The sequence below is a fragment of the Vibrio sp. B4-6 genome (assembly GCF_963888245.1).
Classification (GTDB): Bacteria; Pseudomonadota; Gammaproteobacteria; order Enterobacterales; family Vibrionaceae; genus Vibrio; species Vibrio anguillarum.
On the sequence record NZ_CAWPIM010000068.1, the window covers coordinates 1 to 115,343 of the forward strand.

The 115,343-nt window shown below is 45.0% G+C and carries 91 protein-coding genes, 1 tRNA gene and 1 riboswitch (1 of these 93 running past the window's edge); of the genes, 49 read left to right on the top strand and 43 right to left on the bottom strand.

The features are described 5' to 3' along the window. The first annotated feature begins 228 nt into the window (after positions 1-228). On the top strand, positions 229-834 hold the full coding sequence (gene cobO, locus AACV20_RS16240) for a cob(I)yrinic acid a,c-diamide adenosyltransferase (RefSeq protein ID WP_088728742.1): 606 nt from the start codon (positions 229-231) through the stop codon (positions 832-834). Positions 835-895: 61 nt separating this feature from the next. Here cobO and AACV20_RS16245 read toward each other — a convergent pair whose 3' ends face one another. The 3 genes from AACV20_RS16245 to apbC form a co-directional block, all read right to left on the bottom strand. Next, positions 896-3,022, bottom strand: coding sequence for an AsmA family protein (locus AACV20_RS16245; RefSeq protein WP_170907639.1), 2,127 nt, complete (start codon positions 3,020-3,022; stop codon positions 896-898). An 81-nt stretch (positions 3,023-3,103) separates the two neighbouring features. Then, on the bottom strand, positions 3,104-3,745 hold the full coding sequence (udk, locus tag AACV20_RS16250) for a uridine kinase (RefSeq protein WP_010320672.1): 642 nt from the start codon (positions 3,743-3,745) through the stop codon (positions 3,104-3,106). 192 nt (positions 3,746-3,937) lie between these two features. Continuing rightward, entirely contained in the window at positions 3,938-5,014 is a 1,077-nt protein-coding gene (gene apbC / locus AACV20_RS16255) for an iron-sulfur cluster carrier protein ApbC (protein ID WP_094165723.1), read from the bottom strand. A gap of 155 nt (positions 5,015-5,169) precedes the next feature. Between apbC and metG the strand changes: the two genes are divergently transcribed. Both metG and AACV20_RS16265 read left to right on the top strand, forming a co-directional pair. Next, positions 5,170-7,236: a methionine--tRNA ligase gene (gene metG, locus AACV20_RS16260; RefSeq protein WP_170907640.1), complete on the top strand. Its 2,067-nt coding sequence runs from the start codon at positions 5,170-5,172 to the stop codon at positions 7,234-7,236. A gap of 216 nt (positions 7,237-7,452) precedes the next feature. Next, positions 7,453-8,265, top strand: a complete 813-nt coding sequence (locus AACV20_RS16265) for a hypothetical protein (protein WP_013857254.1) — start codon at positions 7,453-7,455, stop codon at positions 8,263-8,265. 127 nt (positions 8,266-8,392) lie between these two features. Here AACV20_RS16265 and udp read toward each other — a convergent pair whose 3' ends face one another. The 3 genes from udp to AACV20_RS16280 form a co-directional block, all read right to left on the bottom strand. Then, on the bottom strand, positions 8,393-9,151 hold the full coding sequence (udp, locus tag AACV20_RS16270; RefSeq protein WP_010320675.1) for a uridine phosphorylase: 759 nt from the start codon (positions 9,149-9,151) through the stop codon (positions 8,393-8,395). A gap of 334 nt (positions 9,152-9,485) precedes the next feature. Beyond that, positions 9,486-11,780 carry a zinc/cadmium/mercury/lead-transporting ATPase gene (locus AACV20_RS16275; protein WP_170907641.1) on the bottom strand — a complete coding sequence of 765 codons (2,295 nt, stop codon included), beginning with the start codon at positions 11,778-11,780 and terminating at the stop codon, positions 9,486-9,488. Between the two features lie 286 nt (positions 11,781-12,066). Further along, the gene (locus AACV20_RS16280; protein ID WP_013857256.1) at positions 12,067-12,483 is read right to left on the bottom strand and encodes a CBS domain-containing protein; all 417 of its coding nucleotides are present in this window, start codon (positions 12,481-12,483) and stop codon (positions 12,067-12,069) included. 274 nt (positions 12,484-12,757) lie between these two features. Here AACV20_RS16280 and AACV20_RS16285 point away from each other — a divergent pair, with 274 nt between their 5' ends. Then, a complete protein-coding gene (locus AACV20_RS16285) occupies positions 12,758-13,723 on the top strand; it encodes a sensor domain-containing diguanylate cyclase (protein WP_170907642.1) in 966 nt (321 codons plus the stop codon). Here AACV20_RS16285 and moaE read toward each other — a convergent pair. The 5 genes from moaE to moaA all read right to left on the bottom strand — a co-directional run bounded on the left by moaE (position 13,720) and on the right by moaA (position 16,511). Continuing rightward, the gene (gene moaE, locus AACV20_RS16290; RefSeq protein WP_038148363.1) at positions 13,720-14,190 is read right to left on the bottom strand and encodes a molybdopterin synthase catalytic subunit MoaE; all 471 of its coding nucleotides are present in this window, start codon (positions 14,188-14,190) and stop codon (positions 13,720-13,722) included. The genes AACV20_RS16285 and moaE overlap by 4 nt on opposite strands. A 2-nt stretch (positions 14,191-14,192) precedes the next feature. Beyond that, positions 14,193-14,438 carry a molybdopterin synthase sulfur carrier subunit gene (gene moaD / locus AACV20_RS16295; protein ID WP_170907643.1) on the bottom strand — a complete coding sequence of 82 codons (246 nt, stop codon included), beginning with the start codon at positions 14,436-14,438 and terminating at the stop codon, positions 14,193-14,195. Further along, positions 14,431-14,931, bottom strand: a complete 501-nt coding sequence (gene moaC, locus AACV20_RS16300; protein WP_094144958.1) for a cyclic pyranopterin monophosphate synthase MoaC — start codon at positions 14,929-14,931, stop codon at positions 14,431-14,433. Before moaC ends, moaD begins: the two co-directional genes overlap by 8 nt. A gap of 10 nt (positions 14,932-14,941) precedes the next feature. Beyond that, the gene (gene moaB, locus AACV20_RS16305; protein ID WP_010320682.1) at positions 14,942-15,454 is read right to left on the bottom strand and encodes a molybdenum cofactor biosynthesis protein B; all 513 of its coding nucleotides are present in this window, start codon (positions 15,452-15,454) and stop codon (positions 14,942-14,944) included. Between the two features lie 67 nt (positions 15,455-15,521). Next, positions 15,522-16,511: a GTP 3',8-cyclase MoaA gene (moaA, locus tag AACV20_RS16310; protein ID WP_170907644.1), complete on the bottom strand. Its 990-nt coding sequence runs from the start codon at positions 16,509-16,511 to the stop codon at positions 15,522-15,524. Beyond that, a riboswitch (molybdenum cofactor riboswitch) is annotated at positions 16,500-16,643 on the bottom strand. It overlaps the preceding gene by 12 nt. A 179-nt stretch (positions 16,644-16,822) precedes the next feature. Between moaA and AACV20_RS16315 the strand changes: the two genes are divergently transcribed. Then, a complete protein-coding gene (locus AACV20_RS16315) occupies positions 16,823-17,713 on the top strand; it encodes a YvcK family protein (RefSeq protein ID WP_019280830.1) in 891 nt (296 codons plus the stop codon). Here AACV20_RS16315 and luxU read toward each other — a convergent pair. The 3 genes from luxU to uvrB all read right to left on the bottom strand — a co-directional run bounded on the left by luxU (position 17,710) and on the right by uvrB (position 21,731). Beyond that, positions 17,710-18,048 carry a quorum-sensing phosphorelay protein LuxU gene (luxU, locus tag AACV20_RS16320; protein WP_013857261.1) on the bottom strand — a complete coding sequence of 113 codons (339 nt, stop codon included), beginning with the start codon at positions 18,046-18,048 and terminating at the stop codon, positions 17,710-17,712. The two genes, AACV20_RS16315 and luxU, sit on opposite strands and share 4 nt — an antisense overlap. A gap of 4 nt (positions 18,049-18,052) precedes the next feature. Next, positions 18,053-19,459: a quorum-sensing sigma-54 dependent transcriptional regulator LuxO gene (gene luxO / locus AACV20_RS16325; protein WP_170907645.1), complete on the bottom strand. Its 1,407-nt coding sequence runs from the start codon at positions 19,457-19,459 to the stop codon at positions 18,053-18,055. A gap of 241 nt (positions 19,460-19,700) precedes the next feature. After that, complete coding sequence (gene uvrB / locus AACV20_RS16330) at positions 19,701-21,731, bottom strand: excinuclease ABC subunit UvrB (protein WP_170907646.1); 2,031 nt, start codon at positions 21,729-21,731, stop codon at positions 19,701-19,703. Between the two features lie 546 nt (positions 21,732-22,277). Here uvrB and AACV20_RS16335 point away from each other — a divergent pair. Beyond that, positions 22,278-22,353 (top strand) — tRNA-Asn (locus AACV20_RS16335). Positions 22,354-22,509: 156 nt separating this feature from the next. Here the strand turns inward: AACV20_RS16335 and AACV20_RS16340 are convergent. Then, on the bottom strand, positions 22,510-24,795 hold the full coding sequence (locus AACV20_RS16340; protein WP_170907647.1) for a glycoside hydrolase family 9 protein: 2,286 nt from the start codon (positions 24,793-24,795) through the stop codon (positions 22,510-22,512). A gap of 585 nt (positions 24,796-25,380) precedes the next feature. Here AACV20_RS16340 and AACV20_RS16345 point away from each other — a divergent pair. Next, complete coding sequence (locus AACV20_RS16345; protein WP_017048411.1) at positions 25,381-26,454, top strand: 3-deoxy-7-phosphoheptulonate synthase; 1,074 nt, start codon at positions 25,381-25,383, stop codon at positions 26,452-26,454. 59 nt (positions 26,455-26,513) lie between these two features. Here the strand turns inward: AACV20_RS16345 and AACV20_RS16350 are convergent, their stop codons facing one another. Then, the gene (locus AACV20_RS16350) at positions 26,514-27,290 is read right to left on the bottom strand and encodes a 2,3-dihydro-2,3-dihydroxybenzoate dehydrogenase (RefSeq protein ID WP_017048410.1); all 777 of its coding nucleotides are present in this window, start codon (positions 27,288-27,290) and stop codon (positions 26,514-26,516) included. A gap of 176 nt (positions 27,291-27,466) precedes the next feature. On the opposite strand from AACV20_RS16350, the gene AACV20_RS16355 reads away from it, so the two are divergent. Both AACV20_RS16355 and vabE read left to right on the top strand, forming a co-directional pair. Continuing rightward, positions 27,467-28,654, top strand: a complete 1,188-nt coding sequence (locus AACV20_RS16355; RefSeq protein WP_013857268.1) for an isochorismate synthase — start codon at positions 27,467-27,469, stop codon at positions 28,652-28,654. 3 nt (positions 28,655-28,657) lie between these two features. Then, complete coding sequence (gene vabE / locus AACV20_RS16360; RefSeq protein WP_170907648.1) at positions 28,658-30,289, top strand: 2,3-dihydroxybenzoate-AMP ligase VabE; 1,632 nt, start codon at positions 28,658-28,660, stop codon at positions 30,287-30,289. A gap of 111 nt (positions 30,290-30,400) precedes the next feature. Here vabE and AACV20_RS16365 read toward each other — a convergent pair whose 3' ends face one another. From AACV20_RS16365 to vabH, 5 genes are all read right to left on the bottom strand, one after another. After that, the gene (locus tag AACV20_RS16365) at positions 30,401-31,324 is read right to left on the bottom strand and encodes an isochorismatase family protein (protein ID WP_094124597.1); all 924 of its coding nucleotides are present in this window, start codon (positions 31,322-31,324) and stop codon (positions 30,401-30,403) included. 247 nt (positions 31,325-31,571) lie between these two features. Further along, positions 31,572-32,885: a vanchrobactin export MFS transporter VabS gene (vabS, locus tag AACV20_RS16370; RefSeq protein WP_017048406.1), complete on the bottom strand. Its 1,314-nt coding sequence runs from the start codon at positions 32,883-32,885 to the stop codon at positions 31,572-31,574. A 102-nt stretch (positions 32,886-32,987) separates the two neighbouring features. After that, entirely contained in the window at positions 32,988-41,474 is an 8,487-nt protein-coding gene (vabF, locus tag AACV20_RS16375; RefSeq protein WP_170907675.1) for a vanchrobactin non-ribosomal peptide synthetase VabF, read from the bottom strand. Positions 41,475-41,579: 105 nt separating this feature from the next. Beyond that, a complete protein-coding gene (locus AACV20_RS16380; protein WP_013857274.1) occupies positions 41,580-41,774 on the bottom strand; it encodes an MbtH family protein in 195 nt (64 codons plus the stop codon). Positions 41,775-41,795: 21 nt separating this feature from the next. Next, a complete protein-coding gene (vabH, locus tag AACV20_RS16385; protein ID WP_047690679.1) occupies positions 41,796-43,136 on the bottom strand; it encodes a vanchrobactin esterase VabH in 1,341 nt (446 codons plus the stop codon). Positions 43,137-43,300: 164 nt separating this feature from the next. Here vabH and fvtA point away from each other — a divergent pair, with 164 nt between their 5' ends. From fvtA to gloA, 10 genes are all read left to right on the top strand, one after another. After that, entirely contained in the window at positions 43,301-45,382 is a 2,082-nt protein-coding gene (gene fvtA / locus AACV20_RS16390; protein WP_013857277.1) for a TonB-dependent siderophore vanchrobactin receptor FvtA, read from the top strand. Positions 45,383-45,521: 139 nt separating this feature from the next. Then, positions 45,522-46,229, top strand: a complete 708-nt coding sequence (locus AACV20_RS16395) for a 4'-phosphopantetheinyl transferase family protein (protein ID WP_170894808.1) — start codon at positions 45,522-45,524, stop codon at positions 46,227-46,229. Between the two features lie 157 nt (positions 46,230-46,386). Next, the gene (rsxA, locus tag AACV20_RS16400) at positions 46,387-46,968 is read left to right on the top strand and encodes an electron transport complex subunit RsxA (RefSeq protein ID WP_010318463.1); all 582 of its coding nucleotides are present in this window, start codon (positions 46,387-46,389) and stop codon (positions 46,966-46,968) included. A 1-nt stretch (position 46,969) separates the two neighbouring features. Beyond that, on the top strand, positions 46,970-47,557 hold the full coding sequence (gene rsxB, locus AACV20_RS16405) for an electron transport complex subunit RsxB (protein WP_013857280.1): 588 nt from the start codon (positions 46,970-46,972) through the stop codon (positions 47,555-47,557). 8 nt (positions 47,558-47,565) lie between these two features. Next, positions 47,566-49,896: an electron transport complex subunit RsxC gene (rsxC, locus tag AACV20_RS16410; protein ID WP_170907649.1), complete on the top strand. Its 2,331-nt coding sequence runs from the start codon at positions 47,566-47,568 to the stop codon at positions 49,894-49,896. Next, positions 49,896-50,942: an electron transport complex subunit RsxD gene (gene rsxD, locus AACV20_RS16415; protein WP_170894810.1), complete on the top strand. Its 1,047-nt coding sequence runs from the start codon at positions 49,896-49,898 to the stop codon at positions 50,940-50,942. The genes rsxC and rsxD overlap by 1 nt, the downstream gene beginning before the upstream one ends. Before the next feature lie 8 nt (positions 50,943-50,950). After that, positions 50,951-51,589, top strand: a complete 639-nt coding sequence (rsxG, locus tag AACV20_RS16420) for an electron transport complex subunit RsxG (RefSeq protein WP_170894811.1) — start codon at positions 50,951-50,953, stop codon at positions 51,587-51,589. Further along, positions 51,582-52,274, top strand: coding sequence for an electron transport complex subunit E (locus tag AACV20_RS16425; protein ID WP_010318468.1), 693 nt, complete (start codon positions 51,582-51,584; stop codon positions 52,272-52,274). Before rsxG ends, AACV20_RS16425 begins: the two co-directional genes overlap by 8 nt. 27 nt (positions 52,275-52,301) lie before the next feature. After that, positions 52,302-52,937, top strand: coding sequence for an endonuclease III (gene nth, locus AACV20_RS16430; RefSeq protein WP_010318469.1), 636 nt, complete (start codon positions 52,302-52,304; stop codon positions 52,935-52,937). Between the two features lie 168 nt (positions 52,938-53,105). Continuing rightward, positions 53,106-53,522: a lactoylglutathione lyase gene (gloA, locus tag AACV20_RS16435; RefSeq protein ID WP_013857285.1), complete on the top strand. Its 417-nt coding sequence runs from the start codon at positions 53,106-53,108 to the stop codon at positions 53,520-53,522. A gap of 107 nt (positions 53,523-53,629) precedes the next feature. Here the strand turns inward: gloA and motY are convergent, their stop codons facing one another. Next, positions 53,630-54,511, bottom strand: a complete 882-nt coding sequence (gene motY / locus AACV20_RS16440; RefSeq protein WP_013857286.1) for a flagellar protein MotY — start codon at positions 54,509-54,511, stop codon at positions 53,630-53,632. A 202-nt stretch (positions 54,512-54,713) separates the two neighbouring features. Here motY and rnt point away from each other — a divergent pair, with 202 nt between their 5' ends. Continuing rightward, positions 54,714-55,373 carry a ribonuclease T gene (rnt, locus tag AACV20_RS16445; protein ID WP_010318472.1) on the top strand — a complete coding sequence of 220 codons (660 nt, stop codon included), beginning with the start codon at positions 54,714-54,716 and terminating at the stop codon, positions 55,371-55,373. Between the two features lie 21 nt (positions 55,374-55,394). Then, complete coding sequence (locus tag AACV20_RS16450; RefSeq protein WP_170907650.1) at positions 55,395-56,720, top strand: Na+/H+ antiporter family protein; 1,326 nt, start codon at positions 55,395-55,397, stop codon at positions 56,718-56,720. Positions 56,721-56,802: 82 nt separating this feature from the next. Here the strand turns inward: AACV20_RS16450 and purF are convergent, their stop codons facing one another. The 9 genes from purF to nagE all read right to left on the bottom strand — a co-directional run bounded on the left by purF (position 56,803) and on the right by nagE (position 71,304). After that, the gene (gene purF / locus AACV20_RS16455; protein WP_013857289.1) at positions 56,803-58,317 is read right to left on the bottom strand and encodes an amidophosphoribosyltransferase; all 1,515 of its coding nucleotides are present in this window, start codon (positions 58,315-58,317) and stop codon (positions 56,803-56,805) included. Between the two features lie 33 nt (positions 58,318-58,350). Then, complete coding sequence (locus tag AACV20_RS16460; RefSeq protein ID WP_170907651.1) at positions 58,351-58,842, bottom strand: CvpA family protein; 492 nt, start codon at positions 58,840-58,842, stop codon at positions 58,351-58,353. Between the two features lie 61 nt (positions 58,843-58,903). Continuing rightward, positions 58,904-59,449 (bottom strand): SPOR domain-containing protein, encoded by a 546-nt coding sequence (locus AACV20_RS16465; RefSeq protein ID WP_013857291.1) that lies wholly within the window; start codon positions 59,447-59,449, stop codon positions 58,904-58,906. Continuing rightward, positions 59,450-60,715, bottom strand: a complete 1,266-nt coding sequence (folC, locus tag AACV20_RS16470) for a bifunctional tetrahydrofolate synthase/dihydrofolate synthase (RefSeq protein WP_170907652.1) — start codon at positions 60,713-60,715, stop codon at positions 59,450-59,452. It lies immediately after the preceding gene. Positions 60,716-60,759: 44 nt separating this feature from the next. Beyond that, on the bottom strand, positions 60,760-61,686 hold the full coding sequence (gene accD / locus AACV20_RS16475; RefSeq protein WP_017043471.1) for an acetyl-CoA carboxylase, carboxyltransferase subunit beta: 927 nt from the start codon (positions 61,684-61,686) through the stop codon (positions 60,760-60,762). A gap of 175 nt (positions 61,687-61,861) precedes the next feature. After that, on the bottom strand, positions 61,862-62,656 hold the full coding sequence (gene truA, locus AACV20_RS16480; protein WP_026027499.1) for a tRNA pseudouridine(38-40) synthase TruA: 795 nt from the start codon (positions 62,654-62,656) through the stop codon (positions 61,862-61,864). A gap of 171 nt (positions 62,657-62,827) precedes the next feature. Beyond that, complete coding sequence (locus AACV20_RS16485) at positions 62,828-67,591, bottom strand: FimV/HubP family polar landmark protein (protein ID WP_170907653.1); 4,764 nt, start codon at positions 67,589-67,591, stop codon at positions 62,828-62,830. A 226-nt stretch (positions 67,592-67,817) separates the two neighbouring features. Further along, complete coding sequence (gene glnS, locus AACV20_RS16490; RefSeq protein WP_017045502.1) at positions 67,818-69,488, bottom strand: glutamine--tRNA ligase; 1,671 nt, start codon at positions 69,486-69,488, stop codon at positions 67,818-67,820. Between the two features lie 328 nt (positions 69,489-69,816). Continuing rightward, positions 69,817-71,304, bottom strand: coding sequence for an N-acetylglucosamine-specific PTS transporter subunit IIBC (gene nagE, locus AACV20_RS16495; protein WP_013857296.1), 1,488 nt, complete (start codon positions 71,302-71,304; stop codon positions 69,817-69,819). 489 nt (positions 71,305-71,793) lie between these two features. Here nagE and nagA point away from each other — a divergent pair, with 489 nt between their 5' ends. The 4 genes from nagA to asnB all read left to right on the top strand — a co-directional run bounded on the left by nagA (position 71,794) and on the right by asnB (position 77,770). Continuing rightward, on the top strand, positions 71,794-72,930 hold the full coding sequence (gene nagA / locus AACV20_RS16500; protein WP_170907654.1) for an N-acetylglucosamine-6-phosphate deacetylase: 1,137 nt from the start codon (positions 71,794-71,796) through the stop codon (positions 72,928-72,930). 2 nt (positions 72,931-72,932) lie between these two features. After that, the gene (gene nagC, locus AACV20_RS16505) at positions 72,933-74,147 is read left to right on the top strand and encodes a DNA-binding transcriptional regulator NagC (protein WP_026028126.1); all 1,215 of its coding nucleotides are present in this window, start codon (positions 72,933-72,935) and stop codon (positions 74,145-74,147) included. A gap of 99 nt (positions 74,148-74,246) precedes the next feature. Beyond that, positions 74,247-75,833: a cation:proton antiporter family protein gene (locus tag AACV20_RS16510; protein ID WP_094147457.1), complete on the top strand. Its 1,587-nt coding sequence runs from the start codon at positions 74,247-74,249 to the stop codon at positions 75,831-75,833. Positions 75,834-76,105: 272 nt separating this feature from the next. Beyond that, positions 76,106-77,770 (top strand): asparagine synthase B, encoded by a 1,665-nt coding sequence (gene asnB / locus AACV20_RS16515; protein ID WP_017045499.1) that lies wholly within the window; start codon positions 76,106-76,108, stop codon positions 77,768-77,770. Positions 77,771-77,851: 81 nt separating this feature from the next. On the opposite strand, the gene rfaH is transcribed toward asnB, so the two are convergent. Continuing rightward, positions 77,852-78,352: a transcription/translation regulatory transformer protein RfaH gene (gene rfaH / locus AACV20_RS16520; RefSeq protein ID WP_013857303.1), complete on the bottom strand. Its 501-nt coding sequence runs from the start codon at positions 78,350-78,352 to the stop codon at positions 77,852-77,854. 307 nt (positions 78,353-78,659) lie between these two features. On the opposite strand from rfaH, the gene AACV20_RS16525 reads away from it, so the two are divergent. Continuing rightward, positions 78,660-80,048: a peptide MFS transporter gene (locus tag AACV20_RS16525; protein ID WP_026028956.1), complete on the top strand. Its 1,389-nt coding sequence runs from the start codon at positions 78,660-78,662 to the stop codon at positions 80,046-80,048. Between the two features lie 91 nt (positions 80,049-80,139). Here the strand turns inward: AACV20_RS16525 and hemH are convergent, their stop codons facing one another. The 3 genes from hemH to htpG all read right to left on the bottom strand — a co-directional run bounded on the left by hemH (position 80,140) and on the right by htpG (position 84,091). Beyond that, on the bottom strand, positions 80,140-81,105 hold the full coding sequence (gene hemH / locus AACV20_RS16530; protein WP_019280865.1) for a ferrochelatase: 966 nt from the start codon (positions 81,103-81,105) through the stop codon (positions 80,140-80,142). Positions 81,106-81,220: 115 nt separating this feature from the next. Beyond that, entirely contained in the window at positions 81,221-81,865 is a 645-nt protein-coding gene (gene adk / locus AACV20_RS16535; RefSeq protein WP_013857306.1) for an adenylate kinase, read from the bottom strand. A gap of 318 nt (positions 81,866-82,183) precedes the next feature. Continuing rightward, positions 82,184-84,091: a molecular chaperone HtpG gene (htpG, locus tag AACV20_RS16540; protein WP_170907655.1), complete on the bottom strand. Its 1,908-nt coding sequence runs from the start codon at positions 84,089-84,091 to the stop codon at positions 82,184-82,186. 258 nt (positions 84,092-84,349) lie between these two features. Here htpG and AACV20_RS16545 point away from each other — a divergent pair, with 258 nt between their 5' ends. From AACV20_RS16545 to AACV20_RS16555, 3 genes are all read left to right on the top strand, one after another. Continuing rightward, on the top strand, positions 84,350-85,216 hold the full coding sequence (locus AACV20_RS16545) for a winged helix-turn-helix domain-containing protein (protein ID WP_017045495.1): 867 nt from the start codon (positions 84,350-84,352) through the stop codon (positions 85,214-85,216). 10 nt (positions 85,217-85,226) lie between these two features. Continuing rightward, complete coding sequence (locus AACV20_RS16550) at positions 85,227-85,742, top strand: regulatory protein ToxS (RefSeq protein ID WP_026027495.1); 516 nt, start codon at positions 85,227-85,229, stop codon at positions 85,740-85,742. An 84-nt stretch (positions 85,743-85,826) separates the two neighbouring features. Beyond that, a complete protein-coding gene (locus AACV20_RS16555) occupies positions 85,827-86,105 on the top strand; it encodes a SelT/SelW/SelH family protein (protein ID WP_017045494.1) in 279 nt (92 codons plus the stop codon). 17 nt (positions 86,106-86,122) lie between these two features. On the opposite strand, the gene yfcE is transcribed toward AACV20_RS16555, so the two are convergent. Then, positions 86,123-86,680: a phosphodiesterase gene (gene yfcE / locus AACV20_RS16560; RefSeq protein ID WP_026028124.1), complete on the bottom strand. Its 558-nt coding sequence runs from the start codon at positions 86,678-86,680 to the stop codon at positions 86,123-86,125. Positions 86,681-86,908: 228 nt separating this feature from the next. On the opposite strand from yfcE, the gene AACV20_RS16565 reads away from it, so the two are divergent. From AACV20_RS16565 to AACV20_RS16580, 4 genes are all read left to right on the top strand, one after another. Beyond that, positions 86,909-87,823: a TIGR01777 family oxidoreductase gene (locus AACV20_RS16565; RefSeq protein ID WP_013857312.1), complete on the top strand. Its 915-nt coding sequence runs from the start codon at positions 86,909-86,911 to the stop codon at positions 87,821-87,823. Between the two features lie 399 nt (positions 87,824-88,222). Then, positions 88,223-89,077, top strand: a complete 855-nt coding sequence (locus AACV20_RS16570; protein ID WP_170907656.1) for a thioredoxin family protein — start codon at positions 88,223-88,225, stop codon at positions 89,075-89,077. Between the two features lie 308 nt (positions 89,078-89,385). Beyond that, positions 89,386-90,309 carry an SPFH domain-containing protein gene (locus AACV20_RS16575; protein WP_013857314.1) on the top strand — a complete coding sequence of 308 codons (924 nt, stop codon included), beginning with the start codon at positions 89,386-89,388 and terminating at the stop codon, positions 90,307-90,309. Between the two features lie 7 nt (positions 90,310-90,316). Continuing rightward, positions 90,317-90,784 (top strand): NfeD family protein, encoded by a 468-nt coding sequence (locus AACV20_RS16580; protein WP_013857315.1) that lies wholly within the window; start codon positions 90,317-90,319, stop codon positions 90,782-90,784. Positions 90,785-90,905: 121 nt separating this feature from the next. On the opposite strand, the gene cueR is transcribed toward AACV20_RS16580, so the two are convergent. The 5 genes from cueR to zipA form a co-directional block, all read right to left on the bottom strand. Further along, positions 90,906-91,325, bottom strand: coding sequence for a Cu(I)-responsive transcriptional regulator (gene cueR / locus AACV20_RS16585; protein WP_170907657.1), 420 nt, complete (start codon positions 91,323-91,325; stop codon positions 90,906-90,908). 66 nt (positions 91,326-91,391) lie between these two features. Continuing rightward, entirely contained in the window at positions 91,392-92,195 is an 804-nt protein-coding gene (locus AACV20_RS16590; RefSeq protein ID WP_026028476.1) for a hypothetical protein, read from the bottom strand. Between the two features lie 75 nt (positions 92,196-92,270). Beyond that, the gene (gene chiP / locus AACV20_RS16595; RefSeq protein WP_017045465.1) at positions 92,271-93,314 is read right to left on the bottom strand and encodes a chitoporin; all 1,044 of its coding nucleotides are present in this window, start codon (positions 93,312-93,314) and stop codon (positions 92,271-92,273) included. 504 nt (positions 93,315-93,818) lie between these two features. After that, positions 93,819-95,834, bottom strand: coding sequence for an NAD-dependent DNA ligase LigA (ligA, locus tag AACV20_RS16600; protein ID WP_017049490.1), 2,016 nt, complete (start codon positions 95,832-95,834; stop codon positions 93,819-93,821). Between the two features lie 60 nt (positions 95,835-95,894). Then, positions 95,895-96,719, bottom strand: a complete 825-nt coding sequence (gene zipA, locus AACV20_RS16605) for a cell division protein ZipA (RefSeq protein WP_013857321.1) — start codon at positions 96,717-96,719, stop codon at positions 95,895-95,897. Between the two features lie 230 nt (positions 96,720-96,949). On the opposite strand from zipA, the gene cysZ reads away from it, so the two are divergent. The 5 genes from cysZ to crr all read left to right on the top strand — a co-directional run bounded on the left by cysZ (position 96,950) and on the right by crr (position 101,863). Beyond that, positions 96,950-97,702, top strand: a complete 753-nt coding sequence (gene cysZ / locus AACV20_RS16610) for a sulfate transporter CysZ (protein ID WP_170907658.1) — start codon at positions 96,950-96,952, stop codon at positions 97,700-97,702. Positions 97,703-97,859: 157 nt separating this feature from the next. Then, positions 97,860-98,828 (top strand): cysteine synthase A, encoded by a 969-nt coding sequence (cysK, locus tag AACV20_RS16615; protein ID WP_170907659.1) that lies wholly within the window; start codon positions 97,860-97,862, stop codon positions 98,826-98,828. A 298-nt stretch (positions 98,829-99,126) separates the two neighbouring features. Further along, a complete protein-coding gene (locus tag AACV20_RS16620) occupies positions 99,127-99,384 on the top strand; it encodes an HPr family phosphocarrier protein (protein ID WP_026027491.1) in 258 nt (85 codons plus the stop codon). 138 nt (positions 99,385-99,522) lie between these two features. Beyond that, the gene (ptsI, locus tag AACV20_RS16625; protein WP_170907660.1) at positions 99,523-101,247 is read left to right on the top strand and encodes a phosphoenolpyruvate-protein phosphotransferase PtsI; all 1,725 of its coding nucleotides are present in this window, start codon (positions 99,523-99,525) and stop codon (positions 101,245-101,247) included. 106 nt (positions 101,248-101,353) lie between these two features. Continuing rightward, positions 101,354-101,863: a PTS glucose transporter subunit IIA gene (crr, locus tag AACV20_RS16630; RefSeq protein WP_010317358.1), complete on the top strand. Its 510-nt coding sequence runs from the start codon at positions 101,354-101,356 to the stop codon at positions 101,861-101,863. 80 nt (positions 101,864-101,943) lie between these two features. Here crr and AACV20_RS16635 read toward each other — a convergent pair whose 3' ends face one another. Next, entirely contained in the window at positions 101,944-103,095 is a 1,152-nt protein-coding gene (locus tag AACV20_RS16635) for a 2-octaprenyl-3-methyl-6-methoxy-1,4-benzoquinol hydroxylase (protein WP_170907661.1), read from the bottom strand. 257 nt (positions 103,096-103,352) lie between these two features. Here AACV20_RS16635 and miaB point away from each other — a divergent pair, with 257 nt between their 5' ends. From miaB to lnt, 5 genes are all read left to right on the top strand, one after another. Next, a complete protein-coding gene (gene miaB, locus AACV20_RS16640) occupies positions 103,353-104,777 on the top strand; it encodes a tRNA (N6-isopentenyl adenosine(37)-C2)-methylthiotransferase MiaB (RefSeq protein ID WP_013857327.1) in 1,425 nt (474 codons plus the stop codon). A gap of 70 nt (positions 104,778-104,847) precedes the next feature. Then, positions 104,848-105,948, top strand: coding sequence for a PhoH family protein (locus tag AACV20_RS16645; protein WP_170907662.1), 1,101 nt, complete (start codon positions 104,848-104,850; stop codon positions 105,946-105,948). Next, positions 105,948-106,412, top strand: a complete 465-nt coding sequence (gene ybeY / locus AACV20_RS16650) for an rRNA maturation RNase YbeY (protein WP_013857329.1) — start codon at positions 105,948-105,950, stop codon at positions 106,410-106,412. Before AACV20_RS16645 ends, ybeY begins: the two co-directional genes overlap by 1 nt. 85 nt (positions 106,413-106,497) lie before the next feature. After that, positions 106,498-107,373, top strand: a complete 876-nt coding sequence (corC, locus tag AACV20_RS16655; protein WP_010317353.1) for a CNNM family magnesium/cobalt transport protein CorC — start codon at positions 106,498-106,500, stop codon at positions 107,371-107,373. A gap of 33 nt (positions 107,374-107,406) precedes the next feature. Then, positions 107,407-108,927: an apolipoprotein N-acyltransferase gene (gene lnt, locus AACV20_RS16660; protein WP_170907663.1), complete on the top strand. Its 1,521-nt coding sequence runs from the start codon at positions 107,407-107,409 to the stop codon at positions 108,925-108,927. A 51-nt stretch (positions 108,928-108,978) separates the two neighbouring features. Here the strand turns inward: lnt and AACV20_RS16665 are convergent, their stop codons facing one another. After that, entirely contained in the window at positions 108,979-109,449 is a 471-nt protein-coding gene (locus AACV20_RS16665; protein ID WP_029388304.1) for a zinc ribbon-containing protein, read from the bottom strand. Between the two features lie 122 nt (positions 109,450-109,571). On the opposite strand from AACV20_RS16665, the gene leuS reads away from it, so the two are divergent. The 6 genes from leuS to mrdA all read left to right on the top strand — a co-directional run. Further along, positions 109,572-112,145, top strand: a complete 2,574-nt coding sequence (gene leuS / locus AACV20_RS16670) for a leucine--tRNA ligase (protein ID WP_026028474.1) — start codon at positions 109,572-109,574, stop codon at positions 112,143-112,145. A gap of 136 nt (positions 112,146-112,281) precedes the next feature. Further along, positions 112,282-112,908, top strand: a complete 627-nt coding sequence (locus AACV20_RS16675) for an LPS-assembly lipoprotein LptE (RefSeq protein WP_094165697.1) — start codon at positions 112,282-112,284, stop codon at positions 112,906-112,908. Between the two features lie 9 nt (positions 112,909-112,917). Beyond that, entirely contained in the window at positions 112,918-113,943 is a 1,026-nt protein-coding gene (gene holA, locus AACV20_RS16680) for a DNA polymerase III subunit delta (protein ID WP_170907664.1), read from the top strand. 62 nt (positions 113,944-114,005) lie between these two features. Beyond that, complete coding sequence (rsfS, locus tag AACV20_RS16685; RefSeq protein ID WP_094132789.1) at positions 114,006-114,323, top strand: ribosome silencing factor; 318 nt, start codon at positions 114,006-114,008, stop codon at positions 114,321-114,323. A gap of 3 nt (positions 114,324-114,326) precedes the next feature. Then, complete coding sequence (rlmH, locus tag AACV20_RS16690; protein ID WP_013857336.1) at positions 114,327-114,797, top strand: 23S rRNA (pseudouridine(1915)-N(3))-methyltransferase RlmH; 471 nt, start codon at positions 114,327-114,329, stop codon at positions 114,795-114,797. A 6-nt stretch (positions 114,798-114,803) separates the two neighbouring features. Next, positions 114,804-115,343, top strand: the 5' end (the start) of a protein-coding gene (gene mrdA, locus AACV20_RS16695) for a penicillin-binding protein 2 (RefSeq protein WP_013857337.1). The gene runs 1,341 nt beyond the window's last position; only the first 540 of its 1,881 coding nucleotides appear in the window; its start codon is at positions 114,804-114,806; its stop codon lies off the right edge, out of view.

The window sequence follows — 115,343 nt, forward strand, 5'->3', positions numbered from 1 at the left end:
TATGCAATGAGTGGGAGCTTAATACTTGAGCCAAGGCGAGAAAGAGCCTTCCCTAGAGTCGTGAAGAAAAAGCCAAGCCGATACCCTAGAAAATACAATGCCGCTCACCTTAAGTGAACGGCATTAGAGCACTGCTCTGGCTTTTTTATTCCTTGTAATTTCGATGGTTTTTGCTACCGAGTAGTTGAGCTATGATAGCGGCAACGCTATTAATGAACAGGATTGAGCATGTCGACTGAAGAAATTAAAAATGAACGCCATAAAGCGAGACAACAGAAAGTAAAAGAGCAAGTCGATGCACGAATTGCCGCGGCCCAGCAAGAGAAAGGGTTGTTATTGATCATTACCGGAAATGGCAAAGGGAAATCTACCTCAGGTTTTGGCACCATTGCGCGCGCTGTTGGCCACGGTTTGAAATGTTCGGTAGCTCAGTTCATTAAAGGAACCTGGGAAAATGGTGAACGTAATCTGCTTGAAAAACTGGGCGTCGAATTTCAAGTCATGGCGACGGGCTTTACTTGGGAAACACAAAATAAAGAAGCCGATACCGCAGCGGCGCAAGGGGTTTGGCAAGAGTGCAAACGCATGCTTAAAGATGAGTCGATTGATGTGGTGTTGTTTGATGAGCTGACCTACATGGTGAGCTATGGCTATATCGAATTAGACGAAGTGATTGAAGCCTTAGCAACACGGCCAGCAATGCAGTCGGTGGTGATCACGGGCCGAGGAGCACACCGCAGCTTGATTGAAATCGCCGATACGGTGTCGGAAGTCAAAAATGTGAAACACGCCTTTGAGTCGGGCATCAAAGCACGAAAAGGCATCGACTGGTGATAAAAAAGCCTCCTCTAAATTGAGGAGGCTTGATCAATCATAATGAAATCAACCCAGTAAATTACTTAAAAAGACTTTTTAATAAACCATCAACCGCTTTCTTGGTTTTCTCGTCTTTTATCTCAACGCCGAGCTTTTCCAAGCCACGGTCAATCTCTTTTTCCGCTTTTTGTCTTAACACATCATCAAAAACCAATTTGAATTTAGGATCGCTCCATTGCCCTGAGATGTTGATAGGAATCGTGACATCTCGCAACTCATCGATGTCTTTGCCACCTTGCCCCTCTAGCGTTCCCACCACAGAAGTGCTCACCAAAAAATCAACCGTTTGTTGCAGATAATTCGCTTTACCCTCACCACGAATACGCAACAGTGGTGATTGCATGGCGAGGTTATTGGTGGTGACTTCCCCTTTGTTCAATTTCAGCGTAGCGGTCATGGCGCTAAAATCGGTTTTCTTCACTGGGTCGTCATCAACTTTCTTACCTTTAATTTTGGCGTAATTGCTACGGATAAGGTGAGCAACGTTAATACCATTGACTGCACCATCGGCAAAGTTGATGTTCACGGTTCCGACAAGGTTTTGTTGAATGCCCGTTGGCGTCAAACTGCGCCCTTTTACGTCCACATCGATGTTACCCGTGCCTTGTAGCATCTCATTATTGAGTACATCTTTTAATAGCGGCAGTACCTGTACTCCCTTAACGCTTTTTTTAGCGCTATAAGTGGCAGGTACGTTGGTTGCATCCAGTTGAGCGGTCGCCTGAATCGTACCTTGGTAAAGGTTGGCACTGAATGAGGTTAAATTCACAATTCCACGATCGACGCTAAAATTGGTTTGCACATTCTGTAATCGAGCATTATTAGCTTTGAACTTGTCTATGGTGACCTTGCCTTGCACATCCAACGTTTTTAATGCACTGAGATCCGGTTCCACTTCAGCGCTCACCGTAGCAGACGCTGCTGACGTTGAGCCTGACGATGCCTTACTTTCACTCACGGCACTGCTTGCCGTTGCTGGATTCGCAAGCCCTAAAAATTCATCCAAATCGATATTTGGGCTATGCATATTGAAGCGGATTTTAGGGATCTCAGCCAACGTCACTTTGACATCACCATCAAATTCTAATGCATTTGCGGTTAATTTACTGAGTAAGACATCCAGTTGGTTTTTAGAGAGATCAAAACGAATGTTCGAAGTTAAACCGATCTGCATTGGGCTTTGTGGCAAACTGGTTCCTTCTAGATTGGTATCCAGCACCAGCGTATCAATCTTCACCAAGCTCATGGCTTTATCGAGAGTCAGTTGCGCACTCCCCTTCGCATCAAGTTTTAAATCCGCTACCTTTCCTTTCACGCTGAATGACAGCGCATTCTTCTTATCAAACTCGAACGTGGCTAATTCAATCTTCGCAGAATCAATCTGGTTTGATGGGTCACTAAAGCTCGCATCAAGCACAACGTTCTTCACCGCATAATCCTTGAAACCAGCGGCTAATTTGAATTCAGCTCGCCCTTCTGCGGCAAAGTTTTGTTGGTTATTTTTACCTTTGGCGGCAAAAGTTGCTGACGTCCATTTGTCCACCGCAAACTCTGAAAGATTTACCGCCACGTCATACAGCTTGGTATGTGTACCGGCTTTACGGTCTTGTATTTCCAGTAATGCGTTTTCGACGCTAACGCCCGCTAAGTTAATCGTCCACTCTTGAACAGGGTTGCTCGCATTGACGCTGCTTGTCTCTTCTTGTGCTGGTTTTGTTTCGTTTACGGCGGAAGAGGCGGCTGGTTGAGGCGCGGCTTGAGTTAAGCTATCTAAGTTTGAACGGCCATCTTTAAGGGTTTCAAGATGGAACTCAGCACCATTTAGGCGGATGTTGCCAATTTCCAGTTGCTCATCCAGCAATGGCATCACCGAAATTTCAATACCAACTTGATCGACTTTAAACAGGTTTGGAGCGCTGAAACCTTGTGGGTTTCTGAGTTCAGTTTTGCCCAACTCAAAGCCAAGCGAAGGGAAGAAACTCCAACTGATCTCTCCTTCAATGACTAAGTCCAACCCCGTTTTCTGTTTGGCTTGTTCTACAATCAAGGGCTTAAATTGGTTAGGATTGACCAACAGGACAAGTGCGAGCGCGGCAGCGATTAACGCACCGATAATAATGGCAATGAAAAGAAACAGTTTTTTCATCAGCTTTTTCCTTGCTTAATTAGAAAAAGAAAGTGGCACCTAAAGTGCCACTTGTCTGCTTAAAAATAAAGACCACAAAAGTTAAGATTTCAACAATTTCGCGATGTGGGCTTTTAATACATCAATGGCGATACGGTTTTTACCGCCACGAGGAACGATAATGTCTGCGTACTGTTTTGACGGTTCGATAAACTGCATAAACATAGGGCGAACCGTTTTTTGGTATTGCTTCAATACCGAATCCATGGTGCGGCCACGCTCTTCTACATCACGCTTCACTCGGCGTAATAAACAGATATCAAGCGGAGTGTCCATAAATACGGTCGCATGCATTAAGTCACGTAAACGTGGGTCTGTCAGCAGTAAAATACCTTCTAAAATAATCACTTTCTTGGGTGTTAATAGCGTTGTATTCGCGGTGCGAGTATGCTCAGTGTAGCTGTACTCTGGCACTTCAACCGCTTCGCCACGGGTTAATTGTTCTAAATGTTGGCAAAGTAGATCATGGTCAAGTGCATTCGGGTGGTCGTAGTTTGTCTTAACGCGCTCTTCCATACTGAGATGGCTTTGGTCGTTGTAATAGCAATCTTCCGTAATCACACCAATTTGGTGGTCGCCTACTTTGGCACGAAGTTCGTTATAAATCGTGCTCGCAATCAGGCTTTTTCCAGAAGCTGAAGCGCCAGCAATACCTACGATGACGCATTGATTATTCTCAGACATTATTTTTGCACCCGGTGATGGTTTGGTGATGAAAATAGATAAACTGCCCGATTATAGGGACTTCAACCACCTGATACCAGTCTCGATTTAGACTTTGGAAGAGGTTTGAATAACAAACTACCAAGCAAACGTTTTCGTCATATTTCAGAAGAGATCACCACAGTGCTACTTTCACAGCACTGTGAATCAACGCTAGTCTACTAATGTAAAACTGATTGCATCTGGCTTAGGCTTTCCTTGCCAATATAGGCTTGAACAGACTCGTTCCGCCAGTTGAAGATAACGCTGTGTATGCTCACTTTCTGGTTGAGCAACCACGGTAGGACGACCTTGGTCGATGTCTTCACGCAGGGCAATGTGCAGAGGAATTTGTGCAAGCAGCGCCAACCCATATTCACTGGCCAGTTTCTGCGCGCCACCGACACCAAAGATATGCTCTTTCTCTCCACAATGACTGCAGATGTGATAGCTCATATTTTCAATAAGCCCGATAACCGGAACGTCGACTTTTTCGAACATGGCCGCCCCTTTGCGCGCATCCGCTAGCGCCAGATCTTGCGGAGTGGTGACGATCACCGCGCCCGTTACCGGAATTTGTTGTGACAAGGTGAGTTGAATATCACCAGTCCCCGGTGGCATGTCGATGACCAGATAATCCACATCTGGCCACTCGGTTTCATTGAGCAGTTGCGCCAGTGCTTTCGATGCCATCGGCCCGCGCCAAATCGCCGCTTCAGATTTATCAACCAGATAGCCAATCGAATGACTGAAAATGCCAAATGCCTCAACTGGCTGCATCCACTTATTATCACGCACATCTGGCTTTGCTTCTTGCTTGCCAAGCATCATCGGCACTGAAGGGCCATAAATATCCGCATCCAACAAGCCAACTTTCGCCCCAGATTGAGCAATGGCTAGAGCAAGATTGACGGCGGTGGTTGATTTGCCGACGCCCCCTTTGGCTGAAGTCACCGCAATAATATTTTTAACACCATTAACACTATGAGCGACCGTCGTCGCTAGCGCTTTCGGCGCAATAATTATCTCAACACTGAATGGAGCAAGCGCATCGGTTTGCTGCTTGGAGACGACCCATTCGGAAAGCTCATCCAGCAGATTTTTAGCGGCAAATGGAATATGAACCGTCAAACGTCCCGCTGTTGTAACCGAAACCCAATGAGGTTGGTTTGCCCACCCCGCAATAAGATGAGGGTGTTCAAATTGGTTTAACCAATCGCAAAAATCTTGTTTAGATGTGAACGGCTGCATAGCTTCTCCTTTTTGCTCATGCTATCACTCTCTATTGTCAGACTGAACCCCAAAAAAGTTGCGGGATTCCTTAGGCTCACGCCTTGGAGTCGCTCGCTGCATAAGGTAGTATTGGTCTCTATTTTTCATACCTATCAAAAAAGCGAATATTAAGTATGGCGACTGACCCAAGAAACGTTTCTTCAAGGAAACTGCTGGTAACTTGTGCCCTTCCGTACGCTAACGGTTCGATCCACCTTGGTCATATGCTTGAGCATATCCAAGCTGACATTTGGGTTCGTTACCAACGCCTACGCGGCAACACTGTAAACTTCATCTGTGCAGACGATGCTCACGGCACGCCAATTATGCTTAAAGCACAACAGATGGGTATTACACCTGAAGAGATGATCGCCGCAGTAAGTGAAGAGCACCAAAAAGATTTTGCAGGTTTTGATATCAGCTTTGACAATTATCACAGCACTCACAGCGAAGAGAATCGCGAACTGGCTTCTCACATTTATCTTGAGCTGAAAAAAAATGGCTTCATTTCAAGCCGCACCATTTCTCAGCTGTTTGACCCAGAAAAAGAGATGTTCTTGCCTGATCGCTTCGTGAAAGGCACTTGCCCAAAATGTAAGTCAGAAGATCAATACGGTGATAACTGCGATGCGTGTGGCGAAACCTATAGCCCAACAGAGCTTATCAACCCGAAATCGGCCGTTTCTGGCGCGACACCAGTAATGAAGGATTCCGAGCATTTCTTCTTTGACCTTCCTCAATTTGAAAGCATGCTCAAAGAGTGGACTCGCTCTGGCTCGCTACAAACAGAAACCGCCAATAAAATGCAAGAGTGGTTCGAAGGCGGCCTGCAACAGTGGGATATTTCACGTGATGCGCCATACTTTGGCTTTGAAATCCCCGGCGAAAAGAACAAATTCTTCTACGTGTGGTTAGACGCGCCTATCGGCTACATGGGTTCATTTAAAAACCTATGTAACAAACGCGATGACTTAGACTTTGACGAATACTGGAATAAAGAAAGTAAAACCGAACTGTACCATTTCATCGGTAAAGATATTGTTTACTTCCACAGCCTATTCTGGCCAGCGATGCTTGATGGCAGTGGTTTCCGTAAGCCTAATAACGTCTTCGTACACGGTTATGTCACAGTCAATGGCGCGAAGATGTCGAAGTCTAAAGGAACGTTTGTCAAAGCAAGCACTTACTTAAACCACCTAGACCCAGAATGCTTACGCTATTACTACGCCGCAAAACTCAATAGCCGCATCGACGATCTTGATCTGAACCTTGAAGATTTCACCCAACGTGTGAACGCCGATGTGGTCAATAAAATCGTCAACCTGGCATCGCGTAATGCAGGCTTCATCACCAAACGTTTTGAAAATCAGTTGTCTGCAACCTTTGCCGAACCAGAGCTGTACGCAGAATTTGCCGCAGCAGCGGATCGCATTGCTGATCTTTACGAAAACCGTGAATTTAACCGTGCCATTCGTGAAATCACCGCATTGGCGGACAAAGCGAACCAATACGTGGATGAAAAAGCGCCTTGGGTTGTGGCTAAACAAGAGGGTCAAGAGCAAGAGCTACAAGACATTTGCTCAGTGGGTATCAACCTATTCCGCGTGTTAATGACTTACTTAAAACCTGTAATGCCAGCACTAGCGGCGCGCACCGAAGCATTCTTAAACCAAGAACTCACTTGGGAAGGCGTACAAACACCATTAACAAGCCATACGCTCACGCCATTCAAAGCGCTGTTTAATCGCATTGATCCGAAACACGTTGAAGCGATGATTGAAGCGTCTAAAGAAGAAGCGGCAGCAGAAAAAGCTGCGATTGAGAGCGCGCAACCAACCACAGTTGAAACTGAGCTAAGTAAAGACCCTATTGCAGCTGAAATCGAATTTGATGATTTTGCTAAAGTGGACTTACGCGTCGCTAAGATCATCGCTTGCGAAGCGGTGCCAAAAGCAGATAAATTGCTTAAATTCCAATTAGATATTGGTGGCGAAACTCGCCAAGTGTTTTCAGGTATTAAAGCCGCTTATTCACCCGAAGAGTTAGTAGGCAAGTACACTGTCATGGTAGCGAACCTCAAACCGCGTAAAATGAAGTTTGGTATGTCAGAAGGCATGATCTTAGCCGCAGGCCCTGGTGGCAGCGAGCTATGGATTCTTGAGCCACATGAAGGTGCTCAAGCTGGCATGCGCATCCTGTAATACATCAATCTTCACGATAGCATCCCCAACACGCTCTGTGTTGGGGATTTTTTATCACCATACTGCTCAAAATCGATCCAGCTCACACTTTTAGTTCAAAATGCACCAATAAGATGCATCACTTCAACGCAAAAATACATAAGCAATTGAATTTAAACAAATAAAAAACTGGCATTAACCCTGCTAACTCTAGATTGGTATAACCTTAACAAGGAGTTGGTTATGTTTGTTTTTATCTCAATGCTTATCTCTATCGGTATATTGTGGCTGATGTTTTATCTGGCAAAACAGCGTGAATCCACATTACAACGTAAATATCAACTGCTGATCGACCTTCGCCAGCTGCTGTTTTTATGCCGTCAGCACCGTAACATTACCCATCAAACACTAGCCTCTGGTCAAAGACGCGACACTGAGTTGAATGAATTGCAAGATACGCTATACGAAAAAAGTAATCACTTAATTGCTATCGCACACTTTGACAACAAACCAATGTACCGTGTGCTGCAAATTAAGCTTAAAGCACTCATGAAGGAGTGGCCAGAGCGCTCTGTGGCTCGTAACCAAATGATGCATGGTAAAATAATTCGTCACTGTATGTTCTTAATGGATGAGGTGATACTGGCTTGGTTGGTGGAATCCAACCGCGAAGATCTCAGCGATGAATACCATATTAATTGGCAACAGGTCATTGATGCGATGGACGCGCTAACTCAGTTACGCATCAGCATTGATGAAATGGATACTCAAGATGGCCGCATACGCTTGCAGCATTATAGTGAGGTTGTCAGGCGTAGGATGAATCAACTCGCCTTAATCAGCCCTTTAACGGTAGCTTCGCCAAGCTGCTCAGCCGCGCTGCATAGCCTGAGCGAACTGCATGATCATCCTGCCTTTCAAATAGAAGCTGGCGCGATGTACCAAATCACTTCGGATATTTCACTCAGCATCTCTCACGTTTACGACCAGATGCTCAGCGACTTAACCGAGAGCTTGTACATTCCGTTGCCTAAATTGGCGATTGCTTAGTGAGTAATTGTTTAGCTGGTGACTGTTTGACTGGTGATTATTTAGAAAGTAAAAAGGCCACTTTATTCAAAAGTGGCCTAATCACTCACCGTGTACATAGATACATCAGTGTAAATTCAGAACTCAATTACAGCATTTTACGCGCAGCTTCGACAACCACTTTGATTGAACGAGCCTCGGTCTCTTTGAGTGTCGCGTGATCTGGGATCTCTTTTTGAGTACGGTTGATGATCACACCCGCCACACAACCTGCTTTCAAACCTGAGCTCGCACACATGGTTAGCAAAGTGGCGGATTCCATCTCAAAGTTCAATACGCCCATGTCTTGCCACTCTTTCATCGAGCCTTGGAAACGACGCACAACACGACCCGTGAAGGTGTCATAACGCTCTTGGCCTGGGTAGAAAGTATCACTTGATGCGGTAACGCCCATGTGCACGGTTGCACCACTTTCAACTACAGCCGCTTTCATTGCAGTGGCGACATCGAAATCAGCCACAGCAGGGAATTCCATTGGTGCAAAGTGCAAACTTGCACCGTCAAGGCGAACCGAACCTGTGCTGACAATCATATCACCCACATTGACATGAGGTTGGATTGCACCAGTAGTACCTACGCGTAGGAAAGTACGCACGCCAAGTTGAGCAAGCTCTTCAACCGCAATAGACGTAGAAGGACCACCGATACCAGTAGAACAAACAACGACTGGCTTACCGTCTAACTCTGCGCGGTACACAGTGTATTCACGGTGGCTAGCAAGAAAGACTGGATTTTCCATCTCTTCAGCGATTTTTTGTACGCGGGCTGGATCCCCAGGGATAATGGCCAAAGTAGCACCATTCAGATCGGCTTCGGTAACACCTAGATGGAAAACGGCTTGAGACATAAGTGACTCCTTATTGCGGCTTGTTCAGCTCATAGATATACATCGGGTATGCAGCTACTCTAGCGGACCACGCACCAACAAAGAGTGATCAAATTCACAATGAATGACGCAATGTAACGAACACATTCTCATAAAAACGGTTTGCATCACAAAAAACAGCAAGATTGATGAAATAACACCCAACCCTAAAAGATGATTTCCAACACTGCATAACAAAATACAAGCGCAATATCGACGCATTTCACACTATTACCACAATAGGGTGCAAACCCAACAGGCATGAGAGATAACGACCCGCCATGCCTTGCTGAGCTTTTTGGTTTTTAGTCTCGGACTATTTTTTAAATTTCAATAGACGCAACGCATTGAGCGTCACTAACGCGGTAGCTCCACTATCAGCCAGCACCGCCACCCATAAGCCCGTAATACCGAGTAAACTCGTGACTAAAAAGATACTTTTTAAGCCTAGCGCTAGCGTGACATTCTGGCGAATATTGGCGAGGGTAGCTTGTGATAGCTCGATCATGGTGGCGAGCTCGACCAATCGATTATGAGTAATTGCCGCATCGGCCGTTTCCAACGCAACATCGGTACCACCCCCCATCGCAATACCAATGCTGGCCGCTTTCATTGCTGGTGCATCATTAATGCCATCCCCGACCATCGCCACTTGTTTTTGTTGCGCCAACTGTTGAATGTATTCCACTTTATCTTGCGGTAATAAACTGGCTTTGAAATCTATCCCTAATTGAGCACTCATCGTCGCAGCGCTTCTAGGGTTATCGCCAGTGAGCATAATAGTGTCGATCCCCAAACGGCGCAGAGCTTCAATGGCGGCTTTGGCATCTTCACGCAAGGTATCTTGCCATGCGATTAAACCGACAATGTTCTCTTGCTCAAAAACCACCACCACTGTTTTGCCTTGCATCTCTAGCGCTTCCACTTGCGCGCTAAATACATCAGAAAACGGAACATTCGCTTTGCTTGGCGCTAATACGCGCAGTGATTTCCCTTCCACGACCCCCGAAACCCCACTGCCAACTAACGCTCGCTTGTCTATCGCTTCTGGAATGGGCAAAGCCATCGCTTGCACTTTTTTCACTAAAGAGGTTGCCAGAGGATGGCTCGAGCCCATTTCAACCGCTGCGACATAGCGCAACAATTGCTCTTCATCCCAGCCATTGAGCGCAACCACATCCGTAACTTCCGGTTTACCTTTGGTCAAAGTGCCCGTTTTATCAAAAGCAATACTCTCTATTTTCCCAAGTTGTTCGAGCGCCGCGCCCCCTTTGATCAGTGCACCACGACGCGCCGCTGCGGCAAGACCAGAAGTAATGGCCGCCGGAGTTGAGATAACCAACGCACATGGACAAGCAATCAGCAGTAAGGCTAAGCCACGGTAAACCCATGTTTCCCATGGCTGCGCAAACAGTGTCGGCGGTATCACAACCACGGCCAATGAAACCAACATCATTAATGGGGTATACCAACGACTAAATTTATCAAGAAAACGTTCTAACGGCGCTTTGCGAGATTCCGCTTCTTCAATCAGATGCAAAATGCGGTCAATCGCGTTTTCACCCTGTTTGGAGGTGATGGTGAAACGCACCACCTGATCCGCGACCACAGCACCCGCCATGACACGGTCACCTTGATAGCGTTCGACAGGCAGTGATTCGCCCGTTAACGCGCTCTCATCAAAACTGGCCGACGCTTCGTGCAATTGACCATCCGCGGGTAGCCGAGAGCCGGGAGAAACTTCCACTACATCCCCCGGTTTTAGCTCATGTGCCGCCACCGTGATGCGTTCTCCTGCCACAATTTTTGTTGCCGTTTCAGGCACCAGTGCCATTAAAGCTTGTACACCGCTACGCGCTTTAGAAGCGGCAAAAGCTTCTAGCCGCTCTCCGATGAGGAAGAGTAATAGCACCATCGCTGCTTCAACCGTTTCACCAAGATAGAGCGCTCCGAGCGCCGCAACGCTCATTAAGGTTTCAATCGCAAAAGGTGTGCCTGAGCGTGCCAGTTGAATCGCTTTTTTACCGATAGGATACAAACCAGCAAGGCAGGTCAAAATGAACATCCCATCGCTGATTTGAGGGAAATAAGGCTGCACAATAGCGGCGAGTATCATAGCGCCAGCAATGGAGAGGATCTGCACGTTCTGTTTTATGACCGACTTCCAGTCACTATGAATGGGGGCAGAAACTGGATTAGCCGCATCAATGCGGTGAGCCGTAAAACCTGCGTTACGAACCGCTTGCTCTATTTCAAGCGCTGCCTCTTCGGTATTAAACTTGACCACCAATTTTTCAGTGGCAAACAGCACTTTGGCGTCGATCACATTACCCACTTTTTTAAGCGCCGTTTCAACCTTACGTGCGCAAGATGGGCAATCCATCCCTTCAATTTTCCAGCTTTGGTTAAACTGTGTTTTAACGGATGTGAGCTGTGCGGGTTCATCATCAGGATCATTGCTTGCGCACTCTTGTGACCCGCAGCACCCCTCTTCATTTGAATCAACGCCCGCAGCCCTAATCGCGGTAATTTTAAGACTAGAGCATGACACCGCCTGCGGGTTTGCCATGCTATTTTTTGTAGTACTGCAAGCTTCATGTTTTGTGCACATAGGATTCTCCTTCTCTGATGCACAAATCTTAAACCCTAGAGTTAACTCCAAGGTCAAGCGTATTTTTATCAAACCTGCACTTAACGCACATTCACCTTGATTAGATGGAAAAGAGGTGCACTGCACCTCTAGAATTTTATTTATTACTGCTGATATACCCAAACAACTTGGAGTTGCAGGTAGGCGGCAAGTGAGTGAGTCCCCATGAGCATAGGCAAACTATGTGATTGGGGTGAACGAACGTAGCCAACACTGCTGCAGCTTCAAGTAGGAAGGGTATAGTTTGCTATGTTGGTTTTTTAAAACAATGCGTTAAGTTTTTCCCTAATGCTCTCAGTACATCTCTGCGCGTAATAATGCCAACCAATTTACCTTGATCGATCACGGGATAAACTTTCGGTTTTCCTACTTTCATCATGTCAGCAAGCTCAATAATAGAAGTGTCTGATGAAACGGACAGCACTTCAGGGTGCATGCAGTCACGGACTAAATGGGTGTCTTCGCAGAAATAGCTCACCTTCACCAATTTATCGAGCAAATCCTGCTCTGATAGAAAGCCAATCACTTGCTCTTGGTCGTTAATAACAGGACCACCAAGATGCTCCGAACGCATCACTTTTTCTAAAGCCGCTGTCATCGGCATGTCCGGTTTGAAGGTGATGGCTTGTAATGTCATATAATCTTTAACTATTAGCGATTGCATATCTGTCTCCTTAGTTGCAACGGTATGCTGCCTTAAGTTAAGTGTTGACTAATTTCACCGTTTTACTAAATGGAAAAAATCGATTTTGCTCATCGGCACAAACTATCGATATTACAAATAGTTAATTTTTATCAAGGGTAAATGGCAAAATCTTTTATCAAAACGTCTCATTTTTGAATCAAACAACACGTTAAGAACACGATGTCTCGCAAGATTTTACAGTTAATATCATTTATATCTTAAACATTGACCGTTGTATTAATAAGGACTGGGCATGGTGAATTCGCCACTGTTTTCCGAGATTATAGAAAACCCAGCACTGATGCGCAGCTTGTTGGAGTCATTACCTGAACCCACTTTTCTGATTAACCGCGATGGCGTATATGTGGAGGCCTTAGGAGGAACGGATCGCAGCCGACACCACGACCCAAGGGTTCTCATTGGTCTCAATCTATACCAGGTATTACCCGAAAAAAAAGCCGCTTGGTTTCATCAAATTATCCAAGAAGTCATTGATAACGGACAAATACGAGAGTTTGAATACGATCTCGACCTAAGGGTAATTGCTCAATTTAAAGGCAGCTCTGGCCCTATCGATATTCAGTTTTTTAACGCATTGGTCATCCCGCTGAAAAATACTGAGTACGTGCTATGGATTGTGAGAAATATTACCGCTTATAAGCGCACGTTAGAGCGGCTTTCTATACACCAACTTGAGTTAGAAAAACTGACCAATGTGGATCATTTAACTCAGGTCTATAACCGTTATGCGATGGACTCATTGCTGCCCAAAGCGTTAGATAAGATCAAGCGTGAGCAAAATAGTGCTGCAATTTTCATGATCGACTTAGATTGCTTCAAAGAATATAACGACCACTATGGCCATGTGAATGGCGATACTGTGCTACGCAAGATAGCGAGCACTCTGCAGCATTGGAAACGTAAAGATGACCTCTGCTTTCGCTATGGAGGAGATGAATTTCTACTATTTATTGCGGATATTGATATTAAACAGTGCGAGCAAAAAGCATTACAACTACTTAGTGAAGTGAGAGAGCTGCAAATCCCTCACCGCTATTCTCGTGTCTCATTGTATGTATCGATTACTATCGGCATCCAATATTGCGAACAAATACCGATAGGCATGACGCCAGAACAGTTTGTATCAACGGCCGATAAAGCGCTGTTTCACGCGAAGAATCAACAGCGCGGAACTATTCATATACTACACAAGGCTTAGTCGATGGTGTGATGATTAGCCCAACGCTGCGCGGCTTGGGCATCTGAATCTCGAGACTCCACCCAGCGTGTTTGTTCGGTGGTGCGCTCTTTCTTCCAAAACGGTGCTTTGGCTTTAAGGTAATCCATAACAAATTCGCACGCCTCAAAAGCCGCACCACGATGTGAGCTCGAAACACCTACAAACACGATTTGATCGCCAATATCTAAATCACCGATTCGGTGGATCACACGGATTTTTTGCACCGGCCAACGTGCCTGAGCCTGATCACAAATATCACTCAAAGCTTTTTCTGTCATTCCCGGATAGTGCTCAAGCGTTAAGCCAATAACATTATCACCTAAATTCATATCACGAACTTTGCCAATAAAGGTAACCACAGCGCCAGCGGAAGTACCTTGCGACAAATCACGGTATTCTGCGTCTACCGAGAAATCTGATATTTGAACGGAAATACGGCTATCCATCACTAGCCTCCGGTTACTGGAGGAAAAAAAGCCACTTCATCACCATCACTTAACGGGTGATCAAAGGCAACGATGGTTTGATTGACTGCCACCAGCAGTTTTCCCGGTTGCAAGGCTAAATCCCATTTCCCAGGCTGCGAGGCTAAGTGGCTACGCAGCGCTTCAACCGTAGCAAACTGTGCCTTGAGTTGAATGCTGTCTTGGCCGATCAACTCACGAGTTTGAGCAAAAAAGAGGACATTAATCATGCGTGACCTTTTGTTGTGGCTGAGCGCTAAAGTAACCAGATTTCCCGCCGCTTTTTTCAAGTAAGCGTACTTGTTCAATCACGATATCTTTTTGTACTGCTTTACACATGTCGTAAATGGTTAACGCCGCCACCGATGCCGCGGTTAAGGCTTCCATTTCAACCCCTGTTTTACCGGTTAATTTACACAATGATTCAATTCGAACTTTGCTTTGTTCTTCGATGGCTTCAAGCTGCACTTCTACTTTAGTAAGCAGCAATGGGTGGCACAGTGGGATTAAATCCCACGTTTTCTTCGCCGCTTGAATGCCCGCAATTCTTGCGGTGGCAAACACATCACCTTTGTGGTGTTGCCCAGAAAGGATCAGTTGCAGCGTTTGTGGTGACATCTTCACAAAGGCTTCCGCACGTGCTTCACGTACGGTTTCAGCCTTGGCAGAGACATCGACCATATTGGCTTCGCCTGAGGCATTAATATGAGTAAATTCGCTCATTGAAACCCCGTTAAACCGAAAGATGTGGCATAAAGTTGCATGGGCGATGGCTGGCATCTAACTGCTGTTTGATGATTTTTGTCCAACCGGTTTTGCACGCTCCTGTTGAACCTGGCATGGCAAAAATAACCGTATGGTTGGCAAAACCTGCAATGGCGCGAGACTGAATGGTTGAAGTGCCAATTTCATCGTAAGAGACCAATCGGAACAGCTCACCAAAACCTTCAACTTCTTTATCAAACAAGGGCTTTAATGCCTCTGGTGTGCTGTCGCGTGAGGTAAAACCCGTTCCGCCCGTGATCAGCACGGCTTGCACGTTTTCATCCGCGATCCACTGAGAAACAATCGCGCGAATTTTATACTGATCATCAATAACAATCTGCTTATCGGCCAGAATGTGTCCCGCTTGTTGAAGTTGCTCAGCTAAGTAACCGCCTGAAGTATCGTTTTCTTCAGTACGAGTATCGGAAACCGTCAGTACGGCAATATGTGCTGGTTGAAATGCGCTTTCTGCGTGACCCATGTGTTCACCTACTGTTCAAATGTGTACCAACATCACCCGCTAAACAATAGCCAGTGACAAAAAGAATTTAGCCGCCAATGGAGGCGAGATTAGGCGTCATACCCGTATTGCCATCTTGTAAAAAATGGCTGACCGACTTGGTCTGTAATTGCGCTTGAATGCGCTCAATTAAGGCTTGCTGTTGATTATCTTGGGCAAGCAGATCGCGCAATTCAACGCCTTGCTCACCGAAAAGGCACAGGTGTAACTTCCCCTTTGCCGAAACACGTAAGCGGTTGCAGCTATGGCAAAAGTTTTTCTCATACGGCATGATAAGGCCGATTTCACCTTGGTAATCGGCATGAACAAATACTTGCGCTGGCCCATCATTGTGAGCTCGGGTTTTCAGTACCCAACCATTGGCAATCAGTTGATTACGAATGGCAACACCTGAAATATGGTGACGCTCAAACAGCGAGTCCATTTCACCAGTTTGCATTAGTTCAATAAAACGAAGTTGAATAGGGCGATGTTTAATCCAATCTAAAAAAGCAGGTAACTGCTGATGATTAAGGTCTTTTAGCAGCACAACGTTGACTTTAACTTGCTGGTAACCGACTTCAAAAGCGCGATCAATCCCCGCCATCACTTGCGTAAATTTGTTTTCACCCGTGATTTGGTGGAACATTCTTGGATCAAGACTATCGACACTGACATTGATATGCGTTAACCCGGCCGATTGCCAACCTTCTACTTGTTTGGCCATACGGTAACCGTTGGTGGTGGCCGCCACTTTCTCTATACCAGCGGTATTCGCCACACAAGCAATAATGTCGTTAAAGTCTTTACGCAAAGTCGGCTCCCCCCCTGTGATGCGTACTTTCGACGTACCACAGTCGGCAAAGGCTCGCACGACGCGTTGTATTTCAGGAAGGGTTAAAAAAGACGAGTTTTTCTGCCCCGAAGGTTGATAACCATCAGGCAGGCAATATGTGCATTTAAAGTTACAGACATCTGTAACAGATAAACGTAAATAATAAAATTTACGTTGGAATCTATCTTCGAACTGTTGCGCCACGGAACACCTTTCCAAATACGGGAGGCATAATCATTTCCAATTATGCCCTTGTGGTATTAGACCACTGGCTTAACCACCCTATCTCACAAAAATGAGACTTAGCCAGTTAAGCTCGGAGCTATGGCAGCCGTTGAGGTAGTATAATTAACTATCTCTACAGCAGCTGATAAGTAAAATACTTAATATTAGTAAGTGATTCTACCCTTATCGTAAAAAAAAAGAGTCCATTACCCAATTTACCTCCTAATGAGTATGGGTTGTGAACAAGCTGATTTAAATTGTAGTTAATTATTAAAAAATAAGAAGAACAGATGACTCTATACACTTCAAAGAAAGTCGTCGCCATTGGCGGAGGACATGGGCTTGGACGCATGCTAGCGGCGTTAAAAGATTTTGGCTCCAATGCGACAGGGATTGTAACCACCACAGATAACGGCGGTTCCACTGGGCGCATTCGCCACTGCCAAGGTGGCATTGCATGGGGCGATACACGTAACTGTATCAACCAGTTGATCACTGAGCCTTCAATCAGTTCGATGATGTTTGAATATCGCTTTAAAGGTGCGGGAGAACTCAATGGTCATAATCTCGGTAATTTGATGCTGACTGCATTAGATAACCTATCTGTGCGCCCTTTGGACGCGATCAACTTGATCCGCAACATGCTCAAAGTCGATGTTAATATTTTACCTATGTCAGAGCATCCTTCTGATCTTAGTGCACTTTCTATGGACGGTCATTGGGTCACGGGTGAAACGAACGTGGACGAGATGACGGAAGATTTAAGGCGCTTAGATTTATCACCTGAAGTGCCAGCAACCAAAGAAGCCATACTCGCCATCAGTGCAGCAGACTGCATCATCCTTGGCCCAGGAAGCTTTCTCACCAGTGTGATGCCACCACTACTGCTGCCCGAAATTGGCAATGCCATTGAGCAAAACGTAAAAGCAAAGCTGATTTTTGTTGAGAACTTGTCTCCCGAGCAAGGACCTGCTGGTCGCATGTCGCTACGGCAGAAATTGGAATGGTGTGAGCGCGCCTGCCACGGGCGAAAAATCGATGTGGTGATCGGCGATACACCACATCCGGAGCTGGCTGAACACTGGCATTGTGTCACTACAGAGCTAGCATCATCCAATCGTGACTGGCGGCACGACCGAGTTAAACTTCAAAAAGCCATTGAGAATCAACTCACAAGCTAATCCATCAAGTGGCAGTAGCAACGATGCGTCTCTTCGATAAGAGCGCGCATCGCCGCCACTTCTTCAGCCTCATCAAAAATGCAGTTTGCCTTTCCTTTGCTATCGATATCCACCGCTTTAGCGCACAGTTTATCCGCACCAAAGCTGGCGGCACTGCTTTTTAGAGCATGGCTGATGTCTTTTAAATATTCGATTTTATCCGGCAGATTTTGATCAGCTAGCTTCTGTGTATAGGCGCTCAGCTCGCTGAGAAAAATATCGAGCAATATTGGCACATTCTCTTCTCCAATTTCTTGGGCCAAATGCGCAATTTTGTTTTTATTGATCAGTTCCATATCTCTATGAGTTCTCTCTACTGTTCCACGCTTGAAGCTTGCGGTAGATCGTTGAAGGGCTAACGTCTAAATAACTGGCTGCTTTAGGAATATTACCATCACACGCTTCTATCGCTTGTTCGATGGCTTGCTTTTCCGTCATCCATAAAGGAAAAATATCGTGCACGGTTATATTTTCCTTGCGCGTTTCCGTCGTTAGGTTTGCTAATCGGATCTTGTTATCCACGACTTGATTTAGCGGTGGCGGTAACATGCTCAGTTCGATCTCGTTGCCGTGGTTCAATACCACCACATTCCGCAACACGTTTTGCAGTTGACGCACATTACCCGGCCATTCATAGCGCGTAAAACGCTCCACAACCTCTGGCGCTAAGCGGACAAAACCTTTGCCTTCTTCTTTAGACATAAAGCCGAGTAAAGAGTAAGCAATTTCAATAACATCATCGCCTCGCTCGCGTAGCGGTGGTAAATGCAATGGGATCACATAAAGACGATAGTACAAATCTTCACGAAAACGACCCTCTTGTACCTCTTTCCATGGATCGCGGTTGGTAGCGCAGACAAAACGAACATCGACACTTTTCATCTTCGATGAGCCCACTTTCTGGAATGTGCCCGTTTGGATAAAGCGCAACAGCTTGGTCTGCAAATCCAAATCCATTTCACACAGTTCATCCAAAAACAGTGTGCCGCCATCAGCCAACTCGGCTGCGCCTTGGCGATCGGTCGCTGCGCCAGTAAATGCGCCTTTCACGTGACCAAAGAGTTCACTCTCTATCAAGTCTTTAGGAATGGCGGCGCAGTTAATCGCAATGAAGGGTTTATCGCCACGTTTACTGGCCGCATGAATCGCTTCTGCGCACACCTCTTTACCCGTGCCACTTTCGCCAGTAATAAAAATACTGGCTTTACTGGAGGCCGCAGAGTCAATGGTTCGATAGACTGATTGCATGGTTTGACTGCTGCCAATAAAACCTTGGTAGTTCTGATTACCCGGGTTACCAGCCTCATTTTTTAGTTTGCTAGCTTTACGTATGGCGTTGTTAACCGTGACGCGCAAACGGTCTGCTTCACAAGGTTTGATCAAGAAATCTTGGGCACCGTGACGCATCGCTTCCACGGCGGTATCGATCGAACCATGAGCGGTCATGAATATCACTGGCACATTGGGGTAGTGACTTTTCACAGCATGTAAAACGTCCATGCCCGTCATATCGGGTAATCGAAGATCCAGCAATATGAGGTCCGGCTCTCGGTAAGCTAAACTCTCTATCGCATCACGACCTGTACCAACAATATTGATATCGATTTCAAGGGGAGTGAGGTATGAACGATACAGCGCCGCAACGGAAGCCGTATCTTCCACCATCAAAAGATATTTAGCCTTTTGTAGAGAAAAATCAGGTTGCATATTCTAGCCATTATTATTTTGCACTTTGCCTTAACTATTGCATTAAGGTTCGCATTTTGCAAAATAAAATAACAAAAAGGCACTAATTCATTAGTTAATAGCCCTTTTTGTATAAAATTAATTGGCACGATATGTGCTCTATTCAATATGACCCTTAGGGGTCACCTAGCCAACTGACGTTGTTAGTGAATAAAGTGTTCACAAATAACAGCCAATAGACCTTTTTCTATTGGCTATTTTTTTAACTGTTGGTAATGAACTGCTGACGCAGTTTTTCAATTTGGTCACGCTTTTCGGCAGCCAATTCAAATTCTAGGTTTTGTGCGTGTTTGTACATTAACCCTTCTAGTTTGGCGATCTCTTTTTCCAGTTGTAGCGGCGTGAATATTTCATAAGTTTGCGAGCTTTCTGCCACCTTCGACAAAGGTACTTGTTTGTTCATCCTCTGCTGCTTGGACTTAGTAATATCACCTAATTCCATAATATCTTTGACATTACGTTTCAGCGCCTGAGGTGTTATCCCTTGTTCTTCATTATGTGCTTGCTGCTTTTCACGGCGACGATCGGTCTCATCCATCGCTTTCTTCATTGAGTTAGTAATGCGATCAGCATAGAGAATCGCTTTACCTTCAATGTTACGTGCCGCACGGCCAATGGTCTGAATTAATGAACGTTCTGAACGTAGAAAGCCTTCTTTATCCGCATCAAGAATTGCGACGAGAGAGACTTCAGGCATATCCAAACCTTCACGCAGTAAGTTAATACCCACTAACACATCAAATTCGCCTAGGCGAAGGTCGCGAATAATCTCAACCCGCTCAACAGTATCAATATCTGAGTGCAGATATCTGACCTTAACCCCATGTTCATGAAGATACTCAGTTAAGTCTTCAGCCATGCGTTTAGTCAATGTCGTGATCAGCACACGTTCATCTTTCGCTGAGCGAATGCGGATCTCTGACAACACATCATCCACTTGTGTTGCAACTGGTCGAACTTCCAGCACGGGGTCCAGTAATCCGGTTGGGCGCACCACTTGATCCACAATTTGTCCGGCTGATTTTTCTAGCTCATAGTTGCCCGGGGTAGCAGAAACAAAAATCGTCTGCGGCGCAAGTGATTCGAACTCTTCAAACTTTAATGGACGGTTATCTAAAGCGGAAGGCAACCGGAAACCAAACTCCACTAACGTTTCTTTGCGTGAACGATCGCCTTTGAACATCGCGCCAATTTGCGGCACGGTTACGTGTGATTCGTCGATAATCAATAAACCGTCATGCGGTAGATAGTCAAACAGGGTCGGAGGCGGCTCTCCCTCTTTTCGCCCACTAAGATAACGTGAATAGTTTTCAATACCTGAACAAAAACCGAGCTCATTCATCATTTCAATATCAAATTGAGTACGCTGCGATATGCGCTGCTCTTCGAGTAGTTTATTGTTTTCCAACAGGTAGGCTTGGCGAGTTCGCAGCTCCTCTTTGATGTGCTCTATCGCATCGACAATGCGCTCTCTTGGCGTAACATAGTGCGTTTTAGGATAGATGGTATAGCGAGGAAGATCTCGCTGAATCATTGAGCCCGTCAATGGGTCAAACAAACTGATGCAATCTACCTCATCATCAAACATTTCAACACGCACGGCCGCATAATCCGATTCCGCGGGAAAGATATCGATCACCTCTCCACGAACTCTAAATTGACCACGTTCAAACGCCATATCGTTACGTGTGTATTGGAGCTCAGCTAAACGGCGGATAATGTCGCGCTGATCCATTACATCGCCACGGCGAACATGCAGCATCATTTTCAGATAAGAATCAGGATCACCCAAACCGTAGATCGCCGATACAGAAGCCACAATAATCGCATCTTTACGCTCAAGCAGCGCTTTAGTCGCGGAGAGTCGCATTTGTTCTATGTGTGAGTTAATCGAGGAATCTTTTTCTATAAATGTGTCCGTGGTCGGCACATACGCCTCTGGCTGATAGTAGTCGTAATAAGAGACGAAATACTCAACCGCATTATTGGGGAAAAATGACTTCATCTCACCATACAGCTGGGCTGCGAGCGTTTTATTCGGTGCCAACAAGATAACCGGACGCTGCGCCTTGGCGATCACATTAGCCAAGGTGAATGTTTTCCCTGAACCCGTCACACCCAATAAGGTTTGATGAGCAAGACCTGCATCTAGCCCATCAAACAATTGCTTGATCGCCGTAGGTTGATCGCCTGAGGGTTGATAGCCCGATACCAATTCAAACGTTTTGCTCATAATGCCGTTGTCCTCTATAACTGAATAGGCATTCTCGCTGTTAGCCATGTTTTGTTGCAAGTAATTGTTCAAAATAGTTGCGTCGTAAATCACCCCTGTTTTGAAAAAATGCTAGTTTCTTCTCCATACGTTTACTACCATCTTCGGCCTGATTCGTAAAAAATAACTCCTAACTTTCAAAAATAATCCACTTGTTTTCCCCAAAATTTCAAAATGACTCCCTTTTTCTCATCGCCATTCATTTTCATTTCTTATTGATAATTTCAGTTGATAAATCAAAAAATAAAATAAAAAACATAGTGTTATATAAAAAATAAACTCAACAAATGAGTAGAGTAATAACTCAACATTCATTGATGAAACGAATTGCTCAGGATTCGTCAACACACTTATCCACAATTTTGGTGGATAACTAAACCTAGCCTAATGCCGATAAGGGGTACAGAAAAGTAAAGTATTTTCAGGGAAATATTTTTACTTTTTCTTCGGCTGGAAAGGTTGACACTGGACACCCCACTCGCTACCATTCGCACCGCTCAAAGCAATTCCCCCTTAGTTCAGTCGGTAGAACGGCGGACTGTTAATCCGTATGTCGCAAGTTCAAGTCTTGCAGGGGGAGCCAAATTCCAGAAAAAAGACGTCCCAGGACGTCTTTTTTTGTATCTAAATCTAGCTATTTCAAGGAATTGTATTCTCTTAACGTCTTTTCCTGACTCGTACTAGCTTAGAAGTTTAGGTGCATAAATATTTTCCCCAAACCAAAAAAGTGACCCGTTAATCAATATAATTGCCCTTCATCCAAAGCAGAAGAAACCCAAACGAGAGGAGCATTCCAATTAATCGTGATCTCATTAAACGACCATGCATTAATGTTATCTCTATAACAGGTTTGGCCAACACACTGCCCCTTCAATGTCGTAGCGACTGGATCACTGTAACTCACGGAGTTGGGTCCACCCACTAGTGCGCCAGGTGCTGGAGCTGGTGACTTTTCATCCGCAGCATGTGCCCAAAAACGGTGATGTGGACTTTTAGCCGCATTGGTGCCGTAACCTGTAATATAAGACAGGTTCATTGGGTTCGCGCCTAGTAAGTAATCCATCGCATTTGCAGCCGCTTTTACATACTTAATATCGCCGGTGAAATCATTCGCATAGATTAAGAAGATAGCTCTATTTACAAAACTCGAGTTCGATCCCCACGGATACTCTTCTACCGTGTAAGGAATATGATAACCCTCGTTATTAATCTGGCCCACAAAGTTATCAGAGGTTGCGATTAAGTTTTTCCTTGCAACTTTAATTTGATCATCACCCAATCCATTAGGCACAACGGCCAAGCTTATTGTTGCTAAAGGCGCTGTGTACCCCCAGAACATTTCGCCATCTGCTTCAATGTTACCTTTTGGTGTCTCTAGATAATGAGGAGAAGCTTTCAGTGCTTTAAGGTACTTGCTGTCACCAGTGGTGATATAAAGTTCACTTGCAGCCCAGTAGAACTCGTCTGAAAGCTCTTTATCATCATATGGGCCCGACCCTGTGAAGTTATCATAGGCAAGAATATGAGGATTTTTGCTCGCGGCTTCCCAAGCCTCTTGCGCCGCATTCAAACAGTTTTTTGAGAACGCAGGATCAATCTCTTTCCAAATTCGCGCACATTGAGCACCAATTGCTGACAAGTTCAACGTAGCCGCAGTGGTTGGATAACCCACATATCGCTTTTGGGTGTCCATATGAGGTGGCAGTGGCATACCTGTCCAAGCTTCATCAGCAACTTTATGGAAAGCCATACCTTTTGCGTCAATCTTAGTCAGTTTAAGTGTTTTGTCTTCAGACTGGTCACCAACAGGAGCCGCTACAGGTTGGTCACTATGGATCTGCATTGCCAATATAAATTCGATATTCCAACGAGCCTCAGACAACAAAGGATTAACGCCATTTCCAGCTTCTGGAATTTTCACTTTCCCTTCTGCAAAAGGAATTGGTGCGTTATCTAGCCATTTACCTCTTTCAAACAGGTTCAAAAGGGTCCAAGTCGAGATACCGCTGTTAACCGTATACTTACCATGGTCGCCAGCGTCATACCAACCGCCAGTTACATCGACAGAAAAATCACAGCCTGGCCATTTATTACCCCAGCTGTCAGTCTTATTAAAACAGGTAACCACATCGCTCATATGCCCGCCGGGACGCGCTAGATCGTCACGCTGTACCAGAGCCTTATCAATCTCAATACCACTACGGTTTTGGTAGAAGTAAGACAATGCATCGTACTTCAACTGACTGTAGATATCTTTGCTAATGCTAAATGGCAAGCTCTCGTCTTCACCGACTTTTACTTTCAAGCCACTCATATCTGATCTGTAGTTCGATAGGTCAATACGGTGAATAAACTCGCCTGATGCCTTATTAAGACCAAAAACTTCCGTTTTACCTAAATCGACATTGATATTGCTGTTGTTTGTTAGCACCCACTTTAATGGCTCTTTAGATTCATTCGCGACAAACACAAACTTATCTGCTTGAGGAAGGTAACCGACTTGGTTAGCACGAACAGAATTTATCTTCAGCTCTTCAATGTATTTCTCACCGACGACTGAAACATTGCTAACGCATACGGTTCCCTTTTTCTGGGCGCCCATTTGAAACTGGAACTCAGTTTTAGCATCGCTTTCAACATCATGGCTGAACTTAAACTTATAGCTCTTCTTCTTCAGTGAGACTTTTGTATCATCCACAAAATAGTTGATATAAGGAGGACCTTCATGCTGAATAAGCGTTCTCATTTGAGTATCAACGGTTGCATAAGCATCAAATGAAACTTCATAATCTGCTTTGTTTGCCAACCCAATCCCGCCCTGTCCTAAAATCACATTCCAAGGGTTCTCTCCTGGACTTCTAATCTCAAGACATGCTTCGCCATTTTTGATTTTTACATCTGCACCAGCATTCCACCAACCATCCATATTCCCGTTAAATTTGCCGTTCTTAATTTGCTCATTTGCATAAGCAAAACACGATGAAAGAATGAGTATTGTTGCCAATGATAGTTTGAATTTATGCATATTTACTCCTAGACATATAAATTACAACACCATTGAAATTAAGCGATTTTCATGGCTAATAAGTAGATGTCTGAGCACAAAAGAACCGTTCTAAAAACGCCTATTTCTCTCTTCGTGATACTGCTAGCACTTACCTCTAAGGTGATGAATCTGTTTCAAGGAAATCTCATCGATAAATTGACTTGTGCTCTAGCGAACAATTATATCAATCGGGGGGTAAACTAACTTTATGGCCTTTACAACATGCTCTTGAGCCCGGCTAACTATCTAGACCTTTGATATGAGCATAAGACCAGCTTGTACTCTTGGACTAAACGACCATGGTAAAAATCTTCTATTGGTAACCCCAAACGCTCACCAATCACCGTGGGCATTAATGTATTGATCTACGGCAGGAGATCAAAAAGCACAATCATCACAAACGTAATAGTGATTGATCATTGCTAACAGCTCATTTTAAACGCGTTCCCCCATTTTGATTTAAATCTGTTTACATATTGACAATTGTACAAATGTTTCACACTATCGAAAACAATTAATGATAATAATTATCATTACGTCGTAATGTTTATGCGGATAGTGCCCATGAAATCTCTACATAATGTGATGAACGCTTCATCAATCACTCCTTTACCCAATCTATACCTTCTAGACCAATCATCAGAAACCGATAATCAACGATCAATGGCCGTTCACCAACACCGCCAAGACATTCAAAATATCTTGTCGGGTCGTGACTCAAGGATGTTGGTGATTATTGGGCCATGTTCAATCCACGACCCTGAGGCTGCAATTGACTATGCACAACGACTCGCAAAGGCACAAAAACAGTTCAGCAGCACTCTCAAGTTGGTGATGAGAACTTATTTTGAAAAACCGAGAACGCGGACTGGCTGGAAAGGATACATGGTTGACCCTGATCTCAACGGTCAATTTAACTTACTCAAAGGGCTAAGCTCTAGCCGTGAATTACTCAAGTCAGTCTTAGCGCTGGGTGTACCAACAGCAACTGAGTTTTTAGATACGCATATCGCACCGTATATCGCGGACCTTATTTGTTGGGGTGCGGTTGGCGCAAGAACCACTGAATCACAACCACATCGCCAACTCGCGTCAGCATTGCACTGCCCTATTGGTTTTAAAAATGGTACTGACGGCAATACGACCATTGCAATCGATGCGATTCATGCCGCTAACGATTCACATCTGTTGATTATGGCGGGTGAGAATGGGCAACCGGTTGCGGTGCAAACTCAAGGTAATCCATATTGCCATATCATTTTACGTGGTGGTGTCACGCCAAACTATGCAAGTCACAGTGTTAAAAGTGCGGCTTATCAATTACACCATAGCCAGCTCAACAGTAGGCTAGTAATTGACTGCAGCCACGGCAATAGCGGAAAAATCGCTAAGAATCAATTGGATGTAATAAATAACATTGCCCAGCAACTGCTGTCTGGAGAGCGCCGCATTGCGGGGGTAATGTGCGAAAGCTTTTTGCAAGGCGGTAGCCAAGCTTTGAATAAAGGTCCGCTCTGCTACGGCCAATCCATCACTGATGAGTGCTTAAGTTGGGAGGATACAATGTGCTTTTTAAATACGCTCGATGATGCGGTTGCAACACTTCAACAGCAGCAATATTGTCACGCTCCAGTGTAAACGACCACTAAGGTGAAGCTCCCGTTTGCTTCACCTTGCCTATCGTCAGTGGCCTTCACCTAATTATCGAGCGTAGCGCCGCCATCCACTCTCAAATCATGCATGGTGATTTGACTTGCTGCATTCGACATCAAAAACATAACAACCCCAGCAATGTCTTCGGGCTCCGCCATTTTGCCAAGGGGTATCCCCAAACGGTACTGTTCAAGATTACCTTTTATCACTTCTCTTTCACCATATTCGCTGTTCCATAACTGCGTTTGCATTTCGGTGCGTGTTGAGCCTGGGCTAACGATATTGCATCGAATTCCATCGTTTGCAAGCTCAAGAGCTGCGCACTTGACCAACATATGCAAAGCCGATTTAGATGCCGCATATGCTCCAATATTGAGCCGAGGCGTATTCGCTGAATTAGAGCCAATCACAATAACATTGCCACGCTGGCGCGCTTTCATTCCTATCGCTACCCCTTGCAAAGCGGCTAAGGTGCCAAACGTATTGACATCAAACATCGCTTTGATCTCTGACATCGATAATTCGGTTATTGAACCAAGGTGCAATATGCCCGCGCAACTGATGAAATGAGCAAACTGATAGCGCTCATTCAGTTCTTGTACCCTTTTTTTGACGTCGTCATGATGCTGTAAATCAAGCTCATAGCAATGAAGCTGCTCGGTATAGCACGCGTTCAAACTCGCTAATTGCTGAGTTAATTGGTGGTGATTTCTATCCGTCGCTACAACTCGATAACCGCTCGCCAATAAAGATTCCAATACGGCATAACCAATCCCCTGTCCGGCTCCAGTCAATAAAACCGTTTCGTCTAATTTCATCATTTTCCTAACTTTACTCCGTTAAATCCACACTAGACCATAGCCATAACCGAATCTCATCCTCAGTTAATAACATTAATTATCATTTGTTATTGATAATTATTATCATATATAATCTGCGTACTTTAGTGGTTTGTAAAATAATAAGCAATTAGGCGTAACACGTTATTAATGGAGTTTTGGTGATGAAACGTGAAGTTATTGGGTTTTCAAAAATGGCTAATCAGCTATTGGATGAGCACTTAAAAGAATCTCCTTTCTTTTTTGCTTCGCCTCACAACACCATGCTTGGCGTGGGAATTGCTCATCAGTTCAATCAAGCGATCCCATTCTGTAAGCTGGCGGATCAAGCAACCAAGATGCTAGAAGCAGCAAAAACAGATGAGTACGACAATCCTATTTTATTTGCGACAATTCCTTTTAATGAAGAGACGGCGACGCGTTTCTTTATTCCAGAAAAGCTCTATGTTTCTGGTAGCCCACGGGCCAGTGAAAAAGAAGGGCAGCAGAGCCATAAAGCGACCATTGTTTCACCGCCAACAGGCAACGACTACAAACAAGGAGTCACAACCTTACTTGAGCTGTTTAATACCACCGAACTATCAAAAGTGGTGCTATCACGTTTAGTGAAACTCTCGACTCCACAACACATCGATCAAACTCGTTTATTGCGTAATCTGTTGTCCATCAATCGCAATGGCTACACTTTTTCTACTGAAATTGGCCCTAACGCCAAGTTAATGGGAGCCAGTCCCGAGTTGTTGTTGGCGAAGAAAGGCGGGTTTATCGTTTCTAACCCCCTAGCGGGCTCGCGGCCTAAATCAAACAACGCGGTGCAAAACCAACAGCGCTCCGCTTCATTACTTGATACGCAAAAAGATCTGAATGAACATGCCTTCGTCGTCGAGGAAGTCGAGAAAGTACTCAGCCGCTACTGCCATAACTTATTTACCCCTATGGTTCCATCAGTGATTGAAACCGAAACGATGCTGCATTTATCAACAGTGCTTGAAGGACAAGCCGATGATCCGATGATTAACTCGCTACGCATTGCAGCAGAGTTACACCCAACACCTGCGGTGTGTGGTTATCCAAGATTATCGGCTTACCAAGCGATTAAGCAGATCGAAACCTTCGACCGCGGCTACTTCACTGGCATGATCGGTTGGTGCGACGCTCGGGGGAATGGCGAGTGGGTTGTCACGATACGCTGCGCGGAAGTGAGCCAAAATGAGATGAGTGTGTTCGCTGGAGCTGGTATTGTGAATGAATCCTCACCACAAAGTGAACTCGATGAAACAGGGGCAAAAATGAGCACCATTTTGAAAGCCGCTGGTATTGAAATTGATGAATTGCTTACCGCCTAAGGAGTGGTCATGAATAATCTTAACCCGACCGATTTTACCCCTTGGCCAGAGCAATTCAGCCAGCGCTATCGTGAACAAGGCTACTGGCAACAAAGAACCTTATTTGATTACTTCAGTGATTCCGTCAAAAAAAGCCCTGACGCCATCGCACTGATTGATGATTTCGGCCAGTACAGCTATCAAAATTTATATCAGAAAATGATCAGCCTTGCGGCTGGCTTGAGCTCCCTAGGTTTGCAGCGGGGTGATAATGTCGTACTACAAATGGCCAATCGTGCTGAATTCTATCTCTGCTTTTTTGCCTTGACCATGCGGGGCATTAAACCGGTTCTAGCTCTGCCAGCGCACCGCTATCTAGAGCTGAGCTATTTTTGCCAACATACTCACGCCAAAGCCTATATTTTTTCAGACGATATCGTGGGCTTTGACGCGCAGCAAACCGCTCAGAAACTACGAAGTAGTTGCCCTTCTCTCTTGCATACCATTGTTTGCGGTCAATCCTCACACGAGCAAATTCAGGAGTTAGATACGCTTTACCACTGCGCGGGAGACGATCCTGTTACTGATTCGGTCTTTGCTGATCAAGTGGCTTTTTTCCAGCTTTCCGGCGGAACAACTGGCACTCCCAAATTGATCCCTCGTACGCACAATGACTACGCTTATAGCGTACTTGGTAGCATTCAAATTTGTCAGTTTGGTCCACAAACGAGGTATTTGTGTGTTCTTCCCGTTGCGCATAACTTTCCACTCAGCTCGCCCGGCGCATTGGGCGTCTTTTACGCTGGCGGTTGTGTCGTGCTCGCTTCCGATACCACACCGCACACCGCTTTCCGTTTAATTGAGAAGCACCACATTACCGTTGCAGCGCTAGTGCCGCCGTTAGCGCTACTGTGGATGAAATACGCCGAGTCCGCTACAGAAAACATCGCTAGCCTCACTCTGGTACAAGTCGGCGGAGCGAAGTTTAGTGAGGCCGCAGCAATGCGCTTACCGACGACTCTTCACTGTCAATTACAGCAAGTGTTTGGAATGGCTGAAGGGTTGGTTAATTACACACGACTTGATGACCCACTCAGCGTGATTGTTACTACTCAAGGACGCCCAATTTCAGCTGATGATGAAGTGATGATAATCAACGATGAGGGTGAGCCCGCTGCGGTGGGTGAGGAAGGCTTGCTCATGACCAGAGGCCCTTATACGATTCGAGGTTATTACCGAGCTCCAGAACATAACCAGCGCTCATTCACCGACCAAGGCTTCTATATCACAGGTGACAGAGTGCGTAAGACGGCTGAAGGCAATATTATCGTCACGGGACGAGATAAAGATCAGATCAATCGTGGTGGTGAAAAAATCGCAGCCGAAGAGGTTGAAAACCTGCTACTTCAACATCAGGATGTTCATGATGTGGCTTTGGTTGCTATTGCTGATGAGTTTCTTGGTGAACGCAGTTGCGCCATTGTCGTGCCAGATAACGGTAAAATGCTCAAACCCATTACTCTCAAACGATTTTTACACGCTCAAGGATTAGCAGAATTTAAGATCCCTGATCACATCCATTTCGTCGATGAATTACCCAAAACCCCTGTGGGCAAAGTCGACAAAAAATGGTTAAGAACGCAATACTCTCACTAATCATGGCAATACAGGCGCTCAAATAACTTAAAGATAAAAAAGCCGATATCGTCGATATCGGCTTTTGCTGGGCGATGCGTTCTCTTTCCCTATTCTAGTGGTCCAGTATACTCAAACTGGTTGCTCTTCAGTAGAACGCGTGTCCGTTACTTGATGTGACGACTGAGCAACAACACTAGGCTCCATCACATGCCACCACTCTCTTAAAGTTGAATATTTAATCATCTCTGAAAAGGCGCACTCTATGCCCATCTTGCGCCATGATTCAAATAAGGTAACCGCGCGGATAGAATCTAAGCCAAGAAAAGTGAGCTTCTCATCTACATCCACTTCATCTAAATCGAGATCCAATAGCTCAGCCACTTGCTGACGCATCTGTTCAAGGCTCAATAATCTGGTTTCTTGACTGTGGATCATTTGTGGTTTTAATGCCTCAAGCGAAGTCACGCAGCCAACACGCTCCGTGATGTATTTCAACGTATGATGATGATCTTCCAAAGAGAAATCAGCCACAGCATCACCGACCACAAAAGGCTGTATATCCAACATAAAGGCATCTAACGCCGTAGATAAGATACCTATATGTGCATAGACACCCACAATGATCAACTGGTCACGCTGTGTCTCTTTCATCCACTCCAGCAACGGCGTTTTCTTAAACGCGCTATAACGCCATTTGGTGTATTGGATATCCCCGTCTTCAGGTGAAAGCTCAGACACAATCTCAGTATCTTTTGTCAGCCCTGTTCCCCAAAAATCAGTCAGTAGCGCTCTCTCTACTGGGTCTTGGTTAGGGGGTTGAGCTGTGTACACCACGGGGATATTGGCCTGACGAGCCAGTGATTTCAGCTCTGAAATATTCGCTAATAACTCAGGAACGGGTGCCTGAGAATGATCAAAAAAGTTTATAAAGTACTTTTGCATATCGTGAATGAGCAGTACTGCTCTATCGGCTTGGACATGCCAGTGAACTTTGTTTTTCGGAAATGTTTCAGCCAACGGAATGGAGTAGCTGGCTATTTTGGGAATCGCCATAAATATAATCCTTGTTAAAAGAAGCTTTTCTCGTTCGTGATGCCTTAAAGCCAATAACGACTTCAGAAATAAGAGGCTCGTATTCGTCGACAACCGCCACCTAAATGGTAACAATTATCATTTCATTAATACTAAAGCAGTCTACGCATAAAAATCAATTGTTAATGAGATTAATTCTCAATTATATGTGCGGCATGTCGCTCTCGACTCACGGCAACACAACAAGAGCCCACCACAAAACGAATAGCTAATTCATCGTTTGCGCCGCAGGTTGGGAAGTGACCTCATCTGAGGAGACGTTAGGTTCTGAGCTTGTGCTAACGATAAGCGCTGGATCAAACAGAGTCGCTTGGCGTAATGAGCGAAATGCCATCACCATCAACGCACCAATTCCCGTTGCACCCAAACCAAAAGTGAGGATCGACATCGTTGGTGCTAGCACTTTACCCAACGCCCCTAAACCGAGTGCTCCAATCGAGTCTCCCGATACATCTTGCGCCGTCCATAAGCTACTTACGCGGCCTAACAGATGATCTGGAGTGTGTCCTTGTACGATCGAATATTGAATCAAAGAAGCGACCGAACCCAAATAACCATAGCCAACTAAGATGAGAGCAAACCACCAAAAATTATTCACAAGCCCCATAGCCACAATTGCTAAAAATGAACCTAACGTCGCGTAGATTAAGACCATTCCTGGCTTTTGCGACTGTTTTACCCAACCTGAAGTCAGTGCGCCACACATCGCCCCCAACGGAATGGCCGAATACATCACACCTGCGTTAGCGGCGGTGCCCTGAAATGAGACTAAAGCTAACGCAGGGAACATCACTCTAATCGCAGTTGCTAATGTTTCGAGTGTGCCAAACAGCACCACACAGCCAACCACTTTGTTTGAAAATAGAAATTGAACACCTTCATACAGTGATTGAAATGGATTCTCTGGCGAATGATGTTGCGGTTTCATCGAAGGTAATCTAAACAGTGGGATCAGCGTACAAAGCGTTCCAACAGAAGCCGCAATATAGTTCCAACTGACATCACCGACAGTGATCAGTAAGCCGCCAATCGCTGGTGAGAGAACCATACCTAATCGAACCGTTAACATGCTCAATGCGGCAGCTTCAGGTAATTTTTGTCGCCCAACAATGGTCGGTAAAGCAGCCATCAAGGCCGTCATACCCATAGCGCCAAAAAAACCATCCCACACCGAGAGGATATAGAGAGCCGCTAAGGAGGATTGCGCGACTATGCTATTGAATGCTAATGCAGCAAACCCAATACCACAGGTCGCGCGTGCGAACAAAATCAATCGACGGCGATCGTACTTATCGGCCAATACGCCTCCTAGCAGCAGGCCAACAAACATCCCGATACCATCCAATGCCATGATAAGACCTACCTGCAAGGTCGAACCGGTCATTTGATGTATCTGTATCGGCACTGCGACCGTCATCATGCCAAGAGCAAGCACTGACATCATGCGGGCCATAAAGACCATTCGGAAATGTGGGTTGTTTTTCAGTAGGCTAAAATCTAAAAATATATTCTTTATATTCATACTATTATCTATTCAAACCAGAATGTAATGCTTTCAAAACATCGCGAAGATTAAGACGAAACCAGCCTTGATACGCACTGGTTTCGTCGATGGTGGTTTTTGTTATTTTTTCAGTGCAGCCTTCGACTCCAGCAGCGTATTTAAACATTCGCCAATCTGGCGTACATTTTCTGGGGCCAAAATATCTTCATGTGAACAATCAAACTGATGTTTAATCAACTGGCCGACAAAAGATTGCCAATGAGCATCAATATCATAACCATCTGGCACCGTACGTTGCGCCACGAAAAGGTGGGCCGGACCTTGATAATCAGACGTTTGTGCCTGTGCAAGTAGACGTACCGCATCTTCATAGTTAGCGGTAATCTCATTGAACATCGCCAAACGTTGCTCATCTAATTCAATATCGGTTAGCTCATTGATGGCCAGAAACTGCTCTTTTTCACGCTCAATTTCGTACTGCTCTTCTTCATCCATCGGGCCATCCCAGCTCTGACCTTCCGGTGGATAGGTATCCAATAACCCTAAAAAGTGCACCTCTTCACCCTGCTGTTGAAGCTTCGCGGCCAATTTTTGTGCCACAATTCCGCCAAATGAATAGCCTAATAGATGGTAAGGTCCAAATGGCTGTACCTCTCTTAAGACGGGTAATAAACGATCACACACTTCTTCCATCGTTTCACTGGTCGCCATCGCTCCGCCGGGCCGAGGTGATTGCAAACCATAAATGGGATAATGTCCTGTCAGATATTTAGGTAGCCCTGTGTATTGCCAAGCAAAGCCAGAAGCAGAGTTGACGCAAAAAAGTGCTGGGCCACTTCCGGCACGGATAGGCAGCACTTCACCAAAACCAGCTAAGGTGGGGTCGTTAAAAGCATCTTCATCCAGCAACAAACTCGCCAGTTTCTCCACCGTAGGATTGACCATGATTTGACCAACTGTGACAGGTAGGTTTAGCGCTCTTCGAATATCTGCCGCTAATTTCATCGCCAGCAGTGAATGCCCGCCGAGCGTAAAGAAGTCATCATCAGCAAACAGTGTTTCGACAGCCAATACTTGAGCAAATAGCGTCACCAATTGTGTTTCAAGGCCCGGATGAGCCTTGCGCCCTACCCGTGCTGCGACGTCATTTGGCCGCGGTAATGCTTTTTTATCTAGCTTACCGTTGGCGCTCAGCGGGTAGTGATCCAGTAACACGATAGCCGCCGGAACCATATGGGCTGGTAAATGTTCGGAAAGTTCAGCGCGTAGCTTCTCGCCATTCGTTACGCTCATATCATGCGCGATGACGTAACCGATAATTTGCCGTTCATCAGCGCCTAACATACCTGAATGAGTAGAGAGCGTCTGAGCACAGACCACCGCTTGTTTTACCGCAGGAAGTGCCTGTAATGCGCTTTCAATTTCACCCAGTTCCACACGCTGCCCGCGAATTTTTATCTGATCATCACTGCGTCCTAAATACTCAATCGAGCCACACGCTAACCAACGTACGACATCACCAGTGCGGTACATTCGCTCGCCACAAGTAAATGGATTGGCGATAAACCGATCCGCCGTTAACGCACTGCGATTAAAGTAACCGATGGCTAATTGCTCGCCAGCAAGATAGAGCTCGCCCGGCACACCGATTGGTACAGCTCTTAAAAAGCTATCGAGCACATAAACTTGGGTGTTCCATACCGGTAAACCAATCGGTGCACTACGGCCAACGCTTGCGTTTAATGCCTCGCCGTAAGCTGGATAATAAGTCACGTCAACCGCCGCTTCCGTCGGGCCGTACAAGTTATGCAGCGGTGCATTAATTCTACGTGCGTACTGATGGCAGAGCTCTTTCGCAAGCGCTTCTCCTGAGCAAAATACTTGCTTGAGGCTTGGTGCTACGGTGAAACCCGTTGGCTGATTCGCTTCAATTGAGGCCATGAAAGCTGCCAGCATTGAAGGTACAAAATGCATCGTGGTCACGTGATAATCGTCAATTATTTGCAATAACCATTCAGGGTCTTTATGCGCTTCAGCCGGAGCCATCACTAAGCTCGCCCCTTCCAGTAAGGGCCAGAAAAACTCCCACACGGAGACATCAAAACTGCACGGCGTTTTTTGCAATACCACATCCTCAGAGCTCAAGGGATATTGGTGCTGCATCCACTTCAATCGGTTGACAATCGCTTGATGAGAAACCAACACCCCTTTGGGGTTACCTGTTGAACCTGAAGTGTAAAGCAAGTAGGCCGCATTTGAGGGGGTAAGCCCATCTGCGCGGTTCTGCCGCTCTGCGCGCACGGGGGCTGGTAACTTATCCAACAACAATAGTGTCGCTAAACCTTCAAAACGTGAGGTGAATGAAGAGCAAGTGATGATCAGCGCAGGCTTAGCATCATTGATCATGTAGGCCAAGCGCTCATCCGGATAACCAACATCCAACGGTAAATAAGCCGCACCACATTCGATAATACTGTAGATCGCCAAGCTCAAGGTTGCGCTGCGTGGCAAGGCAACAGCAACAATATCCCCGGCCTTAACACCTTGCTGAAGCAGCAAATCGGCAATAGCGGCCACCTGCTCAGCCAGTGCTTGATAGGTAAAACGGTGCTCACTATCAATTAAAGCCAACTGATGTGGAGAACGTTGTTGCTGCGTGATCATCAAATCACGCAGTGTCGTGCGTTCAACGGCGGTTTTGGTCTGGTTGACGCGTTGCTGCAATTCAATTTCGCCACTTAACCGCAGATCCCATTCAGCGAAAGGCTTATCACTCGACACCATAAACTCATCCAGCATTTGCTCAAATCGTTGTACGATCTGTTTTGCTACGCCGACTCGGTCTCGATATTCAAACAGGATATGCAGTTGCTCTCCCGGTAAGACGAGAATGGTTAATGGATAATGGGTATAGCCACGATTGTGGATGGCCATTAATTTCGCGCCGCTAAAATCTTGCTGGTACCAACGGCTATGATCTGGATAGTTTTCGACCACCAGTAAAGTATCAAAGAGTGTTTTTCCACCCACCAGTTGCTGGATCTCACCCAAGCCAAGTTCATCGTGCTCCAGTAATTGGATTTGGATCGCTTGGTGCGATTTTAATTGCTCACTCAAACTAAGGTGAGGTTGCAGTGTCACACGGACAGGCACGGTATTACTGAATAACCCTATCTGTTCATCAATACCGGCAATACGGCTGAACCGACCAGAGATTGGCGTACCAAAAACCACCTCTTCACGGCCCGTCATGCTGGCGAGAATACTCGCCCAAAGGCCTTGCATTAAGGTGCTCATGGTTAAACCATGATGTCGTAAACACTGATTTAACTGATCCGTTTTATGCTTTGATAGCCATAACTGATGCTCGTTAACTTCCTCGCTAAGTGGAATATCATCAAAAGCCATACTCGGCTGGACATCAGCTAATACTTTGCACCAAAGCTCGGTCGCAACGGTTTTATCACGCTGCGTTAGCTGGCTCACAACATGAGCATAGCCGACGGTTACCGGAGGTAAATTCGAGACCCCTTGGGCGTATGCACTGAGAAAGTCATTCAATAAAATCGGCGTTGACCAGCCATCGACCACCAGATGATGTGCCGAAAGGAGCAGTGTGCTTTGCTGATCACCATGAAAAATCAACTGGGCCTGCAACAGGCTGTGGGTAGGATCGTTAAGGTCAAACTGGCGGCTTAGCTCTTGCTTCTCTAACTGATCAATCAACGCGCTTTGCTCATCACCACTCATGTTTGTTATGTCATAACGTGTCAGTGGCCAACTTGGATTAACCTGCGTCATCACCTGTACAGTGCGCCCCAATATCGAACTATCAAATCGAGCGAGCAACTGCGGATGACGCCTAATCACCGCATTAAGCGCTTCGCTCACGCGATGCTCAGACAGTTGACCTTGGAAAGTAAGACGCGTGGTGGAGTTATAACTGCTATTTTTATCCCCTAATTGAGATTGGAACAGTAATCCTTCTTGTAAAGGCAATGCTGGCAGTACATCCGCTAACTTGCCATAGTGGTGTTGCAATAGGCTCGCTTGTCGCAGTGTGATTCCCGGCTCGGTATAGTCAGCAGGTACAGAGAGGTCCAACTCAGCACTATCGCCAACTTGTAGCGCTTGCTGTATTTTGAGCAGCTCACTTTCAATCTGTTGGCTCAGCGACACCATTTCCTGTTGGCTGAACAGATGAGCATTCCAAGACCAGTTGAGCACCAATCGCGGCGTTGCCGATTCTTCGACGAAAATATTTAGCTCTAAGGGATGCTGCAAAGCACGTTCACTGTTTAAGGTGACGGCAAATGTATCGGCAAACTGCCCACTATATTGCTGTGGTGACCACTGACCATCACTGCTTTGGAAACGGCCAAGGTAATTAAACAGCAATGACGGTTGGCGTGTATTCGCCAACGTGCGTAACTCATCTCGATACGGATTATCAAGATAGCGCAGCACCATATAACCTAGCCCTTTATCTTTCACACTGCGCTTACTTTGCTTCACTTCACGTAACCGCTCGCGGTAATCAGCATGCTTTGGCACGCTAATGATCAACGGATATTCGGTGGTAAACCACCCTAGGGTTTGATTGAGATCGATCCCCTCTTTACACTCTTCACGGCCATGAGATTCGACGTTCACTTTAATCTCTTCACACCCATAAAGTCTTGCGATCGCCCCCGTAACCGCGGCTAATAGCATCTCTTCAATATCGAGATTCATCTGGTGTGTGGGTAATTCAAATAAAGGCTGCGTAACGGCATGAGAGAGTGGCGTACGCCAATGCGTCATGCGTATTTTATCGACAGGATCCTTGATGGGAGCAACAGCACGCTGTGCCTGCGCTCGCCAAAATGGCATTTGCGCAGCAGCGACCGCTAAATGTTGATACAGCGCTTTTGACCAACAATGGATACCGGTAACCTCCTCAGAAATCACCGCCACTTCACCTGTGACTTGTGCTTGAGTTAATGCCTGCAACTGCGGAAGCAATATTCGCCAAGAGACACCATCGATAAGGAAATGGTGAGCAAGGATCATGAGACTTTTACGCCCACTGCACTCCGTTATCATCATCAAGCGTAATAGCTGACCCGATGATATTGACATCGACTGACTGCGCTGGCTAAACAGACTGTCCAACACGGGGCCATCTAGCCTCTCAACCGAAACCGATTCAACCCAGTTTTTTACATCAAGATTTTGCAGCGCCTCAATATGGTATTGCTGCTCTTTTTGGACCAAGCGACACACGGAATGGTTGGCGACCAGTTGCACTAAACTGGCTTGCAAGTGCGCTAATTGGGTTTCGCTTTCCACCTCAACAAGCACACTTTGCACATAACTGGTTGTATTAGAAAATGTCTCCTCAAACCATTGCCACATAGGTAGAGGCCGAATAATGCCTTCTTGTTTCTCGCGCTGTTGTTGCTGTAGTGGCACCATTTGGCCCGCCATCATACCCAGTTGACGGGCTGCAAAAATAGCTTTGGGTCGTAGATCATAGCCCGCCGTTCGCAATCGCGTCCCAAGGCTCATTGCCGAAATACTGTCCCCGCCTAGGTTAAAGAAGTCATCTGACATTCCTACGTCACTGACACCGAGTAGCTCGGTGATCGCATCACATAACAGCTGCTCTGGTTGGGTTATTGGGGCCACGCGTTCGCTACGCGTGCCTGCCGAGTACTTAGGGAGCGCTTTTCTATCGATTTTCCCATTCACATTCAAAGAGAAAGCATCCAAGATCATCACATTGGCTGGCTGCATATAGTCAGGCAGCGCCTGTGCGATAAGACTTTGCAGTCTTTGCTCTGTGAACGCGGGTTGAACTGACTCACCCTGAGCCCCTTTCTCTAAAGTACAGTAAGCCAATAAACGATGAGTATCGCCAACAGGCTCTGCCACGACTACCGTTGTATTGACACCATCAATCGCATTAATAGCACTTTCTACATCGCCCAATTCAATACGAAAACCGCGAATTTTGATTTGGTGATCACACCGGCCAACAAAATCCAGTAACCCATTGTCTCGCCACTTCACCAAATCACCAGTGCGGTACATTATCTTGCCATACGCAAAGGGGTTCGCCACAAAACGTTCTGCTGTCATACTTGGCTGGTTGAGGTAGCCCTTTGCTAACCCCGCACCCGATAAATAAAGCTCACCCACCTCACCAATAGCGACAGGCTCTAAATTTTCATCAAGCACGTAAACACAAGCACCGGCAATCGGTCGACCAATGACAGGCGATGCATCTGCATCAAGCGAAGCGCTGATCGCATCAACCGTAAATTCTGTTGGTCCATAAAAGTTTTCCACCAGCAGTTCGGGAAACTCACTCACACGTGACCAAAGCTTTTGTGGTATGGCTTCACTACCAATCAAAACTAACGTCGGCACGTGAGCACTCGTCATTAATCCACTATCGAGCATTTGATCAAACAGTAAAGGCGGTAAATCAAGAGCATCGATATTATCTTCAGCAACACACTGAACCAGTTCGTAGGCGTCTTTCCGTTGTTCATCGTCATACAAATACATAGTATGGCCAGACAACATCCAGAGTACTTGCTCCCAAGAAGCATCGAAGGAGAATGACGTCGTATGCGCTGCACGAACAGTAATAGCTTGTTCTGGTAACTGACGACGTGTCGCCAGTTTTCTGATAGCCGCAGAAAAAATCGAACCTTGATGAGAGCGCAGTAAATTCAACAGCGCTCCATGTGTGTTCATGACCCCTTTCGGGTGACCAGTCGAACCTGAAGTAAAGATGATATAAGCCACGTCGCTGTGACTGATCGTCGGTTTGGGTTGTGGCGCAGTGTGAATGCGAGCCAATTCAGGAAGAGCAATAAACCTAGGGACGTAGCTTATCGATGAATAAGCCATGTTTTGCTCATCCTCCTCCACAACTAAGCACCAAGGACGTGCTTGTTCAACAATCGATTCAATACGTTCAACGGGATAATCAAGATCGATAGGCAGGTAAATCGCACCCGCTCGCAAAATCGCTAGCATAGTCACGACGCTTTCAGGCCCACGTCGTAACGCGACACCTGCAATATCGCCTTGGCGCAAACCTGCGGTAATCAGTTGATCCGCTCGAGTTTCAATGAGGTGATTGAAAGCATCAAATGTCCAACGCTGCTGTTTAAACACCAAGGCATCTTCGTTTGGCTTGCTCTCAACTGTCTGCTGCCACACATCCAGCACAGTTTGCTCTGCTTCATGTTCATGTTGTGGCCCCACCGACCACAAAGCAATCTGCTGCTTCTCGCTCGGCGGGATTAACTCTACCAAATCAAGTGGCTGTGTTGGATGGTTGGCAATCTGCTCTACCATCGCAACGAAACGAGCGGCATGAAGTTCTAATGACTCTTGGCTATATTTGGTGCTGTTGGCCGTGATATTAACACTCAGTGTCTGACCATCGAGCACTGGCGAAAATTCAATCTCATCAATCGGACCTGCCGAGAGGATATGTGTCTCAGTCTCTACGCCAGATAAACTCAGTGCAGCTTCAAAGGGTTTAAAGTTGAGTATCGGGCCATAGAGCGGCTGGCCTACTAATCCCAAATCACGCTGGATCTGCTCAGCGTCATACATCTGGTGGCGACGAACTTGGCGGATAGTTTTATTCATCTCTCGCGCCACATCAATAATGCTCATTTGTGGATGAAGTGACAGCGCCACCGGCAGTACATTCACTACCGCACCAGCGGCACAAGTGGCGGCATTGCCCATTCGGCGCATAAAGGGGACACCAACACACACTTGCTCTTGCCCAGAATGTAAATGGAGATAAGCAAATACCATCGCCATCGCAAGCTCGGCAGGTAACAACTGTGGACTATTGCGAGTTAACCACTCTCCACCGATTAATGGCACGGTGTGAGTGATCGTGCTCGATGATGTATTGGCTGCGCTACCTGTGGTGAGCGAAATAATATTGGGTAAATGAGCCGCTTGCGTTTGCCAAAAGTCATACGCCTGCTGGCGCGCTGCTGAGTCTAAAAATTGCTGATATTCTTGAATTACATCACTAAAAGCGCTGAACTCTTGAGGTTTCGCAGCGCCAATCCGCCAATGGTTATATAGTTGGCAGATGTATTGACTGATGGCATTCACGCTGAACCCATCCACGTCAATATGATGGTAACGTTGATACCAAAACCATTGCGGTGCATTGCTTGAACCAACATCAATTAAACAGTGTCGGAAACGCCTCTTTCTTGATGAAATGTCCAACCGCTGCGCAAGATCGTGCTTCATCCACTCCCGAGCCGACTCTTCTGGCAAGGCGGCTTGTGAAAAGTCGAGAATCTCAAGCCTCTGCCCTTCTTCATCCGCTGGATAAAACTGCTGCCTCACGCTGCCATCGCTCTCTAGATAATGGCAGTGGAGGGAATCAACGCCTTGCAAGCCGATGGCTACCGCGTTTGAAAATAACTCAATATCGATTTGACCTTGAATAACCACGTAGTGGGCAACATTAAATTGCTCTGGATTGGTCATCATCTGCTCGGCAAACCAAATACCTTGCTGTGTGCCGATAAGAGGCCACTGATCCTCTTGCACTGATGAGTTGTACATCTCTTTATTCCTAACAAAAGTCATTGCCTATGTCCCTTTTTGTTACCCCGCTTAACAAGCATGAATGAACAGCGCCGCTATTGCAGGAGTCAAAACTCGTTTGGTTTAAGCTCGAATATCTAACCACTGAGCTTCGATGTAGTTGCAACACTCTTGTTTTGACCTCGGTCCAAGGATGGCTTGCCAACCAGCGGGAATGGCTTTGAATTCTGGCCATAAACTGTATTGATTATGCGAATTGATCAGCACTAAAAATTGATGCTTAGATTCATCAAAAGGGTTGGTGTATTTTTCTGACATATTTCTCTCTACCGATGAAAATTAAAGATAAGGTTCTAAAACATATGACAAGCCATCGATGATCCCGCCGCGCCAACAGAGTCGATCATGACCGCCGTCAAACAGACGAAATTGAATCCGATGCTGTTGTGAAGCCAACTGTTGGTATAGATCTCGACTTAAATCGATCATGATGTCTTCGCCGCTACCCACTTCGAGGAAAAGCGCAAGACGTGAATTGGCACCTAAACCTTGATGTACCTCTTGGCTCATTTTGCTTAACCGCGAGTCGCTTTCCGGTGGACAATATTCACTGGGGGGTTTAACGATCGAGAAATCGGGCCACCAAAATGAACCCGATTGACAAACCACAGAACCGAATCGCTGCGGCCAGTGTAATACTGCGTACATTGCCGCTAAGCCTCCTAAACTCTGGCCTACGATCACCGTTTGGTCTGCATCGCGGGTTACTCTGACGCGCTCGTTAATCGAGGGGAGTAACTCCTCCATCACGGCTTGCCAAAACAGCGGATTACAACTGAGATCATCACTGCGTTGTTGAGCACTAATTTCATCAATCAGCACATAGAGCGCCGCTGGAAGCTTTCCACTGTGGGTCGCCTGTGAAAGAGCCTCATAAACCGGCATCGATTGAGACCAAAAACGGCCATCCAGCATCAACACCAAGGGTAACGGCTCAGAGGTGGGTCTTTGCGCGGTCGAATAAAGCCAAATCTCACGCGATGTACCGAGCAAAGTGCTGCTCCAAGTAAAGGTCGAATCAGCACTTTTGAAGCACTGACCTTGCGCTGAATCGAAACCGAGCCACTCTGTTTGCGTAAGCGCTTTAGGCATATGACAAGGTGTTTTCGCGCCCCCCCACTCGCATTTTGACAAATCATTTTGAGCCAGTGGATCAGCGCAACTCAGTGGAAAAATGGAGCGTAGCCATTGCCGATGTTGGTGGCGCATTGCATCGTATGAACCTTGGTAACTCGGCTGCACTAACGCTTCTGGGACAGGAATAAAAGAGTACCCTCCTCGCCAACTCTGTTTGACGCTATCGATATAAAACCACACATCGGTATTATCGATATGAGTAAACTTCGCCATCGAAAAACTGTGATGATCGGTGACACCATTAATATCAACGTAGATCGCTTGATTTGCGGCTACACTCGGCTTCGGCTCACGCCATAAAAAAAGAACCTTTGCACATTCGCCATTTATTTCAATCACATAAGGCATGCCGATCGATTGCACATGTGCCCACCAAGGCTCGTCACCAATAGAGCCGCCCTCTTGAATAAAACGGGCCAACACCCCATTGAGCTCAGCCCTCTCTTGTGAGCTCTCCTGATTAACAATCATTACTAAAACCACCCCATATCAAGCCTAGTATTTTTGAAACATAGAAACTAAGTAGCATAAAACTGCATTGATGATATTGCAAATAATAACAATTATCATTAACATTACAACCAGCAACAGTTGATTCGATAATGGTTGCAGCAACATCATTTTTTCTATTAAGGAACTTTTAGGTCATGAAGCCCATGGATATGAATAACGGTAATGGTAAGGCAGTCAGAAATATCAATAAGACTCAACTCGCCACACTGATTGGCATCCTCTGCGTGAGTACTAGCGCAAATGTTGTCGCGGAACAGCTCGAAAAAAAAGAGCCACAGAAAAAGCAGGATACTGTGGTTGTGGTAGGTGAGAAATTGGGAGGAACACTGGCCGAAAACACCAGTTCGCTCACCCTATTCACCGATGAAGTGGATGATGGTGAAAGCCGAGATTACTACGATCTGCTCGACCGCGTACCAAACGTACTCAATGCACCTTCGGGCATTCCACACATTCGTGGGGTCGATGGACGTGGCCCTGGCGAAGGTTTTCTGACCTTCATGACAGGCGCAACACCGCGCGTCAATACCACGGTAGACGGCGTGTCTGAATCTTGGTCTGGAGAAGCGTTTGGTAAAGCTGGACTGTGGGATACAGAACAAGTGGAAGTCTATAAAGGGCCGCAATCCACCAACCAAGGCCGCAATAGTATTGCTGGTGCAGTTGTGATCAAAACTAAGGATCCAACGTTCCACCGTGAGGGTAAAGTTCGCGCTGGTTATGAAAATGAAGACAGTAAATATCATCTCGCAGGGGTCGTGTCGGCACCTCTGGTTGAAGATACTTTAGCGTTTCGTCTTGCCGCCGAAGGTACCAAAGGCAATACCCCTATCGATTACTCTCTGCCTAACGGCGATCAGTACCCTTGGGATCCTTCCGAGCTCGAATCCTATAATGTCCGTGGTAAATTATTGTGGAAACCTCAAGGAAATGACAAGCTAACAGCCAAGCTAACGGTTGGTAGCCGTAATGAAGAGGGGCAATACACCAACTTCGTTACCAAGCCGGGCACACTTGAACTGCATAGCAAAAGTGGCACGCGTCGCCAAGAAACCAAAAGCTGGAATATCAACCTAGACGTCAATTATGTGATTAATGATGAACTGACAACGGATATTTTAGTCGCCCATCGTAACTACACCACCAAGTTCAAAGCTTATCCTGATACTAATTGGTATGGTGATGTGGATGAAGATAACTACACTGCAGAAGCAAAGCTTACATATCAATCACTTGATGAAAAGTACAATGCGATTCTAGGCCTAGCCAGCTTCTTCAAAGATCAATACACCGAAACAGATTCATTAAAACGTAAAGATGAAGTTTTAACCAACTCAATCTACTTTGACTCAAGAATTCGTTTGGATAATCGTTGGCAGCTATTATTAGGTGCACGTTATGAAAGAGATGAACTGAAGCGAGATTTCGATCACGCTACCCTACCACTCGATTTTAAAGCCGATGAAGATGACGGCATCCTATTGCCTAAGATTGGTCTATTACTTGATGTCTCAGATCACTCCACCCTCGGTCTTACGGCCCGTAAAGGCTACAATGCCGGTGGATTAGGCTATAACGAGTACAAAGAAGAAGTTTTTGTTTTTGAACAAGAAAAAGTCTGGAGCTACGAGCTAAGTTCTCGTTCAAGCTTCCTGGATGACAAGCTGGATCTGACCGCTAACCTGTTCTACAACGACTACAAAAATTATCAAACTTCGGTCTCAGGTGACAGCGGAAAACGCTTCGACACCTATATCACCAATATACCGAAAGGGAAAACTTACGGTACGGAAGTTGAAGCCTCTTACTGGTTTGATTCTGGGCTCGACCTGTTTGCGTTTGTCGGTCTTCTTAAAACGGACATCAGCGAAGGACCAACCGGTACTTCTACCAATCTCTCAGGCAATGAGTTCAGTTACGCTCCTAAACTGTCTGCAGGTGCGGGCTTTACTCAACACTTAGATTCCGGTCTATTTTTTGGTGCTCGTGTTAACCACGTTTCCGATTACTATACCGATTTAGCCAACACAGAGAGTAAAACGGCTGGCGATTACACCGTGTTCAATCTGAATGCAGGTTACACTCTCAACGATTTGACTATTCGCGCTTACGTGAAAAACGTCACTGATGAAGAGTACGTGATTCGCCAGAAAAGTGATCTCTACGAAGTCGGCGGTCCACGCACCTTTGGCATAGTCGCTGATTACCAGTTCTAGTTAGTCACTCTGACTCACTCTCCTAGACATCAACACTTTGTTTTTGACTGGGGGAGTGATTTTTCACTCAATCTGAGATAAACGTCACCACGCAGGCGACGCATCGAACAAGTTCACTCACTCGATAGGTAAAATAGGCATGCTCATCATTCCAAACTGGCCATCTTTCATCCAATACCACCAGCTTGAAGTGAAGTACCTGCCTGAATACAAAAATAAACTTGAAGAGCAAGGGATCTCCCTGCCCTCTTCTTTAAACCAAGCCGTGCTAAAGCGCCATTGTGAATTTTTAGCTGGCAGGATGTGTGCAAAACACTGCCTAACCAAACTGGATCAATCACAGTCGCTAACGTTGGAGATTGGCAAGGGGAATCAAGCGGTTTGGCCGCAAAATATCGTAGGCTCAATATCCCATTGCCATGGCTACGCTATCGCAGCCGCCACTCACCAGACTAAAGCGTGTGCCGCTCTTGGTATTGATATTGAACAACTCATACGAGATGAATGGCTCAGTGATATTCGCCAGCAAGTAATGACACCCGCAGAGCACATTTTTGCTCATCACTTTGCCCAATTAGCGAGCTTTATTACGTTGATTTTTTCCGCGAAGGAATCGATTTATAAAGCCATTTATCCATGGGTTGAACAGGTTCTTGATTTTCACGTGGTAGAACTGATCCATGTTGACAAACACGCCAAACGACTCATTTTTCAGATTCACACTGATCTTCATCCTTTTTTAAACCCGTCATGCACAATCAGCGTTGGTTACCACTGGCCTGACAGTGAGTATGTACTGACTTGGTGTTATTTAAGTCAAGCCCATTTTTCGACACATAAAAAATAGCCGGCTGACACTGCTTTATAACGCCCCATATCAACCTAATACTGGCGTAGCAGCGTACAAAATTCCGTCAAAGGTATAAAACCTTATCTTTCCTTGGTTGTTATTCGCTTGGCAAAGCACGATAATCACCAGATCGGAACTTAAGACTTATATAACTATGACCGAATATTTTTTGTTATTAATCGGCACTGTGCTGGTCAATAACTTTGTACTGGTAAAGTTTCTAGGGCTATGTCCTTTCATGGGCGTATCAAAAAAACTAGAAACCGCAATAGGGATGGGGTTAGCGACGACTTTCGTGCTAACTCTAGCGTCAGTGTGTGCGTATTTAGTAGAAAGCTATGTTCTTAAACCATTAGGTATTGAGTACTTACGCACCATGAGCTTTATTTTAGTGATCGCCGTGGTGGTGCAGTTCACCGAAATGGTGGTACACAAAACCAGCCCAACGTTATATCGCCTGCTCGGGATTTTCCTTCCTCTTATCACCACCAACTGTGCGGTACTTGGGGTTGCGCTTCTCAACATCAACGAAAATCATAACTTCATTCAATCCATTATTTATGGTTTTGGTGCCGCGGTTGGGTTCTCATTGGTATTGATTCTGTTTGCTTCCATGCGCGAACGCATCGGCGTAGCCGACGTACCAACGCCCTTCAAAGGCGCATCAATTGCTATGATAACCGCAGGTCTTATGTCACTCGCCTTCATGGGTTTTACAGGATTGGTGAAGTTGTAATATGAGCACAATACTCATCGCTATTCTTGCACTTGTCGCATTGGCCGCTGTGTTTGGCGCTATCTTAGGTTTTGCCTCTATCCGCTTTAAAGTAGAAGCCGATCCTATCGTCGATCAGATTGATGCGATTTTACCGCAGACACAATGCGGTCAATGTGGCTATCCGGGCTGTCGCCCTTATGCACAAGCCATTGCCAATGGCGATAAAATCAATAAATGCCCGCCCGGCGGCCAAGCAACCATTGAAAAATTGGCTGACTTAATGGGCGTTGAAGCTGAAGAGTCTGCGCATGATCTTGATAATAAGGTCAAAACCGTTGCCTTCATTCATGAAGATATGTGCATCGGTTGTACAAAATGCATTCAAGCTTGTCCCGTAGATGCCATTGTTGGTGGAACTAAGGCTCTGCATACCGTGATCAAGTCAGAATGTACTGGCTGTGATCTGTGTGTTGCTCCCTGCCCAACGGACTGTATTGAAATGATCCCGGTAGAAACTACGACCGATACTTGGAAGTGGCAAATGAACGCGATTCCTGTTGTTGATGTTACCGACTCTGCCTCACGTGCGCAGAAAAGCGTGAATTAAGGATTGGTATGTTGTCATTAATAGAACAAATCAAAGCTGGCACTCTCTGGAACTTCCCAGGAGGCATTCACCCGCCAGAAAATAAACAGCAATCAAATCAAACGGCACTGACTCATGCCGGTATACCGCAAGAAATTGTATTGCCACTCAAACAGCATATTGGCCGAGCCGGTGATTTATTGGTCAGCGTTGGCGATAAAGTACTCAAAGGCCAACCACTAACACAATACACCTCAACCTTCATGTTGCCTGTACACGCTTCAACCTCTGGCACCATTACCGCCATTGAACCGCGCACTACGGCGCACCCTTCTGGGTTAAGTGAAATGTGTATTGTCATCACGCCTGATCAACAAGATGAGTGGGCAGTGCGCGCACCACTGGCTGATTATCGACAACACTCCCCAGAGCAATTGATTGAAATCATTCGTCAAGCTGGCATCTCTGGGTTGGGCGGCGCCGGTTTTCCTACTGCAAAAAAAATGCAATCAGGCCTCGCTCGCACTGATATTTTGATCATCAACGCCGCCGAATGTGAACCTTACATCACGGCCGATGATGTACTCATGCAGCACCATGCCGCAGAGATCATCGATGGGATCAGTATTGTAGAGCACATTCTTAAGCCCAAATTAACCATCATCGGTATTGAAGATAACAAACCAGAAGCAATTCAAGCGTTAGAAGCCGCCGCAATACATAAAGACATCGTGATCCGCGTGATCCCAACCAAATACCCTTCAGGTGGTGAAAAGCAGTTAATTAAATTGCTGACCAACCAAGAAGTGCCTGCGGGTAAAATTCCAGCCGATATTGGCTTGATGGTACAAAATGTTGGCTCTATCTACGCGATTAAACGCGCCGTCATGGATGGCGAACCCCTGATTAACCGCGTAGTCACCTTAACGGGCAATACGTTTAAACAGCCCCGGAATGTCTGGGTTTTATTAGGCACACCCGTACAATATTTACTCGAACAATTTGGCTATAAGGCAGATAAAAAATTACCGCGTCTTATCATGGGCGGCCCGATGATGGGGTTCACCCTGCCTCATTCGCAAGTTCCGATCACCAAAACCACCAACTGCATTCTGGCACCCACTCGTAAAGAGATTGCCTCTTCACAACATGAAATGGCCTGCATTCGCTGTGGTCAGTGCGCGGAAGCCTGCCCGGCCTCCTTATTGCCTCAGCAACTGTTCTGGCACGCGAAAGCGGAAGAATATGATAAGTGTGAAGAACTGAACCTCAAAGATTGCATTGAGTGCGGGGCTTGTGCTTATGTTTGCCCCAGTGAAATTCCATTGGTGCAATACTATCGTCAAGCCAAGGCCGAGATAAAAACTCGCCAGCAAGAATCAGAAGCCGCTGAACGTGCCAGAGTACGTTTCGAAGAGAAAAAAGCACGTTTAAAACGCGATAAAGCCGATCGCGAGAATCGCTTCAAAAAAGCAGCCGATGAACGTCGTCAAGAGATGAAACACACAGGCGGCGACGATGCGATTGCAGCGGCCATTGCTCGCGTTCAAGCGCAAAAAGCACAAACAGAAAACAACCCAAGCACCGTAAAACCCGCCGTTGCTGCGGCTATTGCTCGCGCTAAAGCCAAGCAAGCCGAAGCACTGCAAGCAGGTCAAGTCGAGCCTGATAACGCTGAAATGGTTAAATTGCGCGAAGAGCGCAAACGTCAAGCTCGCGAGAAAAAAGCGCAGCAAACCAGTGCTGATGCGCCACCAGCAGAAACTGGTGATGATAAAAAAGCGGCAGTCGCGGCTGCCATTGCCCGAGAGAAAGCACGCAAGGCAGAGCAGCAAACGGCGCCGAGTGAACCCCAGCCAACGCTTGAACCTGCACCAACTCAACCTGAGGATGCCAAAAAAGCGGCAGTCGCTGCCGCCATTGCTCGCGCAAAAGCGCGCAAAGCAGAGCAACAAACGGCGCAGAGTGAACCCCAGCCAATGCTTGAACCTGTGCCTGCTCAACCTGAGGATGCCAAAAAAGCGGCAGTCGCTGCCGCCATTGCTCGCGCCAAAGCGCGCAAAGCAGAGCAGCAAATGGCGCAGAGTGAACCTCAGCCAATGCTTGAACCTGCGCCTACTCAACCTGAGGATGCCAAAAAAGCGGCAGTCGCTGCTGCCATTGCTCGCGCAAAAGCACGCAAAGCAGAGCAGCAAACGGCGCAGAGTGAACCTCAGCCAACGCTTGAACCTGTGCCTGCTCAACCTGAGGATGCCAAAAAAGCGGCAGTCGCTGCCGCCATTGCTCGCGCAAAAGCGCGCAAAGCAGAGCAGCAAACGGCACAAGCGAAAAACAATCATAATTCTGAGGAGAATAATTAGTGGCCTTTTTTATTGCCAGCTCCCCCCATGCACACAGCAAACGCAACACATCAGAGCTGATGAAGTGGGTCGCCTTGTGCGCCTTACCGGGGCTTATCGCGCAAAGCTACTTCTTTGGTTGGGGTACTCTCATTCAACTGATGCTCGCTATCATCATCGCTTTGGCTTTTGAATCTGCCGTTATGCTACTGCGTAAGCGCTCACCACTGTTGGCAATCAAAGATTACAGCGCCGTGGTCACCGCTTGGCTTCTGGCCATTGCCATTCCTCCGATGTCCCCTTGGTGGGTTATCTTTATTGGCCTTATTTTTGCCATCATTATTGCAAAACACTTATACGGCGGACTAGGACAAAACCCATTCAACCCCGCCATGATTGCTTATGTGGTTTTGCTTATCTCTTTCCCTGTGCAGATGACCAGTTGGATTGCTCCAACGGAATTAGCCCCGGATCCAATCTCGTTTAGTGATGCATTTTCACTTATTTTCAGTGGCTTCAACGTAGAAGGTTTATCACTACAACAAATCCGAACGGGTATCGATGGTGTCACTATGGCCACTCCATTGGACGCCGTAAAAACCGGATTACATAATGGTGAGACTCTGCATGAAGCGATGAGCCACCCTCAATTTAGTGGGCTAGCTGGGCTTGGCTGGGAATGGGTTAACCTTGCCTATTTAGCTGGCGGCTTATTATTGATCAAACTACGTGTGATCAACTGGCATATCCCGATTGCGGTGCTGTGTGGTTTAGTAATGGCAAGTGCTTTCACTGCGCTTATTGAACCGGGAGCAACCGCCTCACCCTTGTTTCATTTGCTCTCGGGCGCGACTATGCTCGGCGCTTTTTTCATCGCAACCGATCCAGTCACCGCTTCCACAACCGTCAAAGGTCGCTTAATTTACGGCGCATTTATTGGCATGATGATTTTCATTATCCGCAGTTGGGGAGGCTTCCCTGACGGGGTAGCATTCGCTGTATTACTTGCCAACATGTGTGTTCCACTGATTGATTACTACACTAAACCTCGAACCTACGGGCATTAAGGAGCGCTATGTTAACCGCCATTCGCAATAACGGTTTGATTCTCGCTATCTTTGCCTGTGCTTCAACAGGTGTTGTAGCGTTAACCCAATACCTAACAAAAGATCAAATAACCAAGCAAGAGCAGGTTCAACTGCAATCGATTTTAAACCAAGTGATCCCGCACAGTTTGCACGACAACGAACTGTACAAATCCTGTACACTGGTGACTGATCCTGCACTTGGTACAGACCAACCTATGCACGCTTATATTGCCACACAAAACGGTGAACCGAGTGGACTGGCTATTGAAGCCATCGCACCTGATGGCTATAACGGCGCGATCAAGGTAATTATTGGCATCAAGCACGATGGCACCATCACAGGGACTCGCGTTCTGTCTCATCAAGAAACACCGGGGTTAGGTGACAAAATAGATTTACGCGTCACTGATTGGATATTGAGCTTTACTGGCAAGCAAGTCACTGAGCAAAATATCGAGACTTGGAAAGTGCGCAAAGATGGGGGACAATTTGATCAGTTTACTGGAGCGACGATTACGCCGCGAGCCGTCGTCAAAGCGGTGAAAAATACCGCTCAGTTTGTGAATCAACATCGAGAAGCACTGTTAGCACAACCTTTTGACTGTAAAGGAGCCAGCAATGAGTGATCATAAGACACTGATTAAAAACGGGATGTGGAGCAACAACCCTGCGCTCGTTCAACAACTTGGACTGTGCCCTTTACTAGCGGTTTCTTCCACTGTCACGAATGCGCTAGGTTTAGGCGTTGCGACATTGCTGGTTCTCGTCTGTTCAAATGTCACCATCTCATTAGTACGAGATTATGTCCCCAAAGAAGTTCGTATCCCTGTGTTTGTGATGATCATCGCCGCACTAGTAACTTGCGTACAACTGTTAATGAATGCCTACGCTTACGGCCTGTACCTATCGCTAGGGATCTTCATTCCTCTGATTGTGACCAACTGTATCATCATCGGTCGCGCCGAAGCATTTGCCTCAAAAAATGCAGTGTTGCCTTCAGCACAAGATGGATTTTGGATGGGCATGGGAATGACCACTATTCTGGTCATTTTGGGCGCACTGCGTGAAGTAATTGGCAATGGCACACTGTTTGATGGTGCTGATTTATTACTGGGTCATTGGGCAACCATTTTACGCATTGAGGTCTTCCATTTTGACAACAGCTTCTTGCTTGCGCTCTTGCCGCCTGGAGCGTTTATTGGTGTTGGCTTTTTGATTGCAGCTAAAAATATCATCGATAAAAATCTGGCTGCTCGCCAACCTAAAGAACAAAAGCCCGTCATAGAACGAGCACGCGTCACTAACGCTTAACGAAATCATAAGGAAGTTTTCCAAACGATGAATAATGTCAAACGAGTCGAGATCCTCGAACGTTTACGGGCCAATAACCCGAAGCCAGAAACCGAGCTTAAATGGAGCACACCGTTTGAGTTACTGATCTCAGTACTGCTTTCTGCTCAAGCGACTGACGTCAGCGTTAATAAGGCCACTGACAAACTTTACCCTATTGCTAATACGCCACAAGCCATCTTTGAGCTTGGCGTTGATGGGCTAAAGCAATACATCAAAACCATTGGTTTATTCAATTCCAAAGCAGAAAACGTTATCAAAACTTGCCGCATCTTATTGGATCAATACGCAGGAGAAGTACCTGAGAGCCGTGAAGCATTAGAATCGCTGCCCGGCGTTGGCAGAAAAACGGCCAATGTGGTATTGAACACCGCTTTCGGGTGGCCAACCATCGCCGTTGACACGCATATTTTCCGAGTTTCAAATAGAACCAAGTTTGCGGTGGGTAAAAACGTTGATGAAGTGGAACAAAAGCTGCTCAAAGTCGTCCCTAAAGAATTCAAAGTTGATGTTCATCACTGGTTGATCTTACATGGTCGCTACACCTGTGTCGCAAGAAAGCCGCGTTGTGGCAGTTGTATCATTGAAGATCTTTGCGAATTCTCTGATAAAACTGACCTATAAAATTTAACCAGATCCCCAAAAGACTCAACTCTGCAAGTAGGCAGTAAGTAAACGAATTCCTTTGAACATAGATAAACTCTGTGATTGGAGTGGGTGAACGTAAGCCAACATCATCGCCACAGTGGTCGGGTGGGGATAGATATTTCATCAGAAAGTTAGGAGCTCAACATGTCAAATAGTCGTATTTTGCACACCATGCTACGCGTAGGCGATTTAGAAAAATCGATCGCGTTTTACACCAAGGTCATGGGTATGCAACTGCTTCGTACTAATGAAAATACAGAATACAAATACACATTGGCATTTCTGGGTTATGGCGATGAATCTCAGGGTGCGGTGATCGAACTGACCTATAACTGGGGCACCACAAGCTATGACCTAGGTAATGCTTTTGGCCACATCGCCATTGGTGTTGAAGATGTGTATACCACCTGTGACGCGATTAAAGCGGCTGGAGGTAATGTGACCCGTGAAGCTGGCCCAGTAAAAGGGGGCACCACGCATATCGCTTTTGTGAAAGATCCTGATGGTTACATGATTGAACTTATCCAAAACAAACAAGCATCAGCAGGTTTAGAAGGATAAGTCTCTTTGCGGCATCGGCTAGTTATATAAACTAGATGCGTACGGTTTCCCGGATAACATCACAAAAAGCAGCCTTTGAAATGGGCTGCTTTTTTACTCTAACGTTATTAGATAATTGTTCGACCCAGTGAAATAACCACGCGACGGTTTTTATCTTTGCCAATTGGTGATGCATTGTCGGCAATCGGCCTGCGTTTACCATAGCCTTGCACTTGGATACGATCCTCAGGTAACCCCAGTGATTTAAAGTAATCTCTTAATACCTCAGCCCTACGCTCAGAAAGATCCTGACTCACTCCTCGACTATCAACAGAGTCGGTATAGGTAGAAACCAACACCAAATCAATATCTTGGTTATAGCGAATATAGTCGGCAATTTGCGCAAGCCGTTTTTGCGAAGCTTTATTGAGTTGTACATTATCGCGGTCGTAATGCAGAATCGTAAATGAGATATCTTCAAAACTGTACGTCAGCAAATTGCTCACACAATCGCTAAACACGTTGTACTTCTCTTGAAAAAGAACCGACGAGAGAGCCACTTCAATGCGCTGATCTCGGCTTTGCCAATCTTGGTAGCTAAAGGTTGGATAGCGTCCTTTTTCCAATTCACTGAGTAGGCTCCAAGCGGTTTGACCACCGATGTAACCATCGAACTGTTTGAAGAATTGCAAATTGGTAATGCGGTCTGCACTCTCACCCGGACGCCAACTCGGTGGTAATGACACTAAACTTACGTTGCGAGTTTCACCCATTGGACGACGCATTTTGAGTTCGAAATCGAGGTTAATCTTCTTATTCGCACGTGAAGAGAATTCAGCGTCACCGTAATTGGGGATCGGATGGACCAAACGGCACTCTAAAGGGGTATTCGTCACCATCTGCCACGTAGACTGCTGTGGTGTTGCCACATAACGTTTATCCATCGCCATAGGGGCAAAGGATGTCAGTATGCTGGTCATCACAATAGTGGCAGTAACCCATTTATTCATAACGATTTTATTCTCCGAGCGATACTAAAACGATGGCGGAAAATTGCCGCTTCGCTTTCTATTGACTAAGTTAATGCAAAAATCTAGCCACATCACCGCACTATCCAACGCATAGTGAAACCTGCATTTATTAACGTGTTTGGTTTTTATCGTAGAAAGAATCTGTAATAATGCCAGCCCTGTCACACAACCAAGAGCTAGCATGACTGAAGTAAATGAAGCATTGACACTGAAAAAGCGTTTCCGCGGTTATTTTCCCGTCGTCATCGACGTCGAAACAGCCGGTTTCAATGCAAAGACCGATGCACTATTAGAAATCTGCGCGATTACGTTGCGTATGGATGAACAAGGTGATCTGCACCCAGCATCGACGATTCACTTTCATGTTGAGCCTTTTGAAGGTGCCAACCTTGAAAAAGAGGCGCTTGAGTTTAATGGCATTCGTGACCCATTTAGCCCATTACGCGGTGCCGTCAGCGAAGCCGAAGCACTCAGAGAAATTTATAAGCTAGTCCGAAAAGAGCAACGCGACAATGACTGTAGCCGCGCGATCATGGTGGCGCACAATGCTACCTTTGACTTGAATTTCGTGATGGCAGCCAGTGAACGCTGCAAGCTAAAACGAGTCCCTTTCCACCCTTTTGCGACTTTTGATACCGCTGCGCTAAGTGGTTTAGCCTATGGCCAAACCGTTTTGGCCAAAGCGTGCAAATCCGCTGGGATGGAATTTGACAATAGAGAAGCGCATTCAGCGCTATACGATACGCAAAAAACAGCCGAACTTTTTTGCGGTATCGTCAACAAATGGAAGGCCCTTGGCGGATGGCCACTTGTTGAACCTTCAGAAAACAATAACAAGTAAACACAACTAACCGAGAAATATATGAATCCTGTAGTAATTTCTGTATGCATCATGCTGCTTCTTGCGCTGATGCGGGTCAATGTCGTCGTCGCACTGACATTTAGTGCGATCGTCGGTGGTTTAGTTGCAGGGATGAGTTTAAATGACGCTGTTTCTGCATTTGAAAGTGGCTTAGGTGGTGGTGCAACCATCGCACTAAGTTATGCGATGCTAGGCACCTTTGCCGTCGCGATTTCTAAATCTGGTATTACTGACTTACTGGCGCAAAGCGTGATTAAGCGTATCCATGGCAAAGAGCATGGTGCGGCCACCACAGGTTTGAAGTATGCGGTTCTGGTCGCGCTGGTTCTAGTTACCATGTCATCGCAAAATATCATTCCTGTCCATATCGCCTTTATTCCGATTTTAATTCCACCGCTATTGGGCGTCTTTGCCAAGCTGAAGCTTGACCGCAGGCTGATTGCTTGCGTGCTCACTTTTGGCCTTATCACGCCCTATATGGTCTTGCCTGTCGGCTTTGGTGGGATTTTCCTCAATAACATCTTACTCAAGAATTTACGCGATAATGGCCTTGAAAACGTAACGGCAAGCCAAGTGCCGATTGCCATGCTGCTACCCGCCGCTGGGATGATTTTTGGCTTACTGGTCGCCATTTTCTTTACCTATCGTAAACCTCGCCAGTATCAAGAGACGGAACATACTGTCATTAATACCGAACCAAAAGCGATCAACAAAAAGCATATTTTGATTGCCGCGCTCGGTATTATCACGGCACTTACCGTGCAACTGTCCACAGGTTCAATGATCATCGGCGCACTGGCTGGTTTTATGGTCTTCACTTTTGGTGGTGTGATTGCGTGGAAAGAGACGCACGATGTGTTCACCAAAGGTGTACATATGATGGCAATGATTGGCTTTATTATGATTTCAGCGGCCGGATTTGCCGCCGTAATGAAAGCTACTGGTGGCGTTGAGTCGCTCGTCGAAGCCTTATCAGTAAGCATTGGCGACAACAAAGCGTTATCGGCTTTATTAATGCTGATCGTCGGTTTGTTGGTCACTATGGGCATTGGTTCATCCTTCTCAACGATTCCAATCATCGCAACCATTTACGTGCCCCTTGCCCTCGCCTTTGGCTTTTCGCCTATGGCGACCATTGCGCTAGTGGGTACCGCTGCTGCGTTGGGCGATGCTGGCTCTCCAGCGTCAGATTCCACCTTAGGGCCAACGTCAGGCCTAAATGCGGATGGCCAACACGAACATATTTGGGAAACGGTGGTTCCAACCTTCATCCATTATAATATTCCACTGATTGTGTTTGGCTGGATTGCGGCAATGATCCTTTAGTCAAACCCTGTTAACGAGCACAAAAAAGGCTTCCTAAATGGAAGCCTTTTTCTTTGCAGCCTATTTGGAGAGATGCGCTCGATTACGCGCCTTCGTTATGAATCTCTAGGTTGGCGAGATCTTGCTGGATTTCTCGAACCGTTTTTGCATCGTCGCTGCGCATCGATTCAAGAAAATCAAGATACTGCTGATCAATATCGCCCGTGACGTATTCGCCGTTAAATACCGACGCTTCAAATTTTGCAATATCGCGGTTACCCATGCCGACGGCATCCACTAAATCTTCCAGATTTTGGAAAATCAGAGCATCGGCACCAATTCGCTGCGCAATTTCATCGGCATCTCGGCCATGAGCAATCAACTCGTTAGCACTTGGCATATCAATGCCATAGACGTTAGGGAAACGGATCTCAGGCGCGGCTGACACCATGTACACCTTGTTTGCACCAGAATCACGAGCCATCTCAATAATTTGCTCTGACGTAGTTCCACGCACTATCGAGTCATCCACTAGCAACACGTTTTTGCCCTTAAATTCAGAACGAATCGCATTGAGTTTACGTCGCACTGACTTTTTACGCTGTTGCTGGCCCGGCATAATAAATGTGCGGCCAACGTAGCGGTTTTTAACAAAACCTTGGCGATATGGAATATCAATCGCTTGTGCAATTTGCAATGCGATATCGCACGAAGTCTCAGGAATGGGGATCACGACATCAATATCTAAGTCAGCAAATTCGTTCTTGATGCGCTCACCCAACTTTTTACCCATTTCTACGCGCGCGCTGTAAACCGAAATTTTGTCGATAAACGAATCTGGGCGGGCGAAGTAGACAAATTCAAAAATGCATGGGTTAAGTGTTGGATTATCGGCACATTGTTTAGTAAATAGCTGGCCATCAAAGGTCGCATACACCGCTTCTCCGGGGGCAAGGTCACGCACAAAATCAAAGCCGACAGCATCTAGCGCCACCGACTCAGAAGCGGCCATGTATTCGGTACGGCCATCAACTTCACGTTTACCTAAGCAGATAGGACGAATACCATGCGGGTCACGAAACGCGATCATCCCATGCCCAATGATCATCGCGACAACAGCATAAGCACCGCGAATGGTGCGATGTACATTAGCGACAGCACGAAACACATCTTCTGCGGTTACATTGCCTCTGACTGTATCAATTTCATGCGCCAAGACGTTAAGCAGCACTTCGGAATCTGAAGTGGTATTGATATGGCGACGATCTTTTTCAAACAACTTCTGGCGTACTTCGTTGGCATTGGTGAGGTTGCCGTTATGAGCAAGTGTGATACCGAACGGGGAGTTAACGTAGAAAGGTTGAGCTTCTGAGGCACTCGAACTACCCGCAGTAGGATAACGCACATGCCCAATACCCACCGTTCCTTGAAGACGCTGCATGTGTTTTGCTTCAAAGACATCTTTCACTAAACCGTTCGCCTTACGCAGACGGAAACGATTGCTTTCTATGGTACAAATACCAGCGGCATCTTGGCCACGATGCTGCAATACCGTTAACGCGTCATAAATTGACTGGTTTACCAGCGTTGTACCCACGATTCCAACAATACCACACATGTCCTGATCCTCGATTTGCGACAGTAACTGGCGCTAAATCGCGCCAGAGAGAAAACTTGATGTTGCTTGTAAGTGCTCAAAGAACGGCGCAATGATACGGCTAAATTCCGGTACCAATTGCGAGCTCTTCCACCACTCTGAATTTGGAAATGCGGTAAACGCATCCATAAAAAACAAGGCAGCTGAAACAATCAACACACCACGCAATGCTCCAAAAACAATGCCCAGTACCCGATCAGTTCCTGATAGGCCCGTTTTTTGTACCAATTGAGCAATCACATAGTTAATGATCGCTCCGACAATGAGTGTTGCAACAAACAGTGCTGCGATGGCCGCGCCATTACGGAACATGTCATCTTTGATATTTGAAAAATACACCGCAAGTTTTGCGTAGTATTGGCTGGCAATAAAAAATGCACCGAACCATATCACTAATGACAACGCTTCTTTAGCTAAGCCACGGACTAAACTGATCAATGCCGATAGGCCGATCACACTTAAAATGACAATATCTAACCAATTCATGAGTTCTACATCTTAAGTTGGCGCGCATTTTAACAGAAAAAAACGCGACGCAAACGTTTTCTTATGGGTTTAGTGGTTTAAATTTGAGCAATTGACCTTTTGCACCGGTAATTTTTTCCAGTTCTAAGAGTTGACGCTCAAGCTTGGTTTTGGAAACATCTGGGCCAATAATGATCCGAGTGAAGCCATTTTCTTGCTTAGTATGAGCTTGATAACCCCGTTTTTGCAGATCTTTAACCACGGTTTTTGCGTTTTCGGCATTCTTTAATGCCATCAACTGAATGAGCCAAGCACTATCTTGGTAATCATTTCTTTCCGCTGTTTCTTTCACTTTCACAGTGAGTGGCTTGCTCTGCGTTGCTGCATCGCTCTGGTTAGTTTGTGCGATCACTTCAACAGGCGAATCGGGCAACGCGACTTGATCTTCAACGGGGTCGAGAATTTCAAACTTCTCTACGTCGCTGTCTAATTCGGGCTTAATTGGGATGCTGGCGATATCTTCTTTGTAGTGGGTCTTTTTGCCATCCAATACATCAGGTAACACTATCACCCCTATCGCCACCAATATAATTGTTCCTACCAAGCGGCTCTGAAACTTACTTGCCATTTATACTCCTTTGTTCTGCCAGTGCTCTAATACTTCACCCACAGTATGAAACGACCCAACCACGATAATGACATCATTGCTATCGGCTTGTGTCATCGCGGCTTCAAAAGCGCTGACTGGGTTAGCAAACGGTTTAACGCCAGGCTCAAGGTACTGACACAGTTCATTCGCTTGCGCGGCTCTAGGGCCACTTAATGAAGCAGGATACCAAACGTTAGCGATTGATTTCAGTTGATGAAGCGTGGCCTTCACATCTTTATCATGCAGCATGCCAATCACCACATGGACCTTTTTGTGTGCGTAACGCCGTTTGAGCTGCGCCACCAAATATTCGGCCGAATGGGGATTATGTGCAACATCAAGAATGATTTCTGGGCTATCACTGATTTTTTGCATCCGCCCAGCAAGTGTTGCGTTGCTAAGCCCATTGACGATATTGACATCACTCACAACCAAACCGGAGCAGCCGAGTGCCATTAATGCCGTAGCCGCATTAGGCAAGGGCAAGCGAGGGAGCGGTAAATCAGATAACTCAAATGGACCACTTCGCCAATTCCACGTTGTTTCAGAGGCCAGTTCATAGGAAAACTGAATACCGACTTGGTACATCTCCGCACCAATATCATCGGCATGCGCTGCAACCGTTGGTGGTGGCTTAGGCTGGCCGCAAATGGCGGGTTTACCTGCGCGATAAATCCCCGCTTTCTCATAGCCAATAACATTGATGTCATCGCCGAGCCAATCCACGTGATCAATCGCCAAGCTGGTGATCACAGAAACATCGTGATCCACGATATTGGTCGCATCAAGTCGGCCACCTAGCCCAACTTCCAATAAAATGACATCCACCGCTTGCGTTTGAAATAAACGCAGCGCCGCCAATGTACCGAACTCAAATAGGCTTAGACTGATGTCACCCCGTTGCGCTTCAACAAAAGCGAAGGCTTGCGTATGCTGTTCATCGCTGAGCTCAAGCGCATTAATACGCACGCGTTCGTTATAACGGATAAGATGAGGTGAGCTATAAACGCCCACGCGATAACCTGCATCCAATAAAATGGCTTCCATCAATGCACAGGTCGAGCCTTTGCCATTCGTTCCAGCCACGGTGATTACGGTAGGTGCAGGTTTAATAAGATTCGCTTTTTGAGCCACAGCTTGAACACGATCCAAGCCAAGGTCGATAGCGGAGGTATGAATATTCGCTAAATAATCAAGCCACATCGCAAGAGAGGATGTGGCTTGTGGGATAAGGTTTTGAGTCATCTAACGTTTATAACCATTAAGCAGTTAGTGTGTTAGTGCCTACTTTACCCTTTTTCGTGCGCTTCTGGTACAGCGTAATCAGGTTCAGTCGGTGAATCGTCAACAGAAACGACCAATGGTGAGCTGTGATTGGTCAATTTAGCGATCAATCCACCTACGCGTTGACGCATTTCACGGCGATCGACAATCATATCAATCGCACCATGCTCAATTAGGAATTCGCTGCGTTGGAAACCTTCAGGTAGATCTTCACGTACCGTTTGTTCGATAACTCGACGACCTGCAAAACCAATCAGTGCTTTAGGTTCTCCAATATTGATGTCACCAAGCATCGCTAAACTTGCAGATACGCCACCCATGGTCGGGTCCGTCATCACTGAGATATAAGGTAAGCCTTTGCTTGATAAACGTTCAAGCGCCGCACTGGTTTTTGCCATCTGCATCAATGACATTAACGCTTCTTGCATACGCGCGCCGCCACTGGCAGAAAAGCAAACCAAACCACAGTTGTTTTCTATAGCGGCATCAACAGCTCGTACGAAACGCGCACCAACTACAGACCCCATTGAACCACCCATAAAAGAAAATTCAAAAGCACAAGCAACCAAAGGCATACCCAATAGTTCGCCTTGCATCACCACAAGAGCGTCTTTCTCGCCACTGCTTTTTTGAGCAGCTGAAAGGCGTTCTTTATAACGTTTTGAGTCTTTAAATTTGAGTTTATCTTGCGGCTCTAACTCGTCACCAATCTCAACACGATTCTGTTCATCAAGAAAAGTCTCTAAGCGGCGACGTGCTTTCATGCGCATGTGATGATCACATTTAGGGCACACTTCCAAGTTACGCTCAAGCTCAGCGTGATATAACACTTGCTCACAAGAAGTACATTTAGTCCAAACCCCTTCAGGGATGGATGCTTTACGCGAAGTTACGATATTGCTTTTTTCTAAAATCTTTTCAAGCCAACTCATGGAAGACCTTTACTCTTAACTCTCTCGCGTGATTGCGAAAGATACAAATTTGGGATTTATGCGTGAGGATTAAAACATATAAAATGCTTAGTGTAGACAAAAAACTGGTTGTACCTATTTTCTGGCTGTCATTTCCACACACGTCACGACTCTGTTTTGGACACTTTACGCGTTATTAGTTCAAATTATCAGCTAAAAATAGCGGCCCAAGCGACTCTTTTGGTAAAGAAAATTCTTCTGGATAATCAACAGCAACCAAATATAATCCTTCCGCTTTGGCTGTTGCACCTGCCAGTTTTCTATCTTTGGCTTCAAGCAGCCATTTTATCCATTCGGGAGGCTGCTCACCCCGGCCGACAACGATGAGGCTACCGGTAATATTTCGCACCATATGATGGACAAAAGCATTTGCTTTAATGTCGATGACGACATAGTTGCCATGCCGAGTCACATTCAAATGCATGACGTTTCGCCAAGGACTATTCGATTGACAATGCACAGCGCGAAAAGAGGTGAAATCATTTTCGCCCAATAAAAGCTGCCCTGCTTGCTGCATTTTCTCAACGTCTAAATCGCCATGATAATGACTGACACCTGAAGATAATATGCCAGGGCGATAAGCATGATTATAAATGATGTAGCGATAACGGCGTGCTGTAGCCGAAAAGCGAGCGTGAAAATCGCTTGAAACCTCAGTTGCCCAACGAACAGCGATATCTTTTGGTAAATGAGCATTGACACCCATTGTCCAAGCTACCATTTTTCGGCAAGCCGTAGTATCAAAATGTATCACCTGCCCTGTGCCGTGAACCCCGGCATCGGTGCGCCCCGCACACAATACTTCAACCGGATGGTTCGCCACAACTGTGAGTGCTTTTTCTAATTCTTCTTGGACACTTTTAACGTCACGTTGTCGCTGCCAACCATAGTATTGAGAACCATTGTACTCAATACCTAAAGCGATTCTCATCATCTGATTCTCTTTGAAAATGGGTCGGGCAGTATAATCGCAATCAAAAAAAAATTCTAATCGACAAGTCATCTATCCCCAACAACTTTCAATGTGAAGTTCAGGTCATCTGCAAGTCAGAAAAGGCTATTCAATAACAACGAGGCCGTATATTCACGGCCTCGTTTGTTTTTAAGCTCGGCGATTAATGCTGTCAATCAAGGATTTCGCTTCTCGTCGAATATCATCACTACCATCAACAATGGCTTCCTCTAACAGTTTTATCGCCCCTTTATCATCGTTCATCTCGATGTAAATTTTGGCGAGGTCAAGCTTACCCGCCGCCTCAGAGTTATTGTCTACATCGATATCACCAATGTCACCAATCACATCCGGAAATTCACTTAAACCAACATCTAACTTGAGTTCTTCATCTTCAGGGCTGATCCCCTCTTCACCCTCAACTTGAGCCATTAGCTCATCGATGGTCATGTACTGGCTCTTTTGGGCTTCAAAATCATCGAGTTCATCTTGAATTCCCCAGTTTTCATCAAGAATTTGAGGCTCGTCGGTTTGGATCTCATCGTTCCAAACGGCAAGCTCTTCTTCAGGCACGTCATCTGGGATGGAAGCTTGTTGATCTGGCGTTAAATTAAAACCGTTCCAATCTTCACCGCCTACCTCTAACATTGCATCAATATTCATACCAGCACTATCAATGGTACGAGCATCTAATGGTCGATCAAAAGAGAATGGCGCAGAAGATACACTTTCCTCATCTAGCCAATCTTTTAAGGCTTTCTCATCGAACTCCTGTTTTGAAACACTCTGCAATTGGTCTGCGTCATCATCTTCTAAAAGCGGCTGTTGATCTGTTTCTAGTGCTGGTTCGTTAATTGAAGCGAGTGCATCTTCTTCACTGAATTCAGGCAAGGCTTGCTCGTCAATCGCTTCAAAACTTTCTTGAGCAACAGGCTCTGACGCCGCCTCTTGAGGCTCGGCTATCGCATCCGCCAGCGCGTCTTCTTCTGTGTATTCTGGCAGCTCAAGATCCGTAAGTTCGCTCTCGTCTTCCTTTTCATCTAGAGAAGGCTCGCTAATTGAAGCAAGTGCATCTTCTTCACTAAATTCAGGTAAGGATTGCTCGTCAATCGCTTCAAAACTTTCTTGAGCAACAGGCTCTGACGCCGCTTCTTGAGGCTCGGCTATCGCATCCGCCAGCGCGTCTTTTTCTGTGTATTCTGGCAGCTCAAGATCCGTAAGGTCGCTCTCGTCTTCCTTTTCTTCTTCTAGAGGAGGCTCGTTGATTGAAGCAAGTGCATCTTCTTCACTAAATTCAGGTAAGGCTTGCTCGTCAATCGCTTCAAAACTTTCTTGAGCAACAGGCTCTGACGCCGCCTCTTGAGGCTCAGCTATCGCATCCGCCAGCGCGTCTTCTTCTGTGTATTCTGGAAGCTCAAGATCCGTAAGGTCGCTCTCGTCTTCCTTTTCTTCTTCTAGAGAAGGCTCGCTAATTGAAGCAAGTGCATCTTCTTCACTAAATTCAGGTAAGGCTTGCTCGTCAATCGCTTCAAAACTTTCTTGAGCAACAGGCTCTGACGCCGCCTCTTGAGGCTCAGCTATCGCATCCGCTAGCGCGTCTTCTTCTGTGTACTCTGGCAGCTCAAGATCCGTAAGGTCGCTCTCGTCTTCCTTTTCTTCTAGAGAAGGCTCACTAATTGAAGCAAGTGCATCTTCTTCACTAAATTCAGGTAAGGCTTGCTCGTCAATCGCTTCACAACTTTCTTGAGCAACAGGCTCTGACGCTGCTTCTTGAGGCTCGGCTATCGCATCCACCAGCGCGTCTTCTTCTGTGTACTCTGGCAGCTCAAGATCCGTAAGGTCGCTCTCGTCTTCTTTTTCTTCTAGAGGAGGCTCGTTAATTGAAGCAAGTGCATCTTCTTCACTGAATTCAGGCAAGGCTTGCTCGTCAATCGCTTCAAAACTTTCTTGAGCAACAGGCTCTGACGCCGCCTCTTGAGGCTCGGCTATCGCATCCGCCAGCGCGTCTTCTTCTGTGTACTCTGGCAGCTCAAGATCCGTAAGGTTGCTCTCGTCTTCCTTTTCTTCTTCTAGAGGAGGCTCGTTAATTGAAGCAAGTGCATCTTCTTCACTAAATTCAGGTAAGGCTTGCTCGTCAATCGCTTCAACACTTTCTTGAGCAACAGGCTCTGACGCCGCTTCTTGAGGCTCGGCTATCGCATCCGCCAGCGCGTCTTCTTCTGACGGCTCTGGCAGTTGGACTTCGGAAAGCTCGCTCTGTGACTGTTCTTCTAGCGATGGCTCATTAAAGGAAGCAAGGAGATCTTCTTCTTCTAACTCCACTAACTTGTCATCGTGGAGCTCCTCAACATGGTCCTTTGCCGATGATTCTGCTGAATTGGTTTGAAGCGGCTCAACATCAGCTTGGCTTGGTTCTTCCTCTTCTAGCTCACCAATGTCCCAGTCTTCATCTTGTGGAACTCCAAATTCGTTAGGGCTGACTTCTGGTTTGCTAACCTGTGCGGGTTCTATTTTTTCCGGGGATGTCGAGCTGCTTAGAGGTTGCTCCTCATTCGGCTTCAGATCCGGATAACTTGCCCCTTCAATTTCTGGGTTAAAATCAAATGAGTCGTCGATAAATTCTTCATCGATGTCGCCATCAACCACTCCCATCTGTTCATCATCCAGTAGAGGATCTTTTTCAGGAGCGGCACTTAGCAGATCGTCAATGAAGATGTCGCTGTTAAACTCGGAATCTTCAACGCTATCGTTTTCATTATCCAACAACTCGCTATTTTGCTGTTCGGTCTCTTCGATATTCTGAGCATACTGCTCGATTTCCAGCAACTCTTCAAATAATGCCGTACCATCTTCTTCAGCGAGACTATCCTTATCTTCAGCACCTTCTTGCTCTTGGTCTGCCTTTTCAAACTCAAGTGATTCAGAACCATTGTCAGTAAATAGTTCGTCCAATAGCTCTGTACTATTCTCATCCAGCTCGGTTTCAATGTCGGATTCCGTAGTTTCTTCACCCAATAACTCATACAGAGTTTGATCACCAGTGAAGTCAACATCATCAATATCTTCTTCGCTCGAAGCGATGTCTTTATCGGGCTGCACAAGTTCTTCAAGTAAGTCGGTGCTTTCCGATAAGTCTGTCTCGCTCTCTTCATCATCACCGAGTAGCTCATCGAGCAGTTCGACACTGTCGCTATCAATTGCTAGGACGTCTTCATCTTGCTCTTCTAATAATTCATCCAGCAGCGCTGTTTCAGTGGAGGAATCAGTTTCTATTGAGGTGAGGTCAGATTGCGCTTCAATCGTTGCGAATAGATCATCAAGTTCACTATCCGACGCTAGCTCTGCTTCTTTTAAATCGAAGTTACCGCCGGTTTTTGCTAGCTCAGGCTCTTCTGAATCCAAGTTGAAATCATCTTCGGACTCATCCAATAATGAATCAAAGTCAAAACTATCATGGTGATCGTCATCACTATTGGCGGCAAACAAATCGTCAAGTAGCGATTGATCTAAAGTATCGCTTCCGAGATCTTCAGCTTTCTCATCTCCAGCCAATAACGCGTCAATGTCGTCTTCAGAAATGGAATCATCATCATCGGATAAATCGAATTCTGTTTCGCTATCATCTTCATCTAATAACGCTTCGTCTAAAGCTCGCGCCATCTCATCGAGACCGACAGCTTTTTCGTCAGCACCAACACTGATGCCGTTACTGCTAGCGGTCAAATCTTCTAAATCCGCAGCAAGATCACCATCATCGCCGATACTCGCAAATGGGTCTTCGCCATCTTCACCTTCGAGGTTGAAGTCTAAATCTGTATCGTCTAAATCGGCAAAAATGTCCGATTCTTGCTCAGCATTGTCATCGATTTCATCATCCAGTGTGATGTCGTCACCAAATAACTTCTCACTATCATCAGACTCACCAAACAAGTCATCATCCAGCATTAAATCATCGTCAATATCTTCAAGGCTGCCAGCAGCCATTGGCGTTATGGGCTCTTGATTACCTTGAGTGACAACAGGCTGCTCCGTTGGCTTGGATCGGCGGCCAAGCAACATCACAACCAGTAAACCAATTAACAGACCAGGAATAAGGGCGAGAGCGGCGACCAACCAAGAGTTGGAAAGCAGTTGATCAAGTGCACTTGGTGCAAGCTTTTGCGCCTCTAGTGCTTTTCTACGTTCTTCATCAAGTAGCTTTTCAACTTCAGAGCGAATGCGGTTTTCGTCACCGAGTTCTCCTTTGAGTGCATCGACTTCAGATTGAACATCTGCCAGCATCAAACGTAACTTATGATTTTTCTCTTCAAGCGCCAGTAATTCAGTATCAGATTTCGCAACTTGTGTGCCAATATCTTTTAGCACAGGTTCACTCTTCGTCTTTTCAACAACTGGTTGAGCGACAGTAGAGGCAATTGTTTTTTCAGGCAAAGCTGTAGAAGCAGCAGTAACAGGCGCTGTTGGCTGCGCCGTATTAGCATTCAATTTGGCTTGATGCGCGGCCATGATATTGACCGCTTCTTGGGTGGGCGCACTATTTACCTGTGCCAATGATGGAACACGTAAGTTGCTACCTGGGATCAAACTGTGAATATTTTGATTTTCGAACGCCTGAGGGTTTAGCCGATAAATGGCCAGCAGGGTTTGTTGTACAGTGACGTTATTCGATGGGCGTAGTCGAGTGGCAATAGACCACAAAGTGTCGCTGTCTAAGGTTGGCCCAAAAAACGTCGATGGTTGGCTATTAGCCTGCTGAAGATTACGAGTTTGAGTGAGATTTTCTGAAAATTGAGGAGAAGACTGGATCTCACCATTCGGCCCAACCAGGCGAATGCTCTCGGCACTAACGATAGAAGTCTGAGTCACGGCAACCATTGCTATCGGCAACAGTAGACGCTGAAAAATTTGACGCATATAAGGCTCAGCTATGTGCTTGGAATAAATAAATACGATGATCTGTTTAATATATCGGATAACGCTAGCAAAACTATAGGACGCAAGGTAAAAAATGTGTCACGACTACGATAATCGCAGGAATCTCACACATTTTTCCCCGCTAAGTGAGCTTGCTCAGACAAAAACAGTACCATAATAAAAAGAAAGGCCAGCATTGGCTGACCTTTTTAAATAGTACTTAAGCTTATTCTGCGTCTATTTTTGCCCAAGTGTCACGTAGACCCACTGTGCGGTTAAAAACCAACGCTTCTGGTTTAGAATCTTTCGAGTCAGCACAGAAATAACCCATGCGCTCAAACTGATAACCTTGCCCCGTGTGTGCCGACACCAAACTAGGCTCAACAAAACCATTAATTTTAACCAATGAATCTGGGTTAATGGTTTCGGCAAAGTTGTCAGCCGCCGCCGGGTTGGGAACGGTAAATAGGCGATCATACAAACGAATTTCAGCTGGCAAGGCTTTATCGGCGGATACCCAGTGAATAACACCTTTCACTTTGCGTCCATCTGCCGGGTTTTTACCCAGAGTATCCATATCGTAAGTGCAGAATATTGTCGTAATATTGCCTTGTGCATCTTTTTCAATGCGCTCTGCTTTTATTACGTAAGCGCCGCGTAAGCGAACTTCTTTGCCTAGCACTAAACGTTTGTATTTCTTGTTACCTTCTTCACGGAAATCTTCACGTTCAATCCACAATTCGCGAGTAAATGGAACTTCACGTTCGCCCATTTCAGGCTTGTTTGGATGATTTGCCAGCGTTAACGTCTCGACTTTACCCGCCTCAAAGTTTTCTATCACCACTTTTACAGGGTCAAGAACCGCCATGGCGCGAGGCGCATGTTCGTTTAAGTCTTCACGGATACAAGACTCTAACGAACTGAATTCGATCATATTTTCCTGTTTTGTCACACCTATGCGTTTGCAAAACTCACGAATCGATGCTGGTGTGAATCCACGGCGGCGTAAACCTGAAATCGTCGGCATACGTGGGTCATCCCAACCATCCACTAATTTTTCCGTAACCAGCTGGTTTAGTTTACGCTTAGACATTACCGTGTATTCAAGGTTTAAACGGCTAAACTCATACTGATGTGGTCGACAATCAATCGTGATATTTTCCAACACCCAATCGTACAGACGGCGGTTATCTTGAAACTCTAGGGTACAAATTGAGTGCGTGATCCCTTCCAAGGCATCCGAGATACAGTGGGTAAAATCGTACATTGGATAAATGCACCATTTGTTACCCGTTTGGTGATGCTCAGCGAAACGAACACGGTAAAGCACAGGATCGCGCATCACCATGAAGGATGACGCCATGTCAATCTTGGCACGTAAACACGCTTTGCCTTCTTCGAAACCACCAGCGCGCATTTTCTCAAATAGGGCTAGGTTTTCTTCAATGCTGCGATCGCGGTACGGACTTGGCTTACCTGCTTGGGTCAATGTACCTCGATATTCACGGATCTCTTCTGGACTGAGCTCTTCAACATAAGCCAGACCTTTTTGGATCAACTCAACCGCGTATTGGTATAGTTTGTCAAAATAATCTGACGAATAACAAACATCACCAGACCATTGGAAGCCGAGCCATTTCACGTCGGCTTTGATTGACTCAACGTACTCCATATCTTCTTTTTCAGGGTTTGTATCGTCAAAACGTAAATTACACTGTCCCTGATAGTCCTGAGCAATACCAAAGTTTAAGCAGATAGATTTAGCATGACCGATGTGCAGGTAACCATTTGGCTCGGGCGGAAAACGAGTATGCACACTTGTGTGTTTGCCATCCGCTAAATCTTTATCAATGATTTGGCGAATAAAATTCGATGGACGAGCCTCAGCTTCACTCATCTATAGCACCTCAAAATTATTTAGTATCGTCAGAAGATTTTTCTGTATGTAAGAGCAGTAATGCTTGCAGAAACAGAAAGTTTGTCGCTAATGATCCACAATTATCCGCTCTTGCACAATAAAAAGTGGGCATTTCCTGCGATTATTTCAAGACATTGCCTTTTGTCTGGCTAGGCTAAGCAAAATTTCAGGCAAAGGGCGTAAGAAATAGGCAAAAGCTACCGTTGTGGGCAGCCTTAAATTTGAATAGCGCTCATTTGATGAATAAGAAAAACCTCTGCATGAAGCAGAGGCTTTAAAATAACCTAATCATCGGTTGCGATTAAGACTAAGGAAGTTTCACGCTAGAAAGATCTTCGTTTGCATTGATAGACTTCATCTCACCAGCAACGATTTCAGCAAGAGGGCCTAAGATAACTTGTAGGTTATTAGTACCCAGTTTCACCACACCCATTGCACCCAATGCTTTTAATGTTTTCTCGTCGATAATGCTCATGTCATTGACAGATAAACGTAAGCGAGTGATACAAGCATCGATGTTAGATAGGTTGCTGTGACCGCCTAGAGCTTTAAGGTATTGTTTAGCGAGCTCAGAAGACTCTTTCGCGCCTGATACTTTGCTATCGCTGTCGTCATCTTCGCGACCTGGTGTTTTAAGGCCAAATTTCAAAATAACGGTACGGAAAATCACATAGTAGAGAGCAAAGAACACAATACCTTGAACTATTAGCATGTACCAATTAACCGCCAGTGGGTTACGTGATGACAATACCATATCCACAAGGCCTGCAGAGAAACCGAAACCCGCAATCCACTGCATTGAAGCAGCAATGAATACTGATAGACCCGTCAATGCTGCATGCAGTACATATAGTGCAGGAGCAAGGAACATGAACGAGAATTCTAGAGGTTCAGTTACACCGGTAAAGAATGAAGCAAAACCAGCTGCAATCATAATAGAAGCAACTTTCTCTTTATTCTTCGCTGTAGATGTGTGGTAAATAGCCAATGCCGCACCAGGTAGACCGAACATCATAATAGGGAAGAAGCCTGCTTGGTACATACCCGTTACACCTGGGATACCAGTACCCTCAGCGATAGATTTTGCACCACCTAAGAAGTTAGGAATGTCGTTAATACCCGCAACGTCAAACCAGAATACTGAGTTCAGTGCGTGATGAAGACCAACAGGGATTAGCAAGCGGTTAAAGAACGCATAGATACCTGCACCCGCAGAACCTAGACCTTGAATCGATTCACCAAACGATACTAGACCACCATAAACATGCGGCCATACATACATCAGAACGAAGGCGATAAAAATACCAGCAAACGACGTCAAAATAGGTACTAGGCGTTTGCCAGAGAAGAAGGCTAATGCTTTATGCAGTTCTACAGTAGAGAAGCGATTGTAGATTTCAGCAGAAACAATACCTACTAAAATACCAACAAACTGGTTGTTGATTTTACCAAAAGCAGCAGGAACTGCGCTTGGATCAATACCTTGGATCTGTGCAACGGCTCCTGGAGAAAGTAAAGTCGTCACGACTAAGAAACCAACAAAACCCGACAATGCAGCAGCACCGTCTTTATCTTTAGACATACCGTAAGCCACACCAACAGCAAACAGTACAGACATGTTATCAATGATTGCAGCACCTGCTTTAATCAGGAATGCAGCCAAGGCACTGTTTGAACCCCACCCATTTGGGTCGATCCAATAACCAATACCCATTAGTATCGCGGCAGCTGGCAATGTGGCAACTGGTACCATCAACGCCTTGCCTACTTTTTGAAAGTATCCAAGAATATTCACCTTAAGTTCCCCCTATAGGATTTAGGATTTTTTGTATTTGGTTGAGCCACTTATTTTAGTCGCTCAATTTAGTCAAACTCAGTTTATGATATTAATTTTGCTCCGCAAATTAAAACCTTATCATTTGTGATCATAATCACCACAATCTGCCAAATACCAAGGTTTTTGCTAGCGAGATCATAAAACTTATTTTACAATTAAAAAAAATGGAAATTAGGCGATAATATTTGCCTGTTTCATCGTCGAATAGCATGTAAGCTAAACAACCCCGACTGGCTTTTTTCGTATAAAATGCAAACTATAACCATCAAATAACCCAGTCAAAACGAGCACTTAATTTTAATGTCATCCAGCATTGGCTGTTTGCTAGCAAGATAATTCGCGACCTAATTGAAGTAAGAAAAGAAAGCACCGTACTGGCACATTCCACCTTTCATTTCGTCGCCTCGCCAAATTTATAAAATATTGATAGATAAGGATTTGATGATTATGTACGCACTAACTAACTGTAAAATCTACACTGGCAGTGATGTGCTAGTTGACCATGCTGTGATTATCAACAACGAGTTGATTGAAGCGGTCTGTCCTATTGCGGATTTACCACAAGATATAGCGACACAAGATTTACATGGTGCAAACCTAAGCCCAGGCTTTATCGACCTGCAATTGAATGGTTGTGGCGGTGTGATGCTGAATGATGAAGTAACCGCGACTACGATGCAGATTATGCATAAAGCTAACCTAAAATCAGGATGCACAAGCTTTTTGCCAACGTTAATCACCTCTTCAGACGAAGACATGTGCAAAGCGATTTCTGCCGCACGTGAATATCACTCTCAATATAAAAACCAATCACTGGGTTTACACCTTGAAGGGCCATATCTTAATGTGATGAAAAAGGGCATTCACAGTGTGGATTTCATCCGCCCTTCAGATGACAACATGATCACCACTATGTGTGAAAATAGCGATGTGATTGCTAAAGTGACATTGGCGCCAGAGCACAACAATCCAGAACACATTGAACGTTTGGTGAAAGCTGGCATTGTGGTATCGATTGGTCACACTAACGCAACTTATACTGAAGCACGTAAAAGCTTTGAATCAGGCATCACCTTTGCCACACACTTATTTAATGCCATGACGCCGATGGTTGGACGTGAACCCGGTGTCGTTGGTGCAATTTATGACACCCCAGAAGTTTATGCTGGCATTATTGCTGATGGATTTCATGTTGATTATGCTAACATCAGAATTGCTCACAAAATCAAAGGCGAAAAGCTTGTATTAGTGACCGATGCCACAGCTCCTGCAGGCGCTAACATGGATTACTTTATTTTTGTCGGTAAGAAAGTATATTACCGTGATGGTAAGTGTGTTGATGAAAACGGCACACTGGGCGGCTCAGCACTCACTATGATTGAGGCAGTGCAAAACACTGTTGAGCACGTTGGTATCGCATTGGACGAAGCTCTGCGGATGGCAACTCTGTATCCGGCAAAAGCAATTGGTGTGGATCACAAACTAGGCCGAGTTAAAAAAGGCATGGTGGCGAACCTCACTGCATTTGATAGAGACTTCAATGTTCAGGCGACGGTTGTTAACGGACAATACGAGCACAATTGATAATGAATGGCGGACAAATAGGTAACGTAGATTTAGTCAAACAACTCAACAGCGCAGCAGTGTACCGATTGATCGACCTACAAGGTCCGATATCTCGTATTCAAGTTGCCGATGTGAGCCAACTTGCTCCAGCAAGTGTTACAAAAATAACCCGCCAACTTCTAGAACGCGGCCTCATTAAAGAGGTCGCACAACAAGCCTCTACTGGCGGACGTAGAGCCATCTCCTTAACAACCGAAGTCGCCCCTTTTCACTCTGTCGCCGTACGTTTAGGCCGAGATTACATTCAGCTCAGCCTGTATAATTTAGGGGGCAAAGAACTCGCGTCGGACTATCACGAGTTTCACTATTCTCACCAAACACAATTAATTGAGGGACTCCTTTTCCACCTCAATACCTTTATCAAACAACAGCAAGAGCGAATCGAACAGTTCATTGCCATTGGTATTGCCCTACCCGGCTTAGTCAACCCAGAAACGGGTGTCGTAGAATACATGCCCAACATTGCTATTGATGCACTCGCTTTAGGTGACATCATTCGTGATAATTTTCATGTTGAATGTTTTGTTGGCAACGACGTGCGCGGTATGGCGCTTGCCGAACATTATTTTGGTGCCAGCAAAGACTGTCAAGACTCTATCCTAGTCAGCGTTCACCGAGGAACTGGGGCTGGCATTATCGTCAATGGCCAAGTATTCCTAGGCTATAACCGTAACGTGGGTGAAATTGGTCATATCCAAATCGACCCACTCGGCGAACAGTGTCAATGCGGAAATTTCGGCTGTTTAGAAACGGTAGCCGCAAACCCGGCTATTATATCTCGTGTTAAAAAACTGATTGCTCAGGGCTATGAATCTAGCCTAGCGAATATAGAGAGCATTACCATCAATGATGTATGTGAGCACGCCAATCTCGGTGATGAGCTAGCAAAACAGAGCTTAATTCGAGTGGGTAATCAACTCGGTAAAGCCATTGCGATGACCATCAACTTGTTCAACCCACAAAAAGTGGTAATTGCAGGTCAAATTACAGCCGCTCAAGAGATCGTATTCCCCGCGATTCAACGAAATGTAGAGAATCAATCACTCAAAACTTTCCACACCAATTTACCCATAGTCGCGTCGCAGATTGATAAACAACCAACCATAGGTGCATTTGCTATGATTAAACGGGCAATGTTAAATGGTGTTTTACTTCAAAAATTACTTGGCGATTAAGCAACCGATTGAATTATAATAAAAGGCTGTGTCGTCATGACACAGCCTTTTTTACAACCAAAACATTATTTTTAAACCAAAGCATTACTAAAGGAATTTATGGAACTTATCCTAATTTCAACGGCTTTTTTCGCAGGGTTTATTGCCTTGAAATGCAATTTACCTCCGTTGGTTGGCTTTTTAGTTGCTGGGTTTGGCCTTAATGCCGCTGGCTACCACAGCAGTAATACCATTCTGACTCTAGCCGATCTAGGGGTTACCTTATTACTGTTCACAATTGGACTTAAGCTAGAGATTAAAACCTTACTTGCGAGAGAGATTTGGGCTGGTGCCACGGTTCATAACCTCCTTTCGACAGGGATTTTCAGCATTGCTTTATTGATATTCAAATATTTAGGGGTTAGCTCTCTGGCCTCGATGTCAATTGAACAATTAGTTCTGCTTGGTTTTGCTTTGTCATTCTCCAGTACTGTTTTTGCGGTGAAATCACTGCAAGAGAAAGGAGAAATGAACGCGACATACGCCACTATCGCCATCGGTATTCTTGTGATGCAAGATATCTTTGCTGTCATATTTTTAACCGTCTCGACAGGAAAACTTCCTCATTGGTACGCTGCCACTTTATTGATCCTACCCTTTATGCGGCCACTATTTTACAAACTGCTCGATTGGGTTGGTCACGGTGAAATGCTTGTTCTGTTTGGTATATTTTTTGCCTTAGTGGTCGGAGCAGGATCATTTGAATTGGTTGGGATGAAACCCGATCTTGGTGCTCTGATTTTAGGCATGCTGCTAGCAGGCCATCGCAAAGCATCTGAGTTGTCAAAATCACTCTTTAATCTAAAAGAGCTGTTTCTCGTCTGCTTTTTCCTCAACATTGGACTATCAGAACAGCCCACAATGACTGGGTTTGCGCTCGCATTGTTGCTCTTACTGCTGCTTCCCATCAAAGGTATCCTCTATTTTTGGGTACTCAACCGCTTTAAATTCCGAGTGAGAACCTCATTGTTAGCCACCTTGTCTTTATTCAATTTCAGTGAATTCGGACTGATTGTGGGGGGGCTTGCTTTCAAAATGGGATGGATGTCGGGTGACATATTGGTCGCACTGGCCATTGCGGTATCCATTTCATTTGTAATCGCAGCCCCAATAAGCCGTAAAGGCCATGAACTCTATCAACATTCACGGCAATGGCTCAAAGAACATGCCGCTGAAAAACTCAACACCAAAGATCAATTAATTAATCCAGGCCATGCTCAGGTACTCATATTAGGGATGGGCCGCATCGGTACCGGTGCATATGATGAGTTGCGCTCTCGTTATGGCAAAATAAGTTTAGGCATAGAAGTCCGAGAAGAGGTTGCTCATGATCACCGCTCACAAGGGCGCAATGTTATTGCTGGTGATGCAACCGACCCTGATTTTTGGGAGCGTATTCTAGACACTGGTAATGTAAAACTCGTACTACTTGCTATGCCGCATCATCAGGGTAACCAAATCGCGCTATCGCAGTTACAACACCGTAATTTTAAAGGACAAATCGCAGCCATCGCCGAATACCCAGACCAATTGGAATCACTATTGGAAAGTGGTGTTGATGCGGCATTCAACATCTATAGCGAAGCGGGTAGCGGTTTTGCCCGTCACGTATGTAAACAGCTCCAACCTAATTTTACTAAACCGTAATAATATCTAGGTAAGCCATCGCAATTTTTAGGTAAAACATTGTCATTTCTATGCCCAACTCAATACGGCCCCAGAGCTTAGTTGGGCATAATTTACCCACCATCGCTCAAAAACAGAAAACAAATAGAAAAAATTCATACAAAGCGCACATTAATTAAATAAAATTCACCAAGATGCATCTTATGTGATATTAACGACACCATATGGTTGCTTTTTTTAACCAGAATGGCAAATTAGGTCCAACAGATTAAAAATCATCAAAAGGAAGTTGTATGTGTTCTATATTTGGCATTCTTGATATTAAAAGTGATGCAACAGCGTTACGCCCAATAGCGCTAGAGATGTCTAAAAAAATGCGTCACCGCGGCCCTGACTGGTCTGGCATCTATGCTTCAGAAAAAGCAATCTTGGCTCATGAGCGCCTTTCTATTGTCGGTTTAAACAGCGGCGCACAACCACTTTACAGCCCAAATAAAAAGCACATATTAGCGGTCAATGGTGAGATTTATAACCACAAAGAAATTCGTGCTCGTTACCAAGGTAAATACGATTTTCAAACCGACTCTGACTGTGAAGTGATATTAGCGCTTTATGCAGACATGGGTGCCGCGCTGCTTGAAGAACTCAACGGCATCTTTGCCTTTGTGCTCTATGATGAAGAAAAAGATGAGTACCTCATCGGGCGTGACCATATTGGTATCATTCCTCTTTACCAAGGCCATGACGAACACGGTAACTACTACATTGCATCCGAAATGAAAGCTTTGGTAAGCATTTGCAAAACTATCAGTGAATTTCCTCCTGGTAGTTACTACAGCTCGAAAGAGGCAGGTGCACAACGCTACTATATTCGAGATTGGAATGAATATGCGGCAGTCCAAGGCAATAGCAGCAGTAAAGAAGAGCTAAAACAAGCATTAGAAGCGGCCGTGAAGCGCCAACTGATGACAGATGTACCTTATGGTGTTTTGCTTTCTGGAGGATTGGACTCTTCAATTACGTCAGCCATTGCGAAACGTTACGCTGCAATGCGAATTGAAGATGATGAACAATCAGAAGCATGGTGGCCACAGCTTCACTCTTTTGCGGTGGGTTTAGACGGTGCCCCAGACCTTAAAGCGGCTCGCGAAGTTGCTGAAAAAATTGGCACTGTACACCACGAAATGACTTATACCATCCAAGAGGGTTTAGATGCTATTCGTGATGTTATTTACCATATTGAAACGTATGACGTGACGACAATTCGAGCCTCTACTCCGATGTATTTGATGGGGCGAAAAATCAAAGCCATGGGTATCAAAATGGTACTTTCCGGCGAAGGAGCGGATGAGATCTTCGGTGGTTACTTATACTTCCACAAAGCACCAAACGCGCAAGAATTCCACGAAGAAACTGTGCGTAAACTGCTGGCGTTGAACTTGTTTGACTGCGCTCGCGCTAATAAATCTTTAGCGGCTTGGGGAGTGGAAGGACGCGTTCCTTTCCTAGACAAAGAGTTTATTGATGTTGCAATGAGGCTTAACCCTGCTGACAAAATGTGTGGCAATGGCAAGATGGAAAAACACATTCTACGTGAGTGCTTTGAAGATTATCTGCCAGCCTCGATTGCTTGGCGTCAAAAAGAGCAATTTTCCGATGGTGTGGGCTATAGCTGGATTGACACACTAAAGAGTGTTGCTGAAGAAAAAGTTACCGATCAACAGATGGAAACAGCAAAATACCGCTTCCCATATAATACTCCAGCGACAAAAGAAGGGTATGTTTACCGCGAGATCTTCGAAGAGCTGTTCCCGTTAGAGTCTGCTGCACAATGCGTTCCTGGAGGTCCTTCTGTAGCTTGTTCTTCCGCCAAAGCAATAGAGTGGGATGAATCCTTTAAAAATTGTATTGACCCGTCAGGCCGAGCTGTCAAAGCGGTGCATAATGAAGCGTACTAACCAAAACGCTGGCTAATAAAGCAAATAAAAGGCGCAAAATGCGCCTTTTATTTGTCTAAAGAGCTTACTGTAGAGAGTCAATCACGAATCTAATTCTAAATGTTTATTATCAATGCTCATCGGTATCACTTGGCTGATCATTTTAACCAGCATAATCGATCGCGTCTCACCATCGGGCTCTTGGTAAATGGCATCAATTCCTGAGAACTGCCCACCCTTAAGTCGAACTACCTGCCCTTTTTCTGGAATATTGAACGATGCTACCGGTAATTTTAACTGGTCGAGTAACTTCAATTCCTCGATCAAATCACTGTCCAACTCCTTCGGATGTGAACCAAATCGGATGAAATCAACCACACCGCGAGTAGAGCGCACACTAGTAAAGGTTGGGCCAATTTCAAAATCAAAGTAAATGAACATATAGGAGGGAAAAAGTGGCTCTTTGACAACTTGCCGCTTACCCCGAAGAATTCTCTCTAGTTCAATTTCTGGGTAGAAACATTCGACACCTTGGTTTTCAAGGTGTGCTTTAGCACGCCTCTGATCGCCACGTTTACAATACAACAAATACCAACGTTTCATTTTATTCCTAGCTACTGCTTTTCTTTTTCTTGAATCCTAACACCATCCTCCTCCTCAATAAACGGCTAATAAACTGAACACAAAAATAAACCCTTAATGTCCGAACAAGGCAAATTCAAATAATCAGTAATGAAAGATAAGTTTTCATAACGCAACAAAACTTTGAGCATTGATAGACATGCATTTTAAAAACAATGAGTTAGTTAATAATACCAGAATAAAATACTGATTTTACTCATTGCGATACGCTAAAAGCCCATGTATATCTAAAGCACAATTTTTCTCATCTCAAATACTAATAATTCTTATGACAAACCAACATCAATACTTTGGGCACCCAAGGGGCCTATTTTTACTTTTTGGCACAGAGCTATGGGAGCGTTTTTCGTATTATGCGATGCGCGCCATTTTGGTACTTTATCTTACAGACGCAACGATGAATGGCGGTCTAGGTTGGTCGACTAAAGATGCTCTCGATCTTTACGGCACCTATACAGGGCTAGTCTACATCACACCGCTTATTGGTGGTTACCTTGCAGATAACTACCTTGGGCAACGCCGTTCTATTTTATTGGGTGGAGCGTTAATGGCCATTGGCCAATTTACGCTGGCACTGCCTGCAGATGTGCTAGGCATTGGCTCTCTACACACTTTCTATTTAGGCCTTGCACTGCTTATCTGTGGTAACGGTCTATTTAAGCCCAATATCTCAACAATGGTTGGTGACCTATATAATGAAGGTGATAACCGTCGTGATGGCGCGTTCACCATCTTCTACATGGGGATCAATTTAGGTGCGCTACTTGCTGGTGTGATCTCTGGTTCAGTTACTAACTCATTTGGTTGGAAAGCCGGTTTTGTGGCCGCTGGTATTGGTATGCTGATCAGCCTTGTGATGCAAATGGCAATGGCTCAATCATGGCTTGGTAATATTGGCCGCGAACCAGCAGCTAAGCGCGATCTAAAACTGAAAAAATCAGCAAATAAAGAACCACTAACGAAAGCAGAAGTAGATCGTATCAAAGTTATCCTTGTGATGAGTTTGTTTACTATTGTTTTCTGGGCGGGTTTCGAACAAGCTGGTGGTTTAATGAACATTTACACGCAGCAATACACTGATCGTATGATGGGCGGTTTTGAGATACCTGCGGCTTGGTTCCAATCGTTAAATCCATTTTTCATTATTACTCTTGCCCCTGTATTAGCCGTATTATGGGTAAAATTAGGTAAGCGTGAACCAAACTCGCCAATGAAGTTTGCATTAGCGATGTTCTTCTTAGCCCTAGGCTTCCTATGTATGGTTGGTGCGGTTATGGAGCAAGGTGGTGACACTACCGTAAAAACATCAATGCTATGGCTTGTCGGTGCCTTCTTCTTCCATACCTTGGGCGAACTGTGTCTATCACCAATTGGTCTATCGCTTGTCACTAAACTAGCCCCACTACGCCTTGCTTCATTAATGATGGGAGCATGGTTCGGTTGTAACGCAATCGCGAATTATGTAGCAGGCCATGTAGGTTCTCATGTGGGAGAGCTTGGTGCGATGGCTATCTTCAGCGGTATTGCAGTAACAGCAACCATTGGCGGCGTCATTTTACTGTTGTGCTCTAACACGCTCGTTCGTTGGATGCACGGTGCAGAAAGAGCCACAAGCTACGCTGAAGAAATTGAGGAGCAACAAGCTCAGTTGGTTTAGCTTCAAATATACCTAGTGGTAATTCAAGAATAATAATGACAAACGGTCACGCTATAGTGACCGTTTTTGTACCAGAAAAGAATTCAACTCATCAGCGCTTAACTAAGGAAGCCATCATTTCTATATGCATTGCCGAATCATTTAGGCACTCAATGTAGGTAAACAATTCTCCACCAGCATGTATAAAGGTTTCTTTACCTTGCTCAGCTATCTCTTCTAGGGTTTCTAAACAATCCACCGAGAAGGCGGGTGTGATGATATCCAACTTTTTAATACCGCGGCTTGGCAGAGCCTCTAATGTTTTATCCGTATAAGGCTGTAGCCACTCTTCACGTCCAAAAATAGACTGATAGGTCATACCGATTTGGTCAGCATTCAAACCAAGTTCTTGTGCCAAAAGTTCTGTGGTTTTTTGGCAGTGCTGTGGGTAGATATCACCGTTATCGGCATATCGCTTAGGGATACCGTGGTAGGAACAAAGCAAATAGTCACCTTGCCCGTTACGTTGCCAAGAGTCACGGACTTTACTCGCCAAAGATCGTATATAAGCAGGGTGATTATGATAATCACGAATAAAACGTAAATTGGGCGTCACAGGGATACGTTTCATCGCTTTGGCAAGGCCATCAAACACGGCAGCCGTAGTAGTACCAGAATATTGAGGGTACAGAGGCAGCACCACAATCTCTTCAACACCACGCTCCAATAATGTGTTGATACCCTCTAAAAGGCTTGGTGAACCATAGGTCATACCAAGTTCCACTGGTGTACCGAGATACTGTTCTAACGCTTGCACTTGGCGTTTAGAGTACACCATCAAAGGAGAGCCTTCTTCCATCCAAACAGATTGATATAACTTAGCAACCTTGGGGGCTCGCAGCGGAAGAATCACACCATGTAATAATGGACACCAGATCCAACGACTCATATCAACCACACGCTGGTCATGTAAAAATTGGCTTAAAAATCGTTTTACTGCCGATGCCGTCGGTTCACTCGGCGTTCCCAAGTTAACCAATAGCACACCCTGTTTTTGATTATTTTGCATTACTTCCATTCATCCATTTCATTGTTAATTATTGAGTACGAATTTGCGGTAGGAAAGTTCATAAAAAAAGCGACCTTTAGGTCGCTTTCACTATAACAAAGTTAACAAGCCTATACTGAGCCAATTATGCTAATGCTTTCTCAATATCAGCGCTAACTTGAGCAACTGGCTTAGTGCCATCAAATTTTAGGTATTTCGTATTACCCATTTGTGCTTCTTTACCGTAGTAAGTGATCAGTGGCGCTGTTTGCTCGTGGTAAACACCTAAACGAGCACGAACGGTTTCTTCTTTGTCATCATCACGAACGACAAGATCTTCACCTGTTACGTCATCTTTACCTTCCACTTTTGGCGGGTTGTAAATGGCGTGGTAGGTACGACCAGAAGCCAAGTGAGCACGACGTCCCGCCATACGCTCAACAATAACGTCATCGGCAACATCAAACTCAATCACATAGTCAACATTAATACCCATTGCTTTTAAGCCATCAGCTTGAGGAATCGTGCGAGGAAAACCATCGAGTAAAAAGCCCTTTTCACAATCAGCTTGGGTGATGCGTTCTTTGATTAAGCCAAGGATGATTTCATCAGAAACAAGTTGACCAGCATCAATCACTGATTTCGCTTTTTTGCCAAGTTCAGTACCTGCTTTAATCGCAGCACGTAACATATCACCAGTAGAGATTTGTGGAATACCGTACTTCTCCATGATGAATTGAGCTTGAGTGCCTTTACCTGCACCGGGAGCACCTAGAAGAATGATGCGCATGTTTAATCCTCTTTAGAAAATTATGATTTATACCGAAGCTCACAACCAGATGAGACTTAAAACCAACGGTAAGTTTCGGTATAACGGTAATGAGATGAGTGAATAATAATTCGGCGAGCAACATACACAGCTTACCGATCGCATTCAAGCGATGCATTCTAACATACAAATTTAAGCGACTAACCAGATTAAGACTAAAGAATATAATCTTGGCCGGATGTTCGCTGCAAGTTTGCCTAAAATATCGCTCGTTCTCAGCAGAGAATCGCTATTCAAAGCAAAAAGCTCGCAGTTGCGAGCTTTTTGTTAGCCAGTTAGCTATTCAACCTTAGTCAAAAGCTGATTAATTGCGGTTAAGAATTGTGACGGATCTTCCATCGAACCACGCTCAGCAAGCGTCGCTTGACCTAGTAAAACTTCAACCCAGCGACCAAATACTTGCTCATCCGCTTCATCGGCCATCCGTTTCACTAACGCATGTTCAGGGTTAAGTTCCAAAATATACTTCACCTCTGGTACCGGTTGACCAGCCGCAGCAAGCAATTTTGCCATCTGCGTACCCATCTCATAATCGTCGGTCACAACAACCGCTGGAGTACTTGCCAGTTTAAAAGTAGTTCGAACCTCTTTGACACGATCGCCAAGGTACTGCTTCGTACGTTCAACCACCGATTTAAACTCTTCTTCAGTCTCTTTATGCTTCTCTTTTTCCGCTTCATCTTCGAACTGGCTCAGATCTAGCCCTGCTTTGGTGATGGATTGGAACATTTTTCCATCAAACTCAGTGAGGTAGTTCATCAACCACTCATCAATGCGATCAAACATTAAAATAACTTCGATACCTTTGGCTTTAAACTGCTCTAGGTGTGGGCTATTTTTGGCCGCTGCATAGCTATCGGCGGTGAGGTAGTAGATTTTATCCTGCCCCTCTTTCATCCGTTCAACATAAGCCGCTAAACTAACCGTTTGCTCTGCTGAGTCAACCTCGGTCGAGGCGAAGCGCAATAGGCTGGCGATCTTCTCTTTATTAGCAAAATCTTCTGCAGGCCCCTCTTTGAGTACCAAACCAAACTCTTTCCAGAAGGTTTGATATTTATCAGCATCATTGCTCGCCATACGTTCAAGCATGGTCAATACACGCTTGGTACAAGCATTACGCAATGATTGAGTCACCTTGTTATCTTGTAAAATCTCGCGTGAAACATTAAGCGGTAAATCGTTTGAGTCGATTAAGCCACGTACAAAGCGCAAGTAGGACGGCATAAATTGCGCAGCATCATCCATGATAAATACACGCTGAACATAAAGTTTCAAGCCTGATTTATGATCACGATTCATCATATCCCAAGGTGCTTTCGCTGGTATATAAAGTAGGCTGGTATAATCGTTTTTACCTTCTACACGGTTATGGCTCCACACCAGTGGGTCAGCATAATCATGGGAAACGTGCTTATAGAACTCTTGATACTCTTCATCACTGATTTCTGACTTAGAACGCGTCCACAACGCCTGTGCTTTGTTGATTTGTTCCCACTGGGTCTCTTCAGTCTCATTACCTTCGTCATCACGAACCTTGGTTTGGATAGAAACTGGAATTCCAATGTGGTCTGAATATTTAGAAATCACATCACGCAGACTCCATTCAGAAAGGAACTCTTTGCCTTCCTCTCGCATGTGCAAAATGATATCGGTTCCACGAGACTCTTTATTAATGCTTTCGACTGTATATTCACCTTCACCTTGTGAATACCATTGAACAGCTTCGTTAGCGGGTAAACCCGCAGCGCGAGTTCTTACAGTGACCGCATCAGCGACGATGAAGGCCGAGTAAAAACCCACCCCAAACTGACCGATAAGCTGAGAGTCTTTAGATTGATCTTGGGATAGTTTAGAGAAAAACTCCGCTGTGCCGGATTTTGCAATCGTACCGAGATGTTCAATGACATCTTCGCGGCTCATACCAATACCGTTATCTGAAATGGTCAGCGTATTCGCTTGGGTATCAAACGATAATTTAACGCCTAAGTTGGCATCACCTTGATATAAATCGGCATTAGACAACGCTTGAAAACGAAGTTTATCCGCAGCATCAGAGGCATTTGAAATTAATTCGCGGAGGAAGATCTCTTTATTGGAATAAAGAGAGTGAATCATAAGATGAAGTAACTGTTTGACTTCAGATTGAAAACCACGAGTTTCTTTATTGGTAGTAGCCGTTTCGCTCATACTAGCTCCATAACATCTGAGTTATTTTCATTCACACACAGAGTGTGCAACCAAGGATGATTTGCTAGTAAGATGAGGCTGGCAATTGTAAATTCAAGGTCAATAATCATAAAAACACTGTTTTTTTCATTTATTTTGATTATGCTTGCCGTAATTTTTATCAAAGAAAATAAAAACTAGCATAATGTTTCATCAATTGCTTCCCCAAGCAGGCTAGGTTGATGGACGGTTAAACATGCCAACAATAAGAAGATTATCATGAGTAACATAGGCACAAAATTCATCCTTGCTAACCGATTCACGTTTGATCCCAATAGTAACTCTTTGCTTGAACAAGAAAACGAACAAGAGGCTGTTCGCCTTGGTAGTAACGAAAGTCGAATTCTACTTCTACTTTGTGAACGCCCAAATGAAGTCATTACACGCCATGAACTGCATGAGTTTGTGTGGCGTGAACAAGGTTTTGAAGTTGATGACTCAAGCTTAACTCAAGCGATTTCAACACTTCGTAAGATGTTGAAAGATCAAACTAAATCACCAGAATTCGTTAAAACCGTGCCAAAACGAGGTTATCAAATGATCGCCTCGGTGACTCGAGCAACCCCCTACTCACAAAAAAACACCACCAACGAGCCTGAAGAGGAACCGTTACTGGCCAGTGAGTCTATCCAAGACATTGACGCGGACACCACTTCGCAACCCGAAGAGACAACATCCCAAACCGTGACGACAGATCCACTCGCGAAAGTAAAAATAGGGAAAGAAAAGTTAACACTGCAAAGCAAATTGATGTTGGTTGTGGCTCTTTTCTTACCTATTCTGGCTCTCCTATTGACTAGCCCTGCACAATCAAAATTTAAACAGATTGCGGTTTATAACAACATAGTTGTGAATACGCCCATCAATCATCCAGACCTAAACAAATGGTTACCTTCTATTGAAAAATGCGTAAAAAAATACAATGAATCACATACTGGAGAACTGGCACCTAAGCAGGTGATTGCGACTGGTGGTCAAAATAATCAGCTCGTATTGAATTACATCCATAGTTCTGAGTTCTCGGGTGAAAATGTCACTTTACGAATTTTAGCTAACCAAGATGATTTGGCCAACGTGTGTAAATAAGGGCATAAATATGAATCCAAAAGTGGCAACCCTCATCTTAGCTATCTCTGCACTATTCAGTAGTTGGTTATACTGGGGCAGTGATTTAAAAATAGAACAAATCCTAACGGCGCAAGAATGGCAATCTAAAATGGTCACTGTGGTAAAACGCAGTCAACAGAATGATTCTGTTGGGCCAATCCGTCGGGTTGATGTCAATTCGAATGTGAAATATTTACCTAACGGTACTTATATTAGAATGTCAAATGTGAAGTTATTCGCCGTGGGTGGTGAAAGTGAAAGTTTCATTAATATCTCAGAAACCGGCACCTGGGATATCAGTGATAGCTACTTATTGATATCGCCTAGCGAATTTAAAAACATTAGTTCTAGTCAAAGTAAGGACTTTACCCCTGAGCAACTAGAACTGATTACTCAATTTTTCAAGATGGATGCTCAACAAAGTCGACGTATTGATGTCGTCAATGAAAAAACATTATTGCTCACCAGCCTAAGCCATGGTTCGACAGTGCTGTTTATCAATTAGCCATCGAGTAATCTGTAACTTCAATGAAGGATCGAAAAGGTCCTTTGTTGCGAATGGCCCTTACTTCTTCACAAAAGGTACACCATGGAAAAAGCCAATATTGAGATCTACTATTGCCGCCAGTGTAATTGGATGCTTCGAGCCACTTGGCTAAGCCAAGAGTTACTGCATACTTTTAGTGAAGAAATTGAATCTGTGCGTCTCTACCCTGATACAGGGGGACGATTTGAAATCATGTGCAATGGGCAACGTATTTGGGAACGTAAACATGATGGTGGTTTCCCTGAAGCAAAGGTTCTTAAGCAACGAGTCAGAGATATCATTGACCCAGAGCGAGATCTGGGTCATTCAGACAACAGGTAAATCAGATAGCGACCGGTTTAAGAGCTAGTCGCTAAACGATATTGCGCCAGTTGTTGTCCCTCTAGCCCCATGACTTGAAATAATCCATCCGTATAAATAGCGTAGCTTGGGGGAAATTCATTACGTGGAAAGGTCGCGGACCCCGGGTTGACAATAATGACATCATCTTGACCTTGCGCCATAGGGATGTGCGAGTGGCCATGGATCAAAACATCACCTTTTTTTAATGGTGGCCTATTTTGAGCATTATATTGATGGCCATGCGTTAAGAAAAAACGAGTTCCTGACTCCAAAACTACCCAACAAAAATCCATCATCATCGGAAAGTCGAGCAGCATTTGGTCGACTTCGCTATCACAATTGCCTCTGACCGCCACAATATGCGGCGCCCATCGATTCAAGCACTCCGCCACTGCGGTCGGATTATACCCATCAGGTATAGGATTACGCGGACCATGATTTAAAAGGTCTCCTAGCAGTACTAAAGTGTCTGCACCTGACTGTTCAAATAGACTGAGCACTTTTTCAGTAGCAGGCAGTGAACCGTGTAAATCCGAAGCAAAAAACAACTTCATACTTTTATCTCCGTATTTTGGAGCTACAGATTGTACGAATTTCAGCACACTTCGTCATCTTTAGTTATGGATAAACATTGTCATTTATCACCACAAACAATTCACGTATGCTAAATAAGTTTCCTATATTAGGTTAGATGGCAAACAAGCATCGCCACTTAACCAACATGGCTATCGTTCTCATCACCACCATTTAGGTGATATCGCACAGACCAATGAGGTAGAAACATGAAAATACTATTAACGGGAGGGACTGGCTTTATCGGTAAAGAGCTGATGAAACAGATTTTCACGCACAATATCTACCTCCTCACGCGCGATATAGAGCGAGCTAAGCAGCAGCTCGCCCATGTAGACAAAGGTAGTATCACCTACCTGACCTCCCTAGCGAGTTTAAAAGACGCGAATCAATTTGACGCCATTATCAATCTTGCAGGAGAACCGATCGCCGACAAACGTTGGAGCAAACAGCAAAAAGCGATCATTTGCGCTAGTCGATGGGAAATAACAGAGCGGTTAGTTGAACTCATCCATGCCAGTACTGAACCACCCTCCGTTTTCATCAGTGGCTCGGCCGTCGGCTATTATGGTGACCAACAGTCTCATCCGTTTGATGAAACATTACATGTGCACCAACAAAGTTTTCCTCATCACGTTTGCGAAAAATGGGAGCGCATCGCACTCCAAGCGCAATCAGAAAAAACTCGAGTGTGCCTATTGCGTACGGGGATCGTGCTCGCTAGCGATGGTGGTGCTTTAAAGAAAATGCTGCCACCTTACCGTTTAGGCTTGGGCGGCCCTCTTGGTAAGGGTGAGCAGTATATGCCATGGATCCACTTATTAGATATGGCACGAGCGATAGCCTATTTATTAGACACGCCACATGCACAAGGTGCTTTTAACCTCTGTGCTCCACATCCCGTACCTAATAAGCATTTTAGCCAACTATTAGCGAAAACATTACGTCGACCACATATACTATTCACTCCCAAATGGGTTCTAAACCTTGCAATGGGTGAAGCGGCTGTTTTACTGTTTGACAGTATTAGAGCAAAACCTAAAAAGCTAACCGAGCTAGGATTTCACTTCCAGTTTTCACACCTAGAACCTGCGTTGAAAAATATATTACAACATCGTGCTTAACCAAAACTGGCCTATATTTTTTGTGCATAGCAAGGTATACGATAATGACAAAAGCGATACTTATCAGTGGATAAACCGACGGTTGCATAAAGTAGTACAACCAACTTAATTGTCATTAATTCGTAACATTCATGTGACATGATCCAACTCTGGATATCCCCATTAATCCAATATAAAGCGTTACATGTGGTACGACGAATATGACATTACACCAATTAAATTGGCTCAGTGTCGGTGTTGCGCTGACACTATTTTTAATATTATAGACACCTTTGCTTGCCCTCTCTTTGAGAGATAAAAAACGCTACTTTAACGGTAGCGTTTTTCATTTGCCCTTGATATTCCAATTTTCACCCCTATTTCTAAGACTATAAACTTGATTATCGCAAGGAAAATATCATGCAATCACCTTACATCGTTGAGGTCAATCAGCACAACTTTCGAGAGGTGTTCGAACGCTCAGTTGAGACTCCTATTCTCTTTTATTTTTGGGCACCCATAAATCAAGAGAGCGTACAACTCATTCCTGAATTACAAAGCGTAGCGCAACAGCACAGTGGCGCATTCACATTGGCTCTTCTTAACTGCCAACAAGAACAGCAAGTGGCAGCACAATTTGGTGTTCAAACCCTGCCAACAATCGCTCTGTTTATTAATGGTCAAGCGGTCGACGGTTTAGCCGGTGCTCAGACCATAGAAACAGTGAATGCAATGTTAAGCAAACATTTGCCAAGCCACGATGAAGTTGCGCTACAGCAAGCCTTAACACTGATAGAGCAAACACAACATTCGCAAGCACTACCTTTGCTACTAAGTCTACCTGACGATATGAAAGCAAAAGCAGAGGTCAAACTGGCCCTCGCTGATGTGTTTCTGGAAACTCAGCAGTATGAAGCGGCAGAAACAGAACTGGAACACATCCCACTAGAGTATCAAGATGGTTACTACAAAGGCTTAATCGCCAAACTGGAGCTGCATAAGCAAGCCGCTGACAGCCCAGAGATTCAATCATTAGAAGAGATTTTTTCCGCTGAGCCAAACAACGCTCACATAGCAAGTGAGTTAGCGCTTCAATATCATCAAGTTAACCGTAATGAAGAAGCTCTCGAGCTGTTATGGTCATTTTTACAAAGCGACCTCAATTGCCTCGATGGCGGGCTCAAAAAAGTGTTTATGGACATCTTAAGTGCTCTTGGACAAGGAAATAGTGTGGCAAATCTCTATCGCAGAAAGCTGTATTCACTATTATATTAATAATATCAAGCAATTAAACTGGAAACGTTCTGCTTTGATTGTTTAAAAAACCAGTATCAAATCTCATTATTTCATTTGTTCCATATCGATAACTGATAGAGAATGATCAATAGCAAAGCTCAAACGTTGATGAGAATCGCTCCTATATCCAAATGACTTGGAGATACCGGCAGTCGGCAAGTGAGTTCATCCCCATGAGCACAATAAGCTCTATGATTGGGGTGAACGAACTTAGCTAACACAGCGGCCGTTTCAATAGAGAAAGGAACATCAACATTAGGATTATTTAATACTAAAAAGGAACCGTTATGGCTATTGATTCACTCGTCGCCGTTGGCATATTTGTATTCGTCGTTATTTCATTTATCTTTTCTGCTGTGAAAACCGTTTCACAAGGGAGCAATTGGACAGTAGAGCGTTTTGGACGTTACACACACACCCTACGCCCCGGTTTAAATATCATTATTCCGTTCATTGATCGCGTCGGACAAAAAATTAATATGATGGAACAGGTGCTTGATATCCCAGCACAAGAAGTGATATCCAAAGATAACGCCAATGTTGTTATCGACGCGGTTTGCTTCGTGCAAGTGATTGATGCTGCGAAAGCCGCCTATGAAGTTAGCGAACTACAACACGCCATTCGCAACTTAACTCTAACCAATATGCGTACCGTACTGGGCTCGATGGAACTGGATGAAATGCTCAGCCAGCGTGACATGATCAACACTAAATTGTTATCGATAGTCGATCAGGCGACTAACCCTTGGGGTGTAAAAGTCACTCGTATCGAAATTAAAGATGTACAACCACCAGCGGATTTAACCGCAGCGATGAATGCGCAAATGAAAGCGGAGAGAAATAAACGTGCTGAAGTGTTAGAAGCCGAAGGCGTACGTCAAGCACAAATTTTACGCGCCGAAGGCCAAAAACAGTCTGAAATACTTAAAGCTGAAGGTGAAAAGCAGGCGGCTATTCTTCAAGCAGAAGCACGTGAACGCGCTGCCGAAGCGGAAGCTAAAGCGACAGAGATGGTTTCGAATGCGATTGCGCAAGGTGACATGCAAGCGGTTAACTACTTTATCGCTCAAGGATATACCGAAGCACTTAAAGCCATTGGTCAAGCAGAGAACAGCAAAATCATCATGCTGCCATTAGAAGCAACTGGGTTGATGGGTTCGGTTGCTGGCATTGCTGAAATGTTCAACCTGAAATCCTCACAAGATAAGTAGGCCTAACGTGATAGAGCTAATACAACAAATGAATTATTGGCACTGGCTCGCATTAGGCTTAGTGCTTGTTGCATTGGAACTGCTTGGAACTGCTGGGTATTTTCTTTGGTTAGGTATTTCCGCACTCATCGTTGGCCTTATCTTTGCGATGCTCCCCATCAGTTGGCAACTGCAATGGATGGCTTTTGCAAGTTTATCACTCGTCACGACTTGGTTATGGTGGCGTAAACAATTTAAATCAGACCACGATGGTGACGAGACTCGTGATCTGAACCAGAAACAGAAACAGCTGATCGGACAAACAGCTCGTCTTAAAGAGAGCGTTCAAGAAGGGGCAACTTTTCGATTGCAGCTCGGCGATACGACGTGGACAGCAAAATGCCAGCAAAACCTAGAAGCTGATGTTGTGGTTAAAGTCGTAGATGTCGAAGGAATTGTGTTGATTGTTGAGCCTAAAGAGAGCCAGCCTCATTGAGTAAACATCAGTAAGAAAGTACATAAAAACCAAAAGTGATGAATTGCTTTTGGTTTTTTCATTTATGGGCAGCCAAATTGTAGTGTATGCCTCGACAGCTCATTAGCTAATGAGCTCATTTTCACACTGACTTGTTCAAGTCGTTATGGCAACACTGCCCCTTCAAATTATCTATGATTGGGCATTCACTACCACCGTCGCCTGGACATTCGGTAATCCACTCTTCTAGTTGCAACTTAATCAATGAAAGCTCTGCCAGCTTCTGTGATACTTGTTTCAACTTCTCTTGCGCTTTCTCTTTGACTGCAAAACTAGTCCGGGACGGATCGTTGGCAAGGGCGAGTAAGGATTTACATTCCTCTAAACTAAAACCAACGCGCTTGCATCGCGCAATAAGTAAAAGATCATCAATATGCGCTTGTTGATAATGACGGTAACCATTCACTGAACGAAGGGGCGCCGATATCAGCCCCTTCTCTTCATAAAGACGAATGGACTTAGCGGTAAGTGCTGTTAACTGAGAAACTTGGCTAATATTCATAGTAAGTGTAATACTTAAAAGGCATGGTTTAACCATGCCTTTTATAACGATAAATCGCAAGCTTGATTATTGATTTAGTAACCAGCTCAGAATCTGAGACTTCTCAGCTTTATTCGCTTTCTCATACCAGTACCCTAGCATATCTAATGGCTTATTTTCTGCCGTCAGAGGTTGGCTAATGTTATCTCGATTGCTAAATGCCCAGTTTTCAAATATTTTCCGATCGTTAACATCAGCTTCAGCAAACCAATATTGAACCATTTCAATAGGTTTAGTCGCTTGCTCTTGCACCGAGTGAGTGATACTGGAAGGTATAGTTGAACTGCCTAAGGTGAAATTCGCCTCGTCAATCACGGCTAAGAAGTAGGCTTTAGGCACCGAAAATTCTACTTGGCTTTTGCCTGTTGATGAAGTCAGCGTAAACACAACCGAATCCGAGCTCAGCTGATGAATATATTCTTGAGATAATGGAAACTTAAACCATTGCGTCGTAGTACAATGCTCGGTACAAGTCTCAGCCAATGGACGATATGTTTCTACTTGAAACTTCTGTGATGAGTAAGTAACTGTGTCAAATTGGTCATAATTTTTAAAATAAGTGACATTCATATCAACATATGAATATTCAATATTTACCCCTTCAGATTTAGGGAAATTACCGACATAGCTTAGCTCAGATTTTACAATATCAGGTCCTAAAATTGCCTTAGCTCCTGGTGTAATGTCTTTTGCTACAACTTGAACATAGTTGTGCCTTTCTTTGACATTCTTCGCCACATCATTGAACACACTAGAACTGTCTAAATTACTGCATCCAACGGCCATTGTGATGGTTGAAAATAATATGGTCGTTTTAAATAAATTCATCATTTATGTCCTTGTTTATGGAGTAAAAACACCGGCACAAGGCCGGCGTTTTATTAAAGAAAGGCGAGGTTTGTCAAATTAGAAGCCGTATTCCAAGCCTACACGTACAAATCCTTTCTTATCATCAGAGTTGTATGCATCGTGCTGACCAACACGAATGTATGGCACGAAACCATTTTTCACGTACATCAGCTGTGCAGACAATACTTCATCATCATCATTTTGATCTACACCGTTCACTTCAGAATCAAGGTTAGCTGCATAGCCTACTTTGAAGCCCCATGGACCATTCCAGTATTGGCCGATCAGAGAGTATTGACCTTGCTCACCTTCTTTACCAGCATTGCTATAGTGTTTAGAAACACCTTCCGTATACTTATAAGCCCCAGCTAAGCCGAAGCCTGCTGGCAGTGGAAGTTCAAAACCTACGATATACGCTGTTGCGTCAGCAGCAGCTTTAATATCATCTTTTTTGTCTTCTGTTAAAGTTAATTGGTATTTTGAGTTATTTTCGTAACCGACATGGAAAGTTACGATATCAGCTGCATTATAGTGAACAGCTGCACCAAAGTGATTTGAACCCTTAGTGCCTACATCACCACGACCAGCAGAAATGTTAAATGTTAGACCACCGAAGGCTGGTGAGTCGTAGCGAGCAATATCACCTTTACGATCATAATGGCCTGCAACATCGCCACCCCAATCGAATACACGACCTAAACCTGGGTTAGAGTATGGCCAGTCAACGATTTCATATAGAGGGGTAAGCATGCGACCAAAACGAATTTTACCCCAATCTCCTTGCAAACCAAGGAAAGTATCACGGGCACCTAAAGTGTTACCTTTACCATCTTCGCCAACATAACCTGATTCAATTTGCATAAATACGTTCACATTATCAAACATATCTTTGCTAGCACGGAAACCTATGCGTGATTCATTTTCATAATCGTAACCATTACTATCTTCTTGATAAAAAGCAGAAATAGCAGCAACGCCGTACGCTTGCACGTTAAAATCAGACAGCACACCAATTGCACCTGTTTCAGACGCTGCGAATGCACCAGTTGACGCCATAGCAACTGCAGCGCCTAAAAGAGTACGTTTAAACATTTTGTCCATGGAAAAACTCCTAAAAATAGATATAGCTGTTTTTTATTTCCCCCTTAAGTTGGCCGCCGAAGGGAGAAATCATTTCCTATGTTGAAAACCTAAATTAGTCATTAATTTTCTGATTTTCTCTTTTCCTGCATACACATCGTGTATCCATGTTCACTAGACTAACTTCGCAACAGAAAACATCAATGAGAACTTAATTTTTATCTAAAAAAATATGAGCTACGGCAAACTTTGACCAAGTAAGTGATCAAGATCTAATAAGTCATAAAACAAAATATAAAAACAAAAAACTCATTAATTTTCAAAACGATAAAAAAACAATTACACTAATAGCTTGAAGTGCATCGCAATAATAAATTGAAAGAGAGTAAAGTTCTTCTTGATTGGTATCGAAGAAAATGAGAGCTTTTTTTCTAATTACTGGACATTTTAATGTGGCGGTTTGAGATAAAAATAAAGCCTCAAAATTAATTTTGAGGCTTTATGAAAGAAGGGATGCTTAAAAAATTAGCTTTTCATTAACTCAAGCAAATCTTGTTCGCTGCGAATTTCGATCCCTAGTTCTTGCGCTTTTACTAATTTTGAACCGGCCGCTTCTCCGGCAAATAGTATATCGGTGTTTTTAGAGACGCTTCCCGTTACTTTTGCGCCAAGCTCTTGTAGCGCCGCTTTCGCATCACTTCTAGAGAGTTTCGACAAGCTCCCCGTCAAAACCACCACTTTACCAAGTAAAGGGAGAATCGCATCTTGGCTCGGCTTTTCGATATTAGGCCACTGGATACCGAGTTCGATCAATTCATTAATCACTTGTTGGTTTTTATCTTGCTCAAAAAAAGATGTGATATGACTCGCAACGATAACTCCAACATCTTGAACTTCAAGTAGTTCTTCATGGGTCGCTTGGCGAATTTTGTCTAATGACCCGAAATGGAGCGCAAGATTCGCCGCCGTCGCTTCCCCGACTTCACGTATGCCCAATGAATACAAAAAACGGGGTAATGTGGTCATTTTGGCGGCATTCAGTGCATTAACGATATTTTGTGCTGATTTTGGTCCCATACGCTCTAACACCGTTAGCTGCCCTGCTTTTAGACGGAAGAGGTCCGCGGGCGTGCTCACCATCTCTTTATCAACAAGCTGCTCAATCACTTTTTCGCCTAAACCATCCACGTCTAACGCTTTGCGAGAGACAAAGTGCTTTAATGCTTCTTTGCGCTGAGCTTGACACACCAACCCCCCGGTACAACGGGCGACAGCTTCACCTTCAACACGCTCAATGTCAGAGTTGCACACCGGGCAGTACTGCGGGAAAACAATATCGACCACTGTATCAGAGCGTCTGTCTAACAACACAGAAACAATCTGTGGGATAACATCGCCTGCTCGACGAATAATAACGCTATCACCAATTTTCACGCCTAGGCGCTCAATTTCATCAGCGTTGTGTAATGTCGCATTGCTGACGGTGACTCCCCCCACAAATACAGGTTCTAACTTCGCAACAGGTGTAATAGCCCCGGTACGGCCCACTTGAAATTCAACATCGTTCAGGAGCGTTATTTCTTCTTGGGCAGGAAATTTATAAGCAATCGCCCAGCGAGGCGCCCGCGCGACAAAACCGAGCTTTTGTTGCAGTTCAATATCATCAACTTTAATTACCACACCATCAATCTCATACGCTAGTTGAGCGCGACGAGTTAAGATACTTTGGTAGTACTCTTTCACTTCATCCATTGAAGAGACTAGACGTGTTTCAGGGCACATCGGCAGCCCCCACCCTTTTAACTGCAAAAAGCGCTGATAATGACTGCTTGCTAACTCAGCGCCTTCAATCACACCAACACTGTAAGCATAAAAATTCAACGGCCTTTGAGCTGTGATTTTTGAGTCGAGCTGTCTCAAGCTCCCTGCGGCCGCATTTCTTGGGTTAACAAAGGTTTTTTCACCTTTTTTGAGTGCTTGTTGGTTCAATCGCTCAAAACCGGCTTTAGGCATGAACACTTCACCACGAACTTCTAAACGAACGGGCCACTCTTTTCCCTGTAACTTCAGTGGAATAGCACTGATCGTTCGCACGTTTTCCGTAATGTTTTCACCGACCGCGCCATCCCCACGCGTGGCGGCTTGTACTAACACACCATTTTCGTAAAGCAAACTCACGGCTAAACCATCAAGCTTAGGTTCGCAACAAAAAGCGTTAAAGTGGGCACTCGGTATCCGGTCTTGCATCCGCTTGTGAAAGGCATCAAGCTCATTCTCATCAAACACATTATCTAAAGAGAGCATTGGAATTTCATGAGTCACCTGAGCAAAACCCTCTAAAGGCTTACCTCCAACACGCAAGCTGGGTGAATCCGCTGTGACTAACTCCGGATACTGCGATTCCAACTCAAGCAGCTCACGCATCAAACGATCATACTCAGCGTCAGGAATTTCAGGGTTATCTTCTACATAATAACGTACAGCATGATAATGCAGCGTCTCACGAAGTTGGCTTAATTTGTGTTCTATTGTTTGCATCATAATTCTCTCGGATCATGAAAAAAGGCTCCGACTAGGAGCCCTTAATGGTCGATGTTTATTCTACGCGTTGCGTGCGCTTTTAAACTCTTGGATTTGGCGTCGGTAGGCAGCCAATCGATCTGGCGTCATTAAATTACGCGCATCATCCAATACATTACCACCTAAATCATCGGCGATTTGCTGAGCGGTTTTAAGCATTAATTTGAAATTTTGATCAGGCTCGCCGTAGCAAGGCAGTGTCATGAAGAATGAGATACCGCGAGTAGTAAACTCCGCAGGATCATGATGTGCCAATGTACCGGGTTGCATCATGTTGGCAACACTAAACAGCACTTTCCCTGTACCTGACAGATCGGCATGCCGGTGGAAAATATCCATCTCACCATAAAGAAGGCCGTTTTGCTGCATACTGTCAAAAAGCTTAGTGCCGACAAAGGGATCATTTCCCGCACAATGCACATTCAGCACAATCACTTCCATTTCGGCTTCTTGAACGTCGGATTTTTGATTATCGTCAGCAATGACATCATCTTGTTCACTGAGACTTGGGGATTCGGTTTTCATCGATATTGAGGGCACATCATCGAGTTCATCAAGCACATTTTCAGGTTCAAAGCTTGGTGAATAACCGTCAATGAGAGGGTCAACCGCTTCACTAAAATCTGGCTCTTTACGTACTTTGCGAATAATTTCGAAATCATCTTCCGGAGCAAATGAACGCTGGGTCGCAGATTGTGTATCATCGTGATCAACATCAATTTTACCAAGAGGCTTATCCTCAAACTTGGACTTCCCTTCTTTCTTACTGGTCCAAAGACCATGAAATAGCAACGCGGCTATCGCTAGCGCGCCAACAATTATGAGTACGAATCGCAATTCCTGCATGTTTCACTCTCAGTTTCTCGATGCATGGTTATTCTCAGCTTTACCAGCTTGAATTGAACGTGTCACCAACGTGGGTTATATCGGTCTATCGGGGTACTTTACCAAAAGTTTGTACCGATTTAGAACAACTTAATGTGAGAAGTTCAATACATGATGTGATTTTCACCACGCTTTTCTTCTTCGGCAGGTTGAGTAGAATAGCTTTTTAGTATTGATTAACAGATATTCACATGGATAACGGTATGACACTTAAGCAACGTTCAGGTTTTGGATACTTCTTTTTTGGTCTAGAGCTAGCACTCACCCCCGGCATTCGACGCTTTGTGATTCTGCCATTACTCATCAACATCATTCTCGTCGGCAGCGCTCTTTTTTACTTATTCAATCATCTCAATACGTGGATAGAACAGTTTATTGGTCAAATCCCTGATTTTTTATCTTGGCTAAGTTACATTTTATGGCCATTGCTCGCGATCACTATCTTAGCCACGTTCTCCTATTTCTTCAGTACGCTGGCTAACTTCGTCGCTGCACCATTTAATGGGCTACTCGCAGAAAAAGTGGAAGAAAGATTAATTGGTGCTCCAATCAACAGCGATGGCATCTGGTCTATGGTCAAAGACATCCCACGTATCCTCGCAAGAGAGTGGCGAAAATTAATCTATACCTTACCCAAAGCAATCGGTTTGTTCTTATTGCTCCTAATTCCTGCCTTAGGACAAACCTTAGGCCCTTTGCTGTGGTTCATTTTCACTGCATGGATGTTAGCCATCCAATACTGTGACTACCCATTTGACAACCACAAAGTGAGCTTTAACCAGATGAGACACAATTTGAAACAAAAACAGACCAAGGTGTATAGCTTTGGTGTTTTAGTGTCGATTTTTACCACCATACCCATTGTTAACTTAATCGTCATGCCGGTTGCTGTATGCGGTGCAACAGCCATGTGGGTTGGTGAATTTAAAAACAAACTGCAGTGATGGTGCGAGGGAGATTCAACCTGCATATCCCTCTATAAGTTATAACTTTTTAATCCTTTTACGTTTTAAGGTTAACACCTATTCTGCACCTGTATCCACTCACGTGTCTTATCACACAACCAGACACGCATAACGTGTGTAATAAAGGAATATCGCAATGAGCAAAATTTACGAAGACAACTCCCTGACTATTGGTAACACTCCTCTTGTTCGCTTAAACAAAGTCAGCAAAGGTAAGGTACTGGCGAAAATTGAAGCGCGCAACCCAAGCTTTAGCGTGAAGTGCCGTATCGGTGCCAACATGATTTGGGAAGCAGAAAAAGCTGGCACACTGAAACCTGGCGTTGAACTTGTAGAGCCAACCAGCGGTAACACCGGTGTTGCTCTTGCATTTGTTGCAGCAGCTCGTGGTTATAAGTTGACGCTTACTATGCCTGAATCAATGAGTTTAGAGCGCCGTAAACTGCTTAAAGCTTTAGGAGCCAACCTTGAACTCACCGAAGCGGCGAAAGGCATGAAAGGCGCAATTGCTAAAGCAGAAGAAATTGTTGCCAGCAACCCTGAAAAATACTTGTTGCTGCAGCAATTCAATAACCCAGCCAACCCACAGATCCACGAAAAAACAACAGGGCCGGAAATCTGGGATGCAACTGATGGTGAGATTGACGTGTTCGTTGCAGGTGTCGGAACCGGTGGTACTTTAACGGGCACAAGTCGCTACATTAAGGGCCAAAAAGGCAAGGCTATCATCTCAGTTGCGGTTGAACCTGCGGAGTCGCCAGTCATTGCTCAAGCACTTGCTGGAGATGAAATCAAACCTGCACCACACAAAATCCAAGGTATAGGAGCGGGATTTATTCCTGGCAACCTCGATTTATCCCTCATTGACCGTGTTGAAGCCGTCACTTCAGAAGAAGCGATTGAAATGGCAAGACGCCTCATGGAAGAGGAAGGGATTTTGGCTGGAATTTCATCAGGCGCAGCGATTGTAGCAGCGAATAGATTAGCAGAACTACCTGAATTTGAAGGAAAAACAATTGTAGCGATACTACCAAGTTCAGGTGAGCGTTATCTGAGCACCGCACTATTTTCTGGCCTATTTACCGAGAAAGAGAACCAACAGTAATAGGTGGTTAAATCAAATTTTCGTTTAAAAAAGCCCCATGCAGGGGCTTTTTTGTTGATCCTTGCCTCACCTTTGGTAATATCACCTCGTTTTATTTTAAGCTTCGAAATAAAGAAGTCAGAAACGTATTAACTATAATGACGAATGACAACATAGATTGAAATCGTGATTATGAAATTTAAATCAGTATCAGCTATGACACTAAAACAGCGTTACTCTGCTAGCAGAACCGTTGATTAGCAGTTAAGCTGTTCTGGTGAAGAAACTAACAAAAAATAAATCAATTGGGGTATATAACATGTACGAGAAGCAAGTAGAAATCACTGCAGAAAACGGCCTTCACACTCGTCCTGCTGCGCAGTTCGTTAAAGAAGCAAAAGTATTCGATGCAGACATCACAGTGACTTCTAACGGCAAAAGCGCAAGTGCTAAGAGCCTATTCAAACTTCAAACTCTTGGCCTAGTAAAAGGTACCGTTGTGACTATTTCTGCTGAAGGCCCTCAAGCTAAGCAAGCGGTAGATCACCTAGTTGCTCTCATGGACCAACTACATTAATCCGGTCCACTATTTCAAAGCCATTTTGTGAAAACAAAATGGCTTTGTTGGAAATAGTCTACATTTTGAGCTACTAATTACCGTTAGCGCAATAGTCCACATTCTCCCGTTTACAGTTGACCAATTTAAGGTAACGCTATGATTTCAGGCATCCTAGCATCTCCAGGCATTGCTTTTGGTAAAGCACTGCTACTTCAAGAAGATGAAATTGTCCTAAATACTCACTCTATTTCAGATGACCAAGTAGAAGCAGAAGTTCAGTGTTTTTATGACGCTCGTAACAAATCTTCTGCCCAGCTAGAAGTGATCAAACAAAAAGCACTTGAAACATTCGGTGAAGAAAAAGAAGCCATCTTTGAAGGCCACATCATGTTGCTTGAAGATGAAGAGCTAGAAGAGGAAATTTTAGCACTCATCAAAAATGACAAAATGCATGCAGACAACGCGATCTATACCGTGATCGAAGAGCAGGCTGCTGCCCTAGAATCTCTTGATGATGAATATCTAAAAGAACGCGCGACAGACATCCGCGATATCGGTACGCGCTTTGTTAAAAATGCTCTCGGCATCAATATCGTTTCACTGAGTGATATTAACGAACAAGTAATTCTTGTTGCTTATGATTTAACGCCTTCTGAAACTGCACAAATCAATCTTGATTACGTGCTGGGTTTTGCTTGTGATATCGGTGGTCGTACATCTCATACTTCAATCATGGCACGTTCACTTGAGCTTCCAGCGATTGTTGGTACTAACGACATCACTAAGAAAGTAAAGAATGGCGACATGCTTATTCTTGACGCCATGAACAACAAAATCATCATTAATCCTTCAGAAGCACAGCTTGAAGAAGCGAAAAAAATTCGTGATGATTTTGCTGCGGAAAAAGAAGAGCTCGCAAAACTAAAAGACCTACCTGCTATCACACTCGATGGCCACCAAGTTGAAGTATGCGGTAACATCGGCACAGTAAAAGACTGCGATGGTATTTTACGCAACGGTGGTGAAGGCGTTGGCTTATATCGTACTGAATTTTTATTCATGGACCGCAGCGCGCTACCAACTGAAGATGAGCAATACCAAGCTTATAAAGAAGTTGCAGAAGCGATGAGTGGTGAAGCGGTGATTATCCGTACCATGGATATCGGTGGTGATAAAGATCTTCCGTACATGGATCTACCAAAAGAGATGAACCCATTTTTGGGCTGGCGCGCGATTCGCATCAGCTTAGACCGTCGTGACATCTTACGAGATCAGCTTCGTGGCATTCTGCGTGCATCTGCGCATGGTAAACTGCGTATTATGTTCCCGATGATCATCTCTGTAGAAGAAATTCGTGAGCTTAAAAACGCTATTGAAGAATACAAAGAAGAACTTCGCACGGAAGGCTTAGCGTTCGATGAAAATATCGAAATTGGCGTTATGGTTGAAACACCTGCGGCAGCGGCAATTGCGCACCACTTGGCAAAAGAAGTGTCATTCTTCTCTATCGGTACCAATGATTTAACCCAATACACTCTTGCGGTTGACCGTGGTAACGAAATGATTTCACACCTGTATAACCCACTTTCTCCAGCGGTTTTAACCGTGATTAAGCAAGTGATTGATGCCTCACACGCTGAAGGTAAATGGACGGGTATGTGTGGCGAGTTAGCGGGTGATGAACGTGCAACGCTACTTCTACTTGGTATGGGACTCGATGAATTCTCTATGAGCGGTATCTCTATCCCTAAAGTGAAGAAAGTGATCCGCAACTCAAACTTCGCCGAAGTTAAAGCGATGGCAGAAGAAGCACTCTCTTTCCCAACCGCAGTTGAAATCGAAGCTTGTGTGGAAAAATTCATCGCAGAGAAAACGCAATAATTCGCTAATACCAATGAGATAGACGACTAAAAATAGGTCGTCTATTGTTGGCGATTGGTATACTATAATTCGACAGAATAAAATTAAACGTTAGGAGCATGACACAATGGGTCTGTTTGATAAACTTAAGAAGCTAGTATCTGACGACAGCTCAGATGCAGGTGCGATTGAAATTATTGCCCCTCTTTCTGGTGAAATCGTCAATATCGAAGATGTGCCAGATGTTGTTTTCGCTGAGAAAATTGTTGGTGATGGTATTGCGATTAAACCATCAGGCAACAAAATGGTAGCTCCAGTTAACGGCACTATCGGTAAGATTTTCGAAACTAACCATGCGTTTTCAATCGAGTCTGATGACGGTGTTGAGTTATTCGTTCACTTTGGTATCGACACAGTTGAGCTAAAAGGTGAAGGTTTTACTCGTATCGCTCAAGAAGGCCAAGCGGTTAAAGCAGGCGATACTGTTATCGAATTCGACCTAGCGCTTCTTGAAGAGAAAGCAAAATCAACACTAACACCTGTTGTTATCTCTAACATGGACGAAATCAAAGAGCTGAACAAGCTTTCTGGCACCGTCGTTGTTGGTGAAACACCGGTTCTACGTGTAACTAAGTAATTCGTTAAAATTTTTATTATGTAAAAAACGCTGCTGATTTGCAGCGTTTTTTTGTTTCTACAAAAACAGCTCAAATCGCACTACAAACCTAACGCGTATTGCAACAGCTTTTCCTTCACTGGGCCTGAATGTTCGGCCAACTTCAATACCGCGTTGCGCACCAACTTTGCTGGCAAAACCTCGTTGCTGAACGTTTTATAAAACAGATCCATTCCTGATTGCATCACTAAGTTATCCGGCCTTCTGCGTGTTTCATAATTCCGTAATTGCGCTTGTGTTAAAGCTTCTTGATTTTGTGTCATAGCTAACAACGCTTTTACATCTTTAAACCCTAAATTCACCCCTTGCCCAGCCAGAGGGTTAATCGTGTGTGCTGAATCGCCGACCAAAACACATTGCCGTTTCGCATACGTCTGAGCATGACGACGAGTGAGGGGAAATGCACCACACTGCAACACGTTAATATCGCCTAGTTCCTCAGGAAAAGAGGCCAACACTTGCTCCCTTAACTGCTGCTTGTTCATCGCACACAATTGGCGAATTCGCTTTGGTGAGTCATACCATACCAAAGAAGCTTGATTACCCGGCAAAGGAAGAAACGAGCGCGGGCCGGATGGAAAAAATTGCTGCCAAGTAATATCTTGCTGAGGCTGATGAGTTTCGACATTGATCAACATGCAATGGTGTCGATAATCCCACGCGGTAATACCAATTCCCGCCAGCTGCCGCACAAGAGAATTTGCACCATCCGCACCAATCACCCAAGTTGCAGTAAGAGTTGCACCTGACTCTAAAAGCACGCTATTGTGTTGGCCAAACACAATGTGCTTGAGCTTATCAGGACAAAAAACCTGCAAATTCGGGTAGTGCACAAATTGTCCCCACAATCCGATCTGAATAAGACGATTTTCGACCATATAACCCAGCTGAGGGAGGCCCAATGCATCGCTATGAAAACGAGTACGGCACTCTGGGTGCTCCCAGGTTTCTAGGCGGCGATAAGGGCAAACACGCATTTGCATAATTTCATCCCATGCGTCTAAGTCAGTAAGTAACTGAACCGAAGTTTGCGAAATGGCTGAAACGCGCAGATCCATTGCTTGGTCTATTGTAAACGCTTCAGGCTCTATACCTTCGACCAGAGCAACCGTGCGACCTTGCTTAGCAAAGCCTATAGCCACTGCCGCCCCAACCATGCCACCACCAATCACCACCACGTCAAAATTGTTCATTGTTTACACTTAATCGTCTGAGTTTTGAGTCGATTTTCATTGTACGTTTTCAGCTCTTTTTTGCGAATTTTTTTACACAAAAACCCTGCACTTTCTATGGTGAAAATCTAGAGATGACGGAACATGCGAGAGATTTTATTGGATGACTAGTCAGTGACTTTTTAAAGCAGTACAATACGCGGCTTACCGCCGAGATGGCGGCTACAATTTGAGCATTATTTCAACCAATTTAGACCAATAAGACGAGCGAAAGTGAGATGAGTAAGAAACTGCTAATTAAAACCTGGGGCTGCCAGATGAACGAATACGATTCATCAAAAATGGCCGACCTGCTTAACGCTGCAAACGGCTACGAGCTAACGGAAGAGCCAGAGGAAGCAGATGTATTATTACTTAACACCTGTTCGATCCGAGAAAAAGCACAAGAGAAAGTCTTTCACCAACTGGGGCGTTGGAAAACATTGAAAGATAAAAAACCAGGCGTCGTGATTGGCGTTGGCGGCTGTGTTGCAACCCAAGAAGGTGATCACATTCGTGAACGCGCTCCCTTTGTTGATGTTATTTTTGGCCCGCAGACCCTACACCGCTTGCCAGAAATGATAAAACAATCGCAAACCAACGATGCGCCAGTCATGGACATTTCGTTCCCAGAGATTGAAAAATTCGACCGTTTACCAGAACCAAAAGCAGACGGCGCAACTGCATTCGTCTCTATTATGGAAGGGTGTTCAAAATACTGCACTTACTGCGTAGTACCTTACACTCGCGGTGAAGAAGTCAGTCGCCCGATGGATGATGTGTTGTATGAAATCGCGCAACTCGCGGCGCAAGGTGTACGCGAAGTCAATCTTTTAGGACAAAACGTTAACGCATACCGTGGCCCTATGCACGATGGTGAAATCTGTTCATTTGCTAATCTGCTACGCTTAGTCGCCTCCATTGATGGTATTGATCGCATTCGATTCACCACCAGCCACCCACTCGAATTTACCGACGATATTATTGCCGTTTATGAAGACACACCTGAACTAGTGAGTTTCCTGCATCTTCCGGTACAAAGTGGTTCAGACCGAATCTTAACCATGATGAAGCGTCCACACACCGCGATTGAGTACAAATCCATTATTCGCAAACTGCGTAAGGCGCGCCCAGAGATCCAAATTAGTTCTGACTTTATTGTCGGTTTCCCCGGTGAAACAGATAAAGACTTTCAAGATACAATGAAGCTGATTAAAGACGTTGATTTTGATATGAGCTTCAGCTTTATCTTCTCCCCTCGCCCGGGTACGCCAGCCGCTGATTACCCATGTGATTTATCAGAAGACGCCAAAAAAGAGCGTTTATATGAACTGCAGCAAACAATCAACGCACAAGCGATGCGTTACTCACGTTTGATGTTAGGTACAGAACAACGCGTATTAGTCGAAGGCCCATCTAAGAAAAATCTAATGGAGCTTCGCGCCCGTACCGAAAATAACCGTGTCGTTAACTTTGAAGGCTCCGCCGATCTGATTGGCCAATTTGTCGATGTGAAAATTGTCGATGTGTTTGCCAACTCACTGCGTGGTGAACTGGTTCGCACTGAACAAGAGATGGATCTTCGCACCGTGATTTCACCAACGCAAATGATGGCGAAAACACGTCGAGAAAATGAGCTAGGGGTAGCCACTTTTACACCTTAGGTTTAAGCATAATGTCATACAGTGCTCGATCATAATCGGGCACTGTACCATGGCAAACTGAGAGGCAACATTGAGCAATAAAATTGTTACGCTAGAGATAGATCTAGAACCTTCAGACAACCGCCGTCTTGCTAGCCTGTGCGGTCCATTCGATGACAACATCAAACAATTAGAACGCCGTCTTGGTGTTGAAATTAATCACCGCAGCCAGTTTTTCACCATAGTCGGTAAACCACACACTGCCGCTGCTGCGTTGGATATTATCAAATCTTTGTACGTTAATACCTCACCCATACGTGGTCAAATTCCTGATATCGAACCAGAGCAAATTCATCTAGCCATCAAAGATTCAGGGATCCTTGAGCAGCCGTCTGAATCAAGTATTCAACATGGCAAAGAAGTCTTCATTAAGACCAAGAAAGGGCTGATAAAGCCGCGTACGCCTAACCAAGCTCAGTATCTCGTTAACATGGTGACGCACGACATCAGCTTTGGTATTGGCCCTGCAGGGACAGGTAAAACCTACTTAGCCGTTGCCGCTGCAGTTGATGCGCTAGAGCGCCAAGAAGTTCGTCGAATTTTGTTAACACGCCCGGCGGTTGAAGCAGGTGAAAAATTGGGCTTCCTACCCGGTGATTTAAGCCAAAAAGTCGACCCGTACCTACGACCGCTTTATGACGCGTTGTTTGAAATGCTTGGCTTTGAGCGAGTAGAAAAGCTCATTGAACGCAATGTGATTGAAGTTGCGCCACTCGCTTACATGCGCGGACGTACGCTCAACGATGCTTTTATTATTTTAGATGAAAGTCAAAACACTACCGTTGAACAAATGAAAATGTTCCTGACACGGATTGGGTTTAATTCAAGAGCCGTTATTACGGGTGATGTGACACAAATCGATTTGCCGCGTGGCGCTCGTTCAGGTCTTCGCCATGCCATTGAAGTGCTCAATGAAGTTGACGAAATCAGCTTCAACTTCTTTTTGTCTGATGATGTCGTACGTCATCCAGTGGTTGCTAGTATCGTCAACGCTTACGAAAAATGGGAAGCTCAGGACCAAAAAGAGCGTAAAGCTCAAGAGCAACGTCGTCGTGAAGAGCGAGAAGTAAAGTCTGTGGATGTTTCTACTGAAGTGAATACAGTAACCGCAACAAAAAACGTTGGTGAATAATGAGTATCGAACTAGATTTACAATTAGCGGTCAAAAATGAGCAAGGGTTACCTACTTTTGATGATATCAGCCATTGGTTAACTCACGCGGTGACCCCATTTCAGGAACAAGCGGAAGTCACTGTGCGAATTGTTGATTCCGAAGAGAGTCAACAGCTCAATCGCGATTACCGAGGAAAAGATAAGCCGACCAACGTGCTATCCTTCCCTTTTGAGATGCCTCCGGGCATAGAGTTGGATCTGCTCGGTGACCTTGTCATTTGCCGCCAAGTGGTGGAACAAGAAGCCGATGAGCAACAAAAACCGTTGATGGCACACTGGGCTCATATGGTTGTACACGGCAGTCTACATCTGCTAGGTTATGATCATATCGATGATGATGAAGCCGAAGAGATGGAATCTCTTGAAACTGAAATTCTGCAAAAAATGGGCTTTGAAGACCCGTATATTGCTGAGAAGGAATAGCTCCAGACAATGAAGCTAGTACCGCTAAAGTCGGTACGATACGTGTGCTATCACACATCTGATAGCGAGGAAAATTAGAGAAACAATGAACGAAGATAACCCCCAGAATTCTGAAGGTCCGAGTAGAAAGTCCTTCTTTGAACGCCTAGGCCAATTATTTCAAGGTGATCCGAGAGATCGCCAAGAGCTTGTAGATGTGATCCGCGACTCTGAAATCAATGACCTTATCGACCATGACACAAGAGATATGCTTGAAGGTGTGATGGAGATTTCTGAGATGCGCGTGCGTGATATTATGATCCCACGCTCACAAATGGTCACTATCGATAAAAACGATGACTTGGATACCTTAATTGCGCTGATCACCGATGCTCAGCACTCACGTTATCCAGTGATCAGTGAGGATAAAGACCATGTTGAAGGCATTCTACTAGCGAAGGACTTACTCAAATATTTAGGTTCAGACAGTGCACCTTTTAACATTTTAGAAGTGATCCGCCCGGCAGTCGTGGTACCAGAAAGTAAACGGGTTGATCGCTTATTGAAGGAGTTCCGAGAGGAGCGTTACCACATGGCGATCGTCGTGGATGAATTCGGTGGCGTGTCTGGCTTAGTGACCATTGAAGATATTTTGGAAGAGATCGTTGGCGATATTGAAGACGAGTTCGATGATGAAGAACAATTGGATATCCGTAAGCTCAGCAAACATACTTTTGCAGTTAAAGCGCTGACCACCATCGAAGAGTTTAACGAAACCTTTGGTACTAAGTTCAGCGATGAAGAAGTGGATACTGTAGGGGGATTGGTGATGACGGCCTTTGGCCACCTGCCAAGCCGTGGCGAAGTTGTAGAGATCGACAAATACAGCTTTAAAGTCACCGCAGCAGATAACCGCCGAGTGGTTCAACTGCAAGTCACTATTCCTGATCTTGAATCACTTCCAGTGATAGCAGAAGAGTGACATAACCCCATTCACATCAGCAGAATGAGATAGATGATTAAAGCACTTTTTCATCGCCTAATGCGGCCGCTTGCGGCCGCTTTTGTTGGCGCATTAACCCCACTCGCTTTTGCTCCTTATCAGTTTTGGCCGCTGGCCATACTCACCCCGATGTTGCTATTGTTGCTCATTAATCAGCAACCAACTAAAAAAGCAGCGTGGATCGGTTACTGCTGGGGCTTAGGTTTTTTTGCTTTTGGCATCAGTTGGGTGCACGTCAGTATTGATACCTTTGGTGGTATGCCCAAAATTGCCAGCCTGTTCCTGATGTCATTACTGGTCGGTTATTTAGCCCTTTATTCTGGGCTTTTCGCTGGCTTACTCAACCGTTTTTTCCATCATAACACCATCAGCCATTTTTTATTAGCCACCCCTGCGCTTTGGCTAATTACCGATTGGCTTCGAGGCTGGGTAATGACCGGCTTTCCTTGGTTATGGCTTGGTTATAGCCAAATTGATAGCCCGCTCGCCAGTTTCGCACCACTGGGAGGCGTTGAGCTGGTCACCTTTTTCACGCTCCTCTGTTCTAGCGCTCTAGCCATGACGTGGCTTAAGCGCTCTTGGATACTCGTGCTCATTCCTCTGACCATATTGGCGACGGGGTTTGGACTACGCAATTTCGATTGGGTCACTCCCGATCCCAGCACACAAACTCGCGTTGCACTGATTCAAGGTAATATTAAGCAAGCGGAAAAATGGCTTCCCAATCAGCGCTGGCCAACCATCATGGCCTACACCGATCTCAGTCGAGAAAACTGGGACGCAGATATTATCGTATGGCCAGAGGCAGCGATTCCCGCATTTGAATTCGAGATCCCTTCCTATTTGAGTAACTTAGATTCTGCGGCAAAAATGAACGACAGTGCGATTGTCACAGGCGTGCTCAACCAAAGCCCAGAGCGATCTTTTTACAACAGCATTCTGGTACTTGGCACCAACCCTTATGGCGACTACCGTTATGACTCTGACGCTCGCTACCATAAGCATCATTTATTGCCATTTGGTGAGTTTGTGCCATTTGAAGATTGGCTCAGGCCCATCGCACCCTTTTTCAACTTGCCGATGTCTTCATTTAGCCGTGGTGACTATATTCAACCGAATCTGATTGCCAAGGGTAGACACCTAACCGCGGCACTGTGCTATGAAATCATCTTCAATGAACAAGTCAGAGCGAATGTCACCGATGAAACAGATTTTATCTTAACCCTCTCTAACGATGCGTGGTTTGGGCATTCAAATGGCCCATTGCAACATATGGAGATTGCTCGGATGAGAGCTTTAGAGCTGGGTAAACCGCTCATTCGTTCAACCAACAATGGTGTCACCGCCGTGACGGATCACAAAGGTAAAATAACGCAGCAGATCCCACAATTTGAAACGGCCGTATTGAAAGCAACCATCACGTCGACCAAAGGAGAGACGCCGTATCACGCTGTCGGCACTTGGCCGCTCTACGTCTGGGTGTTACTCAGTTTTATCGTCGGATGGACAAGACGTCACTCACCTCACTCTTAACCTCAAAAAGGCGCATTTCAGCGCCTTTTTGAGGTTTTCTATCAGCAACACTTAAGGTTTTAATGGCTGACGAGTAAAAGCCGTTTGCCCACATTGAATACAAGGCATAATTTCAGTTGGATGATTATACTGGGTTTTATGCCCACAATGGTCACACACTAACATTCCAAGGCCTATCATCTCCCCCGCCTGGTACAAACCTTGTCGTTCTAAATCTTGAAACAATTCCACCCATTCCACTTTTGTTTTATCGGTGATTTCAAAAAGCCCCTGCCAAATTGAATTGGTAATCATCAATGAAAATGGGCTGCTTCTGCTCTCTTCAAAACTATCCGCGAATTCTTTGAGATCCGCTTTTACATAGGCAGAAATAAGCGCTAATTCATCTTTGGTGAGATTATTGGCAGCATCAACAACCTTACCTGATGTTTGCAAAACTTGGGACATTTCATCAGGACTATGTTTGAGCGTTTCAATCACGTCATCCACAATCTCTTCGTAACTTGTTTTACGTTTTGGCATCACCCACCTCCATCAAACCAGATTGGCTATTGTTGTGTAACCCTGCTTTAGGTATTCTATGTCGATCTATTAGACTCTGTTCTAACCGAACTCACAAATTCCAAGATAACCGGATATCATCGATGCAAGAGCAATATAACCCGCAAGATATTGAACAAAAAGTTCAACAGCACTGGGATGACAACAAGACCTTTGTTGTAAGTGAAGACCCAAATAAAGAAAAATTCTACTGTCTTTCTATGTTCCCATACCCAAGTGGCCGACTGCACATGGGTCACGTGCGTAACTATACTATCGGTGATGTAGTCTCTCGTTTTCAACGTCTGCAAGGCAAGAACGTCATGCAACCCATTGGTTGGGACGCATTTGGCCTACCCGCTGAAAATGCGGCTGTAAAAAACAAAACGGCACCAGCGCCTTGGACCTACGAAAACATTCAGTACATGAAAAACCAGTTAAAACTGCTGGGTTTTGGCTACGATTGGAGCCGTGAATTCGCCACTTGCACGCCAGAATATTACCGCTGGGAACAAGAGTTCTTCACTAAGCTGTATCAAAAAGGCTTAGTCTACAAGAAAACCTCTTCCGTTAACTGGTGTCCAAACGACCAAACCGTTCTCGCTAACGAGCAAGTTGAAGATGGCTGCTGCTGGCGTTGTGATACACCAGTAGAACAAAAAGAGATCCCACAATGGTTTATTAAGATCACCGCGTACGCACAAGAACTGTTGGACGATTTAGAGAACTTAGAAGGTTGGCCTGAAATGGTCAAAACCATGCAGCGTAACTGGATTGGTCGCTCAGAAGGCGTAGAGCTCAAGTTTGGTGTCAACGGCCATTCAGATCTCGACGTCTATACCACTCGCCCTGATACCTTGATGGGTGTCACTTATGTGGGCATTGCTGCTGGTCATCCATTAGCGACCATTGCAGCGCAAAATAACCCTGCTTTAGCTTCTTTTATTGACGAATGTAAGAACACCAAAGTTGCAGAAGCTGAACTGGCGACCATGGAAAAGAAAGGCATGGATACGGGCCTAACGGCCATTCATCCTTTAAATGGTCGTGAAGTGCCTATTTATATCGCCAACTTTGTGCTGATGGATTACGGTACAGGCGCGGTGATGGCCGTACCTGCTCATGACCAACGTGATTTTGAGTTCGCCACCAAATATGGCCTAGACATCATTCCAGTCATCAAACCAGAAGATGGCTCTGAAGTCGATGTGTCTAGCGCTGCGTACACTGAAAAAGGAGTCCTGTTTGGTTCTGGCGAATTTGATGGTTTAGCCTTCCAAGCAGCATTTGATGCTATTGCAGCCAAGCTGGAGGCTGAAGGTAAAGGCAAGAAAACCGTTAATTTCCGTCTACGTGACTGGGGGGTTTCTCGCCAACGTTACTGGGGCGCGCCGATTCCTATGGTGACCACTGAAGATGGCCAAGTTCACCCAGTGCCAATTGATCAACTGCCCGTCATTCTACCAGAAGATGTTGTGATGGATGGTGTAACTAGCCCAATCAAAGCCGACAAAGAGTGGGCCAAAACCACCTTTAATGGCGAGCCTGCACTACGTGAAACCGATACCTTCGATACGTTTATGGAGTCGTCTTGGTATTACGCTCGTTACTGTTCACCACAAGCGGACGATATTTTAGACCCAGCGAAGGCAAACTACTGGTTACCAGTAGACCAATACATCGGTGGTATTGAGCATGCTTGTATGCACCTGCTCTACTCACGCTTCTTCCATAAGCTATTGCGTGATGCAGGCTATGTCACTTCAGATGAACCTTTCAAGCAACTGCTTTGCCAAGGCATGGTATTGGCTGATGCGTTCTACCACACGAACGAGAAAGGCACCAAAGAGTGGGTAGCGCCAACTGACGTAAAAGTGGAACGCGACGGTAAAGGCCGCATCACTCAAGCCGTAGACAACCAAGGCCGCAACGTTGAGCACTCAGGCATGATCAAAATGTCTAAGTCGAAAAACAACGGTATCGACCCGCAAGAGATGGTTGATAAGTATGGCGCCGATACGGTTCGTCTATTCATGATGTTTGCCTCTCCGGCTGACATGACGCTTGAATGGCAAGAGTCTGGTGTAGAAGGTGCTAACCGCTTCCTAAAACGCGTCTGGAAACTGGTTGCAGAACATAGCGCTAAAGGTGTGGCTGAAGCGGTAGATAGCGCCTCTCTTACTGGTGAACAAAAAGCGCTGCGTCGTGATGTGCATAAAACCATCGCCAAAGTGACTGACGATATTGCACGCCGCCAGACGTTCAATACCGCCATTGCTGCGATTATGGAGTTGATGAATAAACTCACTAAAGCGTCACAAGAATCCGTGCAAGATCGGGCCATTCTCGACGAGGCTTTAAAAGCGGTTGTCAGCATGCTTTACCCAATCACTCCTCATATCAGCTTTGAACTGTGGAATGCACTGGGTGAGAGTGATGTAGATAATACCGTGTGGCCGACCTACGACGAATCCGCCCTAGTGGAAGATGAAAAACTGATCGTCCTACAAGTTAACGGAAAACTTCGTGGTAAGCTGACCGTAGCCGCTGATGCAAGTAAAGATCAGGTTGAAGCACTCGGTTTAGCAGACGAGAACGTCATGAAATTTACGGATGGCTTAACCGTTCGTAAAGTTATCTATGTACCAGGTAAGTTACTGAACATCGTTGCGAACTAATATCGCAGCCTAATGTCGTAATAACTGGTTTATCAACAGGGTAGCTCGCTGCCCTGTTGATTTATCTTAGCGTTCTTACCCACAGAGCTATAGAGCGCTAAGATAAGTCACCTAAATATATGAGAACTTAACCCCAATGCGCCAAATTTCGTCTTACTCTCTGAAATTATCGTTAATTGTTATTATGAGCAGCCTACTCTCAGCTTGCGGCTTTCATCTTCGTGGCGATTACTCCGTTCCTGAAGAACTCAATCGAGTCTCTGTCACCAGCTACGACCAATACAGTACCTTCACTCGTATGGTAAAAAATCAATTACGAATGAGTGACATTGAGATTGTTTCCCCCTCAGAGACGGTGCCAAACATCTATCTAATAAACGAGAGTGTTGGTGAACGGACGCTTTCTCTTTATCAAAATACTCGTGCTGCTGAATTGGAATTGACGTTCAACGCCTCCTATAGCGTCACCCTACCTGAAGTGGGGATAAAAACGTTTTCAACCAGTGTGACTCGTAGCTATCTTGATAACCCATTAACTGCTCTCGCTAAATCGGTAGAGCGAGACATGATTGAAGATGAGATGCGCAAACTAGCCGCAACTCAAATTTTACGCCAAATGGCACGTCTAAAAGCCGATATTGCAGCGAATGAACATCAACTTGAACAACAAGAAAATGAACAGCAGCGAACAGACCAGCAGGCCTATGAGATAAACACCGTGGAAAGTGAACCGTCACAATTCACGGCTCCTGCGACAAACTAAAGGCGAGTAATGAGAATATTTGCTGACAAGCTGGCCGATCACTTAAACAAGCCCTTGATGGGGCTTTACTTACTGTTTGGCAACGAACCGCTATTGCTGCAAGAATCACGCGTGGCGATAGAGAAAAAAGCATTAGAACAAGGATTTGAAGAACGCCATCGTTTCAGTGCCGATGCCCATTTAAACTGGGATCAAGTCTATGACTGCTGCCAAGCTTTAAGTTTATTTTCCAGCAAAAAAATCATTGAAATTGAATTACCTGAAACGGGTGCAAATGCGGCAACAGCGAAAGAGCTCGTCGCCCTAGGTCAATCGCTTCATCCTGACGTACTACTTGTGATCATCGGTGAGAAATTGACCAAAGCACAAGAAAGCACTAAATGGTTTAAGACACTCTCAAGCCTAGGATGTTGGGTGAGTTGCTTAACCCCGGACATCAGCAAACTGCCACAATTTGTCATGATGCGCTGCCGCACATTGGGGCTAAAACCTGATCAAGAAGCAGTGCAGATGCTGGCGCAATGGCATGAAGGCAATCTGTTCGCACTATCTCAAAGCTTAGAAAAACTCGCGCTACTCTATCCAGATGGCTTACTGACGCTGATCCGCTTAGAAGAGTCATTAAGCCGACATAACCACTTCACCGTCTTTCACTGGGTCGATGCGCTGCTCGAAGGGCAAGCGAATCGGTCACAACGTATTTTACGCCAGCTCATTACCGAAGGCACTGAGCCTGTGATTCTGATACGTAGCCTACAAAAAGAGCTGCTACTGCTGCTGCAAATGCATCAAGATTTAACCCAGATGTCGATTGGCTCAATCTTTGATAAGTACCGAATTTGGCAATCCAAGCGACCTTGGTACGCGGCAAGCTTAAAAAGACTATCGAGAGATAAACTCAAACAGTTGATTGCATTACTCACCCAAGCCGAAAGAGTAACTAAAACTCAGTATGAAACCTCAACTTGGCCAATATTGCAGCAAATCAGTGTTGAATTTTGCTTGCCACAGTCCGTTGTATCAAAGTTGGCTTGAAGGCGTGTTATACTCCGCGCCATTTTGTCAGTAACCAGACCAATTTTTAAAGGAGATGACGCTTGCAACACCACGAATTGAAAGACTTTCTTGCCGATAAAGCCGACGATATGAAAGCCATTGATATCAAAACCTTAGATGTTAAGGGAAAATCTAGCATCACCGATTACATGATCATTTGCACAGGCACATCAAAACGACATGTAGCCTCGATTGCCGAACATGTCGCAACTGAAGTCAAAAAAGTGGGCATCGAACCACTGGGTATGGATGGCGAAAGTGAAGGTGAATGGGTCGTGCTAGACATGGGCAGCAGCATGTTGCATGTTATGCAAGAAGAGCACCGTGATCTGTACCAGCTTGAAAAACTTTGGAGTTAAGTTTTGAAAATTCAGTTGATTGCCGTTGGTACCAAAATGCCGAAATGGGTAGAAGAAGGCTTTCAAGAGTACCGCCGACGTTTTCCACACGATATGCCGCTTGAATTAGTGGAGATACAAGCGGGCAAACGTGGCAAAAATGCGGATATTGCAAGAATTTTGCAAAAAGAAGGCGAAGCTATGCTCGCGGCCGTGCCAAAAAGCAATCGAATTGTTACTCTCGATATTCCAGGTAAACGTTGGGATACCGAACAACTGGCGGAACAACTTGAAAGTTGGAAGCTCGATGCCCGTGATGTATCGATTTTAATTGGTGGCCCTGAAGGGCTTTCTCCTGCATGCAAAGCCGCCGCAGAGCAGAGCTGGTCGCTTTCGCCGTTGACACTTCCTCACCCTTTGGTTCGAGTGGTCATGGCAGAGAGTTTGTACCGCGCTTGGAGTATTACGGCTAATCACCCTTATCACCGAGAATAACTATTCATGTTACGTAAGCGTAGCCAAATTCGTGACTACCAATCAGAAGCTCGGCTGTTTCGCAACCGAGCAATTGTCTCTTTTATTGCGATCATCATGCTGGTGGGCGTTCTGCTTACCAATTTGTACCATATTCAAATTAACCAATATCAAGATTACAAAACGCGATCCAATGATAACCGAATCAAAATCGTCCCGATTGCGCCTAATCGAGGGTTAATTTATGACCGCAATGGTGTGCTACTAGCGGAAAACCGCCCAGTATTCAACTTAGAGATCACACCTGAGCAAGTGCGCGATATGGATGATACGATCACGCGCTTACAGCAATACCTGACCATCTCACCAGAAAAAATTGCCACCTTTGAAAAAGAGCGTCGTCAGACACGCCGGTTTAATTCAGTGCCGCTTTTGACACAGTTAACACCAGAAGAAGTGGCCATTTTTTCGGTCAATCAGCACAAGTTTCCCGGTGTATCAGTAAGCGCAAGCTTAAAGCGCTACTACCCCTATGGTGAAGTTCTCACTCATGTCATCGGTTATGTA

Bases quoted from the DNA above. Each gene is read 5' to 3' on its own strand.
- cobO (WP_088728742.1), top strand. From the start codon at position 229: ATGTCGACTGAAGAAATTAAAAATGAACGCCATAAAGCGAGACAACAG.
- AACV20_RS16245 (WP_170907639.1), bottom strand. From the start codon at position 3,022: ATGAAAAAACTGTTTCTTTTCATTGCCATTATTATCGGTGCGTTAATC.
- udk (WP_010320672.1), bottom strand. From the start codon at position 3,745: ATGTCTGAGAATAATCAATGCGTCATCGTAGGTATTGCTGGCGCTTCA.
- apbC (WP_094165723.1), bottom strand. From the start codon at position 5,014: ATGCAGCCGTTCACATCTAAACAAGATTTTTGCGATTGGTTAAACCAA.
- metG (WP_170907640.1), top strand. From the start codon at position 5,170: ATGGCGACTGACCCAAGAAACGTTTCTTCAAGGAAACTGCTGGTAACT.
- udp (WP_010320675.1), bottom strand. From the start codon at position 9,151: ATGTCTCAAGCCGTTTTCCATCTAGGTGTTACCGAAGCCGATCTGAAT.
- AACV20_RS16275 (WP_170907641.1), bottom strand. From the start codon at position 11,780: ATGTGCACAAAACATGAAGCTTGCAGTACTACAAAAAATAGCATGGCA.
- AACV20_RS16280 (WP_013857256.1), bottom strand. From the start codon at position 12,483: ATGCAATCGCTAATAGTTAAAGATTATATGACATTACAAGCCATCACC.
- AACV20_RS16285 (WP_170907642.1), top strand. From the start codon at position 12,758: ATGGTGAATTCGCCACTGTTTTCCGAGATTATAGAAAACCCAGCACTG.
- moaE (WP_038148363.1), bottom strand. From the start codon at position 14,190: ATGGATAGCCGTATTTCCGTTCAAATATCAGATTTCTCGGTAGACGCA.
- moaD (WP_170907643.1), bottom strand. From the start codon at position 14,438: ATGATTAATGTCCTCTTTTTTGCTCAAACTCGTGAGTTGATCGGCCAA.
- moaC (WP_094144958.1), bottom strand. From the start codon at position 14,931: ATGAGCGAATTTACTCATATTAATGCCTCAGGCGAAGCCAATATGGTC.
- moaB (WP_010320682.1), bottom strand. From the start codon at position 15,454: ATGGGTCACGCAGAAAGCGCATTTCAACCAGCACATATTGCCGTACTG.
- AACV20_RS16315 (WP_019280830.1), top strand. From the start codon at position 16,823: ATGACTCTATACACTTCAAAGAAAGTCGTCGCCATTGGCGGAGGACAT.
- luxU (WP_013857261.1), bottom strand. From the start codon at position 18,048: ATGGAACTGATCAATAAAAACAAAATTGCGCATTTGGCCCAAGAAATT.
- luxO (WP_170907645.1), bottom strand. From the start codon at position 19,459: ATGCAACCTGATTTTTCTCTACAAAAGGCTAAATATCTTTTGATGGTG.
- uvrB (WP_170907646.1), bottom strand. From the start codon at position 21,731: ATGAGCAAAACGTTTGAATTGGTATCGGGCTATCAACCCTCAGGCGAT.
- AACV20_RS16340 (WP_170907647.1), bottom strand. From the start codon at position 24,795: ATGCATAAATTCAAACTATCATTGGCAACAATACTCATTCTTTCATCG.
- AACV20_RS16345 (WP_017048411.1), top strand. From the start codon at position 25,381: ATGAAATCTCTACATAATGTGATGAACGCTTCATCAATCACTCCTTTA.
- AACV20_RS16350 (WP_017048410.1), bottom strand. From the start codon at position 27,290: ATGATGAAATTAGACGAAACGGTTTTATTGACTGGAGCCGGACAGGGG.
- AACV20_RS16365 (WP_094124597.1), bottom strand. From the start codon at position 31,324: ATGGCGATTCCCAAAATAGCCAGCTACTCCATTCCGTTGGCTGAAACA.
- vabS (WP_017048406.1), bottom strand. From the start codon at position 32,885: ATGAATATAAAGAATATATTTTTAGATTTTAGCCTACTGAAAAACAAC.
- vabF (WP_170907675.1), bottom strand. From the start codon at position 41,474: ATGTACAACTCATCAGTGCAAGAGGATCAGTGGCCTCTTATCGGCACA.
- AACV20_RS16380 (WP_013857274.1), bottom strand. From the start codon at position 41,774: ATGTCAGAAAAATACACCAACCCTTTTGATGAATCTAAGCATCAATTT.
- fvtA (WP_013857277.1), top strand. From the start codon at position 43,301: ATGAAGCCCATGGATATGAATAACGGTAATGGTAAGGCAGTCAGAAAT.
- AACV20_RS16395 (WP_170894808.1), top strand. From the start codon at position 45,522: ATGCTCATCATTCCAAACTGGCCATCTTTCATCCAATACCACCAGCTT.
- rsxA (WP_010318463.1), top strand. From the start codon at position 46,387: ATGACCGAATATTTTTTGTTATTAATCGGCACTGTGCTGGTCAATAAC.
- rsxB (WP_013857280.1), top strand. From the start codon at position 46,970: ATGAGCACAATACTCATCGCTATTCTTGCACTTGTCGCATTGGCCGCT.
- rsxC (WP_170907649.1), top strand. From the start codon at position 47,566: ATGTTGTCATTAATAGAACAAATCAAAGCTGGCACTCTCTGGAACTTC.
- rsxG (WP_170894811.1), top strand. From the start codon at position 50,951: ATGTTAACCGCCATTCGCAATAACGGTTTGATTCTCGCTATCTTTGCC.
- AACV20_RS16425 (WP_010318468.1), top strand. From the start codon at position 51,582: ATGAGTGATCATAAGACACTGATTAAAAACGGGATGTGGAGCAACAAC.
- nth (WP_010318469.1), top strand. From the start codon at position 52,302: ATGAATAATGTCAAACGAGTCGAGATCCTCGAACGTTTACGGGCCAAT.
- gloA (WP_013857285.1), top strand. From the start codon at position 53,106: ATGTCAAATAGTCGTATTTTGCACACCATGCTACGCGTAGGCGATTTA.
- motY (WP_013857286.1), bottom strand. From the start codon at position 54,511: ATGAATAAATGGGTTACTGCCACTATTGTGATGACCAGCATACTGACA.
- rnt (WP_010318472.1), top strand. From the start codon at position 54,714: ATGACTGAAGTAAATGAAGCATTGACACTGAAAAAGCGTTTCCGCGGT.
- AACV20_RS16450 (WP_170907650.1), top strand. From the start codon at position 55,395: ATGAATCCTGTAGTAATTTCTGTATGCATCATGCTGCTTCTTGCGCTG.
- purF (WP_013857289.1), bottom strand. From the start codon at position 58,317: ATGTGTGGTATTGTTGGAATCGTGGGTACAACGCTGGTAAACCAGTCA.
- AACV20_RS16460 (WP_170907651.1), bottom strand. From the start codon at position 58,842: ATGAATTGGTTAGATATTGTCATTTTAAGTGTGATCGGCCTATCGGCA.
- AACV20_RS16465 (WP_013857291.1), bottom strand. From the start codon at position 59,449: ATGGCAAGTAAGTTTCAGAGCCGCTTGGTAGGAACAATTATATTGGTG.
- folC (WP_170907652.1), bottom strand. From the start codon at position 60,715: ATGACTCAAAACCTTATCCCACAAGCCACATCCTCTCTTGCGATGTGG.
- accD (WP_017043471.1), bottom strand. From the start codon at position 61,686: ATGAGTTGGCTTGAAAAGATTTTAGAAAAAAGCAATATCGTAACTTCG.
- truA (WP_026027499.1), bottom strand. From the start codon at position 62,656: ATGAGAATCGCTTTAGGTATTGAGTACAATGGTTCTCAATACTATGGT.
- AACV20_RS16485 (WP_170907653.1), bottom strand. From the start codon at position 67,591: ATGCGTCAAATTTTTCAGCGTCTACTGTTGCCGATAGCAATGGTTGCC.
- glnS (WP_017045502.1), bottom strand. From the start codon at position 69,488: ATGAGTGAAGCTGAGGCTCGTCCATCGAATTTTATTCGCCAAATCATT.
- nagA (WP_170907654.1), top strand. From the start codon at position 71,794: ATGTACGCACTAACTAACTGTAAAATCTACACTGGCAGTGATGTGCTA.
- nagC (WP_026028126.1), top strand. From the start codon at position 72,933: ATGAATGGCGGACAAATAGGTAACGTAGATTTAGTCAAACAACTCAAC.
- AACV20_RS16510 (WP_094147457.1), top strand. From the start codon at position 74,247: ATGGAACTTATCCTAATTTCAACGGCTTTTTTCGCAGGGTTTATTGCC.
- asnB (WP_017045499.1), top strand. From the start codon at position 76,106: ATGTGTTCTATATTTGGCATTCTTGATATTAAAAGTGATGCAACAGCG.
- rfaH (WP_013857303.1), bottom strand. From the start codon at position 78,352: ATGAAACGTTGGTATTTGTTGTATTGTAAACGTGGCGATCAGAGGCGT.
- AACV20_RS16525 (WP_026028956.1), top strand. From the start codon at position 78,660: ATGACAAACCAACATCAATACTTTGGGCACCCAAGGGGCCTATTTTTA.
- hemH (WP_019280865.1), bottom strand. From the start codon at position 81,105: ATGGAAGTAATGCAAAATAATCAAAAACAGGGTGTGCTATTGGTTAAC.
- adk (WP_013857306.1), bottom strand. From the start codon at position 81,865: ATGCGCATCATTCTTCTAGGTGCTCCCGGTGCAGGTAAAGGCACTCAA.
- htpG (WP_170907655.1), bottom strand. From the start codon at position 84,091: ATGAGCGAAACGGCTACTACCAATAAAGAAACTCGTGGTTTTCAATCT.
- AACV20_RS16545 (WP_017045495.1), top strand. From the start codon at position 84,350: ATGAGTAACATAGGCACAAAATTCATCCTTGCTAACCGATTCACGTTT.
- AACV20_RS16550 (WP_026027495.1), top strand. From the start codon at position 85,227: ATGAATCCAAAAGTGGCAACCCTCATCTTAGCTATCTCTGCACTATTC.
- AACV20_RS16555 (WP_017045494.1), top strand. From the start codon at position 85,827: ATGGAAAAAGCCAATATTGAGATCTACTATTGCCGCCAGTGTAATTGG.
- yfcE (WP_026028124.1), bottom strand. From the start codon at position 86,680: ATGAAGTTGTTTTTTGCTTCGGATTTACACGGTTCACTGCCTGCTACT.
- AACV20_RS16565 (WP_013857312.1), top strand. From the start codon at position 86,909: ATGAAAATACTATTAACGGGAGGGACTGGCTTTATCGGTAAAGAGCTG.
- AACV20_RS16570 (WP_170907656.1), top strand. From the start codon at position 88,223: ATGCAATCACCTTACATCGTTGAGGTCAATCAGCACAACTTTCGAGAG.
- AACV20_RS16575 (WP_013857314.1), top strand. From the start codon at position 89,386: ATGGCTATTGATTCACTCGTCGCCGTTGGCATATTTGTATTCGTCGTT.
- cueR (WP_170907657.1), bottom strand. From the start codon at position 91,325: ATGAATATTAGCCAAGTTTCTCAGTTAACAGCACTTACCGCTAAGTCC.
- AACV20_RS16590 (WP_026028476.1), bottom strand. From the start codon at position 92,195: ATGATGAATTTATTTAAAACGACCATATTATTTTCAACCATCACAATG.
- chiP (WP_017045465.1), bottom strand. From the start codon at position 93,314: ATGGACAAAATGTTTAAACGTACTCTTTTAGGCGCTGCAGTTGCTATG.
- ligA (WP_017049490.1), bottom strand. From the start codon at position 95,834: ATGATGCAAACAATAGAACACAAATTAAGCCAACTTCGTGAGACGCTG.
- zipA (WP_013857321.1), bottom strand. From the start codon at position 96,719: ATGCAGGAATTGCGATTCGTACTCATAATTGTTGGCGCGCTAGCGATA.
- cysZ (WP_170907658.1), top strand. From the start codon at position 96,950: ATGGATAACGGTATGACACTTAAGCAACGTTCAGGTTTTGGATACTTC.
- cysK (WP_170907659.1), top strand. From the start codon at position 97,860: ATGAGCAAAATTTACGAAGACAACTCCCTGACTATTGGTAACACTCCT.
- AACV20_RS16620 (WP_026027491.1), top strand. From the start codon at position 99,127: ATGTACGAGAAGCAAGTAGAAATCACTGCAGAAAACGGCCTTCACACT.
- ptsI (WP_170907660.1), top strand. From the start codon at position 99,523: ATGATTTCAGGCATCCTAGCATCTCCAGGCATTGCTTTTGGTAAAGCA.
- crr (WP_010317358.1), top strand. From the start codon at position 101,354: ATGGGTCTGTTTGATAAACTTAAGAAGCTAGTATCTGACGACAGCTCA.
- AACV20_RS16635 (WP_170907661.1), bottom strand. From the start codon at position 103,095: ATGAACAATTTTGACGTGGTGGTGATTGGTGGTGGCATGGTTGGGGCG.
- miaB (WP_013857327.1), top strand. From the start codon at position 103,353: ATGAGTAAGAAACTGCTAATTAAAACCTGGGGCTGCCAGATGAACGAA.
- ybeY (WP_013857329.1), top strand. From the start codon at position 105,948: ATGAGTATCGAACTAGATTTACAATTAGCGGTCAAAAATGAGCAAGGG.
- corC (WP_010317353.1), top strand. From the start codon at position 106,498: ATGAACGAAGATAACCCCCAGAATTCTGAAGGTCCGAGTAGAAAGTCC.
- lnt (WP_170907663.1), top strand. From the start codon at position 107,407: ATGATTAAAGCACTTTTTCATCGCCTAATGCGGCCGCTTGCGGCCGCT.
- AACV20_RS16665 (WP_029388304.1), bottom strand. From the start codon at position 109,449: ATGCCAAAACGTAAAACAAGTTACGAAGAGATTGTGGATGACGTGATT.
- leuS (WP_026028474.1), top strand. From the start codon at position 109,572: ATGCAAGAGCAATATAACCCGCAAGATATTGAACAAAAAGTTCAACAG.
- AACV20_RS16675 (WP_094165697.1), top strand. From the start codon at position 112,282: ATGCGCCAAATTTCGTCTTACTCTCTGAAATTATCGTTAATTGTTATT.
- holA (WP_170907664.1), top strand. From the start codon at position 112,918: ATGAGAATATTTGCTGACAAGCTGGCCGATCACTTAAACAAGCCCTTG.